Genomic DNA, 111,261 nt, shown 5'->3' on the forward strand with positions numbered 1-111,261 from the left:
ACGCGATCCATCGTCAGCACGCGCTCGGTGGTGAGGTCGTCCAGCGGTTGCGGCACGTACAGGTGGCGATAACCCTGCAGGTTGGCGGCGAAGCGGCGCAGGTTGTCCGCCTCCAGCGCAAAGTTCACCTCGTTGGCCAGGCTGTGGCGCAGCTCCTGCACCCAGTCGGCAAAGCCGTAGCGCCGGCCCATGTCGGTGAGACGATCGGCGGCGCCGGCCAGCCTGGTGAGGATCGCCAGATCCTCGCGCAGCGTCTGCACGATGTGCGGGCGCTGCACCTTCACCACCACCTCGCGGCCGTCGCGCAAGGTGGCCGCGTGCACCTGGGCCATCGATCCGGCCGCCAACGGCTCGTCGTCGAAGCTGGCGAACAGCACGGCAATTCGCGCGCCCAGCTCGGCCTCGATCACCGCCCGCACCTCGGCCACCGGCACCGGTGCCACGTCATCCTGCATCCGCTCCAGCGCGGCCAGGTACGCCGGCGGCACCATGTCCGGCCGCGTCGACAGCGCCTGGCCGACCTTGATGAAGGTGGGCCCCAGCGCTTCCAGGTCATCCACGAAGTGTTCCGGCTGGCCCGGCTCCACCTCGGCGGCGTCCTGCGCCAGCGCCGCTTCCTGCACGTCCAGGTCCAGCCCGGTGAACACGCCCGCCTTGCGGTAACGCAGCAGGAACGCGCCGATCTGGGCATACCGCGACAGGCTGGTCGATTCGCTCACGTGCGGCTCCGGCAATGGGAGCGCCAGCATCGGTGGATCGGCGGCAAGGCAGCGTCAACGCGTTGCGGGCTTTCACGGTGTGCTGATCGTGGTCCCATTCCAATATCTACCCGACCGCGCGGCCGCTGCGCGCGGGCATTTCATCACCCTACGGGAGATAACGATGTCCTCATTCGCGCTCTATCTGATCGGCATGGTCATCGTCATCGGCGGGCTGGCGTACGCCGCCTATCTGCTGCATGCCCCGACACAATGGATCGGTATCGGCGTCGTGGTGCTGCTGGGGGCGGGCATCATTGGTGCGGTAAAGCACACGCGCCGCCGCGATCCGCCGGAGTCATGATCGTGTCCGGTCACTACTGACTCGCCATGAAGACGTGCGGCAATTGCCGCAACCCGTGCCAGCCACGCCGTGCGAGCCATAGCATGGCCAGGACCAGTAACAACCAGGCCAGAGCGAGCGGCAAAAGCAGTTCGCCGGCCCAGGCAACGGGATGGTCGAGGCGCCATGCCAACATCGGCAACGTCAGGCTGAACATCGTCAGCACCCACCCGAGGCCAAGAAGCAATGTGCTGCTCCAGAGGGCCAGCGCCCGGCCGCCGAAAATGTTGACCACCAGTGCGCCGGTGATCGTCGCCATGCCGAACTGGGCCAGCAAGAAGAACGAGTATTCGCGTACGTGCGTTTGCCAGAAAAGAACCGCTACCCCCGCCAGCAATGCCACCAGCGCGTGCATCAGCAGGGGCACGCCCAGGCCGGCATGCAGCAAGGCGCTGCGCGTGCCGCGTGCATCGCCCAGCCTTGGCAGCAGGGCCAGCAGCGGCAGTTCGGCACTTGTCCGTTGCCATCGCATGCGCACGACAAACACACTCACGAAGCCGATCAGGGGTCCGGCCATCATCAGCAAAGTACCGGTTCCTCCGCTCAGTGCGCCACCCAGGAAAGCGGCCACGGCTACGGTGTTGCGATCGACGAGCATCTGTACCAAGGCGAAAAGGAATAACGGGAGTCCGATCGTAATGATGAGCGTGGCTGCCTTTTTGCCGTAGCCCTTCCAGGTCTGCGGCACATACAAGCCACCCAATACCAATCGTATGGCTTTGTCCGGTTGGGAAGGGCCGGCATGGGCGATGTCAGGGGTGACCGATAACCAGTTTGGACGCAGGCGCAATTGTTGAACCTCGCGCTTGCTCCACGGGCTGCCAACGTGCAGCGCAAGCGGCGAAGACCATTTCGGCGCGCGGCTGACGTCGCTCAGCAGCAGCCGCTGCGCACGCCACCCCGAGATCAGCAACAAGGCGAGTGCCACCAGCCCCACCGGCAAAGCCGTCGATGGATCGCTGACATCCGGCAGTACGTGGTAGGCGGGCAGCGCAGCAAACAGGCCGGGCAGGAAGCCCACCAGTGCCATCAGATAGCCAGGCAGAGTGGCAAAAACCAGTCCCGCGCAAGCACACAAGAACAGCAGCATGGCCGGCGGCCCTATCGGTGCACCGTGCATGGCCAGCCATGCACTAGGAACCGACACGCTGAGTGCGACGTATAACAGCAGGCTGCAGAGGAGCTGCGATTGAATGCCAGGCACCCGCCATTGGCGGGTGGCGATGGCAAGCCGCAGCGCGGCCGTCATGGAAGATACCCACAGGAACATTTGACCGATGCAAAAGATCAACAGGCTGGGTTTCCAGCCGCCGGGCTTGTCCGACAACAGAGAGCCGCTCGCGATGCCACCAGCGCCAGAGGTCAGAAACACGAAAAGCATCAGCCAACGCAGCGACCGGTGCATCGCATACCACGGTATACGCAGTATCTGGAGTGCACTCATTCGGCGATCTCCACGAACAGATCCTCCAGGCCCAAGGCATCGACGCGTGCACCGGGTAGCGTCGTCGCTTCGGGCCAGCGGCCTTGCGCATCGCGTTCGACCACCAGGCTGAGGCTGCCGTCGTCGTGGTGGCGACGGCTCAGGCTGTGGGCGGGTGCAGCGGCGCTGATATGCCCGGGAAGCCACAGGCGTGCGTAGCGCTCCTTGGTTTCGTCGACGCCGCATCGCATCAACAGCGCCCCCTGATGCAAAAAGGCGACATCCGAGGCCACTCGCTCAAGATCCGACACGATATGCGTGGAAAACAGCACCGTGGTGCCCGACTCGCCCGCCCGTAATGCCACCTCGCGCAGCAGCTCGCGGCGGGCGACCGGATCGAGTGCGGCGGCAGGTTCGTCCAGCACCAGCAAGTCGGGTTGCGAAGCCAGTGCGCGGATCAGGTCCACGCGCTGGCGCTCGCCCGGCGAGAGTTTCGCCAGCAGCTTGTTGGGCTGGATTTGCCAGCGTTCCAGCGCGCTCGCCGCAAAGTTCTTGTCCCAGCGCGGGTAAAACCGCCCGATGAAATCCAGCATCTGTTTCGCACTCAGCCAGGCCAATGCGTCAGGCTGTTGCGGTACATAGGCGATGCGGGCCTTGGCGTCGTCACTGAGCGTCAGCGCCGGTTCGCCGAATACCGTTGCCGTGCCGGCCAGCGGTTTGAACAGACCCAGCATGGCGCGGATCAGGGTGGATTTGCCCGCGCCGTTGCGGCCGATCAGTCCCAGCACGCTGCCGGGTTCCAGCACCAGATCGACCCCGGTAAGCACGTTGCGGCCTTCATAGGCGTGGATCAGCCCACTCGCGGCGAGCGGGGCCATGCGGGTTTCGGTTTCATGCAGCACAGCTTCCATGTCATTCCCCCAACAGCTTGGCGAGCCGCCGCGTCACCGACGCGGCGGGTAATTCGAGTTCGTGCGCGTGGCGCGCCAATGCCTGCAGCTGCGGCTCCAGCAGGGCCAGGCGCTGACTTTCGCTCTGGGCGGTTTTGCGCAGGGCGATCACCGCCATGCCCTTGCCGCGCAGGCGCTCCACCAGGCCTTCGCCCTCGGCGATGCCGTAGGCGCGCGATACGGTCATCGGGTTGATCGCGTGGAAGCCGGCGACGTCGCGCACGGATGGCAACAATTCCCCATGCGTGAGCTGCCCGCCGGCGATCAACCGGCGCAGCTGCTCCACGATCTGCCGATAGATCGGTTCGCTGGCGCCGGGTTGAATCGTGAGCAGTGATGCATCCATGTGTATCAGTACAGCAATACACATGGACGATGTCAAGCGTGATGGCCCACCCGATATGCCGGCGCTTCAGCCGAAGCGCTGGCGCAGACGATCCAGCCGGATGCGGTTGTCGTTGGCGATGGCGCGAAAGTCCGCGCTCAGTTGCGGGTGCTGCGCCACGCGTTGCCAGAAGTCGTCGGCCCATATCGCGGCGTTTTGCCAGTGCGGCAAGGCCGCTGGCGTAGGGGGTGGCGGCTGATAGTCGCGTGGCACCAGGCTGCCGTTGGCGGCGGGCCGGTACAGCATCGGCAACATGTCGTAGGTAGGTGCCAGCTGTAGCGGCAGGGCGTCGTCGAGGAAGAAGCCGAGGTTGCCGAAATGCATGTCGGTATTGCCGATCATCTGGCCGAACCACCAGCGACGTTGAACGCGTTCGAGCGCGTCGCGTTGCAGCCAGCAGCCGCGCTGCATGCGCTCGGCGGCGCTCGGCCAACCGTCGCGCACGCCGTCGTGCGCATCGCTCCATGCCGCCAGCGAGACGAAGCCGCGCCGGCCATGCGCGCCCACCCGATCGAAGCGGGTTGATTCCAGGCAGAGTCTGCCCTGCGACCAGACCAGTTCACCCTGCGCGGCGTCGTCGCCGTGTTCGGCCAGCAACTGACCGGCCAGCTGTTCGCAGATCAACAGGTCGGCCCAGCGTCGGGCGATCGAATTGCCTTCGACCGGCTCGCTGAACTTCACGATGACGTGGCGCACCGAGTCGCCCGCATCCCCAACGCAGGCGGTGAACTTCGGCTGCTCGCCGGCCGCGGAGGAACCGGCCCGTTCGCCTGCCAGCGTGGCCTGCGCCAGCGCGGCGTAATGCTCGGCGCGTTGCGAACAGGCCAGAGGCTCGGGCACGGCGCGCAGGGCGCGCTCCAGCGCCTGTTCACCCAGCACGAAGTTGCCCGGGCCATCGTCGCCACGCAGCAGCAGGGCGGCGAGCACGGCGTCCTCGTTCCAGCGCAGGATATCCGCGTTCAACCCCAGCTCGTGCGCGCAGCGCTGCCCGAACAACCGGCCCAGGAAACCCTGCGGGCGCATGTCGTCGAGAAACCAGGGCAGGCCGGGGAAAACGCCTTCGCGGAATTCATCGCGCAGCCAATCGGCCGGTTGTTCGGGACGAATCAGGCAGCCGTCGCCGTGCAGCGCGATCAGCTGGCCGAACGCCTGCGGCCGTCCGTTGGCCTGGATGCGGTACAGCGGCCAGCGATCCCCCAGACCGCGCACGTTGCGCGTGGCGGCGTAGCGCGAACGGCGTGCCTGCCCGATCCGTACGACCTGGCTACCGGCCGCGGCCAGCCAGCGCGAAATGGTCGGTTGGCTGGCGCCCAAAGCCAGCCCGAGTTCGCGTGCGCTGGCCAGCCGGCGCGCACGCAGCACGTCGACGAGATGATCAGGGGAAGTACCTTGAGTGGCCATGGGATGAATAGATACATGAATAGTTATTTCTATTCAAGCGCCAATTAAATCAACGGTTTGAGCAAAATATGCCATTCGCCTTGAATAGATATGTACCACCATATCTCCGTCACCGGCCGACTGGCGCCCTGATCATCGAACGATAGGCCGCCGCGTTTTCCACTGACATCGAACGTATGCGGCGTTGAAAAGCCGCAGGATTGGATCGCGGGCATCGACTTCGCCGCCGACGGCGAGGGCACTGGCCCGCGTTGCGGTGGAATTCGATGGCTGGGCGCTGGCGCTGACCGCGCTCATCACCCGCAGCGAGACCGACCCCGTGCCGCGCCCTACGACAACGCACGCCGGAGTGCGGTGGAGCTGTTCACCCAAGGCAGCGCGTGAAGCCACCGCGCCCGATGTCTGGAGCGGTTGGCGGGCCCGCCTGCCGCCGCCATCAATGCGCAGGCGGATGCGCCGTTGCGGTGGACGCCTGCCGCGCCGCCTTCATCGCGGCCAGCTTGGCGCGGATGCCGGGGATCGCGGCCAGGGCGGCCTGTTCGCCGCGCATGATGGCCTGATCCTTCTGCGCGAAGTCCGCCGCGCCGATGCCGTCCAGCTTGGGGTGGATCACCACGTCGGCGCGGGCCAGCTCCTGTTCGCCCAGCTGGCGGCCCATGATGGTGATGGATTTGCCGATGATGCCCAGCATGTCGGCCGGATTGCTGGCGTCGGGTTTTGCCGAGATGTCCACGGCGATCACCACATCCGCGCCCAGCTCGCGCGCCGCATCCACCGGCACCGGGCTCACCACGCCGCCGTCGACGTAGTGCTTGCCGTCGATGGCGGTGGGTTCGAACACGCCCGGCACGCTGCTGGACGCGCGCACCGCCTGGCCGGTATTGCCCAGCACGAACACCGTGCGACGGCCGCTTTCCAGTTGCGTGGCCACGGCGGCGAACGGCAGTTGCAAGCGTTCGATCGGCCGGTCGCCCACTTCCTTGTTGATGTAGTCCTGCAGCTTGCGGCCCTGCACCAGGCCGCCGGAGAACAGCCGCACGTCGCGGATCGACGCCTCGTCCAGCGCCAGCGCCGCCTGCTGCAGCTGGAACGGGTCCATGCCGCTGGCATACAGCGCGCCGACCACGCTGCCGGCGCTGGTGCCGGCCACCACGTCGGGATGGATGCCGCTGGCCTCCAGCATCTTGATCACGCCGATATGCGCAAACCCGCGCGCCGCGCCGCCGCCCAGCGCCAGCCCGATCTTCAGCTTCACCGGGGCGGGGGCGGCCAGGGCCGGGGGAACGGCGGGTTTGCGCGGTGCGAAACAGGCGCTCAGGGCGAACGTTGCCAGCACGGGCAACAGCAGGCGGATGCGGAAAAACGGCATGGTGCGGGCAGTGGACGGCGGTGCGGCGAGTGTAGGGCACAACCGCAGGCGCGAAAAATCGCCGCCCGCGCGATGCGCTTGCAGCCGCGGCCGCGCGGGCGATACTGGAGCGCCCGCGACGGCGCACCACCGTCGTCGACCCGAGCCGGAGCCATCGTGGAAAAACACACCCGACTGAACGGCCAGTGGCACGACTGGATCGTCCACAACCTGGCGCGTGGCTGCGCCGTGCCCGCCCTGGTGGAGGACATGTGCCGCAACGGTTTCGAGCCGGCGTTTGCCCGCGACACCGTGGCCGCGCTGGCGCGCGGAGAGGCCCTGGCCAGCGCGCCCGCGGCAGCGGACGTCGCCGGTTACGTTGCCGATCCGCCGCGCCTGCCGGCGGGCCATGTCATCGCCACCCACGACCGCGACGTGCGCGTGCTGCTGCGCGTGGCCAAGCCGATGGTCGCCGTGCTCGATGCCGTGCTCAGCGACGCGGAATGTGACGAGCTGATCCGCCGCTCGGCCGACAAGCTGCAGCGCTCCACCACGGTCGACCCGGTGCACGGCGGCTACGAGGTGATCGCCGCGCGCAGCAGCGAGGGCACGTTCTTTCCCGTCAACGCGGACGATTTCATCGCGCGGCTGGATCGCCGCCTTGCCGAGCTGATGAACTGCCCGGTGGAAAACGGCGAGGGCCTGCAGGTGCTGCACTACGGCGAGGGCGGCGAATACCAGCCGCATTTCGACTACTTCACGCCCGGCGATCCCGGCAGCGAGGCGCAGATGGTGGTGGGCGGCCAGCGCGTGTCCACCTTGCTGATCTACCTCAACGACGTGGCGCAGGGCGGCGCCACCGTGTTTCCCCGGCTGGGCCTGCGCGTCGCGCCAAAGAAAGGTATGGCCGTCTATTTCGAATACAGCAACCGCGAGGGCCAGGTCGACCCGCTGACCCTGCACGGCGGCGAGCCGGTGGAAAAAGGCGAGAAGTGGATCATCACCAAGTGGATGCGCCAGCGCCGCTATGGCCTGGCGGCCCAGCCCTGACTCCTTCCCCCGCGCAGCGGGGGAAGGTGCCCGGAGGGCGGAAGGGGGCGCTTCTCGGCCGGTGTGGAAAGCCAATGGCAGCGCGGCTTGCCGCGCCCCCATCCACCTTCGGCACCTTGAACGGATACCTTCCATGGCATCCGCCCTTCGGGCAGCTTCGCTGCTCAAGATGGCAGTCCTGCCATCTTGTCCCCGCAAGCGGGGGAAGGAACAGCGTCATGCCGTCCGCGCCTGCTGACACGACGTTGGCAGTAGCCGCGGCCCATGCTGCAACACCGGCAGAGGAGGGCAAGGACATGCGCGATACGGTTTACTTCCTGGTGTTCGAAGGGTTCGCCGACTGGCAGGCGGCGCTGGCGCTGTGCGAGATCCGCCGTCCCGGCGACTGGCGCGTGCAGGCCGTGGGTTTCTCGCCCGCGGCGGTGATGTCGATGGGCGGACTCACGGTGTCGCCCGACCTGACGCTGGCGCAGATCGATACGCAACACGCCGCTCTGCTGGTCGTGCCCGGCGGCCACCTGTGGCAGCGCGGCGACGGTGCCGAGGCGGTGGCGTGGATCGGCCGCGTGCACGAAGGCGGCGCACCGGTCGCGGCGATCGACAGCGGCGTGCTGGCGCTGGCACGCGCGGGCCTGCTCGACCATTGCCGGCACACCGGCAACTGGCCCGGCCACATCGACGCTCATGTGCCGGCGTATGCCGGCGCCGCGCAATACGACGCCGGCGTGCTGGCGGTCAGCGATGGCGGGGTCATCACCGCCAGCCACCTGGGCAGCGTGGAGTTTGCGCGCGAGGTGATCCGCACGCTGGATCTCTACAGCGCCAGCGACCGCGAGCTCTGGTACCGCCTGTTCAAGCATGCGCAGATGCCGCCGTGGTGCGTCGGCGACGCCGCGGCCGCGGCGTGAGCGGCGAGGCCACACACACTCACTGGGAGACCCGGCATGACCAGGACCTTTCACGGCAGCTGCCATTGCGGCGCGGTGCGCATCCAGGCCGATATCGACCTGGCCGCCGGCACCACCCGCTGCAACTGCTCGTACTGCACCAAGACGCGCCGCTGGAGCGCGATCGTGCGGCCCGACGCGTTCCGCCTGCTGGCGGGCGAGGAGGCCTTGTGCGACTACCTGTTCAACACCCGCAGCGTGCATCACCTGTTTTGCCGGCACTGCGGCGCGCGGCCGTTCGACCGTGGCCATATCGAGGCGATCGGCGGCGACTTCGTGTCGATCAACCTGGCCTGCCTCGATGACGCGTCACCGCAGGAGCTGATCGACGCGCCCGTGCGTTTTGCCGACGGTCGCCACGACAACTGGACCGCCACGCCGGCCGAAACGCGACATCTTTGACCACCTACTGCCCGCAGGAGACCGCCATGAGCAAGCCACGCGTCACCTTCTTCCACGCGCCGCAAAGCCGCTCCGCCGGCACCCGCGCCCTGCTCGAGGAGCTTGGCGCCGACTACGAGCTGCACGCGCTCAACCTGAAAAACGGCGAGCAACGCCAGGACGCCTATCTGGCGATCAACCCGATGGGCAAGGTGCCGGCGATCCACCACAACGGCGCCCTGGTGACCGAGCAACCGGCGGTTTTCATCTACCTGGGCGATCTCTACGCCGACGCCGGGATGGCCCCTGCCATCGGCGATCCGTTGCGCGGGCCGTACCTGCGCTGGCTGGTGTTCTACGGCTCCTGCTTCGAGCCGGCGGTGACCGACAAGTCGCTGCAACGCGAGCCCGCGGCGCCCTCCACCTGCGGCTACGGCGACTACGACACCATGCTGAAGACGCTTACCGACCAGCTGGAAAAAGGCCCCTGGCTGCTGGGCGACACCTTCAGCACCGCCGACGTGTTGTGGGGCACCGCGCTCAACTGGACCACCATGTTCAAGCTGGTGCCCGAGCTGCCGGTGATCCGCGCCTACATCGACCGCGTGCTGGCCCGCCCGGGCGTGCAACGCGCCGCCGCGCTGGATGCCGAACTGGTGGCGGCGCAATCGGCGTAGGGGCCTGCGCTTTTCCCCGTCGCCGGTCTCGGCGATGATGGAGAAATGCGTCGTGCCGATCGCCTGTTCCTCATCATCCACGCCCTGCGCGGTCGCCGCACCGCGCTGCAGGCGCGCCAGCTGGCCGAGACGCTGGACGTGTCGGTGCGCACGGTCTACCGCGACGTGGCCGACCTGCAGTTGTCCGGCGTGCCGATCGAGGGCGAGGCCGGCGTGGGCTACATGCTGCGCAAGGGTTCGGACATCCCGCCGCTGATGTTCAGTGCCGACGAACTCGAATCGCTGGTGGTGGGCACGCGCTTCGTGCGCGCGTTTGCCGGGGCGCGGCTGGCCGCGGGGGCGCAGGCCGCGCTGCTGAAGATCGAGGCGGTGCTGCCGCCGGACCTGCGCGAGCGCTCCACCCGCACGCGCATTTTCGCGCCGACCTGGCGCGACGAGAAAACCACCGCCTTCGCTGCGCGCATCGACCAGCTGCATGCGGCCATCGGCGGCAACCGCGTGCTGGAACTGGGCTATCGCGACGAGGCCGGCAACCCCAGCACGCGGCAGATCGAGCCGCTGTGCCTGGCCTTTTGGGGCGGCAAGTGGACGCTGGGCGCGTGGTGCCGCCTGCGCGGGAGCTTCCGCAGTTTCCGCCCCGACCGCATCGACGATTTCCGCGAAACCGGCGAGCTTTTCGATGAAGTCACCGGCCGCAATCTGGACGCCTACCTGCAGGCGATGCGCGGGCACTACACCGTCGTCGAGTAGCGGGACCACGGCCGCGAAAGGCCGCTGTCGTGCACCGCCCATCCATCGGCACGGTGCCATCACGCGGTTCGGTGCGATGATCGGCGCACGATTTTTCCGGAGACCGTGATGAACCGTTGCTGCCGTTACCTGCTGCTGGCTGGCCTGGCCTGCAGCGCGCTGGCGCATGCGGGCACGGCGGACGACCGCTTTCGCGCGATCTACCAGCAGGAATGGTCGTGGCGCACCGGGCAGGCCGGCATCATCGCGTCGGGCGAATCGCAACCCAACAACGGCCGGCTCGATACCGTCGATGCGGCCAGCCAGCAACAGCGGCTGGATTACTGGCGGGACGTGCTCAGGCAACTGGACGGCATCGACACCGCCGCGCTGTCGCGCGCCGACCAGGTGAACTACGCGATCTACCGTGACCAGATCGCCAACTTCGTCGCCAACCAGCGCTTCAGGAACTGGCAGATGCCGTTCAACAGCGACTCGGCGTTCTGGTCGGACATCGGCTACGACCTGGGCACTGACAAGCTGCGCACGGCAGGCGACTACCGCACCTACCTCGACCGGCTGGGCCAGATCCCGGCGTATTTCGACCAGCAGATCGCGAACATGCGGGCGGGCCTGAAGCGCGGCTTTTCGGTGCCGCGCGCCGTGCTCGACGGGCGCGACGCGTCGATCGCCGCCGTGGCCGAGCTGACCGATCCCACCCAGAGCAGCCTGTACGCGCCCTTCCTGCACCTGCCCGCGACGTTGCCGGCCGAGCAGGCGCAGGCGCTGCAGGGCAAGGCGCTGCAGCGCATCCGCGACGACGTGATCCCTGCCTACGCCAGGCTGCTGGCGTTTTTCCGCAACGAGTACGTGCCGCAGGCGCGCACCACGCTGGCGGCCGAGGCGCTGCCTGACGGCAAGGCGTTCTATCGCCAGCAGATCCACGAATACACCACGCTCGACCTCAGCCCCGACGCGATCCACCGGATCGGGCTGGACCAGGTGGCGAAGCTGCACGCGCAGATGCTTCAGGTGATGAAGGAAAGCGGCTTCCAGGGCGACTTCCCCGCGTTCCTGCATTTCCTGCGCACCGATCCGCGCTTCTACGCCAAAACGCCGGAAGAGCTCTTGATGCGCAGCGCCTGGGTGGCCAAGGAAGTGGACGGCCAATTGCCGCGGCTGTTCGGCCACCTGCCGCGCGCGCGTTTCACCATCGTGCCGGTGCCGGCCGACATCGCGCCGTACTACACCTCCGGCCGCGGCGGCGCGGACGAGTACATGGTCAACACCTACGACCTGCCGTCGCGCCCGCTGTACAACGTGCCGGCGCTGACCCTGCACGAGTCCTACCCCGGCCACGCGCTGCAACTGGAACTGGCCGAGGAAAACCCGGACCAGCCCGCGTTCCGCCGCAACAGCTACATCTCCGCCTATGGCGAGGGCTGGGGGCTGTACTCGGAATTTCTCGGCAACGAGATGGGCATCTACAAGACGCCCTACGAACGCTTCGGCTACCTCACCTACCAGATGTGGCGCGCCTGCCGCCTGGTGGTCGACACCGGCATCCACCACCTGGGCTGGAGCCGCCAGCAGGCGATCGACTACCTCACCGTCAACACGGCGCTGTCCGATCGCGAGATCGCCAACGAAGTGGACCGCTACATCAGCTGGCCCGGCCAGGCGCTGTCGTACGAGCTGGGCTACCTGAAGATCCGCGAGCTGCGAGCCAAGGCGGAAAAGGCGCTGGGCACGGCCTTCGATATCCGCCATTTCCACGACACCGTGCTCTCCACCGGCTCGGTGCCCCTGCCCCTGCTGGAGCAGCGCATCGACCGCTTCATCGCCGAGGGCGGGCTGGAGCCGGACTACGGCTGCGACTGCGCAAAGAAGAAAGGCGATTCGAAACGCCCGGCTCCCTGACTGCAGTTGTGTAGTAATATGTGAGACAACTTCACAGGGAGAGTAAGCGCATGACGGCTCATTCGACCCGCGTCGCCGAAGCCGCGACCCGTTACGCCACGCCGGATACGCTCGCCGGCCCCGCGTTGCGCGCGTTCTTCAATCTCACCGACCAATGGAAGCTGCGCATTGCCGACCAGCGCAAGCTGCTGGGCGACCCGCCGGAATCGACCTTCTACAAGTGGAAGCGCCAGCAGGGCGGCAGCCTGGGGCGCGACACGCTGGAGCGGATCAGCTACCTGCTGGGCATCTGGAAATCGCTGCAGATCCTGTTCCCCGACCCGGCCCAGGCCGACACCTGGCTGCACCAGCCGAACACGGCGCCCTTGTTCGGCGGCCATTCCGCCATGGAGCGCATGCTGTCGGGCAACGTGGCCGACCTCTACGTGGTGCGCCAGTACCTGGATGCGCAGCGTGGGTGAATGACGTGAGTGGATGGTCGCGAGCGGCGAGACAGGCACGCGGCACGCTTTGCTCCTCCCCCTGCCTGCAGGGGGAGGCTGGGAGGGGGTAAGCGCCTTTGGCTCCCGGATCAAAAGCGACCCCTCCCCAACCCTCCCCTGCAAAGCAGGGGAGGGAGCACATCCCGGAGCCTTTGATGCCGATCGATCTGCCACCCGTCAAACGCATCCGCTGGAGCCGCGCCTGGCGCATCGTGCCCAGCCGTTTTCCGCCGGTGGGCGTGTACGACCGCATCGCCGACCCGGCCGACATCGATGCGCTGTTCGCGATCGAGGCATTGACCAATCCGCGCCTGCGCGAGGAGGCCGATGTGCTGAAACTGGTACCGAAGGAGCGGCGCATCAGCGGCCCCGGTTCCACCCCGGTGATGGCCGCGTTCACCCATCTCAACCCCGAAGGCAGCCGGTTTTCCGATGGCAGCTGGGGTGTGTTCTACGCGGCCCACAGCGTGGCCACGGCGGTGGAGGAAACCGTGTATCACCGCGAGCGTTTCCTCGCCGCCACCGCCCAGCCCGCCGCCGACATCCAGATGCGCTGCTATCGCACCAGCGTGGACAGCAAGCTGTACGACCTGCGTGGCGGCTGGGCGGCGGCGCAGGCGCCGGACAGCTATGCCGCCAGCGTGGCGCTGGCGCGCCAGCTGCGGGCGGCGGGCGCCAATGGCGTGGTCTACGACAGTGCGCGCGACCGGGGCGGCGAATGCCTGGCCGCGTTCTATCCCGACGTGGTGGCGCCATGCGTGCAGGCGCAGCACCTGGTCTACCGCTGGGACGGCAGCCGCATTGCGCAGGTGCTGGAGGTGAGCGAGCTGAAGCGGTCGGGGTTGGACAAACCGTAGGGTCGATGCCGTCGCTCAGGCTGGTCGTCCGCCGCAGGCCTGCCGATTCCGGGGAGCGACTTTGGCCTGGGGATGGTTCGAACAAGACTTTGCTCGTCATTCCAGCGAAAGCTGGAATCCAGCGTCTTCAAGGGACTAACAAGGCGCTGGATCCCAGCTTTCGCTGGGATGACGACTGCTTCGGATATTTCCCCGTATCTACAGCTTCTCGAATTCCCGTTTCAGGTCGTAGCCCTTGTCGGTGACGATGCGCTCCAGCGTTCGCACGCGCTGCTCCAGCGTATCCATGCGGGCCCGGTACTGCGGGTCTTCACGCGGCTGGTCGTGCTTGAAGCGCAAGTGGTCGCGAAGGATGCGCGCGCCGAGCACGACGACGATGATGCTGAGGATGAAAAAAGGACCGTCCATCGTTGTTTCCTAGTGTTCCAGATCGCGAAACTGGCGATCGAGGTCGTACCGATTCGAGGTGACGTAGCCTTCCATGTGCTGCAGTTTCATGTCCAGCTCGCGAAAGCGGTGGCGCACGTCGCGGAAGGTGTCGCCGGCCGAGCGCCGCACGCTGCGCCAGTATTCCTCGTCGGCGTCCCAGTCGTAGAGCGTGTCCGGCTTGGTCGGCAGCACGAAACCGAGCACCAGGTATACCGCCAGCGTCACCACGTTGAACCACAGCAACGCCACGATCGCCAGCACCCGCACCAAGGTGACGTTCCAGCCGAAGTAGTCGGCCAGGCCGGCGCATACGCCCATCAGCTTGCCGTGGCGTGCATCGCGATAGAAGCGCTGCGCGCGCCAGTTGTCGTCGTGTCTCATGGCTGGGTCCCGTGGTGGCGTGGTTGCCAGGCGCTGCGCTCGTCGCCGCTGCCGCGGTAGCGCAGTGGCCGCTGCGGCAGGATCAGTGCGGCCACGACATAGGCCACCACGGCGGCCGTTGGGAAGTACCACGCCAGCGCCAGCGCGGCCACGCGGATCAGCCACGCCGGCCAGTTGAAATGGCCGGCGATGCCCGCGCACACGCCGAAGATCAGGCCGCGTTCCGAATCGCGGTAGAGCCTGCGCCGGTGATAGTCGTCCGTTGAACCGTTCATGCCTTGTCTCTCCAATGAGGTGCCTGGGTATCCAGGATGGTTTCCAGCGTTTTCACGCGGCGCTCCATCCGGTTGGCGAGTTGCCACAGATCCGACAGCATTTTTTCGTCTTCGCGGGTCAGGCATTGCGCGCGCCGGCGCTGCGTCGTGTAGTGCAGGATCAGCCACAGCGGCGCGATGAAAATGCAGAACATGGCGAAGATGGCGGTGAAGTCCATGTCGGGTTACTCCTTGTCGGCAGCTGTCCCCGAGCCCATGCGCTCCTTCAGCGCCGCCAGTTCGGCCTCGACGTGGTCGTGGGTTTCCAGCTCCGCGAACTCGCGGTCGAGGTTGCGCTGCTGGCCCAGGTCGTAGGCTTCGACGCGGCCTTCCATGTGTTCCAGCTTGCGCTCGTAATGCTCGAAGCGGCCCAGCGCGTTGTTGATGCGCTCGTCGTGGGTGCGGCTGCGCGCCTTCAGGCGGTTGGCCGCGGTGTGGTGGCGCAGTTCGAACGCCTTCTGCCGATGCTTGGCGTCGGCCAGCTTGACCTGCAGCGCGGCAATGTCGTCATTGAGCTTGGCCAGGCCCAGTTCGACCTCGTGGCACTGTCCCTGCAGCGCCTCGCGCGCGGTGTCGGTGTGCTTCTTCTCGACCAGCGCGGCCTTGGCCAGGTCGTCGCGCCCCTTGGTGATGGCCAGCTCGGCACGGCGCTGCCACTCGTCGGATTCGCGCCCGGCATGTTCCACGCGCCGCTCCAGCTCCTTGCGGTCGGCGATCGCGCGCGCCGCGGCGGAGCGCACTTCCACCAGCGTGTCCTCCATCTCCTGGATGATCAGCCGCACCACCTTTTCCGGTTCTTCGGCCTTGTCCAGCATCGCGTTGATGTTGGAGTTGATGATGTCGCTCATTCTCGAAAAAACGCCCATGTCTGCTTACCTCGTGATGGTGAAGGGCCCGCGACGTGTGAAGAGCACGGGTCATGCCAAACCGAGGCATGCGCCCAAGTCATTGACAAGGCAATGGTTTATGGTTCGCCGCCGCGGCACAGCCGTGCGAGCGGCGGTTTCATCAACCGATATATGGTTAGATTGACCAATAATGAGCGAAGCAAGCCATTCGCTCGCCCGACCGCTCAGCGAGTGGATGCCTCATGCCAGATCCGCGCACATCGGATACCGAAACCACCGCCATGCTGGGGGAGTCCGCGGCGTTCCTGGACCTGCTGGAACATGCCTCGCGGGTGGCCGCGGTGAACAAGCCGGTGCTGGTCATCGGCGAGCGCGGCACCGGCAAGGAACTGATCGCGGCGCGGCTGCATTACCTGTCGCCGCGCTGGGAGGCGCCGCTGGTCAAACTCAACTGCGCCACCCTGACCGAGGCCCTGCTCGAAACCGAGCTGTTCGGCCATGAGGCGGGCGCGTTCACCGGCGCCAGCCGCCGCCACATCGGCCGCTTCGAGCAGGCCCACGGCGGCACGCTGTTCCTCGACGAACTGGCCACGGTGTCCCTGCGCGTGCAGGAAAAGATCCTGCGCGCGGTCGAGTACGGCCAGTTCGAACGCGTCGGCGGCAGCGAGACGCTGAGCGTGGATGTGCGCATCGTCGGCGCCACCAACGGCGACCTGCCCGCCGCCGTGCGGGCCGGGACATTTCGCGCCGACCTGCTCGACCGGCTGGCGTTCGACGTGCTGACAGTGCCGCCGTTGCGCGCACGCACGGGCGACATCCTGCAACTGGCCGAGCACTTCGCCGTCAACATCAGCCGCGAACTCGGTCGGGACCTGTTCGCCGGTTTCAGCGAATCCGCCCGCGCCGCGCTGGTGCGCTACCCGTGGCCGGGTAACGTGCGTGAGCTGAAAAACGTGGTCGAGCGGTCCGTGCACCGCACGCCGGCCGACGAGGCGGTCGACGCCATCGTTTTCGACCCCTTCGCTTCCGCGTACCGGCCGCCGGTCGAAGCCGAGCCTGGAACGGTCGAGGCGGTGCTTTCGGAAAAACCAATCCCGCTTCCCTGCGATCTCAAGACGGAATTGGCCCGGCTCGAAATCGACCTGGTCCGGCGTGCCCTGGTCGAAGCGCGCCACAACCAGGTCGAGGCCGCGCCGCTGCTGGGACTGGGCTATCACCAGCTGCGCGCGCTGTTGCGCAAGCACGGCCTGGTGAAGTCGCGCAGACGCCCGTCAGAGTCTGCAGACTGACATGATCGAGAGGAGGCGAACGCCCGGTCGCCGTTCAGCACATCGCCCGGCTTCTACCGAGGTGTCCGTGTTGCTGACAGTTCCTTAGCGCGTGCCCTGAGTGACGCGTGATCACACCCATGCCGCTCAATCGCATGGATGTACTAAATATGGGTTGATCCCTGCCGATAACGTAGCTTGCGATAGCGAGCGAGTCGAAGTGCCCTGCAGTCCCTTCGACTTCGGCTCTGCGGGCCTACGCCCAGGTCGAACGTCAGAAGTTCAGCTGGGCTTCGTCGCTAAACAGGTTCCATTTGATTCTTTGGAGTGTGGTATGAACTCGATTTTGCCGGTTGCAATCATGATAATTCTTGTTTTCATGATCTCGGTCGCATTGTTTCAGTGGTTATGGAACACGACTATGCCGGAGGCTTTTGGGCTGAGGGAGATTCGATTCTGGGTGGCATTCCGTTTGACGCTGATTGCGGGAATGTTGACGTCTGGCGGATTCATTGGCGCATCTGTGCTGTAACTCGCATGACCCGTTGTGGGGGTCCGAACAACCGGATATCTGCTCGTCGTCCCGCCGAAAGCCGGGATCCAGCGCCTTCCGGATCAGCCATTAAGGCGCTGGGTTCCTGCTTTCGCAGGAACGACGTAGATCTATCGAGACTTTCGTTTGAAGCTCACGTATCCGCGTTGGCCGCCCAGCCCACCCGGTCGCCGCGGGTGAACACGCGGTCGCCGTCGAGCACGTCGCCGGCCGCGTGGGCCGGCTGGTCGTGCAGCCTGGCGTAGATCGGCGTGAAATCCGGGCGGGTGGCGTCGAACAGCTGCTCGAAGCTGTCGATCACGAAGTAGGTCTGCTGGTAGGTGTCGATGCGGTAGCGCGTGCTCATCACGCGCTCGATGTCGAAGCCGAGGCGGTTGGGCGAGGGCGAGTCCAGGCTGTAGACCGATTCGCCCTTGGAGCTGACGATGCCGGCGCCGTAGATGCGCATGCCCTCGGCGGTGTCGATCAGGCCGAACTCCACCGTGTACCAGTACAACCGGGTCAGGTTCATCAGCGCGTCGGGACCGATCTTGAACGCCTTCATGCCGCCGCGGCCGTAGGCCTGCATGTAGTCGGCAAACACCGGGTTCAGCAGCAGCGGCACGTGGCCGAACAGGTCGTGGAACAGGTCCGGCTCGCTGAGATAATCGAGCTGCTCGGGTTTCCTGATCCACCAGCTGACCGGGAAGCGCCGGTTGGCGAGGTGGTCGAAGAACACCTCATCCGGCAGCAGGCCTTCGACCGCCACCACCTGCCAGCCGGTGGCCGCGGACAGCACGGTGTTGAGCTCGGCAAATTTCGGGATGCCGCCGTCGCCCAGGCCGAAGCGCTCCACGCCGTCGAGGAATTCCCGGCAGGCGCGGCCGCGCAGCAGCTCGCGCTGGCGCTGGAACAAGGTGTCCCACGTTGCGTGCTCGCTGCGGCTGTAGCTGGCCCACGGCTGCTCCACCACGCCGGTGGCATAGACCGGCACGTAGCCGCGATCGGTCTGCTGGTGCTCGATCTTGCGGGGTGTGTTCATGGCCATTCCTGCGTTGGTGGAGGCTCCCGACAGCTTAGCGACGATGTTCCGCACGAAGATTGCTTTCTTGCGTTCGTACGCCGCGGTGGCGCTATATGATTGCGCCACTTCCCTAAAGCCGCGATGAAATTTGCGTATGAACACGCTGGACCGCACGGACCTGCGCATGCTCGCCGTGCTGCAGAGCGAGGGCCGCATCACCAACGCCGAGCTGGCCGAGCGGGTCAGCCTGTCGCCATCGGCATGCCTGCGCCGCTTGCAGCGACTGGAGGCCGACCACGTCATCAGCGGCTACGCGGCGCAGGTCGATCCCCAGGCCGTGGGGCTGGGCCTGCAGGCATTCGTGCGGGTGCAGTTGAGCAAGCACGAGAGCGCCGTGGTCGAGGCGTTCGTCGAGCGCGTCAATGCCTGGGATGAAGTGGTCGCCTGCCACGCGTTGACCGGCGCGATGGACTACCTGCTGCATGTCTACGTGGCGGACCTGGCGGACTTCTCGCGCTTCCTGCTCGACCACCTGTTGAACGCCTCGGGCGTGGCCGACGTGAATTCCAGTTTCGTGCTGCGCACGGTCAAGCGCTCGCCCTCGCTGCCGCTGGCGCACCTGGGCGGGCGGTAGCGCGGCGGTCCCTGTAGGAGCGACTTCAGTCGCGATGCCTCGCCCCAGGCGCCAAAGAAGAGCGTCGCGGCTGAAGCCGCTCCTACAGGGGGTGGCCGGCTGACGCGGCGTTCCGCGCGGCGGCGAACTGACGCTAAACTGCTGCGCTCATGAGCGAGCCATCCCCCTCCGAGCCCCGCGATCCCCTGCGCCCGCTGCGCTACCTGTGGCGCGTGCCGCTGGTGTTGCTGCACATCGTGCTCGGCATTTTGCTGTGCGCGCTGCTGCTCAGCTGGGCCCCGCAGGCGGTGATGAAGGATGGCCGCGAGCCGTTCTCCCACCGCATGATCCGGGCCTGGTCGGTGACGCTGCTGCGCATCTTCGGCATGCGCCCGCGGCGCTTTGGCCAGGCGCAGCGTGATCCGGTGCTGTTCGTGGCCAACCACACCTCGTGGATCGACATCACCATGCTGCACAGCCAGCGCGCGGCGTGTTTCGTGGCCAAGGCGGAGATCGCCGGCTGGCCGCTGATCGGCTGGCTGGCCGCCAGCGCGGGCACGATCTTCCATCGCCGCGGCAACAACCATTCGCTGTCCACCGTGATGCAGGTGATGATCGACCGCCTGCGCGCGGGGCGCTCGGTGGCGGTGTTTCCGGAAGGCGGCACCGGCTACCACGGTGTGCTGAAGGTGTTCCATGCGCGCATTTTCCAGGCCGCGCTGGACGCGGAGGTGTCGGTGCAGCCGGTGGCGCTGCGTTTCGCCCGCAAGGGTCGGCGACTGATCGATGCCGGCTTTCGCGAGCACGAGAGTTTCTTCCACAACATCGTGCGCCTGCTGGGCGAGGCGCCGATGGATGCCGAGATCCACTTCCTCACGCCGGTGCCGGCCACGCCCGACGCGCGTCGCCGCATGGCCGAGCTGTCACGCGAACGCATCGCCGCCGCGCTGGAAGACCGCCAGGAATGAGCCTGCTCTACGGGAAGGATTTTTGCCCGCCCTGGCCACTGCGCAGCGGCCACATCCAGACCATGCTTTCCTCCAGCGGCGTGCGCCGGCTGCTGCTGCCGGCGGCGGCCAAGACGGTGTCGCAGAATGCCGAGCACGTGGTGGTCGATGGCGGCAACGGCGTGCGCCTGTCCGGCGCGTTCACCGCGCAGACCGCGCGGTCGCGGCCACGCGGGCTGGCGGTGCTGTTCCACGGCTGGGAAGGCAGCGTGGATTCGACCTATGTGCTGCAGACCGGCAGCCGCCTGCTGGCCGATGGCTGGGACATCTTCCGCCTGAACTTCCGCGACCACGGCGACAGCCACGGCCTCAACGAGGCGCTGTTCCATTCCTGCCAGCTCGACGAAGTGGTGCACGCGCTGGGCGAGATCGCCCGCCGCTGGCCGGCGCGGCCGCTGGTGCTGGCGGGGTTTTCGCTGGGCGGCAACTTCGCGCTGCGCGTGGCCATGCGGACGTCGCGGCTGGGCATCCCGCTGAGCTACGCGCTGGCGGTGTGCCCCATCATCGATCCGGCGGTGGGGCTGTTCTCGCTGGAGGAGTCGGCGCCGTGGTTCTACCAGGCGTACTTCATGCGCAAATGGCGGCACTCGCTGCTGGCCAAGCAGAAGGCGTTTCCCGAACATCGGTATTTCGAGATGTCGGAAATGAAGCAGCACCTGCGCGGACTGACCGAGGCGCTGGTGCTGCGCCACACGGATTTCAAATCGCTGCAGCAGTATCTGGACGGCTATTCGGTCGCCGGCGACATCATGCAGGCGATGCAGATCCCCGCCACCATCCTCACCGCCCGCGACGATCCGGTGATCCCGGTGCGCAGTTTCGAAGAGCTCGAACTGCCGCCCAACATCGAACTGGACATCGCCCCCTACGGCGGCCATTGCGGCTTCATCCGCGACTTCGGCATGACCAGCTTCACGGACGACTACATTGCCGGGCGCTTCAACGCGGTGGCTGAGAGCGGGGAGTAGGGAATCGGGAATCGGAAAAGCGCCGCACCCCGCCATCGATCACCCTGAGCGTAGCCGCGAAGTGGAAGGGCGGCCTGCGGCGAGGCTTCGACTTCGCCGCTTCGCGGCTACGCTCAGCCCGAACGGGCTCGGCAAGCAAACCTGGCCTCGGGGATGCTTCCATTCGTCATCCCAGCGAAAGCTGGGATCCAGCGCCGGTTACGTTACGGCCGGAGGCGCTGGATTCCAGCTTTCGCTGGAATGACGGCTCATACCCTCCTTGAGGGTTGGGCGGGTTGCGCTTTACACCGCCTCCAGCGCCTGCCCCAGATCCTCGATCAGGTCATCGATGTGCTCGATGCCCACCGACAGCCGGATCATGTCCTCGCTCACGCCGGCCTTGGCCAGCTCCGACGCATCGAGTTGTCGATGCGTGGTGGAGGCCGGGTGGGTGGCCAGCGACTTGGCGTCGCCGATGTTGACCAGTCGCGTGAACAGCTTCATCGCATCAAGCGCCCGCGCCCCGGCGGCGCGCGGGTCGGCATCGCTGCCCTTGACGCCGAACGACAGGATGCCCGAGGCACGGCCGCCCATGTACTTCTGCGCCAGCGCATGGTCGGGGTGGTCGGGCAGGCCGGCGTAGCGCACCCACGACACCTTGGGGTGCTTCTGCAGGTATTTGGCGATGGCCAGCGCATTGTCGCAGGTGCGGTCCATGCGCAGGCCGAGCGTGGCCACGCCCTGCAGGATCAGGAACGCGTTCATCGGCGAAATGGCCGCGCCGGTGTTGCGCAGCGGCACCACGCGCGCGCGGCCGATGTAGGCGGCCGGCCCCAGCGCCTCGGTGTAGACCACGCCGTGGTAGGACACGTCCGGCTCGTTGAGGCGGCGGAAGCGCTCCTTGTGCTCGGCCCAGGGGAATTTGCCGCTGTCCACGATGGCGCCGCCGATGCTGTTGCCGTGGCCGGCGATGTACTTGGTCAGCGCGTGCACCACGATGTCGGCGCCGTGCTCGATCGGGCGGCACAGGTACGGGCTGGGCACGGTGTTGTCGACGATCAGCGGAATGCCGTGGGCGTGGGCGACTTCGGCCAGCGCGGCGATGTCGGTGACGTTGCCCAGCGGGTTGCCGACCGACTCGCAGAAGATCGCCTTGGTGCGCGAGTCGATCAGCGCGGCGAAACTCTCCGGCTTGCCCGCGTCGGCAAAGCGCACCTCCAGCCCCTGCTGCGGAAAGGTGTGCGCGAACAGGTTGTAGCTGCCGCCGTAGATGGTGGCGGTGGAGACGATGTTGTCGCCCGCCTCGGCAATGGTCTGGATAGCGTAGGTCACCGCGGCCATGCCCGAGGCCAGCGCCAGCGCCGCAATGCCGCCTTCCAGCGCGGCGATGCGCTGCTCCAGCACATCCTGGGTGGGGTTCATGATGCGGGTGTAGATATTGCCCGGCACCTTCAGGTCGAACAGGTCCGCGCCATGCTGCGCGTTGTCGAACGCGTAGGCCACGGTCTGGTAGATCGGCACGGCCGAGGAGCGGGTGGTGGGGTCCGGCGAGTATCCGGCGTGGACGGCAAGTGTCTCGATCTTCATGTGGCGCTCCGTGGTATCCAAGAGGTCTGTCGTGCGTACCCGCACTTCTCCCTAGCCTACAGGTACCGCGGAACGTTTTGGCCGTATGGACGGCCGCGCGGCAAGCCGGTCAGCGCGGCGGCGATGCCTGCCGCAGCGGATCGAGCAGGCCCGCCAGGCCGTTGTGGTCGATTTCCAGCGCCAGCGCCAGCAGTCGCCCCAGCGACCCCGGCGGAAACCCCTTGCGCGCAAACCAGGCCAGGTACGCGCCCGGCAGGTCGGCAAGGAGGCGGCCCTGGTACTTGCCGTAAGGCATGCGCACGGTCACCAGCTGTTGCAGGTCGTTCGCGTCCATGGCCCACCGTCGTGAAGAATGTCGCGGCATGGTAAGTGCTGCGCGCGCGATGTGTTGCGGTATAGGCTTGAAAGACAGGATCGGGAGCAAACCCCTCCTGACGTCCCCTGCAGGCAGGGGAGGAACCGGGCCGGGGCTTTGCTCCCTCCCCTGCTTGCAGGGGAGGGTTGGGGAGGGGCTCTTGCCCTGGATCTCCTCCGGAAATGATCATGAAAAACCGCCACGCCGATGGAGAACCGCCATGCAACTGCGCAGTGACAGCTTCGAGAACGGCCAACCCATTCCGGCGGAATTCGCCTTCGGCAGGCGCGCCGATCCGATGGCGCTGTCGGACAACCGCAGCCCGCACCTGGCGTGGAAGGACGCGCCGGCGGGCACCCGCTCGTTCGTGCTCGCCGTGATCGACCCCGACGTGCCCAGCCGCGGCGACGACGTCAACCAGCCCGGCCGCCGCGTGCCGGCCGACATGCGCCGGGTGGAGTTCGTGCACTGGCTGATGGCCGACATCCCGCCCGAGTGCGTCGAGCTGGCGGCCGGCGCCTGCAGCGACGGCGTGGTGGCGCACGGCAAGCATGACCCTGCCGGGCCGCCGCGCAGCGTGCAGGGCATGAACGATTTCACCGGCTTCTTCGCCGGCGACCCCGACATGGTGGGCGAGTACCTGGGCTACGACGGCCCCTGCCCGCCGTGGAACGACGAGCTGGTGCACCACTACCACTTCCGCCTGGCGGCGCTGGACGTGGCCACGCTGGGGCTGGCGCGCGGCTTCACGCTGACGCAATTGCGCGAGGCGATGGATGGCCATGTGCTGGCCAGCGCGGAATGGGTGGGCACCTACAGCCTCAACCCCACGCACCCGGGCTGACCGCCCGGCGGGCGCCCCGCCGGACGTCGCCGCGGCGTGCAGGGGCGCGTTGCGCGCCTTCACGCGCGCATGGCATCGGGCTCGGGATGATGCGGATCCATGCGGCGGACGCCGCAGATTCCCACCCCAAGAGGACATGCCCATGCTTCACTACGCGCTGGTTTTTCTGGTTATCGCCATCATTGCCGCGGTATTCGGTTTCGGCGGCATCGCGGGCACCGCGGCTGGCATCGCGAAAATCCTGTTCGTCATCTTCCTGATCCTGGCGATCATTGCCTTCTTCCGCCGCGCCAGTTGACCGGTAGGAAAGTCGCAACACCCCACGTTTTCCCGGAGCCAAGCCAATGAACAACCAACTGCCTGAGAATTCCGCGCCGCTGAGCGGCAACCGCATCGACGAAAAGGCCGAGCGCGTGAAGCAGGCCACATCCAGCGCCGTGGCCAGCACCAAGGAAGCGGTCGATCGCGCCGCCGACCACGTCGAGGAAAGCCTGCATCGGGCCACCGACAAGACCGCGCAAGCCGCCAACCGCGCCGCCGATACGGCCGCCGACGTGGCCGAGCGTGGCCGCGAGGTGTGCGACCGCACGATGGATACCGCCGACGCGTGGCTGGACCAGGCACGGCTTTACGTGCGTGAGAAGCCGATGCAGTCGGTCGCCATGGCGTTGGGGGCTGGCTGGCTGCTTGGCCGTATCCTGCGGCGCTGATCGGCGCCGGGGGATATCCATGCAGGAACCAGGAAACGAGCGGGCCGCCGATGGCCCCCGCGAATCTGCAACGGCGCCGGCGTCCTCGGCGCCGTTGCCGTCTGGATGGCTGGTCGACATCACGCGACTGGGCCGTGCGTTGGGCCAGCTGTTCGGCGCGCAATGGACCTTGCTGACGGCCGAACTGGGGTTGGCCCGCAGGGCGGTGTCATGGCTTTTCATCGCGGGATTGGTGGCCACGGTTGCCGGAGTGGCGCTGGCGCTGACCCTGATGGCGCTGCTGGGGCTGGCGTTGGCCAAATGGTTTGGCTCGTGGCTGTGGGCGCTGGCGACGCTGTGCGTGCTGCAGCTGCTGCTGCTGGTGGCGGCGGTATGGCTGTTCCGTCGCTGCATGCACTGGATGACCTTGCCCGCCACCCGCGGCGAGTGTGGTGCGATCATCCGCGATACCGTGCACAGGGCGCGGCAGGAAAACGCGGCCCACGCGGCGGCAGGCGCCGAAGCGGGAGCACCGTTGGCAGCTGCGCGCGATGCGGCAGCGCAAGCGCCTCAACCGGCGTCGTCGCCACCTAACCGGGGGAATTGAACATGGGCATGCTGTCGCAGGTTGCCGAGGTGAAAATGGCGCAGGCGCAGGTGGCGCTGGCGCGGCATCGCGTGGGCGAGCCGGCCGGTGCACTGCTGGACCGGGGGCGCGCGCATCCCTTGGGCACGGTGGGCGTATCCGCTGCTGTCGGCTTCGTGCTGGGGCGGCTGAACGTGCATCCGCTGCGCCTGCCGGGGCTGGGCGCGCTGCTGGGTGGCGGCCTGGCCGAGCTGGTGACGATGGGCTCGCGCATGATCGCCGAGCTTGGCGTGGCCGGGCTGGGTGCCGCCGCGGGCGATCCCTCAGACACAGAGTCCGCCGCAGACCCGACATGAACCAGATCGACCCGCTGCCCCTGTCTTCGGCCACTCCGCCGGAGGCCTCCGCCGAGGCGCTCCTGGCGATCGACGCCGAGCTGTCGCAGGACCCGACCCTGCGCCGCATGTCGCCCGGCCTGCGCGCCACGCGCGGCATGCGTCGCCACCTGCGCGCACTGCGCATCGTGATGAATGCGCTGTTGCTGCTGGCCCTGCTCTACACCATCACCATCACGCGCGCCTTGCTGATTCCGCTGGTGCTGGCCGCCTTCATCGGCCTGGCGCTGAACCCCATCGTGGCCGCCGGTTCGCGCGTGCGCCTGCCGCGCTGGCTCACCGCCAGCGTGCTGGTGATCAGCCTGATGGTCGGCATCGGCACCGGCGCCAACCTGCTGGCGCAGCCGGCGGTGGGCTGGTTCCAGGGCGCGCCCTCGGCCATCCGCCACTTCGTGCCCAAACTGAAGGGCCTCACCCGGCCGCTGGAGGCGGCCAACCGTGCCACGCAGACACTGGTGAGCGGTCATCCCGTGCGCACATCGAGTGCGCCGCCGCCCGTGTCGTTCACCGCGTGGGACGTGGTGTCCACCGCGCCCAAGGTGCTGGCCGCGGTGCTGAGCGTGGTGCTGTTGGTGTTTTTCTTCCTGCTCTATGGTGACTCGATGCTGCGCCGGCTGGTGGAGATCACCCCCAGCTTTGCCTACAAGCGCCACGCCGTGACCATCGTGCGCAGCATCCAGAGCGAGATATCGCGCTACCTGCTCACCGCGCTGTCCATCAATGCCGGCCTGGGCGCGATCACCGCCGGCATGCTGTGGCTGTACGAAGTGCCCGACGCCTTGCTGTGGGGCGCGGTGGCGATGTTCGCCAACTTCATCCCGTACGTGGGCGCCATCAGCACCACCGCGCTGCTGGCGGTGGTGTGCATGCTGTACGCCAACGACGCCAGCTTCGACGTGTTCCTGCCCGCGCTGACCTTCGCCGGCATCACCGCCATCGAAGGCAACCTGATCACCCCGTTCATCCAGGGCCACAGCATGCGCCTCAGCCCCATCGCGATTCTGCTGTGGCTGCTGATCTGGGGCTGGCTATGGGGTATCCCCGGCGCCCTGCTGGCGGTGCCGATGCTCACCTGCACCAAGCTCATCACCGAGCGCGTGCGGGGCTGGGAGTGGTTCGCGCATATCGTGCAGCGGTAAGGCGCGTACCCTGTGCGCGGTGCCTTGGCTCCTTGTAGGAGCGACTTCAGTCGCGATGCTTTTTTGGTAGAGCTGGAACAAAAGCAGAGCATCGCGCACAGGGTGCGCTCCTACAGCAACCCCAACACCGCCCGCGCCCCGGCCCGGAACCGCCGACTCAAATCCAGCCGCGTTCCATCCTGCAGCACCACTTCCGCACCACCCTTGAACATCGGATGCACCTCGCGAACCCGCGACAGGTTGACCACGGTGCCGCGGTGGATGCGCAGGAACTGCGTGGGGTCGAGTTGCGCCAGCATGTGGCGCAGGGTGTCGCGGTGCAGGTAGCGGACGGGGCCGACGTGGATGTGCAGGTAGTTGCCGTCGGCGGATCCAGTCGATGTCGTCGACGGCGAGCACGCGGATGTGTTCGCCGTGGCGCACGCTGAGGCGTTGGGCGTAGCCGTCGGCGGGCGTGCCTTCGAGCGCCGGGTCGGCGGTGGCGTGCAGGCCTTGCCAGTGCTGGTTGACGCGGGCCATGGCCTGGCCGAAGCGGGTCTGTTCGATCGGCTTGAGCACGTAGTCCAGCGCCATCGCGTCGAATGCGCGCAGCGCGTGGTCGGCGAAGGCGGTGGCGAACACCACCAGCGGCAGGCGGTCGGGGGCGAGTTCGTCGAGCAGTTCGAAGCCGTCCATGCCGGGCATCCGGATGTCGAGGAATAGCAGGTCGGGGCGCAGCACGCGTACCGCCTGCATCGCTTCGGCAGCGTTGCCGCATTCGCCGACGATGTCCACCTCGTCGTGGCTGGCCGGCACCTGCACCGCCAGGAGGCGACGCCAGTCGTGCCCGGCGGTCTGCCGGCCCAGCCAGCCCACCATCGGCACCAGCGCCATCCACAACCAGAAGTTGGAGAGGTTCCAGCTGAGCGCGCGCAGCCAGTTCGGCGGGTAGCCTTCGCTGATCGAGGACAGTCCGCTGCTCAGCGCATACGAGAGCGCCAGCCCGGTCCAGAAGGCGAGCGCCAGTGCGCGTTTCTTCCAGTGGATATGTCCGCTCACGTAATGCTCCTGCGCGCGACGCCGCTGGACGGCGCACCACAGCGGCAGTGTGCGGCCACCGTGCGGGACGAAACAATATTCGATGGCGGGAGAGCGGCGTGGCTTCGCAAGCCAACGGCGCGATTCATTGCTCGCGGTCCGGCGCCAGCCCTTCGGCGAACCTCACCACGGTGTTGCTGCCGGGCCATTCGTCTTGCCGCGCGGCAGCGTCGTCGTCCGCTTGCCACGGCGTGCCCATCCGCGCGATGTCGTCGTAGCGGCCCAGCCGTTCGAACGCGCGGATCTCGAACGGCAGGCCCTCGCCACCCAGCGGCGAGTTCGCGTCCGCCATGTGGAAATGCAGGTGCGGGCCGGTGGATTCGCCGGAGAAACCCAGCGCGGCGATGACCTGGCCCACCCGCACACGTTCGCCGATCGCGACGCGGATGCTGTGCTTGCGCAGGTGCTCGTAGAACGCATAACGCCCGTCGGGCAACTGCAGCGCCACGTAGTTGCCCGCATCGTCCTCGGGCCGGTGATGCGTGCGCTGCGAGATCCGCGCCGGTTCGTCCATGCCGTCGCGCACCGCCGCCACGCGCGCATCGGCCACCGCCAGCACGTCGGCGCCGGCACCGTACCAGGCGCGGGCCAGGTCGGCATCGCCATTGGCGTAGCGGCCGTGCGCGTCCAGCTTCACCCAGTCGATGGCGAAGCGGCCGGGAAGGCGGGCGTGGCCGTCGACACGATAGAACACGCGCCGGTGGCCGCGCGGCCAGTCGGCGGCGTGGATCGCCAGCCATGGACCGCCGCGCAACGGCGGCGCCAACAGCGATGGCCGGGTCCGTGGCAATACCTGCGGTGCGCCGGAGAGCTGCGCGGTGGCGCGCGCCCCGTCCAGGCGATAGCCGACGCGGTGCCGAATCGTCCCGATGGGGGCGCGCGCCGGCAGCGGGACATCGATGAATACCACCACCTACTGGCCCGGTTCGAGCGGCGTCAGCGGGGAGGTCGGCAGCGTGGACGGCCCTGCGCCGGACGGCGCCGGCGCGGCATCGAGGACGACCGCATGCTGTTGCAGCGTCTTGCCCGACAGTCGCGCGAGCGTGCGCCCGCCGCGCCCGTCGAGCACGACGAATTCCTCCAGCGTCAAGCGATGGCCGGAGCGGTTGGTCAATTGCACTTCGTAGTCGAGTTGCGGGTGGCCTTCGACGCGCACCGGCGTGGGCGGCACCGCGATCGCTATGTCCAGGTCGGGTGCCGCGCCGTGCGCGCGGGTGATGCCGCCCGCGACCAGCGCCAGGCCCAGGCAACAGGTTCGCATGGCGGCAGGAAATGACATGGCGTGGCTCGCAGGGATGATCCGTGCACGGTGGCAGCGATGCGCGCCGATGTCACCGGCGTCGTGACGGCCGGTGCCGTGACCGTGACCAGCGGCGCGCGGACCGGCGCGAACGGAACGCGCCTGCGGCCACCGCCGAAGCCCGCGTTGCGGCCGCTCGTCACCGGCGGGTTCGCGTTCGTCACCCATCCGATGCGGCGTGCGCGGTGAAGGCGCAGCCTTGCCCGGCGGCATTCCGACCGCGCAGGAGGAGCGCAGCATGCGCACGCAACGCAGGTTTTTCCTCGGCACGGCATGCATCGCCATGCTGGTGCTGGGGGTGCAGTGGACCATCGCGGCCACCGTCGTCCATGCCCGTGGCGTGGACGGCGAAAGCGCGCGCACCGAGGCCGCGGTGCGCGGTGGACCAGCACTGGATGGATGCCGAACTCGACGGCGACAGCGCCTGGCTCGACGCCATGCTGCTGCCGGAGTACCGCTCGGTCGGCGCCGACGGCACGGTGCTCAAGAAAGCCGCGCTGCTCGCGCACGCGGCCAGGAACCGGGGCAACGACACCGAGCGGCGCCAGGTCGAGGCGTGGCTGAAGGCGCACCCTTCCGGGCAGGCGGTGGTGATCCGCGACGACACCGCGATCCTCACCTTTTACGACCCGAAACTCGGGCCGCAGAGCGGCGTGCGTTCCGCCGACGTGTTCGTCTACGAAAACGGCCGCTGGCATGCGTTGTATTCGCAGCACAGCAGGGCTGGTGGCTAGCTCGCTCAATCCGGCGCCACGCGCACCACCAGCTTGCCGAAGTTGCGCCCTTCGAGCAAGCCGATGAACGCCGCCGGGGCGTGTTCCAGGCCCTCGACGCGATCCTCGCGCAGGGTGATCCGGCCGGCGTCCAGCCAGGCCTGCATGTCGGCGCGGAAGGCGTCGAAGCGCTCCGCGTAATGGTCCAGGATGACGAAGCCCTGCATGCGGATGCGCTTCTGCAGCACGCTGGCCATCAGCTGCGGGCGGCGATCCGGGGCCGCCGGCGCTGCGTCGTCGTTGTAGTGCGCGATCAGGCCGCATACCGGCACCCGCGCATGATGGTTGAGCCGCGGCAGCACGGCGTCGAGCACGGCGCCGCCCACGTTCTCGAAGTACACGTCGATGCCGTCCGGGCAGGCTGCGGCGAGCCGCCCGGCGAGGTTCGGCGCGCGGTGGTCGAGGCAGGCATCGAAGCCCAGCTCTTCCACCGCGTACCTGCATTTGTCCGCGCCGCCGGCAATGCCGACCACGCGCGCGCCCTTGAGCCGGGCGATCTGGCCCACCACGGCGCCGACCGCGCCGGTGGCGGCGGCCACCGCCACGGTCTCGCCGGGTTGCGGCTGGCCGATGTCGAGCAGGCCGACGTAGGCGGTGAAGCCGGTCATGCCCAGGCCGCCCAGCGCCAGCGAAGGCTGTGGCAGATCGCCCAGCGCGGTCAGCGTGTCGCCCGCGGCCACGGCGTAGTCCTGCCAGCCGGCGCTGGCCAGCACCAGTTCGCCGGGCCCGAAGCCCGGGTGGCGCGAATCGATCACGCGGCTCACCGTGCCGCCCATCATCGGCTGGCCCAGGGCCAGGCCCGGCGCGTACTCGGTGCCGGCCTCGTCCATCAGGTTGCGCATGTACGGATCGAGCGAGAGGTACAGCGTGCGCAGCAGCACCTCGCCTTCGGCGGGGGCCGGGATCGGCGCCTGTTCCAGGCGAAAGTCTTGCGCGGTCGGCATCCCGTGCGGGCGGGCGGCGAGCACGATGCGGCGGTTGGTGGAGGCGTCTTGCGTCATGGGATGGCTCCGTTGGCGAGGGGTTACCAGGGGATTTGTGCGCCGTCGCGGAAGAAGCGGCCGGTCGGGGCCGGCGCCGGCAGGCAGGCGGCCCACACGATACCGCGGGCACCGGCGCTGACCGGTCGCCCGCCGGCGCCGCCCAGCTCGGTGGCGACCCAGCCCGGGCAGACCGCGTTGACGGTAATGCCGCTGCCATCCAGTTCCGCCGCCAGCGTGCGGGTGTACGCGTTGAGCGCGGACTTGGAGGTGCGGTAGGCCACGCAGTGGCGGCTGTTCGAGTCGCTGGCGCCGCAGCGGCTGGAGACGTTGACGATGCGGCCGTAGCCGTGCCGGCGCATCAGCGGCAGCATCGCGCTGCTCAGCCGCCAGGTGCCGAACAGGTGGGTCTGCATCGCATCAAGCGCGGGCGCCAGGTCGGCGCTGCTGGCGTGGGCGTCGTGGTCGTAATACCCGCCGGCATTGTTGACCAGCACGTCGAGCCGGCCGTAGGTGATGTCGATCCAGCGCGCCAGCGTCTCGATCTGCTCCTTGCTGGTGACGTCGAGCTGCACCGCGATGACTTCGCCCGGCCCGCCGGCCAGTTGTCGCGCGGCGTGCAGGCCCTTGTCGAAGTTGCGCGCCCCCAGCAGCACGGTCATGCCGCGCTCGCTGAGCTGGCGCGCCACCTCGAAGCCCAGGCCGCGGTTGGCGCCGCTGACCAGGGCCACGCGATACACGGGCGCGGCGGCAGTGGCCGGCGCGCGCCTGGCCGGCCGGTTCATGGCGCCGCGTCGGCCTGGGCCACCGCGCTGCAGTGTTCATCACCGCAGGCCTGCCAGCCGCCGCCCAGCGACTTGTACAAGGCCACGGCGCGCGTATTGACCGCGGCCTCGGCCTGCGCCAGCTCGTCCTCGGCGGCGAGCTGGGTGCGCTCGGCGTCGAGCAGTTCGAGGAAGCCGGTAGCGCCTTCCTGGTAGCGCACGCGGGCCAGGTCCGCGGCGCGCTTGCTCTGCGTGGCCTGCTCGATCAGGTGATCGACGCGCACGCGTTGCTGGTTGAAGCCGGTGATCGCGTTGTCGATGTCCTCGATCGCTTCCAGCACGGTGCGCTGGTAGTTCGCCTGCGCCGCGTCGGCACGTGCCTCGCTGACGTGCAGGTTGGCCCGCACGCGCTGCACGTTGAGGCCGGCCCAGTGGATGCTCGGCATCAGCGACCACGCCCGCGTTGACGGGCTGCCGAAGTCGTTGCTGCGCCCGGACAGGAAGCCGAGGAAACCGCCCAGCGAGATGTGCGGGAAGAAATCCGCCTTGGCCACGCCGATGCGTGCGGTGGCGGCGGCGTATTCGCGTTCGGCCGTCTGGACGTCCGGACGGCGCGACAGCACGTCGCCGGCGTCGCCGATCGGCAAGGTGGTGGCGATCGGGGTGAAGGTCCTGGGCGACACGTCGATGTCGAGCTCGCCCGGGCGCTCGCCCAGCAGCACGGCGAGGCGGTACTCGCTGGCGCTGGCCTGGGTCTGCAGCAGCGGCAGTTGCGCCTGCACCGCGCTGAGGCGGGCCTTCGCGCTGGCCACGTCCTGCTCGGCGCCGGTGCCGACCTGCTGGCGCACCTCGGTCAGATGCACCGTCTGGCGCTGGTTGTCGATGTCGCGGCGGGCGATGTCGAGCCGCAGCTGGGTGCCGCGCAGTTCGAAATAATTGCGCGCCACCTCGGCCAGCAGGCTGACCTGCACGTCGTGCAACGCCGCCTCGCTGGCGCCCAGATCGGCACCGGCCGCTTCCACGGAGCGGCGCACGCCGCCAAACACGTCCAGCTCCCACGAGGCATCGAAGCCGGCCTGGTAGGTCGTCGTGGTGACGCGCTGGTCGGTGAAGCCAGGCTGCTGGCCACGGCTGCGGGTGTAGCTCACACCGGTGTCGATGCTGGGCAGGCGGTCGGACTTGGCGCCGCTGAGCAGCGCGCGCGCTTCATGCAGACGCGCCACCGCGATGCGCAGGTCGAGGTTGTTCGCCGCCGCACGCTGGATCAGTGCATCCAGCGTCGGGTCGTTGAACTGCTTCCACCACGCGGCCTGGAACTGCGCGTTGTTTTCCTGCGCGGCATCGAGGCCCTGCAACTGCGGCGCGGCGATTTTCTCGGCGTGGTAGTCGGGGCCGATGCTGGCGCAACCGGCCAGCGCGAGGGCGGCGGCCAACAACGTGCTGCGCATCACCGTCGTCCCAGCGAAAGCTGGGACCCAGTGCCTTCGGGGCTTCGTGAAAGCCGCTGGACCCCAGCCTTCGCTGGGGTGACGGGTTGGAGTTTTCCGGGCAGCGTTGCGATTGAAAATGTTCATCAATGATTCTCCAGCCCGGCAGCGTGGGCGCGCGACTCGCGGCGCTCCGCCAGGGCGTGAATGACGGTGTAGACCAGCGGCGTGTAGATCAGCCCCGACAAGGTCACGCCGAGCATGTCCGAGGCCACGGCGACACCCACGCCGGCGATCCTGCGTACGGTTTTCATCCCTGGTTCTCCAGCGCCGGCAGCGCGTGCGCCGCGGCGCGTTCGGCCGCGCGGGCCTCGCGACGCTCGACCAGCGCACGAATGACGACATAGAACAGCGGCGTGTAGATCAGCCCGAAGATGGTCACGCCCAGCATGCCGGCGAACACCGCCACGCCCATCGCATGGCGCATCTCGGCGCCCGCACCGCTGGAGGTGACCAGCGGCACCACGCCCATGATGAAGGCGATCGAGGTCATCAGGATCGGGCGCAAGCGCAGCCGGGCCGCCTCCAGCACCGCCTCGTGGCGGGGCACGCCTTCCAGCTGCAGTTCGCGGGCGAACTCCACGATCAGGATCGCGTTCTTGCACGCCAGGCCCACCAGCACGATCAGGCCGATCTGGGTGAAGATGTTGTTGTCGCCGCCCGACAGCCACACGCCGGCGATCGCGGACAAGAGCACCATCGGCACGATCAGGATCACCGCCAGCGGCAGCGACCAGCTTTCGTACAGCGACGACAGCACCAGGAACACCAGTAGCACGCACAGCGGGAACACCAAGATCGCGGTGTTGCCAGCCAGGATCTGCTGGTAGGTCAGTTCGGTCCACTCGAAGCTGAGGCCGTTGGGCAGGTTGTCCTTGGCCAGCTTTTCCATCGCCGCCTGTGCCTGGCCGGAGCTGAAGCCCGGCGCCGGGCCGCCGTTGATTTCGGCAGTCGGGTAACCGTTGTAGTGCTGCACGCGGTCCGGGCCCGCACCCTGATGCACGGTGACGAACGAACCCAGCGGCACCATCTGGCCCTGCGCGTTGCGCGTCTTCAGCTGCAGGATGTCCTGCGGCGTGTGGCGGAACGCGGGGTCGGCCGAGACATTGACCTGGTAGGTGCGGCCGAAGCGGTTGAAGTCGTTGACGTAGAGCGAGCCCATGTACGCCTGCATGGTCTGGTACACGTCACCCAGGTTCACGCCCTCGGCCTTGGCCTTCTCGCGGTTCACGTCGGCGTCCACCTGCGGCACGCTGACCTGGAAGCTGGAGAACAGCCCCGCCAGCGCCGGGTCCTTGCGGCTGGCGGCGATCAGGTTCTGCGTCTGCTTGTACAGCTCGTCGAAGCCGCGGTCGCTGCGGTCCTCGATCTGCATGCGGAAGCCGCCGATCGTGCCCAGCCCCATCACTGGCGGCGGCGGGAACACGGCGATGTAGGCATCCTGGATCGCGCCGAATTTCTGGTTCAGCGCACCGGCGATGGCACCGGCGGAAAGATCCGCGCTCTCGCGATCCTCGAACGGCTTCAGCGTGACGAACACGATGCCGGAGTTGGTGGAGTTGGTGAAACCGTTGATCGACAGGCCGGGGAAGGCCACGGCGTGTTCCACGCCCGGCTGCTTCAGCGCGATCGCGCTCATGCGCTGGATCACGTCCTCGGAGCGATCGAGCGAGGCCGCGTCGGGCAGCTGCGCGAACGCCACCAGGTACTGCTTGTCCTGGCCCGGCACGAAGCCGGTCGGCACGTGCGAGAAGCCGAACCAGGTCAGCGCGATCAGGCCGGCATAGATCGCCAGCGCCAGCTTGCCCTTGCCGACGACGCGCTTGACGCCGCCCACGTAGCGCTCCGAACCGCGGTGGAACATGCGGTTGAACGGGCGGAACAGCCAGCCGAACGCCCGGTCGATGCCGCGGGTGAGGCGATCCTTCGGCGCGTCGTGCGGCTTCAGCAGCACGGCGGCCAGCGCCGGGCTCAGGGTCAGCGAGTTGAAAGCGGAGATCACCGTGGAGATCGCGATGGTCAGCGCGAACTGGCGGTAGAACTGGCCGGTGAGGCCGCTGACGAAGGCGGTCGGGATGAACACCGCGCACAGCACCAGCGCGGTGGCCACGATCGGGCCGGTAACCTCGCGCATCGCCTTGCGCGTGGCGTCCTTTGGCGATTCGCCCAGCTCGATGTGCCGCTCGACGTTTTCCACCACCACGATCGCGTCATCGACCACGATGCCGATGGCCAGCACCAGGCCGAACAGGGAGAGCGCGTTGAGCGAGAAACCGGCCAGGTACATCACCGCGAACGTGCCGATCAGCGACACCGGCACCGCCACCAGCGGGATGATCGAGGCGCGCCAGGTCTGCAGGAACAGGATCACCACCAGCACCACCAGCAGGATTGCCTCCAGCAGCGTATGCGCCACCGCCTCGATCGAACCGCGCACGAACACGGTCGGATCGTAGACGATCGAGTAATCCACCCCTTGCGGGAAATCCTTCTTCAGCTCGGCCATGGTGGCGCGCACTTCGTCGGAAATCTGGATCGCGTTGGAGCCGGGCCGCGCAAAGATCGGCATGGCCACCGCCGGCTTGTTGTCGAGCAGGCTGCGCAGCGCGTAGTTGTTCGAGCCCAGGTCCACCTTCGCCACGTCGCTGAGATGGATCACGCCACCGTTCGCATCGGTGCGCACGATGATGTTGCGGAAGTCGTCCTCGCTGACCAGCCGGCCGCGCGTGTTGATGTTGAGCTGAAACGCATTGTTGCTGGGCCCGGGCGGCGCATTCAGCGCGCCGGCGGCGACCTGCACGTTCTGCTCGCGGATGGCGTTGATCACGTCGCCGGTGGTGAGCGAACGCTGCGCCAGCTTCTGCGGGTCCAGCCACACGCGCATCGAGTACTCGCCGGCACCGAAGATCTGCACGTCGCCAATGCCGTTGAGCCGGCCCAGCACGTCTTTCACGTGCAGCCGCGCGTAGTTCGACAGGTACAGCATGTCGTAACGCTGGTCGGGCGAGATCAGGTGCACGACCATGGTGAGGTCGGGCGAGCTTTTCTGCGTGGTCACGCCGAGCCGCTGCACTTCCTCGGGCAATTTCGGCAGCGCCTGCGCCACGCGGTTCTGCACGTCGACCTGGGCGTTGTTGAGATCGGTGCCCAGCGCGAACGTCACGGTGAGCGTGAGCGCACCGTCGCTGGTGGCCTGCGACGAGGTGTACAGCATGCCCTCGGCGCCGTTGATCTGTTCCTCCAGCGGCGTGGCGACGGTCTGCGCGATCACCTTGGGGTTGGCGCCGGGATAGCTGGCGTGCACCACCACGGTGGGCGGCACCACTTCCGGGTACTCGCTGATCGGCAGCTGGAACACCGCGATGGAGCCGCAGATCACGAACAGCAGCGACAGCACCGCGGCCATGATCGGCCGGTCGACGAAGAATTGGGCGATGTTTTTCATGCAAAGGGTCCTCGCGAGGCTTCTGCGAAGCCTCGGTTTTCTTGGCTCGTCATCCCGGCGAAAGCCGGGATCCAGTGCCGTTGCACTTTGGAAATCCGAGTCGCTGGATCCCGGCTTTCGCCGGGATGACGGCTAGGTAGCTGGTTGCCTGTGCGGCGTTGCCACCCCAGGGGCTGTCCTCAGCCCTGCGGGTCGTGTGCCTTCGCAGGCTTGACCTGCGCGGTACGCGAATCCGTGTCGACATTCGCGTCGCCGCGCTCGACCAGCGCCTTGTCGGCCGGGTCGAGCCGGTAGCTCATCGCCACCTTCTGCGGGTTCACCTCGGCGCCGGGGCGCACGCGCTGCAGGCCGTTCACCACCACCAGGTCGCTGGGCTTCACGCCGCTTTCGATCACGCGCAGCCCATGCACCAGCGCGCCGGTTTCCACCTTGCGGTATTGCACCTTGTGGTCCTTGTCGACCACGTAGACGAACTGGTTGCCCAGGTCGGTGCCGATGGCGCGGTCATCCACCAGCACGCGCGACTTCACCTGGCCGCTCTGCAGCTGCACGCGGGCGTACAGGCCAGGCGTGTACAGGCCGTCGGCGTTGTCGAACACGGCGCGCAGGCGCATCGTGCCCGAGCCGGTGTGCAACTGGTTGTCCACGAAATCGAGGCGGCCCTCATGCGGGTAACCCGTCTCATCGGCCAGGCCCATCGTCGCTTCGATGCGGGCGCTGCGGCCGGCCTGTTTCGCGTCGGCGCGCAGATGATCGAGCTTCAGCCAGGTGTGCTCGTCCACGTCGAAGTAGACGTAGACGGGGTTCACCGAGACCACGCTGGTGAGCACGTCGCTGCTGGTGACCAGGTTGCCGGGCGTGACGCGGGCGTTGCTGACGCGGCCGTCGATCGGCGAACGCACCTTGGTGAAATCCAGGTTCAAGCGGGCGGCGGCCAGCGCGGCGGTGGCGGCGCCGAGCTGGGCGCGCGCGCTTTGCGCGGCGGTCTCCTGGCGGTCGGCCTCCTGCTTGGCGATCGCGTGCTGGGCCAGCAGCATGGTGGCGCGTTGCTGGTTGGTCTCGGCCAGGCTCAGCTCGGCGCGGGCCTGCGCCTGGTTGGCGGCCAGGCGATCCACCTCGGCCTGGTAGGGGCGGGCGTCGAGCTGGAACAGTACGTCGCCCTTGTGCACCAGGGCGCCTTCCTGGAAATGCACCGACTCCACGAAGCCGCCCACGCGTGGCTGCACCTGCACCGTGTTGACCGCCTCCAGCCGGCCGGTGAACTCGGCGCTGTCGCTGACCTTGCGGCTCAGCGCCTGCGCCACGGTGACTTCCGGCGGCGGCGCGCCCACGGCGGTTTGCGCCTGGCTGTCATCGCCGTGCAACACCATCCAGCTGCCCAGCACGGTGACCGCGATCAGGGGAAGGATCATCCATTGCTTTTTCATCTTGCGCTCCCAAACACCTTGTTGGCCGGGCAGGGGGCACCGGCGAGGGTCGAGAGAATAGGTGTACCTGACGGTATAGAAAATCCACTTTTCGCGCATTACACTCGTGATCCGCAGTCACGAATCGACGGGGAATGGCACCGATGGAAGACTTTTCAGCAATTTCGACCTTCGTCCGCGTGGTCGAGGCCGGCAGTTTCGCCGCCGCCGCCAACCAGCTGGGCATGACCCCCTCGGGCGTCAGCCGCGCCGTCTCCCGGCTGGAGGCCCAGCTCGGCGCGCGACTGTTGTTTCGCTCCACCCGCTCGTTGCGGTTGACGGATGATGGAGCCTCGTTCCACGCGCGTTGCCGGGAGATCCTGGCCGATCTGGCCGAGGCCACCGAGGCGCTGAACTTCGCCAACAGCAAGCCCACCGGCAAGTTGCGGGTGGGCATTTCGTTGTCGGTGGGCCGCGCCGCGGTAATCCCGCGGCTCACCGAATTCGAGCAGCGCTACCCCGACATCCGGCTGGAGCTGTCGATGAGCGATTCGCCCACGGACCTCAACGGCGAAGGGCTGGATTGCGCCATCCGCGTGGGCCAGCTGGAGGATTCCAGCCTGATCGCGCGCAAGATCGGCTACCTCAGCAACGTGGTGTGCGCCTCGCCCGAGTACCTGCGCAAGTACGGCGCGCCGCGCAGCATCGAGGATCTGAAGGCTCACCGCTGCATCAACTACGTCTACCCCAACGGCCGCCCGCGGCAGTGGCAGTTCGACACGCCGGGCGGGCAGCTGAGCGTGGACATCGACGCGCACATGCTGATCAACGACGGCGAATCGGTACTGCAGGCGGTAGCCGCCGGACTGGGCATCACCCAGGTGCCGCGCATGCTGGCCGCCTGCATGCTGGAAAAAGGCATGCTGGAGCTGGTGATGACCGACACCCGCTCCACCGGCAAGCCGGTGTGGATCGTCTACCCGCAGAAAAAGCACCTGTCGGCCCGCGTGCAGGCCTTCATCGAATGGGTGCGCGAGCTGTTCGACCGCACCAACCAGTGCACCGTCACCGCGCCTCGCGCCGCGGCAAAACCGGCGAACCCTGCGGCGGCGCCCGCAAAAAAGGCGCCGTTGGCCGAAGTGGCCTAGGCCGCCGTGGCCGGCCCGGCCTCAGGCGCCGGCCGGCACCAGCAGCAACAGCGCCACGCCGAACGCGATGCGGTAGATCGCGAACGGCGTGAACGTGTGCGTGCGGATGTAGCCCAGCAGCCACTTCACCGCCACGAACGCCACGATCGCCGAGACCACGAAACCCACCGCCAAGGCGGTCCAGTCCTCGTGCGCTGCGCCGCCGTCCTTCACCACCTTCAGCAACTCGTAGCCGCTCGCTGCATACATCGTGGGGATGCCCACCAGGAACGCGAACTCGGTCGCCGCCGCGCGGTTGCTGGTACCAAACAGCATCGCCGCGAAAATCGTCGACGCCGAGCGCGACAGGCCCGGAAAAATGCCCGCGATCATCTGCGCGATACCCACCAGGATGGCCACCTTCCAGGTCACCTCGGTGCGCTCGGGCTGGCGCGCGGCCAGCCGCTCGGCAGCGATCATCCACACGCCGCCGATCACCAGCGCCCACGCCACCGGCGTCACCGTCTCGGGCAAGGTAAAGCCCATCTTCACCGCGATGAAACCCAGCACCGCGGTAATGAGAAAGGCCACCGCCAGCTTGAACAGGTAATCGCGGTTCGCCGCATCGTGCCACTGCGTCAGCAGCTGCCAGATGCGCCGCCAGTAGATCAACGTCACCGCCAGGATCGCGCCGGCCTGGATGCCGATGTTGAACAGGTCCGAGCGCGCCCCCAGTCCGAACTTCTCGACAATCAGCAAATGGCCCGTGCTCGAAATGGGCAGGAACTCGGTAACGCCCTCGATGATGCCGAGCAGGATGACGCGGATCAGGTCGCTCAAGAACAGGTACTCCACGGGCTGGCGCAAGAGCGCATAGCTTACGTGGATTGCCTGCAATTCATCTCGGCATGCGCGACAGGCGTTTACCGCTTCTTCGGGGACGGACCTTCCGCCGGGAATGCTTGCCGATGGCTCCAGGGAAGATCGCCCTGCGGTGCCTGCGGCGGTCGGCAAAAGTCCACTGCCGCGCTATGCGGTGGCCGCCGCGGACACAGCGGTTGACCATGCGGCGCACGGCAATGGTCGTTGCATGCGGAAATGGGGCAAGTGCGACGTCTTCGTCCCGGCTTTCGCTTTGTTGCGGTCGTCCAGTATCGTGCGGCTGGACAGGGGGGAATTTGCGATGAACAAGCGTGGACTTGGTGTGCGCGGCGGTGGCGTGCTGGCGCTTTTTTTCCTGGCATGGGCGGCCATGCCTTCCGCTTTTGCGCAGGACGACATCACCAGGCAGCTGATCAATGATCCCAATACCGCGTGGACGGTGTACGGGCCCCAGACGAGCAGGAAGATCAAGGACCGGAAGGTCCAGGGGGGCCGGGCGCTCGAGGTCAGTGTTGCCGCGCCGGGTGGCAACCCGTGGGACACTGCTGCGCAGGTGCCTATCACCGGCAGCATTTCCAGGGGCGATCGCATCCTGGCCGCGGCCTGGCTGAAGGCCACCACCGCCGACGGTGCACCGGCGAAGCTGGCCATGCGCATCCAGATCGACAGCCCTCCGTACGATGCGGTGGCCGAAAAGCTGCAGAGCGTGGGGGATGGCTGGCAGCTGCACTCCGTGGAAACCGTCGCCACGCGCGATTACGCCAAGGGCACCTGCACCCTGGTGGTGCACCTGGGGTCGGCCAGGCAGGTGGTCGACCTGGGCCCGGCCTTCGTCCTCAACCGGGGTGCCGCGCCTTAGCGCGTGAACGACCTGGCCGACTCGGCTTTTTGCGCCGCCATGCGCGGTTGAGTCGATGGTGCCGAACGCGGCCTCTTATTGGCCGGTCTTTGCAGCCCCGGCGCCTTCGCTGACCGTGATGTCCGAGCTGCCCTGGCTCTGATAGCCCTCGGTCGCCATCACCTGGTAATCGGGAGTGCCCAGCTTCAGGCCCTTGCTGGCCCAGAACTTGACGTGGTTGGCGAAGGTGATGGTGCCGGAAATGGCGCCGAAGCCCTTCTTGGGCGTGCGCACGCTGAAGTACTGGTAGAAGGTCTGGGTGCCGTCGATGGACGGCTGCTGCACGCGCTGGCAGCGGCGCACGTTGTAGGTGGCGCCGTCGCTCTGGAAGCTGCCGTAGTCGGTGCCGCCTTCGCAGTTGGCCGGGTTGTACGAACCGTAGCTTTCGATCACGTAGTACTCGATCAGCGGGTGCCGGGTCCAGCCGTAGAGCGCCAGGTAGGAGTTCTGGCTGTCATCCACGCCGAAGGTGCCCGAGTAATGCACGACGCGGTCGATGCTGCCGGTTTTCCAGCCCTTGCCGCCGACCCAGTTGTTGGTGCTCTTGGTCCAGTGGGAGGTGTAGCGGCCGCCAGGCTTCAGGCCGAACGAGGCGTCGCCGGAATCCTTCCAGAACGAGTAGTAGAACCCGTCGTGCGTTCCCGTCGCATTCGATGTGAGGGTTTGCGCGCCCGCACCCAGTGCTAGCCCGATCCCGATCAGCCCGGTCAGGGCGCTCTTGCCGATATGGGGTCTTTTCATTGTTCGTACTCCGCAATTCATCAACAGGGGCGGCGTGCACTTCGCAGGCCGTACTTCCCGATAGGTGCAGCCAGCGAGGGTCTGATGGTGCGTTGGGGTCGCCGTGACGACCTGTACCCGGATCGTACTTGATGCCTGCGGCGAAACACCCTGCCTGCGGCCGCCGAGTGGCGGCGGCGCCCGGGAACGACCTATGCCCGCGACATCGAAGCCGGTTCCCGCCCAGGCTGCTCGCCATGGGTTCGCTGATAGACGCCCTCCATGACCAGGATGTACGTGGCGCCGCCGTCGAACGAGCTTTCGAGCGTCATTTGGTAGGTGTCGTCATTGAGGAACGTGTACGCGTGGCGGCTTTGCCCGCGCGGCGACGTGCGGATGAAGGTGAGGGTGTGGCCGTCCCATGTTCCCCTGGCCGGTTCCCGGGGCATGAAGCCGAGGCTGTCGAACCAGAACAGGGCGTAGTCCGGCTCATTGGCTTGCCGGATGTAGACGGCGTGCGCCTGTAGCCAGGTTTTGCCGTCACGTTCGGCCTGGTAGTCCTGCACGAAAGCTTTGCCGCCAAGTGCTTCGCGGCAGGCCACCCGTGCCTGTGCCGGTCCGCCAGCGCCCCATTGGGATGGCTGGATCGTTTCCTTGCCGCACCAGTCGCCAAGGAGTCGGTGCAGCGGGTTCGAGCTTGCGTCCGACATGGCCTGCATCCATGGTGGGGGAACGTTCTGGCATCCGGAGCGCGCGCGATGTCACCCGGCCGGCGCGTCCGCTGTCGCGAACCGGGCCGCGGCGCTCAGCACGGCCATGATGGAGGCGGTGGCCATGTTCGGATGCACGCCGACGCCAAAGCGCGAGCCGGGCATGTCGGACCTTGCCATTTCCACCACGGCCAGCGCCGAGGCATCCGCGCCCGTGCCAAGGCTGCGCTCCTCGTAACTGTCGATGCGAAGCGGCATCGACAGCGCGGCCACCGTGGCGGCGATCGGACCGTTGCCGGTCGCCTGGTAGGTCTGCGTCGCGCCGTCGGATTCAGCCAGTTCCAGCGCGATACCCTGGCCCTCGGGTGAATCGAACAGATGATGGGAACGGTAGATGAAGCCGGATTGTTCCCTCGATGGGGCGAGATACGTGCGCTCGAAGATTTCCCAGATCTGCGCGCTGCTCAGTTCGGCCTCGCTGGCGTCGGCCAGGGCCTGCACGATGGCGCTGAATTCGACCTGCATGCGGCGCGGCATCACGATGCCGTGGTCGCGCTGCAGCAGGTAACTGATGCCGCCTTTGCCCGATTGGCTGTTGACCCGCACGATGCTGTCGTAGGTGCGGCCCAGGTCCTTCGGGTCGATCGGCAGGTAGGGCACGCGCCAGGGCGCGTCATCCTTCTGCGCCGCGAAGCCCTTGGCGATGGCGTCCTGGTGCGAGCCGGAGAACGCGGTGAACACCAGGTCGCCCACGTACGGATGGCGCGGGTGGATCGGCAAGGCGGTGCTTTCCTCGGCGATGCGGGCGACGGCCGCGATGTCGGAGAAATCCAGCCCCGGATGGACGCCCTGGGTGTAGAGGTTCAGCGCCAGGGTCACCACGTCCACGTTGCCGCTGCGCTCGCCGTTGCCGAACAGGCAGCCTTCCACGCGCTGCGCGCCGGCCATCATCGCCAGCTCGGCGCAGGCGACGCCGGTGCCGCGGTCGTTGTGCGGGTGCACCGAAAGCACGATGTGCTCGCGTCGGTCCAGCCGGCGATGCATCCACTCGATCTGGTCGGCGAAGACGTTGGGCGTGGCCACCTCGACGGTGGTGGGCAGGTTGATGATCATCGGCCGCTGCGGCCCGGCATCCCACGCCCTGATCGCCGCGTTGCACACCGCCAGCGACACCTCCAGCTCTGCCATGCAGAAGGTTTCGGGCGAATACTGCAGCACCCATTCGGTCTGCGGCTGCTGCGCCGTGAGCATCTTGAGGTAGCCGACGCGCTGCTCCACCATCTCGACGATCTGCGGCACGCTCATGCCGAACACGATCTCGCGCCAGGCCGGCGCGATGGCGTTGTACAGATGCACGATGGCGCGCCGCGCGCCCTGCACGCTGCGCACGGTGGTTTCGATCAGGTCCTCGCGCAGTTGCGTGATGACCATGGGCGTGACGTCATCGGGAATCAGGCCGTCGTCGACCAGATGCCGCACGATCTGGAAATCGGTGGTCGATGCGGAGGGAAAGCCCACCTCGATTTCCTTGAACCCGATGCGCACCAGCTCGCGAAACAGGCGCAGCTTGCGCTCGCGGTTCATCGGCTCGAACAGCGCCTGGTTGCCATCGCGCAAATCGGTGGAAAGCCAGACCGGCGGCCGGGTCAGCGTGCGCGAAGGCCATTGCCGATCCGGCAGGTCGATGGCCGGGAACGGACGATAGCGGGTGCCGGGGTTTGCCAACATGAGGTGCCTCGAACAAGGTGATTGCGGACCCGCTGTGCCGACGCATGCGCCAGTGTCGGGATCGGCGGATCGGCGGGCGGCAGCGGCGCCTGCGCCGCTCTGCGCGGAACGGTTTACCCCCGGGAATATAGGCTTGTTCGACCGGGCCATCCATAAAATAATGGACAACCGCTATAGCGAAATGGACACCCGCCGCCAATGGGATTTGCCTCGCCGCGAGAGGGCAGCCGGGCGCTGGACCTGAGCGCCCACGAGTGCTCCGAATGGCCGGTGACGGGCGTTGCCGAAAGCTATCCGGCCGGACACGTGGTGCCCTCGCACCATCACGGCCGGGCCCATCTGCTGTACGCCACCGAGGGCGTCATGCGGGTGCAGGCATCCAGCGGTCAATGGCTGGTGCCACCGACCGCGGCGGTGTGGCTGCGGCCGAACGTGGAGCATCGCCTGGTGATGCACACGCCGGTGCGCGTTTACGGCATTTTCGTGGGCGCGGACGCGGCCGCCGGCCTGTCTCTCATGGATGGCGTGCTGCACGTTTCGGCGCTGCTGAAAACCCTGATCGCCGAACTGGCACAGCCGATCGCCGGCCGCTGCGATTCACGGCGCGAGGCGCTGCTGTCGGCGCTGTTCCTGGAAGAGCTCGGTGGCCAGCGCCCGCTGCCGTTCCACCTGCCGTGGCCGGTCGACGGCACCGTGCAGCAGGTGTGCGAGGCCCTGGTCAATGATCCCGCGCACGGCTTTTCCGCCGACGATTGGGCGGCGTCGCTGGCCATGAGCGCCAAGACCTTTCATCGCCACTTCCGCAAAGGCACCGGCATGACCTTCGGCCGCTGGCGCCAGCAACTGCGGTTGATGTCGTCCATCACCACGCTGCTCGGTGGCGCGCCCATCACCCAGGTGGCGCTGGACAGCGGCTATGAAAGCCACAGCGCGTATGCGGCAGCGTTCAAGAAACATTTCGGCACGCCGCCTTCGAGGTTTCTCTCCACGGCCTACCGCGCGTAACCGCGCCACACCCACTCCAGCGCCGCCGGCAGCGTCTGCTCGCGCACCTTGCGCTCGCAATGGCCGGAGTTGCGCGCGAACACGTACTGGTACGCGTAACCCTTGTCCTTCAGCACGGTGGCCATGCGGTGGTTGGCGGCGACCCAGTCGTGCATGCCATCGCGCATGACGTTGGGGTTGAACAGGTCGCGGTCGCCGACGTCCATCCACAGTCTGATGGGCTTCGTTGCGCTGGTCGCGATCAGGCCCTCGCCGCCGTGGTAGCCCCACGCGCCGTCGGGCGTTTGCGGGTTGAACGGCCACTGCTGGTTCACGAACGTGCCCGAGTAGCTGATCACCCGGCGATACCACTGCGGGTGATACCAGGCCATGGTGAAGGCGGCCGCGGCACCGGAGCTGCAGCCCATGGCGGCGCGGCCGTCCGGGTCGTTCGTCAGCGTGACGCGGTAGCGTTGCTCCACCTGCGGCAGCACCTCGGCCTGGATGAACTCGGCGAACTTGCCCGAGAGCGTGTCGTACTCGAGCCCGCGCTCGCTGCCCTGCGCATCGCCGCCGCCGTTCTGGATCATCACCGCGATCATCACCGGCACGCGCTTCTTGGCGATGAGATTGTCGAGCACGTGCGGCAACATCAGGTCGGGTGAGCCGAACGCCGGTCCGTCATGCGTGACGATGAACGGCGCCGCGGTGCCGCGCCGGTACTGCTGCGGAATGTAGACGGTGATGGTGCGCCGGTATGGCGCGGCGTGGGTGGCGACGATCAGGGTTTTCGGATTCGCCGGATCGACGCTGCCGAACACGTCGCGGCCGATGCCCGGATAGAACGTGCTGTCCTTCGAATCCATCACGAACTGCTGCACGGTCCCTTGCGGCACACCCGGGCGCACCGCAAGTTCCAGCGCCGGCACGTAGTCGGGGCCGATCACGAAATTGCCGTTCGCATCCACCGGCGCGTTGGCGCCGCGGCCCTCGACCACCGTGAAAGGCGGTGCGCCGGGCGCGTCGTACAGGCGGATCGGTGGTGGCGCGGGCGCGGCATCGACGGCATTCGCGGCCATGGGACAGAGCATGGCGAACAGGGCGCCGACGGCAATGGCACGGACGAAGCTTGGCGTTCTCATGAATTCCTCATCGCTACGTTGCGGCTGGCAAGGATCCTGCGCTGCGCCTCCTTGGGGAGGCGCTGATTTTTGCTCGTCATCCCAGCGAAAGCTGGGATCCAGTGCCTTCAAGGGATTGCGAGGCGCTAGATCCCAGCTTTCGCTGGGATGACGGCTTGTTCAGACTGTGCTTGGGGGCTTTCAACAGATAGGCGCGGCGGCTCAGCCTTGTTCCATGTAGCCCAGCCCGGCCATCCAGCGCTGGAGCAACTCGGGCCAGATGCTCAGCAAGGGCTCGTGCTGGCCCAGGCCGCTGCCGTGTTTGCCGGCACGGAACACGTGCAGCTCGGCCGGCACATGCTGCCGGTGAAGGGCAAGGTAGTAGGCGACGCTGTTTTCCGGCGACACCAGCGTGTCCGCATCGGTGACATAGATGAAGGCCGGCGGCGTGTCCGCGGTGACCTGGGTCTCGTTCGACAAGTCGTGCACCAGCGACGCCGGCGGATGCGTGCCGATCAGGTGTTCGCGCGAATCGAGATGGGTGAAGCGCTCATCCATGGTGATGACCGGATACGCCAGGATCGTGAAGTCCGGCCGCGCGGAAGCCTGCCCCACGGCGTCGTTCAACAGCGCCGTTTTCGGGTCGTAGTGGGTGGAGACGGTGGCGGCCACATGGCCGCCGGCGGAGAAGCCCATGATGCCGATGTGCCGCGGGTCGAGCCCGTAGCTGCCGGCGTGCTCGCGCACCCAGCGCACCGCGCGCCGGCCGTCGTCGATCGGCTGCGGGTAGTGGTGCCCGTCGCCGTGGCGGTACTGCAGCACGAAGGCCGCCACGTGATGCTGGTTGAACCACTGCGCGACGAGCACGCCCTCCCAGTCCAGCGCCAGCGCGTGATAGGCGCCGCCGGGGCAGATCACCACCGCCGTCCTGGTGGGATTGGAGGCGGGGATATAAGCCGTCAGAGCCGGCAATGCCCCCTGCCGCGCGCCATCGGGCAGCGCGCCGCCTGGCCACAACGGCACCGCCGTGCCCGTCGCGTGGGCGGCCGTGGCGACCGTGAGCAACGCAAGCAAAGCCAGGCAAAGCGACGGAAGGCGCATGGACGAAGATCTCCTTGAAGGCCGAAAAAAAGCATAGCAGCGGCCGCCGCCGAGGCCCGCAGGCGGCGGCCAACGAAACCATCGCCCCGCCGCCCAAAAAAAAGGGAGGCGGCCAGTCGTGCGACCAACCTGCCTCCTGCGGGAAAGCTCATGCCGCGATGGCCAAGCTCCTATCGCGCCGGCTGGTTGCCCTCGACCAGTGCGTTGGCGGCGTTGGCCAGGTAGATGTAATACGCGCCCAGGTCGGTGACGTATTCGTTCTCGCCCCAGAAAAACGGCCAGTTTTCCTTGTTCTCCGGAAAATCGGGCTTCACGATCAGCACGCCGGGCACCACGCCGCCGGCGATGAAGCTGAAGTCGGCACGGTTGTGACCGTAGGCCACTTCCTTCGATCGCGCGCCGACGGCCGAGACGAACGACAGGTTGGAGCCGGGATGGGTGCCGTAGAGGTAATCCAGCCCGCGGAACACGCCCTTGCCGTCGATGATGTCCGGGAACGCCTTGTGCAGCGCGTAGTCGGTGATGCCCAGCCGCACGATGGCGCCATTGCCGGCCCAGCCGCCTTCGGTGATCGGCACGCCGTAGGGGTTGGCCTGGCTGATCGATGCGCGCTGTTTCGCATAGGCGCGGACGGCCGTTTCGAGTTGGCTGCGGTAGGCGGCCGGCATGTGTGGCAGGGCGCGCACGGCTTCGGTGGCGGTGAACACGAAGTGCTCGGCAATCCACGGCCACAGCGCGGTGATGCGGGCGGCGTATTTCTGGTCGCCGGTGCTGATCAGCAGCTCGACCGCCGCGCTGAACTCCTCGGCCTGCAGCGGGCCGCCGGTGGTGTTGCCGTGACGGTACAGATCCGGTGCGTGCGACTGCTCCTGCGCCCACACCTTCTGCGCGATGGCCAGCGATTTCTTCGCCAGCGCCGGATCCATCTCGTGCAGGGCGCGCGAGGCGGCGGCCAGCGCCGCGATCGAGCCGTAGTTGAGCGCGCTCGATTTGCTGGTGAACGCCCAGCGGTCGTCCGGCGCGCCGCTGCGGTCGCCCTTGACCTCGCCCTCCTTCAGCGACGGATCGTAGACCAGGCCATCGGTCTTGGTGACCGCATCGCCCAGGTGGCGGTACTGCACCAGGTCCGGCTCGACGATGCCGTGGATGGCGTGGCCGACCGCATCGAACTGGGCCACCAGCTGCACGGTGCCATGCTTGATCTGCTGCAGGATGTCGGGCACGCCGTCAGGGCGATGCATGTCGACGCGGCGGGTGGCCCAGTCGACGCTGGTGGTGTCGCGCTCGGGATGGAAATCCTCCCAGGCATGCACCAGCGTGCGCACGATCGCGTACTGCGTCTGCGTGCGGATGTCGTAGTCGCCCGCATCCAGCCAGCCGCCCACGTTCAGGCCGGGAATGTGCTCGCCAGGCTTGAACGCGGTATCGGTGGTGGGGCCCTGGGCGTAGAGATCGAAATGCTCGTGGTTGACCGGCGCCTGCCGCGCGTCGTCGCGGTGCGGGTCGCCATGCCAGACGCGATAGGCCTCGGTCACCCGCATGTGGTCCATCTGCTGGGGCAGGTAGATGTCCAGCGTGGGATGCCAGGCGGAAGCGTAGATGTCGTTCGCAATGCGGAACGGCGCCGTGCGCTGGCCGTCGTATTCGATGACGTAGAGGCCGGGCGCCGTCACGCTGCTGAAATCGAAGCGGGCGTAGCCGTAGCGCAGGTACTTGCCCCAGGGCTTGGGCGCGGCGCTGAACGCGGTGGTTTCCTTGCCGTCGGACGCAATGCGCAGCAGGCGCGCCTGGCCGTTCAGCCTCGCCTGCGGGTCATGTTCCAGCACCGCGACCTTCTGCTCGGCGGGCGCATAGCCCACCTGCGAATGGCCGATCACCGTGGGGCGCACCCAATGCGGGTCGGCGCTGCCGGACAACGTCCATTGCAGCACCGTGCCGGTCTTGCCGGCCGGGATCATCTGGCGCAGCACGAACCAGCCGTTCTGCGCCTGGTTGCGTCCGTCGTAGAAGCTCATCGTGCCGTTGGCCGAGGCGATGGTCACCCGCTGCTGCGGGTCGTCCGGCGCCAGCACGAAACGCTGGCCGCTGGCCATCGGCAGCGGCTCGGCGCGCTCGCCCTTGGCGGGCTGCGTCATGTTGCTGGCCGGATAAAGCGGAAACGGATGCGCCACGTCGTCGGCGAAATAGCTGTGGTGGAAATACGCCGCGGGCAGGAACTCCAGGTTGAATCCGGCCTTGCCATCCAGCGTCGCGGGCAGCGGCTTGTCCAGGATCACGCTGATGACGACCTTGTCGCCATCCTTGCGCGCGTTGATGCGGTAGTCGAACTTGTAGTCGGGATACGACAGATGCGTGTCGATCGTGCCCTTGGCCTGGTCGACCTTGCGGCTCACCAGCGCGCCGATCGGGTCCCACTGGTCGGGCGTGGCCGACAGCCGGATGTCGCCATTGGTCGCGGTGCGCTGGTCGTGGTGGATGATCTCCACGCCGCTCATCTTGGCGTCGCTGAACAGCCCGTCGTACCAGTTGCTGTACACCAGTACGTCGAAACCGCGCGACGCGAAGTAGCCCTTGTCGTTCAGGGTCAGGGTTTGGCCGTCCGTTTTCGCAGGCTGTGCGATGGCAGGCGACAGGGTCAAGGCGCCTAGTACGCTGGCCGTCAGCAACGCCAGGCGCGCGCGACGGATCAAGGTGGATCGATGGATGGGCATACGGTGTCCCCCGGAATGTTAGCGGTAACCGTAGCAGTGATAGGAGCGGTTCGGAAGAGGTCGAACGCCGCGGAATTTGGTGCGCTGCACCGAACATCACGCGTCGGCGCCGGCACCCTTGCCGGTGGCACGGAACGGAAACAGCTGCTGCTTCACGAAGCCGTCGGGCATGTAGTCGCCGACCACGCCGTAGCGTTCGGGAAACTGGTTCTTCGATTTCACCGCGGTGCCGAACAGGTAATCGAGGAAGGCGTAGTGCGCGGCGTAGTTGCGGTCGATCGCCTCGTCGTCGGAGGCGTGATGCCAGTGGTGGAAATCCGGCGTCACCACCAGGTACTTCAGCGGCCCCCACGGCAGGTGCACGTTGGCGTGGTTGAACACCGCCTGGAAACCCACGATCAGGATGTAGCCGTTCATCACGGCCTCGGAAAAACCGAGGATGTACAGCGGCGCCAGCACGCACACGCGGGTGAAGATCAGCTCCAGCATGTGCTGGCGCGAGCCGGCCAGCCAGTCCATCGTCTTCACGCTGTGGTGCACCGCGTGGAAGCGCCACAGGAACGGCACCTCGTGGTACGCGCGGTGCGTCCAGTACTGCGCCAGGTCGGCCACCAGCACGCACAACAGCAACTGCGGCAGGAACGGAATGTGCTGCACGGCCTGCTGGAAATCGCTGCTGACCAGCCAGCCGAACATGTGGTGCAGCAGGAAGTTCACCGTCAACAGCGCCAGCCCCACGATGAAATGGTTCACCGCGAAATGCTTCAGGTCGGTTTGCCATTCCTTGCGGAAAATCGCCTGGCCCCTGTACAGCGGAAAAAGCTTCTCGATCACCACGAAGATCAGCGTGGAGCCGAGCAGGTCCAGGATGAACCAGTCCAGCCCGATGTAGGGCGTGTGGTCGGGAAATTCGCCCACCGGCACCCGCGAGCCGCCCAGTGCCACCGCGGCGATCACCAGCACGAAGGCCATGATGTTGAGATTGCGCTGGCGACCCAGGATCACGTTGCCCAGCGACATGCCGCCGGCCACCAGCAACCCCGCCAGCAACACCTGGCGCAGCACGTCGACGGAATACTTGTGCCGCAGGTCCGGTGTGGTCAGGTATTGCGGAAAGTGGAAGGCCAGCACGGCCAGCAGGCACAGGAAGCCCAGCGACAACGCGATCACCCCGCTGATCTTGCCCAGTCCCGGCTTCAGCTCGCCGTCGCGATGCAGCAGTTCGCGCGTCTCTGCCACCGGTTGCACGACGCGGCCCATCGCGTCGCGGGCGGCATCGCGCTTCGAAGACTTCCCCATGGTGATCCCTCACTGAAGGCGCCAGCTGGCGTCGGCGCATGGTAATCGATGCGCGGCCAGCAGGTTCCGGTTGCCGGCGGCGGCAGCGCGCATGTGTCCTGGACGGCCATTTCCATGCGACGATTGGCGGGTACCTGTCGCGCCACCCGCTTCATCTCACCGCCGATCCAGGACGTGGGTGCTCTCCACCGGGAGCGCGCGCCAACGTCGTGTTTTGCCTGCAGAGAGCTGGAGGGAGGGCTTGCCGCCATGCATTTGCGGCCGCGAAACCGACCGATACGCGACTGCACATCCAACGTACCAAGCATCGGGAGACGTCAACGTGGCGCAAACAGAGCACGAGTTGGCCAGTGCCAGGATCGGACTGAAAGAGAAGATCGGCTACGGCATTGGCGATGTCGGCTTCAACTTCTACTGGGCCAACATCTCCGCGTTCCTGCTGATCTTTTATACCGACACCATGGGCCTGCCCGCCGCCGCGGTCGGCACCATGATCCTGATCACCAAGATCATCGATGCGTTTACCGACCCGGCGATGGGCGCGGTGGCCGATCGCACCAAGTCGCGCTTTGGCAAGTTCCGCCCCTACCTGCTGTTTGCCGCTGTGCCGATGGCGGCTGCCGGCGTACTGACCTACACCACGCCCGACCTGAGCGAGGGCGGCAAGCTGATCTGGGCCTACGGCACCTATTCGCTGATGATGCTGATGTACACCATCCTCAGCACGCCTTATTCCGCGCTGTCCGGCGTCATCACCGCCAACAGCCAGGACCGCACCACGCTGATCAGCTTCCGCTTCATTGCCGCCTTCACCGGCACCACCCTGGTGAACTATTTCACCCTGGACATGGTGCATTGGTTTGGCCAGGGCGATGACAAGCTCGGCTGGCAGTTGACCATGGCGGCGTACGGCGTGCTTGCGGCGATCATGTTCATGACGGTGTTCTTCACCACGCGCGAGCGCATCTCGCCGCCGCGAGAGCAGCGGTCCGCGGTGATCGGCGACATCCGGGACCTGCTGGACAACCGTCCCTGGCTGGTGCTCTTCGCGCTGGCGCTGATCATCATGACCACGATCGTGATGCGCGCCGGCGCCTCGGTCTATTACATGAAGTACTACGTGGGGCAGGCGGACCTGACCGGCGCCTTCCTGGCCACGTACTCCATCGCACTGGCCATCGGCGCCGCCAGCACGCCGCTGATGACCCGCTTCATCGACAAGAAGCAACTGATGATGCTGCTGATGGCGGCCGTCGGCGTGCTCAGTTGCGTGATGGTGTTCGTGCCGAAAAATGCGGTGTGGCTGATGTTCGGCATCAATACCCTAATCGGCTTCTTCCTCGGGCCCAAGTCGCCGCTGGCGTTCTCGATGTTTGCCGACACGGCCGACTACACCGAGTGGAAAACCGGCCGCCGCGCCACCGCGATGACATTTGCCGCCGCCACCTTCTCGCAGAAGCTGGGCGGTGCGATCGCCTCGGCCGCCATTGCGTGGATGCTGGCGGCGATGGGCTACGTGGCCAACGAGGCCCAGTCGGGCGCGTCGCAGCTGGGCATCGTGCTGCTGCTGACCGTCATCCCCGGCGTCATCGCGCTCATTGCCGCGTTCACCATGCGCTTCTACACGCTCGACAACGCCACGCTGGCGCGCGTGCAGACCGAATTGCTGGCGCGCAAATCCAAGGTTTGACCCATCAACAGATCAGCGGAGCGGTACCCGATGCTCAACCCCAGCGCCGATGGCGAACGTTTCGAACTGCACAGCCCGGTGGCGATGCCGCGGGCGGCCGGCTTCCTGTGGAACCGGCGCATGATGATGCAGATGAATTGCCGCGGTTATGCCGTGGCGCAGTTCATGCAGCCGGAGCCGGCCAAGTACGCGCATGCGCCGAACCTGGAAGCGAAGACGTTCATGCAGCCGGAGCAGCCGTACTACGCGCATCACCCGGGGCGCTTCTTCTACATCAAGGACGAGGAGTCCGGCGAGCTCTTCTCGGCGCCGCACGAGCCGGTGCGGGCCACGCCGGAAAGCTTCACCTTTTCCGCCGGCAAGGGCGACATCGCGTGGCGCGTGGTCGGCGCGGGCATCGAGGTGGAGATGAAGGTGTCGCTGCCGGTCAACGACGTGGTCGAGCTGTGGACGCTCACGGTGCGCAACCTGTCCGGCCGCGCGCGCAGGCTCAGCATCTACCCGTACTTTCCGATCGGCTACATGTCGTGGATGAACCAGTCGGCGGAATACCGCGCCGACCTGGGCGGCGTGGTGGCCAGCAGCGTCACGCCGTATCAAAAGGTGGCCGATTACTTCAAGCAGAAGGACTTCAAGGACAAGACCTTCTTCCTGCACGAGCGCGCGCCCGACGCGTGGGAGGCGAAGCAGGAAACCTTCGAGGGCGAGGGTGGTTTGCACCATCCCAGCGGCGTGCAGCAGGAGACGCTGGACGGTGGCGACGCGCGTTACGAAACACCGGCGGCGGTGCTGCAGTACCGGTACGGCTTTGCGCCGGACGAGTCGCAGCAGTACCGCTTCATTTTCGGCCCGGCCTTCGATGACGCGGAGATCCGCGCGCTGCGCGAGAAATACCTGAGCGAGGTGGGGTTTGCCACCGCTGAACGCGAGTACGCGGAGTATGTGCGCCAGGGACGCGGCTGCATCCAGATCGATACGCCCGATGCCGCGCTGGACAACTTCGTGAACCACTGGCTGCCGCGCCAGATGTTCTACCACGCCGACGTCAACCGGCTCAGCACCGACCCGCAGACCCGCAACTACCTGCAGGACAACATGGGCATGAGCTACATCCGCCCGGCGGTGACGCGTTCGGCCTTCCTGCATGCGCTGAGCCAACAGGAGGAAAGCGGCGCCATGCCCGACGGCATCCTGCTGGTCGAAGGCGCCGAGCTGAAGTACATCAACCAGATCCCGCACACCGACCATTGCGTGTGGCTGCCCGTCTGCCTGCAGGCCTACCTTGACGAAACCGGCGACTACGCGCTGCTGGACGAGCCCGTCACCGGCGTGGACGGCCGCAGCCTGAGCGTGTTCGAGCGCATCAGCGCCGCCATGCGCTGGCTGCTGGACGTGCGCGACGAACGCGGCCTCAGCCTCATCGCCCAGGGTGACTGGTGCGACCCGATGAACATGGTCGGCTACAAGGGCAAGGGTGTCTCCGGCTGGCTGTCGGTAGCCACCAGCTACGCGCTGAAGTTGTGGGCCGCCGTGTGCGACATGCGGCAACAGGCTGAACTGGCGCAGTCGTTCCGCGAGGGCGCGCAGCAGCTCGACGACGCCGTGAACCGCCAGCTGTGGGACGGCGAATGGTTTGCCCGCGGCATCACCGACGACGGCGTCGTCTTCGGCACGCGCGAGGATGCGGAAGGCCGCATTTTCCTCAACCCGCAAAGCTGGGCGATCCTGGCCGGCACCGCCGACGCGGCGCAGCGCGGCAAGATGCTGCACGCCATCGAGCAGCAGCTGGAAACGCCCTACGGCGTGATGATGTTCGCGCCCGCCTACACCGCCATGCGCGACGACGTGGGTCGCGTGACGCAGAAGTATCCGGGCTCGGCAGAGAACGGCGCGGTCTACAACCACGCGGCGATCTTCTATATCTACAGCCTCTACGACATCACCGAATCCGAGCGCGCCTACCGCCTGCTGCGGCAGATGATCCCCGGCCCCGATGGCGATGACTATTTGCAGCGCGGCCAGCTGCCGGTGTTCATCCCCAACTACTACCGCGGCGCGTATTACCAGTTTCCGCGCACGGCCGGCCGCTCCAGCCAGCTGTTCAACACGGGCACGGTGTCGTGGGTCTACCGCTGCCTGGTCGAAGGCCTGTTCGGCTTGCGGGGCCAGGCTGATGGCTTGCACATCGCCCCGCAGCTGCCGGCGGATTGGCCCTCGGCGAGGGTGGTGCGCACGTTCCGCGGCGCGGAGTTCGTGGTCGAGATGGTGCGCGAGGCAGGCGTGGATCAGACGCGCATCACCGTGGATGGCGAGCCTCTCCAAAGCGCCGTCATCCACGACATCGAACCCGGCCGACGCTATCAGGTTGCGGTGCATCTGCCGGCCTGAAAAGCCGCCTGAAGCCCTGCCGAAACCCGTTGTAGGAGCGACTTCAGTCGCGACGTTTTTGCTCCGATGGCGCGAACCAAGGGCGTCGCGACTGAAGTCGCTCCTACAGGAGGGATGTGAGTCGCGCCGGCGAATCCTGCACATCGCGTGGCGGGTTTGGCCGTCCATTCTGTGTTGCGCGTAATCGCTGTTGAAAACGCGCTCCCGCTACTGACCACATTTCGCCAGCGCCGGGGATATCCCGACGCCACCGTTGATGGCCCGCATATTGCAGCGCACCATGGCCTGGCGGCCGGACGCATTCCGCGGACCCGGCCCGAGCCCGGGCGTGCTGGCATAGCGGGAGCCGAAACGATGAAACGATCCGGACTACTGATCCACCTTGGTGCAGCAGCGCTGGCGCTTTGCACCGCGCCGACCCTCATGGCGGCCGATGCCGAAAGCAGCACCACCGGCAACGTCACCGTCGTCAACGACTATCTGTTTCGCGGCCTCTCGCAGACCAATCGCGACCCCGCGTTGCAGGCGGGCCTGGAATACGACCACGCCAGCGGCTGGTACGTGGGCGGCTGGGGCAGCAGCATCAGCTGGCTGTCCGATACGTCCGCGCCCGGCGCGCGCGTATCCAGCAGCGTGGAACTGGACGTCTATGCCGGCTACCGCGCCAAGGTCGGCGACGACTGGACGCTGGACGGCGGCCTCTACGAGTACTACTACCCGGGCAGCTACCCGCACGGCTATACCCGGCCGCATACGCTGGAGGCGTACGCCGCGGTGGGCTGGCGCGCGCTCACGCTGAAATATTCGCAGACGCTGGGCAACGCGTTCGGGGTGGCCGACAGCCGCAACAGTGGTTACCTGGATCTTTCCTGGAACTGGGAGTTCACCCCGGGCTGGCTGGTCAACGCCCACGCCGGCCGCCAGCGGATCGCCGGCGCCAGCGCCGCCAGCTACAGCGACTGGAAACTGGGCCTCACCCGCAACTTCACCCACGGCTACGCGGTGGCGCTGGGCTACTACGACACCAACGCGCGGCGCGCGGTCTACACCAACGCCATGGGCCACTACCTCGGCCGGGCCACGGCCGTGCTCAGCGCCAGCAAGGCGTTCTGACCCGGTGACGCCGTGCCGCGCCACCCTCGGCGTGGGACGGCGTCGGCGTACGCGCGGGCTCGCCGCCTCAAGTGCACCAAGCTGGTGAAATGAGGCACCATGCTGCACCGTCAGGGGACATTGCCGTCGTGGCCGGGCCGCGCGAAACCCCACGCCATGCGGCTTTGCCGCCACGGCCCGTTGGCACACCGTTTGCTAAAGCTCATCCGCCCATTCCATTCGAGGTTGCTCCATGAATGCTCAGAAAGTGCTCGACCTGATCCAGGAACACGACGTCGAATTCGTCGATCTCCGTTTTGCCGACATGCTCGGCGTGCACCACCACGTTTCGTTCCCCGCGCATCAGATCGACGAGTCCACGTTCGAGGACGGCAAGATGTTCGACGGCTCCTCGATCACGGGCTGGAAGGGCATCAACGAGTCGGACATGATCCTCATGCCCGACCCGGAAACCGCGCACCTGGACCCGTTCAGCGCGCACGTGCAGCTGATCGTGCATTGCGACGTGCTCGAGCCCAGCACCATGCAGGCCTACGGCCGCGACCCGCGCTCGATCGCCAAGCGCGGCGAGGCGTTCCTCAAATCCACCGGCATCGCCGACACCGCGTTCTTCGGCCCGGAGCCGGAGTTCTTCATTTTCGATTCGGTGCGCTGGCAGAACGACCCGGGCCGCGTGTTCTATGAAATCGGTTCCGAGGAAGCGGCCTGGTCGTCGCGCTACAAGTACGACGGCGAAAACCACGGCCACCGTCCGGGCGTGAAGGGCGGCTATTTCCCGGTCAGCCCGGTCGACTCGCTGGGCGACCTGCGCGCGGACATGTGCAAGGTGCTGGAATCGCTGGGCCAGACGGTGGAAGTGCACCACCACGAAGTGGCCAACGCCGGCCAGTGCGAGATCGGCGTCAAGTTCAACACGCTGGTGAAGAAGGCCGACGAGCTGATGACCATGAAGTACGTGGTCAAGAACGTGGCCCACCAGAACGGCAAGACCGTCACCTTCATGCCCAAGCCGCTGGTCGGCGACAACGGCAGCGGCATGCATGTGCACCAGTCGCTGTCGAAGAACGGCGAGAACCTGTTCGCCGGCGACCTCTACGGTGGCCTGTCGCAGACCGCGCTGTGGTACATCGGCGGCATCTTCAAGCATGCCCGCGCCATCAACGCGTTCTCCAACTCCACCACCAACAGCTACAAGCGCCTGGTGCCGGGTTTCGAGGCGCCGGTGATGCTGGCCTACTCGGCCCGCAACCGCTCCGCCAGCTGCCGCATCCCGTACGTGGCCAGCCCCAAGGGCCGTCGCATCGAGGTGCGTTTCCCTGACCCGATGCAGTCGGGCTACCTGGTGTTCACCGCGCTGATGATGGCCGGCCTGGACGGCATCATCAACAAGATCGACCCGGGCGCACCGGCCGACAAGGACCTGTACGACCTGCCGCCGGAAGAAGAGAAGAACATCCCGCAGGTCTGCTCCAGCCTCGACGCCGCGCTGGAAGCGCTGGACAAGGATCGCGAGTTCCTGAAAGCCGGCGGCGTGTTCACCGACGACTTCATCGACGCCTACATCGAGGTGAAGATGAAGGAAGTGACCAAATACCGCGCCAGCACCCACCCGCTGGAATTCCAGATGTACTACTCGCTGTAAGCGAACCCACCATCCGGTGAAGACAACGGGCGCCTCGGCGCCCGTTGTCGTTCCAGCCAGTCGGAGGAATCCGCGTTCGCCGATGACTTGTAGACGAGCTGATACCTCACACCTGCCGCCAGGATGGCCGGGTACAGTGGCGGAGCAACGTCCATAAGGAATCGGCCATGCAGCAACCACCCGCGCAGTTCGAAGACCATGCGATCCGCCGTGTCTACGACGAAGCCAGCGAAACCTGGTGGTTTTCGGTCGTGGACATCGTGCAGGTACTGACCCGGCAGCCGGATTACCAGGCGGCACGCAACTATTGGAAAGTACTGAAGAACCGGCTGGCCAAGGAAGGCAGTGAAGTGGTTACAAGTTGTAACCGGTTGAAATTGACAGCCAGTGACGGAAAGCAACGCCTCACCGACGTGGCGACCGCCGAAACCCTCCTGCGCCTGGTGCAATCGGTGCCCAGCCCCAAAGCCGAACCGATCAAGTTGTGGCTGGCCAAGGTCGGTTACGAGCGCATGCAGGAGCTGGCCGACCCGGCACTGGCGTTGGATCGTGCCCGCGCAACGTGGCAGAAGCACGGTCGCAGCGAGAAATGGATCAACCAGCGCCTGATGGGACAGGAAACCCGCGCCAAACTGACCGATTACTGGGCCAGCCACGAGATCAAGGTCGGCCAGGAGTTCGCCATTCTCACCAACCTGATCCACGAGGAATGGACCGGCCTTGGCGTGAAGGAGCACAAGCAACTCAAGGGCTGAAGACGCAGAACCTGCGCGACCATATGACCGAGGCCGAGCTCATCTTTACCGCGCTGGCCGAACTGTCCACCCGGCAGATCGCCGAAACGACGCACGCCGTCGGCATGCCGGCGAACAAGGTCGCGGCGAAAAGCGGCGGCAGCATCGCGAAGCGCGCCCGATTGGAACTGGAAAGCCAGACGGGCAAAAAGGTGGTGTCCGGTGAAAATTATCTGCCACCGCCGCGCCCGAAACGTTTGAAGAAGCCCGGCGCGTAACGTTGCGACATCCTCCCCGGAGGTGTGGAAGGCGTGCCTGGGTTCCGGTCGTTGCCGCGCTGTACTTTTCTGCTGGCGTTAGCCCGTTCGTGGGGTTGCGCGTAATGCGCTTTCGCCCGCGTTTCATGTCGCCGGCGTAATCTTGGCGGTTGCTGTCTTCAGTCCGCAGGAACGACGCCATGACCAACGCAAACGCCGCCGCATCGGGCAGCTTCAGGATCGGTGGTGACACCGCCGTGCATCGCCTGGGTTTTGGTGCCATGCGCATTACCGGCAAGGGCATCTGGGGGCCGCCGGCGGACAGGGCCGAATGCCTGCGCACGCTGCGGCGGCTGCCGGAGCTGGGCGTCAATTTCATCGATACCGCCGATTCCTATGGGCCAGATGTTTCCGAGGGGCTGATCCGCGAGGCGCTGCATCCGTACCGCGGCATGCTGGTGGCCACCAAGGCCGGGCTGGCCCGCAGCGGCCCGGACCAGTGGCAGCCGCTGGGTCGCCCCGAATACCTGCGCCAACAGGCACTGAAAAGCCTGCGCTGGCTGGGCGTGGAGCGGATCGGCCTGTGGCAGCTGCACCGCATCGATCACAAGGTGCCGCGTGACGAGCAGTTCGGGGCGATCAAGGCGCTGCTGGACGAGGGCATCATTGCCCACGCGGGCTTGAGCGAGGTGTCGGTGGATGACGTGGTCGCCGCGTCGGCCGTGTTCCCGGTGGCCACCGTGCAGAACCGCTACAACCTTGTCGATCGCGGCAGCGAGGACGTGCTCGAGCATTGCGAAAAGCACGGCATTGGTTTCATCCCGTGGTATCCGCTGGCCGCCGGCAGCCTGGCCGGCAGCGGCGGCATGCTCGATCGCATCGCGAATGCGCATGGCGCCACGCCGGGCCAGATCGCCCTGGCCTGGCTGCTGCGGCGCAGCACGGTGATGCTGCCGATTCCCGGCACCTCGAAGGTCAGCCACCTGGAGCAGAACGTGGCGGCGGCCGGCATCGAGCTGACCGATGCGGAGTTCGCGGAGCTGGACGCCGGCGGCAAGGCGGAGTTTTCGTCTGCCAAGTCAGACTGATCAGCGACGCCGGCGCGAGCGTCGCCAGCGCAGCCAGCGGCGCTCCACCCACAGCAGGCTGCGCAGCATCGGGCGACGCAGGAAGGGCAGGTCCTCGGCCAGCAGCAACAGGCCCAGCGGCAGCATCCACAGGCCCAGCAAGGGCAAGACGCTGAGCAGGCCGCCGACGATCAGGAACAGGCCCACCGGCACCCTGATCCAGCGCGACGAGGGCACGCGCAGCCAGCGTATCGGCCGCGCGATCCAGCTGGGCAACTGGGCTTCCATGCGGTGGAAATGGCGGTTGAGCCGCGCTTCGTCCTTGCTGATCATGCTATGTGCGGGCCCTCGGCGCCGTCATCACTCCTCCTCGCCGGCCCCGCCGGTGGGCGCCTGGTAGGACGGGTCGGCCGCGTCGCGTACATGCCGCGTCGCTTCGCGCAGCCGCGGCTCCAGCCGCTCGCAGTTCAGCACCACCTTGCCCGAGTGCACGCCGCGCACCGCCGACATCGGCACCTCGAAATCGCCGGCGTTCTCGATGTAGATCACCAGCTCCGGCGGCTGCGGCCGGATCTCCCGCACCGAGCCGATCCCTTCGCCCCCGTCGGAGACGAAAACCATATCGCCCAACTGGATGGATTCATGCATGGCGATGCCCTCTCTCTGGTGGTCGCCGCATCCGCCGTGGCGCGTGTCCCGCCGGCGTGCAGCGTAGCTCCACACAGTGGCCGCAGCACGGTGAATGGCTGGTAAAAACACCGGCGATCGCGCGCACCGTCGATGGTGGATTGCACCAAATCAAGACAAAGTCCACAATGGTGCAATGAGCGAGCTCGACTGGCAGGCGTGCGTGGAGCAGATGGCGACCGGGCTGGCCGTGATCGACACCGACATGCGCCTGCGGTGGATCAACCCGGCGCTGGCCGAATGGCTGGAGTGGGGCCCGCGCAGCGCGCTCGGCCAACCCCTGGCCGGCTTGCTCGGCGAAGCCACCGGCCAGGCGCAGCGCAGCCTGGCGCAGCAGCGGCCGGTGCAATTGCGCGGCGTGATGCTGACCGCCGTGAGCGGGCGCCAGACGCGGGTGGATATCGCCCTGCAACCGCTCGACGGTGGCCTGCTGCTGGAGGCGCATGCGCTGGCCGAATCGCCGTCCGGCCAATCCCCGCTGTCGGCCACCTTGCGCGGCTTTGCCCACGAAATGAAAAACCCGCTGGCCGGCCTGCGCGGCGCGGCGCAACTGCTGCAGCGGCGCGTGGTCGGCGACGACCTGCAGGCGCTGGCCGGCCTGATCATCGACGAGGCCGACCGCCTCGGTGCGCTGGCCAGCCGCCTGCTGCACAACGACGGCGCGCCGAAGCTGGCGCCGATGAACATCCACCAGCCGCTGCAGCGCGTCGCCGACCTGCTGCAGGCCGAGCCGCATCCGCCGCGGCTACGGCTCGATTACGACCCCAGCCTGCCCGACCTGCGCGGCGACGCCGACCGCCTGCAGCAAGCCTTGCTCAACCTGGCCCGCAACGCGCTGGAAGCCGGCGCGCGCACGCTCACCTTGCGCACCCGCGCCGAATACGGCTTGCGCCTGGGCGAGGGCGTGGCACGGATGGCGCTGCGCGTGGACGTGGCCGACGACGGCCCCGGCGTACCCGCGGCGCTGCGCGATACCTTGTTCGAACCGCTGGTATCCGGCCGCGTCGACGGCACCGGCCTGGGCCTGGCGTTGTCGCGCGAAATCGCCCACGAGCATGGCGGCGAATTGCGCTACGCCAGCCGCGCCGGCGACACCGTGTTCTCGCTGTACCTGCCACTGGAGCCCGGTCATGACTGACTCCCCGACCTGCCGCGCACCGCTCCCTCCCCTGCTTGCAGGGGAGGGCTGGGGAGGGGTTCGCTCTTGATCTTTCTCGTCTGCCCGAGCAACCCCCTCCCAACCTCCCCCTGCGCGCAGGGGGAGGAGCAAAAGACAGCGAAGCACCACCATGACTGATGAAATCTGGATCGTCGACGACGACCGCGGCGTGCGTTTCGTGCTGGCCGAGGTGCTGCGCGACGCCGGCCTGGCGGTGCGCGAGTTCGGCGAGGTGGACACCGTCCGCACGGCGCTGCGCGACGCCCGGCCCGCGCTGCTGCTGACCGACGTGCGCATGCCCGGCGAGGATGGCCTGAGCCTGCTGCGCGAGCTGCAGCAGATGGGCGTGGGGCCAGTGATCGTGATGAGCGCCTTCACCGACGTGGCCACCGCCGCCGCCGCCTACCGGGCCGGCGCGGTGGATTACCTGGCCAAGCCGTTCGACCTCGACCACGCCGTGGCGGTGGTGCAACGCGCGCTGGCCAGCGCGGCCACGCCGGCCGAACCGGTCGCCGAAACGCTCGCGCCGACCCATGCCCTGCTGGGCGAAAGCGCGCCGATGCGCGAAGTGTTCCGGCTGATCGGCCGCGTGGCCGCCAGCGACCTCAACGTGCTGATCACCGGCGAGACCGGCACCGGCAAGGAACTGGTGGCGCGCGCGCTGCACGAGGAAAGCGCGCGCCGGCAGAAACCCTTCGTGGCGCTCAACACCGCCGCCATTCCCAGCGAGCTTTTGGAGAGCGAACTGTTCGGCCACGAAGCCGGTGCCTTCACCGGCGCGCTGCGCCGCGTGGCCGGGCGCTTCGAGCAGGCCGAGGGCGGTACGCTGTTCCTGGACGAGATCGGCGACATGCCGCTGGCGCTGCAGACGCGCCTGCTGCGCGTGCTGGCCGGCGGCGAGTTCTACCGCGTGGGCGGGCGCGAGCTGATCCGCGGCGACGTGCGCATCGTGGCGGCCACCCACCAGGACCTGTCCGCGCGCGTGGCCGCGGGCCTGTTTCGCGCCGACCTGATGCACCGGCTGGACGTGGTGCGCATCGAACTGCCTGCGCTGCGCAACCGGCGCGGCGACATCCCGTTGCTGGCGCGGCATTTCCTGGCGGCGATGGCGCAGGACCTGAAGCTGCCGCCGAAACGGTTCTCGAAAGCCGCGTTGAAGTTGATCGCACAACGCGATTTCCCCGGCAACGTGCGCGAGCTGGAAAACCTGTGCCGACGGCTCGCCGTGATCGCGCCCGGCAGCGAAATCCTGCCCACCGACCTGGACGGCATGCGCGGCGCCCCCAGCGGCGGCGACTGGACCGACGCCTTGCGCGACTGGGCCACCGAAGCCCTGGCCGCCGGCGAAGTCGAAATCCACGCCCGCGCCCGCGAGGCACTCGACCAGACCTTGCTGCAGGCCGCCCTGCAAGCCTGCGACGGCCACCGCCAGAACGCCGCCGCCGCCCTGGGCGTTGGCCGCAACACGCTGACCCGCAAACTGGGCACCTCGCGCACGCGCAAGGCTCCGTAAGCCCGCTCCTTTGGCAGCCGCCACGCCAAACCCCAGCGCCGCAAAAAAACCGTAATCCCCTCTCCCCTGCGGGGAGAGGGCAGGGAGAGGGGGCACGCCGCGGGAAAGTTCAAGCGGAGCCGCTGTTGCCGAAGCCACGGGCTTCCTCGCCAGCCCCGACCCCTCTCCTCAGTCCTCTCCCCAAAGGGGAGAGGAGGGTCACTACCGGGCTTCTTCGCTCGTCGCCACCAACCCGGCAACGCCGCCACGCCAAACCTCAGCGCCGCAAAGGAACCGTAATCCCCTCTCCCCTGCGGGGAGAGGGCAGGGAGAGGGGACACGCCGCGGGAAAGTTCAAAGCGAAGCCGCTGTTGCCGAAGCCACGGGCTTCCCCGCCAGCCCCGGCCCCTCTCCTCAGTCCTCTCCCCAAAGGGGAGAGGAGGGTCACTATCGGGCTTCTTCGCTCAACACGACCCATCCAGCGAGCCGCCACGCCAAACCCCAGCGCCGCAAAAGAACCGTAATCCCCTCTCCCCTGCGGGGAGAGGGCAGGGAGAGGGGGCACGCCGCGGAAAAGCTCAAAACGGAGCCGCTGTGGCGAAGCCACGGGCTTCCCCGCAAGCCCCGGCGCCTCTTCCCGGTCCACTCCCGTCAACCTGCGTTTCATCCCGGTCGGGGGTACCATGCCGTGCCCGTCGGCCAGCGCTCCGCGCCGACCTCCTGCAGCGAGACAGGCCTTTCCCCGATCCATGCGTTCGTCCCCGTTCAGCCATCCGCTCCAGTCCGATCCGTTGTTGCAGCGGCTGCAGAGCAAGGCGTTTGCGTATTTCCAGTACGAGACCAACCCCGCCAACGGACTGGTGTCGGACAAGACCGCGCCGGACTGGCCGTGCAGCATCGCCGCCACCGGGCTGGCGCTCAGCGCGTATCCGGTGGCGGTGGAGCGCGGACTGATCAGCCATGCCGCCGCGCTGAAACGCGTGCTGACCACGCTGCGCTTCTTTCGCGACAGCCCGCATGGGCCGCAGCCGGACGCCACCGGCTGCCGCGGCTTCTACTACCACTTCCTGCACATGCAGACGGGCCGGCGCGCCTGGCAATGCGAGCTTTCCACGGTGGACAGCGCGTTCCTGTTCGCCGGCATGCTGACCGCGGCCGAATACTTCAGCGACGACACCGCCGAGCAGAAAGAAATCCGCGACATCGCGCGCGCCCTGTACGAACGCGCCGACTGGACCTGGGCGCAGGCCGCCGACGGCACCGTCGTGCATGGCTGGCGGCCGGAGAGCGGCTTCATCCCGCATTGCTGGCACGGCTACGACGAGGCCCTGCTGCTTTACGTGCTGGCGCTGGGCTCGCCCACCCACGCCCTGCCGCCCAGCGCGTACGAGGCCTGGACGCGCAGCTACGAATGGAAGCATTGCTACGACCTCGACTACCTCTACGCAGGGCCGCTGTTCATCCACCAGCTGTCGCACGCGTGGATCGATTTCCGCGGCATCCAGGACGCGTTCATGCGCGGCAAGGGCATCGACTATTTCGAGAACAGCCGCCGCGCCACGCAGGTGCAGCAACGGTATGCCCTCGACAACCCGCTGGGCTTCAAGGGCTACGGCGCCAACTGCTGGGGCATCACCGCCAGCGACGGGCCGGGGCCGGCCACCTTGAAGGTCGATGGCGTCGAACGCACCTTCTACGACTACCAGGGCCGTGGCGCGCCGTTCGGCATCGACGACGGCACGCTGGCGCCGTGGGCAGTGGTGGCCTCGCTGCCGTTCGCGCCGGAGATCGTGCTGCCCACGGTGCACCATTTCATCCACACGCTGCAGCTGCATGACCACCATCCCTACGGCTTCAAGGCCAGCTTCAACCAGAGCTACGTCGACGCGCCCGGCACCGCGCCGGACGGCTGGGTGTCGCCGTACTTCTTCGGCTTGAACCTGGGGCCGATCCTGCTGATGGTGGAAAATCACCGCACCGGCCTGCCGTGGCAGCTGATGCATGGCTGCCGCTACATCGTCGATGGCCTGCGCCGCGCCGGTTTCAGCGGCGGCTGGCTGGGTGCCGACGGGCATCCGCGATAATGCTTTCCTGGCGCGGCCGCAGGGCGCGCCTTCTTTTTCGCTTTCTGTAACGGAGTAGTGCAATGGAACTTGGCATGGTGGGTTTGGGGCGCATGGGCGCGAACATGGCCGAACGGTTGCTGCGTGGCGGCCACAGCGTCACCGGCTTCGACCCGAACGCCGAGGCGCGCAAGGCGCTGGAAGGCAAGGGCGCGGCCAGCGCCGACTCGCTGCAGGCACTGGTGCAGGCGCTGCCCGCGCCGCGCGTGGTGTGGCTGATGGTGCCGGCCGGCTCGATCACCGATGACACTGTCAACACGCTGCTGTCGCTGCTGTCCCCCGGCGACACCGTGATCGACGGCGGCAATTCCAATTACAACGACACCCTGCGCCGCGCCGCGCTGTACCGGGAGCACCAGCTTCACTACGTCGATTGCGGCACCAGCGGCGGCGTGTGGGGCCTGGCCGAGGGCTACAGCATGATGATCGGCGGCGACGAGGCGGTGGTGAAACGCCTGCAGCCGATCTTCGAGACGCTGGCGCCGGGCAAGGATGCCGGCTGGGGCCGCGTGGGCCCGGTCGGTTCGGGTCACTTCACCAAGATGGTCCACAACGGCATCGAGTACGGGATGATGCAGGCCTACGCCGAAGGCTTTTCCATCCTGGAGCACAAGCAGGAGTTTGGCCTGGACCTGGCGCAGATCGGCCAGATCTGGCGCGAGGGCAGCGTGGTGCGCTCCTGGCTCCTGGACCTCACCACCGACGCGCTGACCAAGAACCCCAAGATGGAAGGCATCGCGCCCTACGTGGCCGATTCCGGCGAAGGCCGCTGGACGGTGGACGAGGCGATCCAGCTCAACGTGCCCGCGCCGGTGATCACCTTGTCGCTGATCGCCCGCCTGCGCTCGCGCGACACCGAGTCGTTCACCGACAAGCTGCTGGCCTCGATGCGCAACGAATTCGGCGGGCACGCGATCAAGAAGGAATGATTGGCGTGTAGGAGCGCACCCTGTGCGCGATGGCTTTTCGCCCTGCAACGAAACATCGCGCACAGGGTGCGCTCCTTAGGTCTTGATGTTAGACCGGTCAAGGTCGAGCATCCCGACTGATCATCGGGAAACCGGGTGATGCCGATGCGCTCCTTTGGCTTCGAGCCCGTGACGTAGATACGCACCCCGGTTCCAATTTCGCTCGTCCGCAAGCTTGAACGGTACCCTCGGCCCGCCGCTGGCGTGAGCCTGCACACCTAAGGATCAGCTGGATGAGCAGGGTGATCGAAACGAACGATGCGAGGTGATGCGGTGACAATGGTTGTGGGAGTGGATGTGGCCAAGGCCACGTTTGATGTGGCTGTCGGGCTGGCCAAGGCGGGCAAATTCCAGACACGCGCCAAGGTGGCCAATCGGGAAGAAGGCTTCAAGGAGTTGATGATCTGGCTGGACAAGCATGCGCCCGAAGCGGCGGTGTGCATGGAAGCGACCGGGATCTACCATGAGGCGCTGGCCAGCTTCCTGGTACAGCAGGGCAAGACGGTCTACGTGGCCAATCCGGCGCAAGTGAAATACTTCGGCAAGAGCCAGCTGACGCGGACCAAGACCGACCGCACGGACGCCAAACTCATTGCGCAGTTCGCCACCAGCCAACAGGCCGGTCCCAAGCCGATGTCGCCGTGGACCCCGCCAACACCAGGCCAACGGATCTTGCGTGCGCAGGTCGAGCGCCTGGACGACCTCAAGGGCATGGAGCGGATGGAAGCGAACCGGCTCGACGTTGCCAACGACGCCGTACGCGACTCGGTGGAAACCTCGCTCAAAACGTTGCGCCAGCAGATCAAGGCGCTGGAACGACGGATCGACAAGCACATCGACCAGGACCCCGGCCTGCGTCACGATGCAACGCTGATAGCGTCCATTCCCGGCATCGCCAAGACCACCTCGGCCTCCCTGCTGGCCGCGCTGGGCGATCTGCGCCGCTTCGACGCGCCGGGCAAGCTGGTGGCCTTCGCTGGCCTCAACCCGGCGCTACGTGAGTCGGGCACGCTGAAAGGGCAGGTCCGGATATCCAAAACCGGCGCCCCAGGCCTGCGTGCCAAGCTCTATATGCCCGCCGTCTCGGCCAAGAACCACAACCCTATTGTCCGTGCCTTCTGCGAGCGCCTGCTCGCCCGCGGAAAGCTCCCCATCGTGACCGTCTGCGCCGCCATGCGGAAGCTTCTGCACCTCGCTTGGGGCGTCATCCACACGGACACCCCTTTCGACGCAAACCATGCCCGACATCACTCTGATTCGACCTCGCATGCGTCTGGCCATTGTGCGCTTGCGTAGCGGGGATCAAGACGGTGTCTACAGCAGATCCGCCTGCGCTGGCGCGTAGCTCAACTTTCCATCCACGATGCGCGCCGGCGAAGTGTAGGGATGCTCCGTGCTGTGGCTGGCATCCATGATGTGGACGACCTCGATGCCGCGCAGCTTGAGCACGTCGGACACCAGCGAACGGTGGCAGCGCCACCACACCGCCTCGGCGCACATCATCGCCGTGCGTCGTTGCGCGGCCAGCGCAAGCAGCGCGTCCAACCCTTCGGCAAATTCATCGGTGGCGATGTAGTCGGCATAGCCCTGGAACGAGGCGTTGTGCCAGGCCGTGTTGGGCGAGCCCGGCTGCACCTTGCGGCGGCCGCCCAGCCTGGGTATCCACTGGTAGCCGAGGTCGTGGGCGGGCAGCGATTCGGCCAGCGCCTCGCTGGCGAAATACGGGTAGCGGCGCGAACCGGGGAAGCGCCGCACGTCCGCGATCGCCTCGACCCGGTAGGTGCGCAAGAGGCCGATGAATTCTTCCAGCGTGCGGGTGGAGTGGCCGATGGTCCACACGGTGGCAGGCTTGACCATGCTCAGTCGATCTTGTGCAACGCGGCGCCCTTGTGCATCGCCACGTGATCGGTCTTGTCGCTCTTGATCTCGTACTGCGGATCGTCCTCGCTGCAGCGACGCATGTGGCCTTTGTACTCGGTGTCGCGCGTGTGCACCTTGGTGATCGTGCCGCTGACGTGGCCGGCCTCGGAATTCCAGCGCACGTGGTCGCCGACTTTGAAGGCGTGGGTCATGGGATCCTCCGATGAATGCCACCACGCATGAAAGCAGACGTCGTTTGATGCGGTTGTGAATGCGCGGGCGTCAAGAAGCGGAAAAGCCCGGAGGTACCGTGACCTCCTCTCCCCATTGGGGAGAGGACACAGGAGAGGGGCCGGTGCTTGCGGGGGAGCTGAGGCGAAGCTCTCCGGCGTCGTGGGTGGCTCTGTTGGGGTTTCCCCGCGGCGTGCTTCGCTTCGTTGAAGGTTCCCCGCGGCGTGTCCCCCTCTCCCTGCCCTCTCCCCGCAGGGGAGAGGGGATTACGGCACAGACCTGCGTCCAGGCGCGGCGTTGTGCGAGTGCATCACTTTCCCAGCAACGCCTTTGCCTTTGCCACCACGTTGTCCACGGTAAAGCCAAACTCGCGCAGCAGCACGTCGGCTGGCGCGGACGCGCCGAAGTGGTCGATGCCCAGCACGTCGCCGCGGTTGCCCACGTAACGGTGCCAGCCCTGCGGCGAGCCCAGCTCCACCGCCAGCCGCGCCGGCACGTCCGGCGGCAATACGGCGTCGCGATAGTCTTGCGGCTGCGCGTCGAACAGCTCCCAGCTGGGCATCGACACGCAGCGCACGGCGATGCCGTCGGCCTGCAATTGTTCGGCGGCCTGCAGGATCAAGCCCACCTCGGAGCCGGTGCCGATCAGGATCAGCGCGGGCTTGCCATCCTTCGCGTCGCTCAGCACGTAGGCGCCCTGGCGCAGGCCGTCGGCGCTGGCGTAGCGCTGGCGATCCAGCGTGGGCACGTTCTGCCGCGTCAGCGCCAGCAGCACGGGGGCGTTGCGGGTTTCCACCGCCACTTTCCACGCCACCGCGGTTTCGTTGGCATCGGCCGGGCGGATCACGGTGAGGTTGGGGATGGCGCGCAGGCTGGCCAGCTGCTCCACCGGCTGGTGGGTGGGGCCATCCTCGCCCAGCGCCACGCTGTCGTGGGTGAACACGTGCACCACATGCAACTTCATCAGCGCGGCCAGGCGGATCGCCGGGCGCATGTAGTCGGAGAAGATCAGGAAGGTGGCGTCGAACGGAATGAAGCCGCCGTGCGCGGCCAGGCCGTTGCTGATCGCCGCCATCGCATGCTCGCGCACGCCGTAGTGGAAGTTGCGCCCGGCCCGGCTCCAGCCGCCGCCGTCGGAGCCTTCGGCATCCTCGCCCGGCGTCATCGCGGGGTTGAAATCGCCCAGGCCCTTGAGCGCGGTATGGGTGGACGGGTCCAGATCGGCCGAGCCGCCGCACAGCGCCGGCACCCTGGCCGCGAACGCGTTCATGATCTTGCCGCCGGCTACGCGGGTGGCCATGCCCTTGGCGTCGGCGGGGAAGGTGGGGATGTCGGCGTCCCAGCCCGGCGCCAGTTCGGCGCGCAGGCGGCGATCGAGTGCTTTCGCCTCGTCGGGGAAGGCTTTCGAATAGCCGTCCATACGGCTGCGCCAGCCAGCCTCCTCTTTGGCGCCACGCTCCACCGCCTGGCGCATGTGCGCCAGCGCGGCCTCGGGCACCAGGAAGTCGGGCTCGGTGGGCCAGCCCAGGTTCTGCTTGGTCCTGGCCACGTTCTCCTCGCCCAGCGGCGAGCCGTGCGCCTTGTAGCTGTCCTGCTCGGGCGAGCCGAAACCGATGTGGGTGCGCACCAGGATCAGCGTGGGCCGTTCGGTGTCGGCGCAGGCCGCCTTCAGCGCGTTGTCGATGGCGGCCACGTCGTTGCCGTCGGGCACGGTGAGGGTCTGCCAGCCGTAGGCCTCGAAGCGCTTGGCGCGATCCTCGGAAAACGTCATGTCGGTGCCGGCGGACAGCGTCACGTAGTTGTCGTCGTACAGGCACACCAGCTTACCCAGCTTCAGGTGGCCGGCCAGGGACGCGGCCTCGCTGGCCACGCCTTCCATCAGGTCGCCGTCGCTGACGATGGCCCAGGTGCGGTGGTCGATCACCGTGTGCCCGTCGCGGTTGGTGCTGGCCGCCAGTTGCGCCTCGCCGATGGCCATGCCCACCGCGTTCGCCAGGCCCTGGCCCAGCGGGCCGGTGGTGACTTCCACGCCGGGCGCGTGGCCGTACTCGGGGTGGCCGGCCGTCTTGCTGCCCCACTGGCGGAAGTGCCTGATGTCGTCCAGCGACACGTCATAGCCGGTGGCGAACAGCAGGCTGTAGAGCAGGGCCGAGCCGTGCCCGGCGGAGAGCACGAAGCGGTCGCGGTCGGTCCACTGCGGGTTGGCCGGGTTGTACTTCATGTGCCGCGTCCACAGCACGTAGGCCATCGGCGCCGCGCCCAGCGGCAGGCCGGGGTGGCCACTGTTGGCGTGCTGCACCATGTCCACCGACAGGAAGCGGATCATGTCGATGCATTGCTGGTCGAGGTCGTGGGACATGGGCGTTTCTCCAGAGGTGAATGGGCTCTGTAGGAGCGCACCCTGTGCGCGATGCTCTTGGCGGAATGATGAAGAGCTATCGCGCACAGGGTGCGCTCCTACACCAATGCACTGTCGACGATGTTTTGCGCCTCCGTCAGCAGCGCCTGCAGATGCGCCTCGTCCCTGAAGCTTTCCGCGTAGATCTTGTAGATCGCCTCGGTGCCGGAGGGCCGCGCCGCGAACCAGCCGGTGGCGGCCACGGCCTTGATGCCGCCGATGGCCGCGCCGTTGCCGGGCGCGCGGTCCAGCACCTGCTCGATCTTCTCGCCGGCCAGCTGGTCGGTCTTCAACTGGTCGGGCGACAGCTTCGCCAGCTTCGCCTTCTGCGCCGGCGTGGCCGCCGCCTCGACGCGGTTGGCGAACGGCTTGCCGAGCTCGTCGGTGAGTCGTGCGTAAAGCTCGCCCGGGTCCTTGCCCTCGCGGGCGGTGATCTCGGCCGACAGCAGCGCGGGCACCAGGCCATCCTTGTCGGTGACCCAGGCCGTGCCGTCGCGGCGCAGCAGCGAGGCGCCGGCGCTTTCCTCGCAGCCAAAGCCCAGCGAGCCGTCGAACAGGCCCGGCGCAAACCACTTGAAGCCCACCGGGACCTCGTAAAGCTGGCGACCCAGCCGCTTGGCCACGCGGTCGATCAGCGCGGTGCTGACCACCGTCTTGCCCACCGCGGCCTGCGCGTTCCACTGCGGCCGGTGGCGGAACAGGTAGTCGATCAGCACCGACAGGTAATGATTGGGTTCCAATAATCCGCTGGAGCGGGTGACGATGCCGTGGCGGTCGTGATCGGTGTCGCAGGCGAACGCCACGTCGTAGCGGTCCTTCAGGCCGATCAGCCGCTGCATCGCGTACTTCGACGACGGATCCATGCGGATCTTGCCGTCCCAGTCCACGCTCATGAAGGCGAACTGCGGATCGACCACGTCGCTGACCACGGTGAGGTCGATGCCGTAACGCTCGGCGATCGGGCCCCAGTAATGCACGCCGGCGCCGCCCAGCGGATCCACGCCCATGTGGATGCCGGCACCGCGGATCGCGTCGAAGTCGATCACGTTGGCCAGGTCGGCCACGTAATGGCCGAGAAAATCGTGCTCGTGGGTGGTGGGGGCCTTGCGCGCCTGCGCCAGCGGCATCCGCTTCACCCCGCGCAGGCCGTCCTGCAGCAGCGCGTTGGCGCGGTTCTCCACCCACTTGGTGATGTCGGTGTCGGCCGGGCCGCCGTTGCTGGGGTTGTACTTGAAGCCGCCGTTGTCGGGCGGGTTGTGCGAGGGCGTGATCACGATGCCGTCCGCCAGGCCCGACGTACGACCGCGGTTGTAGACCAGGATCGCGTGCGAGACCGCCGGCGTGGGCGTGAACTCGCCGCCCGTGGAGGTCATCGTCTCCACGCCGTTGGCGGCCAGCACCTCCAGCGCGCTTTCGAACGCCGGCTGCGACAGCGCGTGGGTGTCGGCGCCGATGAACAGCGGGCCGTCGATGCCCTTGGCTTTCCGGTACTCGCAGATGGCCTGGCTGATCGCCAGGATGTGCCACTCGTTGAAACTGCGCTCGAACGAGCTGCCGCGATGGCCGGAGGTGCCGAACGCCACGCGCTGGGCGGGCACCGACGGATCGGGTCGCAGCGTGGCGTACGCGTCCAGCAGCTTGGGGACATCGACGAGTATCGAGGCTGGCGCCGGCTTGCCGGCGAGTGGGCTGATCTTCTGGCTCATGGATTTTCGAAAACCTTGCGGTGACTTTCTCGGCCGGACGCGATGCCCGGGACCTGCTTCAAGACGGCAAGCGTGATCCCTGCGGCGCGAAAAAAAAAGAAAGACGCGGGCGGGCGTTGGCCGGTGACGCGGGATTCACCTGGGCGCCGCGACGCGATTGGCCGCCGAAAAACGCGTCGCGGCGCGATGCTTCCTGTCCATCATCCGCCTGGCACGGGCCCTTGCGGCGCCTGCTGGCATCGCTGCGCCTGCTGCGCTTGCATCTGCCCCATCCACTGCACCTGCTGCCGATCGTATTGCTGCACGTCCTGCATGGTCTGGGCGATGGTCGGTGGCGGGTTGGTGATATCCATCCGGCCGTATCCGCCGCCCAGTTGGGTCGAACCGAAGTGGATGGCGCCATCGCTGGTCCCCATCGCCGAAAGATGCTCCGGCTGCCGGATGCCCGCCTTGTAACAGGCCGCCGTGGCCTGATGCAGCCGCTCGTCGGACGTGCCCGCAGGAAACATCCCGTGCAGCTTGTTGAACAGCGCATGTTGCGGGTGGTCCGGGTGGCTGAAAGGGCGCAACGCCTGCATCCCGTCGGAGGCCTGAGCGGGTTCTCGTTCGCGTTGCGCAACGCGCCGGGTGGCATCAAGCTCGCGGCGCAGATTGCCTTCGGCCGCGTGGGTGCCCCCGATCAGGCCGTGCGTGTTCCACTGGCCATCCGTGCTGCGGGTGTAGGTGTGGCCGTCCGATGCCCGCCGCGTGTCCGGCGGCTCGTGCAGGGCGTGGGAGACGGCTGCGGGTAGATCGCCGTACTGCGCCCAGCCCCGTTGGTCGTATGCGGCCCGATACCGTTCGGCGATGTGTCGGCGGGAACCGGCCAGGTTGGCCTCGATGGTCTGCCGCGCGGCCGCGTCGAGCTGCGCGGCACGCGCCGCGCTGGCGTGCTCGATGTGCGTCGCGGCCATGCCATGCTCCAGCATCCGATCGGTGACCACGCGCGACCATTGCTGCGTCTGCGCGTCGCGCTTCCATGGCGCGGCGACGTGGCTGGGCGTGTCCTGCGGTGCCGCTGGCTGCGTGTACGGATCGCGCGGCCGGGGTGGATGCGCCAGGGCCAGCTCCACCGCCACGTTGCTGGCCTGAAAGCTCAGGCGGTCGGCCAAGGCAGGATCGGGGCGGATCGTACGCATCACCGGCACCGGCAGCGCGCCGTAGCCCAGCAGCGAGGTCGGCATGTTGCTTGGCTCGGCGGTGGGCACCTGGCGTGTCCAGCCCTCTTGCGGCCGGGCCGGATCGTAGGTCCAGGCCACGTTCTGCGGATCGGTCTGCCGATAGATGCGATGCCGGTCGTACATATCGACCAGCTTCTCGCCGCCGATCGCGCCGCCGATGGCACCGGCGCCCGCCACCAGCACATCCATCGGCCCGGACTCGATGCCAGCCGTTCCCAACACTTGCGCACCCAACACCGCACCACCCAGCGCACCAAGGTTGCGCCCGCCGAAATGCATGACTTCCGATTCCGCGCCCACGTGGTTGCCATGCGAGCGCAAGTCAGCGGTGCGCGATGCGGTGGTGGTGGCGTCGTAGACCACGGCAGCGGCGCCCAAGGCCGTGGCACCACGGACGAGGCCCGGCGCAAGGTTACCGCGTTCTACTACGGCGGCGATCTGGAGCGTGTTGTCTATGTCGCGGATATGGACAGGCGCGGTAAACAGTTTGCGGTTGGGTACCAGGTATTGTTCGCCACCACCGGCACGCGTGAGCTGGCCGCCGAGTTCGGACGTGGGCGCGACCTGGCTTATGAAAACCTCCGTCGGCGCCAATGGGCGAACTTCGTCCATGCGATAACGCAATGCCTCGCTCTTGGCGGGCAGACCGAAATAATCGTGGAGGCTTCGGCCGGACGCCAGTGCTTCGTCTATCACGGACTCCCTCGCGAGATAAGACGAGTGTGGCGAGACCTCACCATCCAGACGTGTAAGTTTGATCAGCGGTTCATCCACGATTGCCATGCGTGGGAGATCCCTGCCAGAGGTGATTTGTTCTATGGCACGAGCGTCAATTTCGAACGCTGTAGCTTCCCTGTCGGATTCGGCGAGTCTCTGCCAATAGAGCGTCCCTTCGGGAGTGTCGAGGTACGCTTTCGCGGCCTGGACAGATACCCCATGCGTTTCGAACGTGGTGCCTTTGGCGATCTCCGTGGCGTAGTGCCGCTTCAGTTCTTCAGAAGCCAGATCCTGGCTCATGATTTCGTGCCCGCCTCGTTGGCCGCCCGCAAGGCTTCCATACGAGCAAGACGTTGTTTGTCTTGCTCGGTCAGCCCGCCTTCCATCTCGACGACGAAAGCAGCGTACGCCGCGCCGACACTTGGGTTTTTGTATGGCGTATAGATCCCATCGCCAAAGTTGTAGGCGCCAGGGACAGTTTTTCTGGAGGTGGGCTCCAATACTCTGCCCGCCTTGGCATCCTCGATCAGCGGCGCCAGCGAAAGCAGGAGACCCTGCACCTCCTCGCTCTCGGGGTACTGCTGCAACACCCACTCGAGATGCTCGGCGGCGGCCTTGAGCTTGACGGGATTGATGGTCTGGGTCATGGCTCAACGTCCTTGAAAAGCTTGGGAGGGAAGCTTTGTTATACCGCGATCGCCGCGTAGGCATTGAGGCTGCGGTGCCCTCTCCGTTGCGGGATTTGGTCGCGGCTGTCGTACGCGGAGCCTGACGCGCACCGGCCGGGCCGGTTGCGGACAAGGATGAACGTATGCGGTGGACGGGCATCCTCGACGTGCCGAGGTCAACGCTTTGGGCATCGGGCCATCCTTGGCCGACGCCGGCCATCTTTTGACCGCGTGTGTCAGCCGTTGCCGGCGGACGTGCCTTCGCGCAGTTGCCGGTAGCGCCGGATCAACGCATTGGTGGAGCTGTCATGCGCCAACGCCGGCAGCTGGGCTGCGGTGAGTTCGGCGATGGTGGCCTTGGCCAGTTGCTTGCCCAGTTCCACGCCCCACTGGTCGAACGAGTCGATGCCCCAGATCACGCCCTGCACGAACACGCTGTGCTCGTACAGCGCGATCAGGGAACCCAGCGCGAATGGTGTCAGCTCGGCCGCCAGCAAGGTGCTGCTGGGGCGGTTGCCGTCGAAGGTGCGATGCGCGACAAGCGCCTCGGCGGTGCCCTCGGCGCGTACCTCGTCGGCGCTCTTGCCGAACGCCAGCGCCTCGCCCTGGGCGATCAGGTTGGCGATCAGCAGGTCGTGCTGGTCGCCGACGGGGTTGCGCGTCTTGCCGAAGCCGATGAAGTCGCACGGCACCAGGCGCGTGCCCTGGTGGATCAGCTGGTAGAACGAGTGCTGGCCGTTGGTGCCCGGCTCGCCCCAGTAGATCGGGCCGGTGGCGTAGTCCACCGTCTGGCCATCGACAGTGACGCTCTTGCCGTTGCTCTCCATCGTCAGCTGCTGGAGATAGGCGGGGAAGCGCTTCAGGTACTGCTCGTAGGGCAGCACCGCCACCGTGGCCGCGCCCAGGAAGTTGGTGTTCCAGATGCCCAGCAGGGCCATCGTCACCGGCAGGTTGCGTTCGAACGGCGTGTCGCGGAAATGCACGTCCATCGCGTGGAAGCCGGCCAGCATGTCGCGGAAGTGCGTCGGCCCGATCGCCAGCATGGTGGACAGGCCGATCGCCGACTCCATCGAGTAGCGCCCGCCCACCCAGTCCCAGAAGCCGAACATGTTGGCGGTGTCGATGCCGAACTTCGCCACTTCCTTCGCGTTGGTGGACACGGCCACGAAGTGCTTCGCCACCGCCTGATTTTCATTGGCACCCTCGGCGCCCAGCGCCTGCACCGCCCATTGCCGCGCGGCCTGGGCGTTGCTGAGCGTTTCCAGCGTGGTGAAGGTTTTCGAGCAGACGATGAACAGCGTCTCGGCCGCGTCCAGGTCGCGCACGGCCTCGGCGAAATCGGTGCCGTCCACGTTGGAGACGAAGCGGAACACCATGTCGCGCTGGCTGAAGTCGCGCAGCGCCTCGTACGCCATCACCGGCCCGAGATCCGAGCCGCCGATGCCGATGCTGACCACGTTGCGGATGCGTTTGCCGGTATGGCCGCGCCAGCTACCGTCGCGCACCTGCTCGCTGAACGCGGCCATGCGCTCCAGCACGGCGTGCACGTCGGCCACCACGTCGTGGCCGTCGAACAGGATCTTTTCGCCGGCCGGGGCGCGCAGGGCCACGTGCAGCACGGCGCGGTTTTCGGTGGTGTTGATGCGCTCGCCGGCGAACATCGCGGCGGTGCGCTGGCGCACGCCGCGGGCCTCGGCCAGCTGGCGCAGCAGGTCCATGGTGTCGGCGTTGACGCGTTGCTTGGCGTAGTCGAGGTACAGGCCCACGCCCTCGATCACCAGCTGCTCGCCGCGCTGGGGATCGGCGGCGAACAGCTCGCGCAGGTGGCGACCGCCGACCTGCGCCGCGTGCTGTTTCAGCGCCAGCCAGGCAGGGCTGCGGGTGAGGTCGGCGCTCATGCCTTGGCGGCGCCGAGGCTGCCCACCTTGTCCGACAGGCGCCCCAGCAACTGGTGCCACGACTTCACGAAGGCCTGCGCGCCGTCCTGCTGCAGTTTCAGCGCCAGCGCGTCGATGTCCACGCCGGCGGCGGTGATCTTGGCCACGGTGGCGTCGGCGTCGCCGCCGTCCTCGGGCATCACGCCGTTGAGCTGGCCATGGTCAGCCAGCGCCAGCAGGGTTTTCTCCGGCATGGTGTCGATGGTGTCCGGCGCTGCCAGTGCGGTGATGTACAGCGTGTCGGAGGCGTTCGGATCCTTGGTGCCGGTGCTGGCCACCAAGAGGCGCTGCGGCTGGGCGCCGGCGGCGGCCAGCTTCTGCCAGCGCGGCGAGGCCAGCAGTTCGCGATAGGCGCGATAGGTCTGCTGGATCACGGCGATGCCCAGCTTGTTGTGCAGCTCCGGCGGCAGCTGCTTGTTGCTGGCCACGTCCCAGCGGCTGACGAACACCGACGCCACCGAGCCCACCTTCGGATCCAGCCCGGCCTCGATGCGGCGTTCGATGCCGCGCATGTACGCCTCGGCCACCGCCAGGTACTGCTCGCGCGAGAACAGCAGGGTCACGTTGATCGGGATGCCGGCGAAGATCGCCTCCTCGATCGCCGGCACGCCCTCGGGGGTGCCGGGGATCTTCACGAACAGGTTGGGGCAGTTGCCCTGGTCGTGGATCAGGCGCGCGGCCTCCAGCGAGCCGGCGGTGTCGGCGGCCAGCAGCGGCGAGACTTCCATCGACACCCAGCCGTCGACCTGGCCGGTGGCGTCGAAGATGGGCTTGAACAGCTTGGCGGCGCGGCGCAGGTCTTCCAGCGCCAGCTCGGTGAACAGCGCCTCGCCGGAAAGGCCGGTCTGCGACTTGGCCTTGATGCCCTCGTCGTAGGCGTCGCCCTCGGCCATGGCCGCTTCGAAGATGCTGGGGTTGGAGGTGAGGCCGGTGACCGAGTAATCGGCGATGTAGCGTGCCAGCGTGCCGTCGTCCAGCATCGTGCGGGTGATGTTGTCCAGCCACAGACTCTGGCCGAGGTCATGCAATTGTTGTGTCGCTTTCATGCTGGCTCCATGGTGCCTTGTTGCGGATTGATCGGGGTGGGGTGCTTATTATGGACGTATGGACGGCTCAACCGGATGGCAAGCTGGCGGATGGCAGGTTGATGACCGTCCCGGCAGGCAGGAAATCGCCAAGCTTACGCCGGCGCAGGTCGCCGATGCACGCGATGGTCATGTCGGGAACCGGGTCGATGGCCTCGCCGCCGGGATTTTCGGCGTAATGGCCCTGGCGCACGAACACGGTGGTCAGCCGCTCGCCCATGTGCTGTTTCATCCGCGCCAGCAGGTGCGGCTTGTCGTCCACCATCACGTAGTGCGCCGCCGGATAGCGCTGCTGTACCCCTACCAGCATGCGCTCCTTGTGCACATAGACCAGCACCTCGCCGCCCAGCGCCTCCCATAAGCCGGCGCGGTGGATCTTGCGCGGCTGGAACACGATGTCGCCGTCGGAGAGGATCGCGGTGGGGCCCAGCGACTGCAGGTGCGCCACGGTTTCCAGCGCCTGCGGGTACAACCGCTGGGCGAACGGGTAGTCCAGCAGCCAGCCGGACATGCCCAGCAGTTGCGGGTCGTTGTCCAGCCCGGCGCGGAAGCATTCCAGCGTGCCCAGGTAGTCGGCGTAGCCCAGTGTCTCGCGGCGCTGGTCGTAGATGTGCCAGTAGCGTTCGCGCGCGGCAGTGCCGAACCGGTGCTGCAGTTCGTCGCCGAGCTCGTCGCGAAAACGGTCGTTGTCCAGCAGCGTGTTGTCTACGTCGCACAGGAAGACGACGGCCGGGGTGGCGTTGCGGGTATCGGTCAACATGGTTCGCTGGTCTCCGCTTGGGGGTCGTGCCAGCCTTCGGGGCTGGTGACTACATGGGCCGCGCCGGCCGGCCCCCAACTGCCCGGCGCGTAGGGTTGGACGGGGTTCTGGTGGTTCAGTACGCGATCGACCACCGCCCAGGCCGCCTCCACGCACTCGTCGCTGGTGAACAGGGAGTTGTCGCCGCGGATGGCGTCGCCCAGCAGCCGCTCGTACGGCGACTTCTCCGGCGTCGTGTCGTGCCGTGCCACCAGTTCCACCGGGTTGCCGCGCATCGCCTCGCCCGGCCGCTTCACCCGCGCGCCTTCGGCGATCACCACCTCCGGGCTGAGCCGGAAGCGGAAATAGTTGGACTGTGCGGCCTGGATGTCGTCGAAGATCGACATCGGCGGCGTCTTCATGTCCACCATCACCTCGGTGGTGGTGATCGGCAGGTTCTTGCCCGCGCGGATATAGAACGGCACGCCGGCCCAGCGCCAGGTGTCGATGTACAGGCGCAGCGCCACGAAGGTTTCCACGTCCGAATCGGGCGCCACGCCCTCGACGTCGCGGTAGCCGGCGAACTGGCCGCGCACCACATCGGCCGGTTCCAGCGGACGCATCGCGCGAAACAGGCGCAGTTTCTCGGCGTTGAGCGAGGCCGGGTCGTTGCCCACCGGCGCATCCATCGCCAGCAAGGACGTCACCTGCAGCAGGTGGTTCTGTAGCACGTCACGGATCGCCCCCACGCCCTCGTAGAACGAGCCGCGCCCGTCCACGCCAAACTGCTCGGCCATGGTGATCTGCACGCTGTCCACGTAATGGTGGTTCCACACCGGCTCGAACACGGTGTTGGCGAAGCGGAAATACAACAGGTTCTGCACCGGCTCCTTGCCCAGGTAATGGTCGATGCGGAAGATCGACGGCTCCGGGAACACCTCGTGCAGCGTGGCGTTGAGCTTGCGCGCGGAGGCCAGGTCGCGGCCGAACGGCTTCTCCACCACGATGCGCGCCTGGTCGGCGCAACCGGCCCGCTTCAGGCTGCGCGCCACCACGCCGAACAGGCTGGGCGGTATCGCCAGGTAATGCAGCGGTCGTTGCGCGTTGCCCAGCGCCTGTTTCAACGCGGTGAAGGTGGCCGGGTCGTTGTAGTCGCCATCGACATAGCGCAGGTTCGCCGCCAGCTTCGCGAACGCGGCCTCGTCCACCGTGGCGCCTTGCGCCTTGGCCGCGTGCGCCAGGCTGTCGTGCGCGCGCTGGCGCAACTGCTCCAGCGTCCAGCCCGAATGCGCGATGCAGATGATCGGCAGGTCCAGCCCGTCGCGCTGGATCATCGCCTGCAGCGCGGGAAAGATCTTCTTGTAGGCCAGGTCGCCAGTGGCGCCAAAGAACACGAGGGCATCCGAGCGGGAAATCGGCATAGCGGGACATCACTCCATGCGGGTGGGAATGCAGCCGGCCGGCTGCACGGGCGCGGCAGCGCCATCCGCCGATGGTTGCACTCCCTCGGCGGCAACTCCACCAACCAGCCTGCGCGAGGCGCGGTTAAGTCGATGCATAGGGCGGGAATGGGGAATCGGGAATCGTGCCTTTGCTCCTCCCCCTGCCCGCAGGGGGAGGCTGGGAGGGGGTTGAGCTTTTCGCTTGGCGTGACGGAGAGCGACCCCTCCCCAGCCCTCCCCTGCACGCAGGGGAGGGGGCGGTATGGTTATGGCATGGCACGAAGGCGGGCAAGCCTCTGGATGGTCCACGCCAGCGCGCCGGCAACGGCACCTAGGATGAACGCCCACAGCGGCATGAAGATGAAAGCCAGCGCCGAGGTGGAGGAGCCGCTCATCGCGCCGCCCCAGTCGAACAGCCACGAGAGATGGAACCAGACCATGAACAGCGTGGCGACCGCGGCGAACGCCACGCGTCCCCAGGGCATCGTGCGGCGGCCGCGATGCCCGACCAGCAGCAGGCCCAGGCCCGCCAGCATGGGCAGCGCATTCCATGCCGCAAAGCCGATGGCGTCGCCACCTTGCACGTAGACGACCAGCGCCATCGCCAGCAGGAACGGTGTGGCAAGCAGGATCGTTCTCATGTGTGTTTCTCGACGATGTTCAACACGTCCAGTAGATGCGCTTCACCAGGTCGACCACTTCCGGCCCCTCGCTGCAGCCACCGGCCTCGGGCGTGGTGCTGTCCGAGGGCTCCGTGCCGATCACCCACTGCCTGATCGCCACATTCCACACCAACGTGCCTTTGGCCACCACGCCGTGCGGAAACACGCGGCTCTCGCCGCGGTTGACCAGGACGATGTGGTGGCCGCGGATCGTGGCGGCGAGGGAAATACTGGGCAGGTCCGGCTGCTCCGCAAACCGGTGCCGGAACGTGTACTGGCCGGACGCGATCGGCAGCGGCGGTGCCGACGCGGCGACGGCGCCGAACGCCGCGAAAAGCGCCAGGCCGCACAGCCGCCGCAGGCGTGGTGCGGCGACCGGGTTCATGCGTGCGGCTCCACCGCGGCGGGCGCGCACAGGCCCTTGCTGTAGAAGCCGGACGGATCGAAACAGCAGACCCGCCGCTGCCCGGAGCGCAGCTTGTCGCAGGCCTCATCCACCCGCTTCTGCCGCGTTTTGGCCTGCTTGGCCGATTCGATCCAGTGGATCCAGTCCACCCGCGCCAGCGTGGTGGTGGTGTCCCAGACCGCGCGCGCGTCCGGGCACGCGGCCAGCGCGTGGCGCAGATCCGGCGGCAGCTCGGGCTCGGGCTCCTGCGCCACCGGAGTGATCGTCACCGCCACCGTGTCGCCCACCTCTACGGCAGCCGCCTCGCGCAGCGCCTCGCTCACCTTAAGCCAGTGGCTCAGCTGGCCATCGGGCTCCAGCATGGCCTGGAAGGCGTGGCCATTGAGCGTGCCCTGCACCGTCGTGCGGCCGCGCCGCGGAAGCCGCTCGCTGGCGCTCCTGGGCAGCACCAGGAACGCCCATGGCGCGTCCTTGCCCGCACTGGCGGCGGCAAGCAGCGGTGCCTTGAAGGTGGATTTCTCGGTTGCTGCAGTCATTGATCGTCCCGCGAGCTGGTGATCCGGGTGGGCGCGCCGCGTTACCGGTGGCTTTCGACATGCCGCACGAAGTTGTCCAGGATGGCCTGCCAGCCCTGGCGCTGCATTTCCACCGGGTGCTCCGTCTCCGCGTCGAAGGTGACGCGTACCAGGATCCCCCGCGGAACCGCCACGAACTCGACCAGGCCCATCCGGTCGCCGAACGCGTATTCGATCAGCGCGTGCGGCTCGACCCGGGTATAGGTGCCGGCAAAGTCGAAGCCGGCGCTACCGTCTTTGGCTTCCATGCGCGAGGAAAACGCGCCGCCCACGCGCAGGTCCACGTTGGCCCGGGTGGTGTGCCAGTCATCCGATGCGGCGTTCCACTGCCTGATGTCCTGCGGTGTGGTGTAGGCCGCCCACACCTTGGCGATGGGTGCATGGGCGAGGGCTTCGACGGTGATCTTCATGGGTGGGTTCCTGCGCAATGCCATGCCCGGCCACCGGGACTAGAACATGCCGAGCTGATTCGGGGAGTCGCGCGGTATTTCCTGGGCCACGTCCCACATCTCGGCAATCTTGCCATCTTCGAAGCGGAGGATGTGGACCACCGCGTACTCCTGGTCGGCATGCGCGCGGCGCAGATGCGACAACGCCGCGACGCGATCGGCCGACGCTATCGTCTGCCGTACGGTGAACGACTTGTTCGGCTCCGATTGCGCGCTTTGCTCCATGGCGGTCAGCAACGAATCCCGATCCCCGGGAAAATAGGCATTGTGGTGGCGGAAGTTTCCGGCGACATGGCGATCGTAGGCCTCGCGCACCTTGCCGGACGCGCACAGGGTCAGGAATTCCACGGCGATATCGGTTTGGCTGGGAGTGGTCATGCGGCGTCCTCACGCGGTGGCGCTTTCGCGCCAGGATGAAATGTCCGGCTCGCGACGAAGGCCGGCACGAAGCGGCGACAAACCGCTCGCCCCCGCAGACTACGTCAACGCGGTCTCGACGTCCTGCTGGATCTGGTTGATGAGATCCGCCAGTTCGGGCATCTCGCCGTACATGTCCAGTTCCCGCGTGGCGATCAGGCCCATGGAAAACGGGCCGGGGCGATCCGCGCAGGGCTGGCCGGACGCAAACGCCACGCACCAGCGCAACTGCCGCGCGATGCTCTGCGCCGGCGGCCAGCCCTGCGCCGCCAGCGGTTCGATCTGCGCCAGGGCCAAGCGGGCCTTCGTCAGCAGCGCTTCGTGCATGGCCGGCCAGCGTCACGCCTGCGCGGCGCGGCGACCCTTGCGGGTATACGGCAGCGCAAACAGGTACAGGCCGGTGAACAGTTGCAGGAAAAGCGGGGGCAGCGGCGCGTAGGTCAGCCAGGCAGGCGGCTCGCCCGCGATCAGCGCACGCGCGAGGAAATTGGCGATCACGGTGGCCGTGAAAACGAGCGACAGCCAGCGGTGGCTCCACCGTGTCCAATGGCCGCGCATCACTGCGCCCCCTGCGCCGGCGAGCGGGCGGCGCTTTCGATCATCTTCCAGCCATTGCCGGACGGGTCCCGGAAACCGGCGTCCACAGTGCCGTAGCGATCCACCGGCTCCTGCATGAACTCCACCCCCAGCGCGCTCAGGCGCTCGTACGCCGCGCGGCAGTCGTCCACCACCAGCACCAGCGGCGGCATGGCGCCCTTGGCCAGCACCTCGCACAGCGTTTTCGCGGTGGCCGCGTCGTGCATCGGCGGGCCGGGCCGGAACAGGCCGAGCTGGAACGAGGGCTGCTCCGGATGCTGCACCGTGAGCCAGCGGTAATCGCCGTTGCGGGCGTCGGTGTGCACGCGAAAACCCAGCTTGTCGACATAGAAGGCCAGCGCCTCGTCCTGATCACGCACGTACACGCCCGCCACATTCACGCCCTGGTTCATAACGCCTCCGTTGTTGGTTGGGTTTCCATCTTGCCGTCCGCCTCCCGTCGCCGCTTCTCCGAAACTGCGGTCTTGAGGTCGGGCCGGTGCGCGGCACGCACGAGGCATTCGGGCGCCTGCTTGCGCGCGTGCGGCGCCGGCTGCAGGCGGGCGCGCAGCTCGCCGGGGCTTTCGCCGGTGATGTCGCGAAAGATGCGTCCGAACGTGCCCAGGCTGTTCCAGCCGGTCTGGTAGGCGATCTCCGTAACGGGCAGCTCCGTGTCGCGGAGCAGGGCGATGGCGCGCTCGATGCGGCGCGTCAGCAGGTAGCGATGCGGCGGCACGCCGAAAGCCGTGGCGAACTGGCGCGCAAAGTGCGCCTCGGAAACCGCGCTCACCTGCGCCAGCCGATGGATCGGCCACGCCTCATGCGGAGCGCCGTCCATCCGGTCCTTCGCGCGCAGCAACCGCCGCAGCAAGTCGGGGCTTTGATTCATCGTGTCTCCGTGCCGGCGCCCGTGCGCCTAACGATGCCGGGCCCGCCTCACGCGGGAAGCACCCAGCGCGATGAAGGCGGCGGCCAGCCCATAGAAGGGCGCCTCCTGGCCGAGGTACGCCGCCAGAAGAAACATGCCACCGGCCAGCAAGAAGAGAAAGCCACTCCGCCTTCCACCACACATGTCGTTCTCCTGTTGAAAGCCCGCTGATTTTCCCGCGTCAGCCGCGCGCGTCCACCGGCGGGTATTTCAGGAATTCGGGCGTGCGCTCCATGCGGGCGGAGAGTTCCGCCAGGCCGGGATGCTTTTCAGCCGGCACGATGGACGCCAGCATGGATTGGGTGAACTGCCACACGACGGCGGTGGTGATGCTGGCCTGATTGCGCGGTTGCGCGAAAACGGCGTGGTGCGTCTGCACTTCGCGCTCCAGGCCGGCGTAGGCTTCCAGCAGCTGGCCCTGCACGCGCTCCACCCACGGCTCGTACTGGGCGGACGACGGTCGCAGCTTGCGCTCGTAGACGATCTGCACGCTCTTCTCGCAGGCTGCCAACGCCAGGCTGACGGCGCGCATCTGGTGTTGCATGCGCGTGGCGTCGCCCAGGCTCCAGAGCGAATCGCCGCCGGTCCGGGTCGCCTCCACGAACTGCAGGATGAGCGAGGAATCCATCAGCACCTCGCCGTCGTCGCACACCAGCGAGGGCGCCTTCACCACCGGGTTGATGGCCCGAAACTCCTCGTAGGTGCTGAACACCGAGATCGCCTCGTGCCCGAACGGGAGACCCAGGCATTCCAGCGAAATGGCGACGCGCCTTACATAAGGCGAATCGAGCATGCCGATCAGTCGCATGGCCTTCTCCTCACTTGCCTGCCGCGTGAACGGCCTCATAGTGCAACACGATCGGGGCCGACCCGTAGAAGTGGTGCAGCAGACGCTTCCACTCCAGGTACGGGGCGGATTTGCGGAAGCCTTCCTCGTGGTCGTGCAACGACTTCCAGCGGACCAGAAGCACGTAGGCGTCGGGGTCTTCCACGCACCGGTTCAACTCGTGCGAAACATGGCCGGGCGCGGCACTGATGATCGCCTGTGCCGTGCGAAAAGCCGCCTCGAACTCCGTCGTCCTGCCTGCCACCACCTGCAATTGCGCTATTTCCAGAATCATTGCCGCCTCGCTTGATGAAGCCTGGCCCGAAAGCGGCCACGCAGAAAGACATGATCAGCCCTGTGCCGCCACGTTGGTACGATCCCCGGCCGTCGTTGGCGACGATATGACGAGAAACACCACCTCGGCGTCCGAACGGTTGACGAAGCGGTGGCGCGTGCCCGGCGGGACATGCAGCCCCTGGCCGGCGGCGAACGTCACCGCCTCGTGCTCGAACTCCATCGTCGCCGTGCCGGACAGCACGTAGAAGAACTGCCGCGCGCGCACATGGAAATGCGCCGCCTCGCCCGCACCCGGCGGCACGCGCTCCCGGATCACGCTGAGCGTCGGCTCCTTGAGCAGGTGCCAGCCATCGCAGACGCCGCCCCAGGTGTAGTGTTCCGCGGTGTCGATGCCTGAAACGCGATGATCCATGACGTGATCCCACTGGAAGGAAGCGGCGGCCGGGCCGTCCGCCTGGAAAACGACACGGCATCGATGCCGCAGGGGAAGTTCTGGTCAATCAGCTTCCCGCCCGCAGGAGGGCGCAGCAAAACCGGGCGCGCGCTGCAGCGCGGCGGCATAGATATCCGGGACATGGCGCTCCATCAGTGTCTGCGGATGCGCCGGTGCGGTAAACCCGAACCGCGCATACAGCCCGTGCGCATCGCCGGTGGCGAGCGTGAACCGGCGCAGCCCCTGCAGCTGCGGGTGCGCCAGGACCGCGCCGACGAGCGCCTTGCTGTAGCCCTTGCCGCGGTGTTCCGGCAGCACGAAAACATCCACCAGGTTGGCAAACGTGGCGTAGTCGGAAATGACGCGCGCGAAGGCAACCTGCCGCCCGCCGAGCAAGCCGCCAAAACAGAGCGAGTTCGCCACGGCCCGCTCGACCACCGCGAACGGAATGGCCTTGGCCCAGTAGGTCTGCTCCGAGAGAAAGCGGTGGATGAGCCGCAGATCCAGCTCGGCAGCATCGGTGGTGATCCGAAGTTCTTCCATGGGAACGAGTGCTTGGGGGCGATATCGGATCAAGCCCTGCCACGATGTGGCACCGGCTCGATGGCGGGTGGGAGCTGGCCCAGGTCAAGCGCCAGGTGATGGCAATTGAACTGCAGGCCCTTGCGAAGATAAAGCCGGTGCGCCGCATGCCGGGCATAGCCCGTGTCCAGGTGCAGGCCCTGGCAACCGTTGGCCCTGGCGTGGGCCACCAGCCAGTCCATGAGCGTGCCGGCAAACCCCCTCGACGTCGCCCCGGGCAGGGTCGTCAGGTCGTCCACGTAGAGAACCTTGCCCCAGGCCAGGAATTCGGCGAATCGGAAGCCGGCGGCGCTCCGGACCACGCCCTCGTGCCTCAACGCCACGATCCGGTAGGACTGCGTCTGCTGGCGACGTACCTGGGACAGAAACGCCTGTTCGCCAAGATGCGGCCGCAGCGCGCTGAAGGCCGGGAAACACGACAGGATCTCCTCGTCCGAATCGGCCACGAACAGCTCGATGGTCATGCGAAATCCCTCATCTCGTTTCCGTGCTGGAATGGCGGTGCGGCAGCCTGCCGCCAGGTTGAATCGTCAAGCAAGCACCCCGCGACACACCCGCGCGGCGCCAAGGCCCCACAGGGTAGCAACCGCAACGGCGGTGATGTGGCCTCCACCGGCACAAACGCCCTCGTTCCCGCGCCGCGTTACCACAGCCACCGCGCCAGGCGCATCAGCATGTCGCAGAGCCAGCCAAAGACGTTCGGGGCAAGGCGGGGAAACGCGAAAGACAGGATGGCGAAACCGGCGATGGCGGCGCCCAGCGCCCAGGGCGGCAAAAACGCGCTGTCCGAGAGCGGAGCGATCTGGCCATTGATGAGCAGCCACAGCAGGCCCATCAGGGGCACGGAGAAAAACAGCGACGCCGCGGCAGCTGCGGCGCGAGCGCCGGGCGTGAGATCCGGATCGGTGTTTCGTCGTACCCGAGCGTGCGACATGCGCATCAGCCGGGCGAACGATCAGGCGCCGCCATCGATGATGACGAGCGTGCCGTGGCTGCCTTCTGCCACGGCGTGCGGCACGCCGGCGGAAACGATGTACACCTCGCCGGCGCCCACGCGCGTCACCGCGGTGCCGATCTGCAGGTTCATCTGCCCCTTCAGCACCAGCAAGGCTTCGTCAAACGCATGCGATTCCTCGGCGTAGCCCCGGCCGTCCATCCGCACGACCTTGAGGTTGGCGCCCGCCGCCTGGCCGACCACCCGGGAATGCCAGGCCTCGGTGAGGGAGGACGCCAGGGCGAGGAGGTTGGCGTGTACGACCATCGTGTATTCCCATCCGGCAGGGCCGGTTTCCAGCGGTCGTGACGCCGCCCGCGTTGGACGCGATGTTGAAGTGGACCGGACACGAGCGCAACAACCCCGGAAAAAGTCGGCGCGACCGGTAAACCGATGTTCGCTCGGCGCCGCTACGCCTCGTCCTCGAGGATGAGGCTCATCTGTACCGAGTCGTGGTACTCGCCGCCGAAACGCATGCCGTGGCGCTTCAGCGCCTCGCGCGAGAAACCCATGCGTTCATAGAGCTTGATCGCGCGTTCGTTGTCCGCGCGAACCTCCAGCTCCACGCGCGTGATGCCGTTGGACCTTGCCTTGTCGAGACACGCGGACAGCAGCTGCCGGCCCAGCCCACGGCCGCGGTGGGCAGGCAAAAGGCCCATGCCCACGTGACCACAATGCCGGATGGCGTCGGCCCAGGCGGGAAATATGTCGCACCAGCCAACCACGCGCGAATCTTCGACCGCCACGAACTGCGCCGCCCCCGCGGCCACGCTCTCGCGCACGAAACCCCGAATGCGATCCAGCGGCAGTGCCTCGAACTGTGCAAGGTACTTCTTCTCGCGAGCCACGGCGTCCAGGCAGGCGCGAAAACTTTCTGCATGGGATTCGGCGATCGGGACGACGACAACACTCATTGGCATGCAACTCTGGAGTTCAAGCGGTGGCCCCTTCATCACCCGCCATGTCGTGAGCATTCCAGGCACCCTGAAATGCGGCGCGTGCGTCTTCGGGCTGATGCATGCGCACTCCCGGCTGTTCAGGCGCCATGGTTGATCTTCCACGGCACGCCAAAGCGGTCGACCACGATGGCGTAACACGGCGACCAAAACGTTCTCTGCGGCGAAAGCACCACGCGACCGCCCGCTTGCAGCGCGTAGAAAGCGGTTTCCACCTTTTCCGGCGCATCAACGCCAAGCAGCACGTGGAAGCCCTGTGGGGTTTCGTAGCGGTCGGGGCTTACGTCCGCACCGGCGATCTCGACGCCGTCGATGTGGATATTGGCATGGATGATCTTCTCGCCCTCCGAAGGCGCGGACGCCAGGGCGGGCGCGTCCTTGACCCGAAGCAGGGTGCCGATACGGCCGCCGAGGTGTTCTGCGTAGAAGCGAAACGCCTCTTCGCACTGGCCATTGAACGCGATATGAAATGCCAAGCTCATCGTGGAATTGCCCTGCGTCCCGCCTGCCGGTGATGTTGCCTCGGTTCGTCACCGGTCAGGGGATCATTCATGCTGAAGAATGTTGACGAGCCGGCCGAGCGGGTCCCTGACATAAAACCGGCGCACGCCCCACGGCTCGGTCGCCGGGCCGTACTCCACCGCAATCCCGCCTGCATTGACCCGACGCCATGCCTCGTCGAGATCGTCCACCTCGATGGATAGATCGGGCACCGGCGTGTCGGAGCCGCCCTGGCTTGCGATGCTGACCTGCACCGCCATCCGGGCGGCGCCTGCATACGTGCGAATCCAGCCATGATCCATGGCGAGGTCGAGCCCCAGCAAGCCTCGGTAGAAATCGTCCACTGTGGCAGGTTCGGGTGCCGACAGGTTGGCGATGATCCGTTTGACCTTCATGGCGACTCCATAAGTATCGGCGGGGCCGAATACGGGGTGAGCGTGCAACCCCGCCGGCTAGAACTCGCGGCCGTTGACCGGTACGCGGGCCACCGCTTCGAGATCCACCCCCTCCAGGCAACGCAGGTTGATCGCGGCGGTTTCCGTGCCGTCAGGCATGCGCCCCAGGCCGAACGGCTGGCAGCCGCAAACGGAGCAGAACCGATGCTCGATCACGTGCCGGTTGAACGTATAGGTGGCGAGCTGACCGTTGCCCGCCGTCACGGTGAGCGACGCTCGTGGAACGAACCACAGCAAAAAGCCTTTCCGGCTGCAGTGTGAGCAATTGCATTCGATGGCCTGGTCGATCTCGCCGGCCACGGTGAACTGGACGGCACCGCAATGACAACTTCCCGATGGCATGATCCCTCCAAGGGTGGCCGATGGTGCAACTCAAGCCGTGCCGCAAGGCTTCGGCCCGAGCGGATGGTCAGGCCAGCAAGCGATGGCCTGCCGATTGAAGCGCCTCTACGGCGCGATCCAGGTTCTCCGACTTGACCAGCACGTAATCCGTGTCGAACGTGCTGGCGGCAAAAATGCCGATGGCGGCTTGGGCCAGAGGGTCGAGAAACGCGGCCAGTACGCCCGTCTGGTCGAAGGCAAACGGGCCTTTTATCTTGATCGCGCGCCACGGCCCATCCGCCCCGGCCAAGCCGGCTGCGGCAGCTTCCGAACAGACCATCGAAAGCTCCTCGTCGGTACGGGTAATTGACATGAAATCGGGGGACTCGATCACCGCCTGCGGCAGCGACGCCCCCGGTTCCACTTTCACCACCATGAAATTTCCGGGAAGCACGGAAAACGATAGATGCATGTCTTGCGGACGTTCGGGTCAAGAATTGGAAAAGTCGTCCGGGCCTGGTCGCCGGAACGCGCCCCACGACTTTGCGTGAAGCGCACGAGGGTGACAACCCAACTCGTGGCCTACTCGATGGTGGCGCAAGGATGACGAGCGGGATCAGGTCGATAAAGACCAGTCGAGAACGGCACCGCCATGGCAAGAACCCATGAGCTTCGCTCCGGACGCCGTTCGAGACCGGTGCATTGACCAGCGAACCTGCGCGTACCGGCGACGCCGGAGCCTTACGTACCCTACCGCAAGGCATCGAGGTCTGCACGCTGGTCGAGAGCCGGTCGAAAAAGGCCTTGCGAAAGAGCAACCCAGCAGGCCTAACGCTAGAGTTAAGCGGCGGCGAAGCCGTCCGCCTTGAACGAGTAGTTAGAGCGCACTGCCACCTACAGCGAGCTCCAGACAACAGCAACCGAAGGCAGTAAAACTAACGCTACGCAGGTAATGGCACGGACCTTTGCGCCGGAAAAACTGTAGCCGGACAACCAGAGCGCAGTGAGGAGACTCGCCACGCCGATAAACAATACTGCCAGCGACTGGCGCCGAGCAGCTTCGATTTGTGCGTGCGGAACTGATGGTGACGGGTCGCCAAGTTGCGACATGACGCCGTAGTAAGCCAGCAACCAGCCGGCTAAGACAAGAAGCAAAGCCAAATTTGCCGCAGCGGTCTGTTTCATTGGGCTCTAACGCTGGAGTTAAGCGGCGCGCGGTACGCGCGTCCGCTTGGACGACTGGTTAGGGGCGAAGTAGACCTGCACGCTCTGCCACTTGTACATGTAGAACGCACCAACGCCAACGACCAGCAAGCCCGGAAGAACATACGCTAGCATGCCGAAGAACGGACATGGTGCTACGAATGCGAGTGCCAGGAAACCCAAATACACAGCGCGAGCATATGGCCGTTTTGACGCCAGCGCCCACGCGGCGAATGGGCCAACGATGCCTAGCAAGGAAGCGAGTACGCCCGCGCCGCTGCTCCACCACACAGCGTAAGTGACGTGCCGACCTTGTATAGCGTATGAGTCGATCGGGATAACCGATATGACTAAGAATACGAAGCAACATGCCGCATGCGCAGTTAGAAACTTTAGAAGCTTTGGCATGCCGCTGAAGTTTGCCCACATGGCCTAGCCCCTAACGCTTGAGGTAACCGGCGCAGCCCGCGTAGCGGGTCTGCGTCCGGTTGACCGAATAGTTAGATTTTTGGCGCATTGGCGACTACCGCAATGCACCGCGGAACACCCAATTGCTCCGGTGGCACCGACAGCTCTGAAATGCGTTGCAGCAGCTGCGTTGAACTGTGGAACCACTCGGAACCTTTGGTGCCAGGTTTGAACCGAGCCAAGTGTGAAAACTCAATGTGCAACTCGCGCTCCAGCGCCTCGGCCTCCCGCGTTGGGAACGCACCCGACTGGAACGGCTTGAGGCCTAGAACTTGCACGGGCTCGTGATTGGATGTTTGGATTTGTGAAAGGCGACGACGGACCGCGGACTGCAACGTGAACTTTGCTGTGATGGCGAGCATGCCAATCTTGACCGCTGCCACCGGGTCGCCGACGCCGAGGAAATAGACGACGCCGGGACAAGCCCACCACTCCTGCGTGTGCGGCGACGCCAAATTGGGTTCCTTTGGTGCTCGCACTACGCCCCCTTCGAAAATCTAACGCTGGAGTTAAGCGGCGCGCGGCTTTTCGCGCGTCCGCTTGGACGAACTGTTAGACATAAGCCCAGACAGCCCACGTGCCTATTGGAAGCAACGCAAATAGCACCACGACGCCAAGACACCCAGAACCCCGCCGTGACGAGCCGCGTGCACCATACGACTCGCGCTCTTGCGGCGGACGCGACTGGAGCCACTTGTGGTGGCAAGACTGACAGAAAAATTTAGTCTTGCCATTACGCCACGCCTCTGCAGTGCGATGGGTATGAAGTGCCTGCACACCGCAGCGACCACACTTGAAAGACTTTGACGGCGGCATACGCTTTGGAATGAGCTTGCCGACTAGGCCGACCACGACCACCAAGGCCGCGCCAATGCCAAATATGATTTCAAGACTCACCAGACGGCATCCCTATGTCTAACGCTGGAGTTAAGCGGCGGCGAAGCCGTCCGCCTTGAACGAATTGTTAGGGGGCGCTGCCGCCAACCGCAAGCTCGCCACCGATATGAACGTCGCGGCCGTATTTGAAGGTACGAGATGATACGACCGAACCATTGCAGCTTAGCGAAATAATGTGTCCTTGCCGCGATGGGCCAACAATGAAACTCTCTCGGAAGTTGCCTGAGACTATGCGCTCACGGGAAGCGTCTTTGGAGCCAACCACTGCAACAGACAATGTGCAGCTGGAGTCGGTTGGCGTTGAGCCGACAGCGTAAAACTGACCGTCGGCTGGGCCGAAGAGCGATGCACAACCCGCGAGGAACATACAGGCCGCACTTATGACGAGCTGCCGCATGTGGCTTTGGCCCCTAACGCTGGAGTTAAGCGGCGGCGAAGCCGTCCGCCTTGAACGAATTGTTAGGGGGCGCTGCCGCCAACCGCAAGCTCGCCACCGATATGAACGTCGCGGCCGTATTTGAAGGTACGAGATGATACGACCGAACCATTGCAGCTTAGCGAAATAATGTGTCCTTGCCGCGATGGGCCAACAATGAAACTCTCTCGGAAGTTGCCTGAGACTATGCGCTCACGGGAAGCGTCTTTGGAGCCAACCACTGCAACAGACAATGTGCAGCTGGAGTCGGTTGGCGTTGAGCCGACAGCGTAAAACTGACCGTCGGCTGGGCCGAAGAGCGATGCACAACCCGCGAGGAACATACAGGCCGCACTTATGACGAGCTGCCGCATGTGGCTTTGGCCCCTAACGCTTGAGTTAAGCGGCGGCGAAGCCGTCCGCCTTGGACGAGTTGTTAGGCCGGCCAGAGGACCCGCCAACCTGCCTCTTGGAAGTAACTTTGAAGTGCGGCCTCGTCTGGTACCCAGTGGTCGAAGGCGAAGTTACCGTTCGGGCCATCTGAACCGTCCCACCATTCGTAGATTAGGAAGCCACCAGTGTTGGCGGAGTCGTCAGAGACCTTGACCTTGTGAGAAGGCTTATCGCTGTTGGCAATTGATCCGGTGGCTTCCAGTGGAATGCTCATCGAGGGCCTAACGCTAAGTAGACCCCAAAAGCGGGGTGTTGCGACGAGTATGCGGCGGGTCTGCTGACCGCACAAGCAGGCGATTCCTACGCTGGATCATGGTTTTGCATGGATGCCCATTGCCCTTGGGAGTCGCATGCTGTCGGCGTTATCGGCCACTTTTGAGGGCGTATGAGTTATCACGTCGGAAGTGAGGGTGTAACGGATGCGAAGGCACCGCGGCTGCTGGATCAGGTGCGGGCGCGGTTGCGTTTGAAGCATTACAGCTTGCGGACGGAGAGGGCGTATGTGGGCTGGATTCGGCGCTTCATCCTGGCCACCGGCAAGCGGCATCCGCGCGACATGGGGGTGGCGGAGGTCGAGGGCTTTCTGAGTGCGTTGGCGGTGGAGGGCAAGGTGGCGGCCGGCACGCAGAACCAGGCGCTGTCGGCGCTGCTGTTTCTGTACAAGGAAGTGTTGGGCGTGGAGTTGCCGTGGATGGAGACGGTGGTGCGGGCGAAGCGGCCGCAGCGGGTTCCGGTGGTGCTCTCGCGCGACGAAGTCGCCCGGCTGCTGGCGATGATGGACGGCCGCTACGGCTTGATGGCTTCGCTGCTGTACGGCTCGGGCATGCGGCTGATGGAGTGCGTGCGACTGCGCGTGAAGGATGTGGATTTCGGGCTCAACCAGATCTGTGTGCGCGACGGCAAGGGCGGCAAGGATCGGCACGTGCCGTTGCCGCGCCGCCTGCGTGAGGCGTTGCAGGCACAGTTGGAGCGGGTGCGCCTGGTTCATCAGCAGGATCTTGCGGCGGGGCTGGGCGCGGTGTGGTTGCCGCATGCGCTGGCGCGCAAGTACCCGTCGGCGCCGCGCGAGCCGGGATGGCAGTACGTGTTTCCGTCGGATCGGCTGTCGCACGATCCGCGCGATGGCGAACGGCGACGGCATCATGTGGACGAGGCCGGGTTGCAGCGTGCGGTGCGCAACGCGCGGCTCAAGGCCGGCATCGTGAAACCGGCCGCCTGCCATACGTTGCGGCATTCGTTTGCTACCCACCTGCTGGAGGCGGGGCAGGATATTCGCACGATCCAGGAACTGCTGGGCCACAAGGACGTGGCGACCACGCAGATCTACACGCACGTGCTCAATCGTGGTGGGCAAGGGGTGGTGAGTCCGCTGGATCGTTGAGCGGGTCGTGTGATGTGGGGACGTGGATGGCATGGGGTGTTCGCGCTGGTCGGGCCCTCTCCCCAACCCTTCTCCCCGAGGGGAGAGGGGCTTTTCGGCTGGGCAGGCGCGGTTGGGATGCGGTGTTCGCGTTGGGCGGGCCCTCTCCCCAACCCCTCTCCCCGCGGGGAGAGGGGCTTTTTCCGGCGGTGAGTCAGTGGGGGCGCGGGTGGTTGATCTGGACGTGGTGGTCCGCGCCATCGTCGTTCAGCGGGATGCGGGCGTCGGGTTGCGGGGTGCCGTCAAGGTGGACGGTGGCGGGGCTGTCGGGTGGAACCACGCGCAGGTCGATGCGGTAGGTGGTGTCGCCGTGGCGGTAGGTCATCGTGAAGCCTTCCCAGGCTGGCGGCAGCACGGGGGCGAAGCGCAGTTGGCCGGCTTCCAGTTTCAGGCCCAGCAACGACTCCACCATCAGGCGATACATCCAGCCGGCGGACCCTGTGTACCAGGTCCAGCCGCCGCGGCCGACGTGCGGATCGACGGCGTAGACGTCGGCGCAGACCACGTAGGGCTCGACCTTGTAGACGTCCATGCGGGCGTCGCCGGTGTGGTTGAGCGGGTTGATCATGCGCAGCAGCTCCCACGCGCGCTCGTGGTCGCCGCGTTCGGCGAAGGCCATCGTGCTCCAGATGGCGGCGTGGGTGTACTGGCCGCCGTTTTCGCGCACGCCGGGCACGTAGCCCTTGATGTAGCCGGGGTCGTGCGGGGATTTGTCGAACGGCGGATCGAGCAGCTGGATCAGGCCGGCGTCGCGGCGCACCAGGTGCTGGTCCAGCGAGGCCATGGCCTGTTGCTGGCGTTCCGGTGTCGCCACGCCGGACAACACCGACCAGCTCTGCGCGATGGCGTCGATGCGGCATTCCATGTTGGCGCTGGAACCCAGCGGAGTGCCGTCGTCGAAGTAGGCGCGCCGGAACCACTCGCCGTCCCAGCCGTGTTGTTCCAGCGCGGCGGTGAGCTTGCGCACCTCGTCGTGGCAGCGATCGGCAAAGGCATCATCGCCGCGCAGGCGCGCAACGTCGGCGTAGCGGTTCATCACTTCGCAGCTGAAGAAACCCAGCCACACGCTTTCGCCGCGGCCTTTCTCGCCGACGCGGTTCATGCCGTCGTTCCAGTCGCCGCCGCCCATCAGCGGCAGGCCGTGCACGCCGCGGCGCAGGCCGTGTTCGATCGCGCGCACGCCGTGCTGGTACAGCGTTTCGGTGAGGCCCGAGGGTTGCGGCAGGTCGTAGTAGGACTCCTCGCCCGGATGCAGCGCGCGGCCCTCGATGTAGCCCACGCGCTCGTCCAGCACGGCGCTGTCGGCCGTGGCCAGCACGTAGCGGCTGATGGCCAGCGGCAGCCACAGGTAGTCGTCCGAGCAGGTGGTGCGCACGCCGCGATCGAGCGGCGGATGCCACCAGTGCTGCACGTCGCCCTCGGGAAACTGGTGGGCGGCGCACCGCAGCAGCTGCGCCCGCGAGAGTTCCGGCGCGGCGTGCAGCATCGCCATCGAGTCCTGCAGCTGGTCGCGGAAGCCGAACGCGCCGCCGGACTGGTAGTAGCCGCTGCGCGCCCAGAAGCGGCAGGCGATGGTCTGGTACATCAGCCAGCCGTTGGCCAGCATGTCCAGCGTCGGGTCCGGCGTGCTGATCTGCACCGCGCCCAGCGTGCGCTGCCAGTGCTCGCGTACGCGATCCAGCGCGTCGGCGGCGGCGCCGGTGCCGCGGAAGCGTTGCACCAGGGTGCGGGCGTCGGCGCTGTCGCGGCCCAGGCCCAGGCGGAACACGATCTCGCGCTGCTCGCCCGGTTCCAGCGTCACCGTCACCTGCAGCGCGCCGCACGGGTCCATGCCCGCGCCGAGGCGGCCGGAAAGATGCACGCGCTCCAGCGCCGCCGGCGCGTGCATGCTGCCGTTGCGGCCCAGGAACTCGGTGCGGTCGCCGGCCACGCGGCGGTCGAGGTCGTCCACGTCGAAGAACGCCACGCGGTCGGGGAACTCGCCGTTGTACGCGTTGCGGGCGAACAGCGCGCCGGTGGCGGGGTCGGCCTCGGTAACCACGTGCATCGCGGTTTTCTCGCGCAGGTCGCCCAGCAGCCACTCCACGTAGCCGACCACGCTGAGCCGGCGCGGGCGGTCGGAGTCGTTGCGCAGCTTCAGCACCGAGAACTTCACCGAGGCATCCAGCGCCACGTACATCCACAGTTCGCCGCGGATGCCGTCCTCGACATGCTCGAACACGCTGTAGCCGAAGCCGTGGCGGGTGACGTATTCGCCCTCGCCGCGGCGCGGCAGCGCAGTGGGCGACCAGTAGTGCCCGGTTTCCTCGTCGCGCAGGTAGATGGCCTCGCCGCTGCCGTCGCCCACCGGGTCGTTGTGCCACGGCGTGAGCCGGAACTCGTGCGCGTTCTCGCCCCAGGTATAGGCACCGCCGCTTTCGGACACCACGCTGCCGAAATACGGATTGGCCAGCACGTTGGACCACGGCGCCGGCGTGGCCTGGCCGGGGCGCAGCACGATCACGTACTCGCGGCCGTCCGCGCTGAAGCCGCCGTGCGGGCTGGGCAGTTGCAGCGCGCGCGGTTCGGGCTCGACGGCCGACGTCTCGACGGCCGAACCGCGATAGCTGCGCTCGGGCTCGAAGCGCGGCGCGTGGGTCTCCACGTGGCGGCGGCTGATCTGCTCGGCCAGGCTGCCGCGGGTGTCGCCCAGGATGATGCGGGCGCTGGCCTGCACCACCATGCGGTCCTCGCTGGACAGCTGCTGCGACGGCCGCACGAAGATGCCGCCGGGGCGGTCGAGCAGGCTCGCTTCGCTGCCCGAGGCGATCAGGCCCATGATCTGGTCCTGCAGCTCCTGCCGGTAGCCGGCGCGGTCCTCGTTCCAGATCACCAGATCCACCGCCAGCCCTTTCAGGCGCCAGTACGCGTGCGCCTGCACCAGCTGCCGCACCAGCTCGATCCGCGCCGGGTCGGAAACCTGCAGCAGCACGATCGGCAGGTCGCCGGAGATCGATTGCCCCCACAGGCCCGACTGGCCGCGCCGGTTGGCGCGCAGCACGGCCGGTTCGGCGCGCAGCTGCATGTTCGGGTAGATGATCGCGGTGGCCATGTGCTCGTACAGCTGCGCGTCGGCCAGGCTGGCGTTGAGCTGGCGCAGCAGCACCTGGCTGTGGGTCCAGGCCAGGTCGAACACGCGGTCGGCCAGGTGGCGGTCGCGGTACTTGCCGATCAGTTGCACGCAACCGTCGCGGCTGTCGGCCATGCCGGTGACCAGGTCGATGGTGGCTGACTGCTCCGGCTCCAGCGTGATGCGGCAGCGAATGGCAACGATCGGGTCGAGCACCGAGCCGGCGCTGTTGGAAAGCTTCGTCTGCGCCGCGTCCAGCGCACGCGGTTGCGCCGTGCTGCGGCCGCGGCCGATGAAGCGGGCGCGGTCGGTCTCGTAGGAGATCTCGTCGATGTCGGCGTTGTGCACGGCCAGCAGGTGGCACATCCACGGTACCGCCTCGCCTTCCGATCGCGGCCGGCGAGTGCATACGATGGCCTGCAGTTCGGGCAGCAGCTCGGTCTGCACGAACAGGTTGCTGAACGCCGGGTGGGCCGCGTCGCTGACCGGCGGTGCCAGCACCACTTCGGCGTAGCTGGTCAGCTCGATGGTGCGTCGGCTGCGGCCGCGGTTGGTGATGCGGGTGCGGCGCAGTTCGATGTCGTCCTCGGGCGAGACCACGATCTCGGTATGCGCGTGGAAATCCTTCTCGCGCACGCGGAACTCGGCGCGCGCGTCGGAGAAGATCGCCTCGAACAGCTCGGTCTTCTTGCGCGTGGGCTGGTACGCGGTGGACCAGTACTCGTTGCTGGCCACGTCGCGCAGGTAGCAGAACATGCCCCAGTGGTCGCGGGTGATGTCCTCGCGCCAGCGCGTCACCGCCAGCTCGCCGCGCCGGCTGTAGCCGCCGCCGGCGCTGCTCACCATCACGTGGTAGCGGCCGTTGGAAAGCAGCTGCACGGCCGGGCGCGGGCGATCGGGGTCGGCAAAGATGCGCAGCCGCGGCTCGGCCACGCGCGGCGTGCCGTCCAGCTCGGGGAAGCCCGACGCGTGCAGGTACTCGGCGGCGGTGCGCGGGATGCGCTCCTGCAGCAGCAGGCTGGTGGCCTGGAACGGCGGGTGCGACTCGAACCGCCGCTGCATCGGCCGGTCCAGCAGCGCGTGCGCCAGCGCCAGCAGGCTCATGCCCTGGTGGTGCGCCATGAACGACTGCACCAGCGCCGAACCTTGCCCCACCGGCAGCCGCGCCGGCGTGTAGTCGATCGCCTCGTACAGGCCGAAACGCCCCAGCGCGCCGGCTTCCGTCGCCAGCCGTTGCAGGTTGGCGGTGGCCGCGGCGGGCCGCACCATCATCGCCAGCGCGGTGGCGTAGGGTGCGATTACCACGTCCTCGCCCAGCCCGCGCTTCAGGCCCAGGCCGGGCACGCCGAAGGCGCGGTATTGATAGTTGAACTGCGCATCGCGGGTGTTGTAACCGGATTCGGAAACGCCCCACGGGATGTTCAGCTGGTTGCCGTACTCGATCTGCCGGCCCACGGCCGCGCGGCAGGTCTGGTCCAGCAGGGTGTTCTCGTAACTGGGCATCACCAGCATCGGCATCAGGTACTCGAACATCGAGCCGGTCCACGACAACAGCACCGGTTCGCCCGCGCTGGTGGTCAGCAGCCGGCCCAGCGCGAACCAGTTTTCCTGCGGCAGCTGGCCCTGGGCGATGGCCACGAAACTGGCCAGCCGCGCCTCGGAGGCCAGCAGGTCGTAATAGCCTTCGTCGCGGCGGCGTTCGTCCACGTTGTAGCCGATCGCCAACAGGTCGCGGCCGGCGTCGTACAGGAAGTGGTAATCGACCACGGCCATCTCGCCGGCCTGGTCGGCCAGCTGCTCCAGCAGGGCGATGCGCTCGCGCGCGCGTTCACGGATCGCCTCGGCGCCGGCCTCGCAGGGCCAGCACAGCGGTTCGATGCGGCCGAGCTGGGCCAGGGTGGGGATGCCGCTGAAGTTGATCTTCTCGTCGGCCGGGGGATCGAGCTGGAACGCCTGCACCTCGTCGTACAGTTCCTGGCATTGCTGCATCAGCGCCGCGCTCCAGTACGCAACCTCGCCACCGGGCTCCTGTGGCAGCTCCGTGGCGAGCGCCATGGCGTGGTCGCACAGCTGTTGCAACAGCGCGCTGGCCTCGCCAAGCGTGGACGGCGGCGCCGCCAGTGCCGCATCCAGCGCGCGTCGCAGCGGCTGCAACGCGGTGGGCCGCGCGCGGTCCAGCACATCGCGCAGCACCGCCACGGTATCGCGCAGGCCGTGCAGCAGGCGCGGGTGGAACAGCGGCTCGTCGACCAGCGCCAGCAGGCCCGGCTGCAACGTCAGCAGGTGGCCAGCGAGGTTGCCGCTGTCCACGGTGGAGACGTACAGCGGCTGCAGCGGCTGCAGGGTCCGGGTGTCGTACCAGTTGTAGAAATGTCCGCGGTGGCGCTTCAGCGCACGCATCGTGGCCAGCGTGTGGCCGGTGCGCTCGAGCAGCCGGCCCATGCCCAGGAAACCGAAATCGTAGGCGGCCAGGTTGGCCAGCAGCGCCATGCCGATATTGGTGGGCGAGGTGCGGTGGGCGACCACCGGCGCCGGGTCTTCCTGCATGTTGTCCGGCGGCAGCCAGTGATCGTCCGGGCCGACATGGGTGTCGAAATAAGCCCAGGTGCGCCGCGCCAGCGCGCGCAGGAAACGTTGCTGGCCGGCGCTGGGCGTGAACGCGCTGGCGCGCCGCGGCTGGCTGATCCACCAGGCCAGCCCCGGCGAGCACAGCCACAACAGCAGCAGCGGCTCGGCCAGCAGCAGCACGATCGGGCGATGCAGTGCCAGCACCACGGTCAGCGCCAGCGCCAGTGCCGGCCCGATCCACATCAGCCGCCACAGCGCAGCCGGTGCGTTGCTGCTGGTGCGCTCGGCATCGCTGGAGGTCTGCCACTGCAGCAGGTAACGGCCGCTGACACCCATGCGCCACAGCGTGCGCACGATCGCGTCGAGGCTGTACAGCGCTTCATGCGGCAACCAGGCCAGGCCCAGCAGCATGCGCGCCAGGTGTTGCCAGGCCGAGCGGAAGGCCGCGCGCAGGTGCTGGTCCAGCTGCACTTCGGCCGGCTTCTGCACCAGGTCCAGCAGCGCGGACAGCATCGGCGGCAACACCACCATCGCCAGCACCGCCAGCATCCACGACAGCGGCGGCGTCAGCATCAGCCAGCCCACCACCAGCAGCACCACCAGCGACGGCGGCACCAGGCTGCGGCGCAGGTTGTCCAGGATCTTCCAGCGCGACAGCGCGGTCAGCGCGTTGCGGCGCCAGCCGTCGTGCGCGGTCGGCGCCCACGGCAGCAGCCACGGCAGCAGTTGCCAGTCGCCACGAATCCAGCGGTGGCGGCGCTTCACGTCGGCGCTGTAGCGGGTGGGGTACTCCTCGTACACCTGCACGTCGCTGAGCAGGCCCGAACGCGCGTGGCAGCCTTCCACCAGGTCGTGGCTGAGGATGCGGTTTTCCGGGAAGCGGCCGTCCAGCGTCAGCTCGAACGCATCGACGTTGTAGATGCCCTTGCCGATGAACGAGCCTTCGTGGAACACGTCCTGGTAGACGTCCGACACCATCCGCGTGTACGGGTCGATGCCCGCATCGCTGCCGTAGAGCTGCGCGTAGCGCGAGCGCGCGGTGCTGGGCAGGCTGATGCCCACGCGCGGCTGCAGGATCGAGTAGCCGGCCACCACGCGCCGCTGCACCGGGTCATACACGGCGCGGTTCAGCGGATGGTCCAGCGTGCCCACCATCTCCTGCGCGGAGTCGCGCGGCAGCTGGGTGTCGGTGTCCAGCGTGAGCACGTAGTGCACCGTGCCCAGCGTGTCGATGTCGCCCACGATCAGCTGGAAGCGGTCGTGGCCGTTGCCGCGCAGCAGGGCGTTCAGGTCCGCCAGCTTGCCGCGCTTGCGCTCGTGGCCCATCCAGCATTGTTCGGCCTCGTTCCAGCGGCGCGGGCGGTGGAACAGGAAAAAGCGGTCGCTGGTGGCGGTGGCATAGCGCTCGTTGAGCGCCTCGATGCGCCGTTGCGCCAGCGCCAGCAGGGCGGCGTCGCCGGGCAGGGTTTCGCTGGCCGCGTCGGTGAAATCGGTGAGCAGGGCAAAGTGCAGGTTGGCATCGCGATTGCCCAGGAAACGCACCTCCAGCGCCTCCACCAGATCCTCGATATCCTGCGCGCTGGCGAACAGGCTGGGCACCGCCACCAGCGTGCGCGCGCTGGCCGGGATGCCGGCGGAGTAATCCATCCGCGGCAGGCGTTGCGGCTCCACCATCAGCGTGGCCAGCCAGTTGAGCAGGCTCATGCCCAGCTGGCTGGCCACGATGACGGCCGGGATGGCGATGGCCACGATGCCCCACAGCGGCAGGCCGTCGTGCACCGCGGTGAGCACCAGCGGGCGCGCGAACAGGAACGTCAGCAGCGCCAGCAGGCCCAGGTGCACCGGCAGCGGCGTGCGGTCGAAGCGGCGGCGCAAGGCGTCGCCCGGCAGTGGCCGCACGCCCAGGCGTTGCTCCAGCGTCTGGCGGCCTTCGTCGATCAGGTAGAAGCCCACGTGCTGCTGCAGCGCGGGCGGCTCGGCGCGGCCGCACAGCTCCAGCGCCGCGTCCGCCACCTGCTGTTCGGTCAGGTGGTGGTTGCGCGCCATCGACTCGACCACGTGGCGGTAGCGGTCGCGGGTGGCGAAATCCATCGCCGGGTAGATGCCGGCCGGGTCCTTGCGCAGGCGTTGCTCGACCAGGCTGGTGTGCTCGACGAAATCGCGCCAGTCGATCGCCGACAGCGCGCGCAGGCTGCCGATGCTGTTGCTGATCGACACCTGGTGCGCGGCCTGCTGCTGCGCCTCCAGGTGCACCAGGTGCTCGATGCTTTGGCCGGATTCGGACAGCCGCTGTTCGATCCAGCTCAGTGGCAGCGCCAGCGCGGGGCTTTGGCCCTGCAGCCGGCGGGTCATTTCGGCCACGAACGAACTGGCCATGGCCGGGTCCGAGCGCGCCATGTCGGCCACCACCAGCACCACGCTCTTGGGATCGCGTTCGGCGGTGGCGGCCAGCGCGTCGGCCCAGCGCACGGCCTCGCTGCGATGGCGCCAGTCGGCCATCACGCGGGCCGCCACGCGGCGCAGGTTCTCGATCAGCGCCAGCCGCAGCATGATCGGGATCGCCCACAGCTCGCCCAGCTTCAGCGGCGTGATCGTCTGGTAGGCCCGCACGAAGCGGCTGAGGCTGGCGATATCCACCCGGCCGTCGCCGTGCGAGATGATTTCCAGCGCGATGTCGTACACGCGCGGCAGGGTGGCCGACGCGCCCTGGCTGAGGCGCGGCAGCTCGCGGCTGTAGCCCTTGGGCAGGTGGCGCCGGGCGAGGCGGATCTGCTCCTCGATCAGGTACAGGTTGTCCAGCAGCCACTCGCCGGCCGGCGTCACCCGGCTGCGCTGGCGGGTGGCGGCGGTGAGCCGTTCGCAGGTGTGCAGCAGCACCGCCTCGTTGTCGGCCAGGCGCGCCAGCAGCAGGTCGGCGTTGGAGCGCTCGCTGATCTTGTGCTGCGCGGCCAGCACGGCGCCGTGGCGCTCCATCTGCTCGGCGCTGAACAGCTCCGAGCGCAGCGCCGGCTCCTGCTCCGAGCGCGCATGCGCCGCCACGCGGCGACGGCGGAACGCGCGCAGGCGGCGCAACTTCAACAGATCGAGAAGGCTGGCGATGTTCAATTCCGGTTTCCTTGGGCGCTGGCCACGCGCGGGCACCGGCGTCCGCTGGAAGCGATCACCCGACCCGTTGCGTGAGGAGCAGACCGCCTCGGCGGCTGACTCTGCCGCGAGCGTACGCGGCGAGGTGTGAAGACGATGCGCTAGCATGGCCCGCTCCCCAACCACCGGAGCCGCTCATGTCGCTGTCGATTCGCCTGGCCACTGTCGCCGACATTCCCGACCTGGTGGCCTGGAACAGCGCGATGGCGTGGGGGACCGAGCACAAGCGGCTGGACCCGGCCGTGCTGGAACGCGGCGTCGCCGGCGTGCTGGAGCAGCCGCGGCGCGGCTTCTACCTGGTTGCCGAACGCGACGGCATGGCCGTGGGCGGCCTGTTGCTGACCTATGAGTGGAGCGACTGGCGCAACGGCGATTTCTGGTGGATCCAGAGCGTCTACGTGATCCCCGCCGCGCGCCGCAACGGCGTGTTCCGTGCGCTGCACGCGGATGTGGCCCAGCGCGCTCGCGAGGCCGGGGCGGTGGGCCTGCGCCTGTACGTGGAAACCAAAAACGAACGCGCCCAGGCCACCTACGCGCAACTGGGCATGCAGCGCTGCCCGTACTGGATGTACGAGACCGATTTCACCACGGGCGATGGCGTGTGATTTTCTGTGGGAGCGGCTTCAGCCGCGATGCTTTTGCTCCGAAACCCCAAAGCAAGAGCATCGCGACTGAAGTCGCTCCCACAGGCGAAGTCCGCTACGGGGCGGGTGCCGACAACCGCCTGCTCTCATCCAGCACGACATGACCACGCGCCTGCAGCTCGATGGCCGCGCCGTAACGTTCGGACAGTCGATTCAACAGCGCATCGCGCGCCTGCGGATGCAGCGGGTAGCCGTGCGCCAGCACCCGCACCGAGCCCGCGCCATCGCGCTGGCTCAGCGTGATCGCCACCACGCCCAGGCCCGGTGCCTCATGCGCATACAGCGTGGGCGTGCTGCCGTCGGCATCGACGGCGGCCAGCGTTTCCAGCAAATAGCCGCGGCCCGCTTCGCTGCCGTCGCCAGCCATGGCCAGCGGCAGCTGGTGGGCGTCGAGCAGGGCGGCGTACTGGCGCAACTCGAACACGATGCCGGCGAAATCGTGCGCGCGTTGCGACGCTTCGCCATGCTGCGTGGCCAGCCATTGCGCGGGCGACTGCACGGTGGCCTTGCCCTGCGCGTAATGCCAGTTGAGGCCGCGGGCGCTCATCGTCGATTCGTCGCGATCGGGCGTCAGCAGCGCCACTTCCAGCAGCGCCCACAGCGGCGCCAGGTTGACGTGCTCGTACTGCACGCAGGTCAGCGCCATCAGGTCGTGGCGGGTGAGGTAGCGCACGTGTTCCAGCGGAATGCCCAGCGTGCGCATCAGCCAGTCGGCGGTGTGCGCGCCGGCCTCGCCGCGGCCGATCAGCTGCAGTTCCCACTGCTCGGAAAGCGCTTCGGCCTGCTCCGCCGGCGCCAGCAGGGTCAGCGGCAGCAGGCGCATCGGGCCGTCGGCGTAATGCGGCGAGGGCTGCAGGGCTGGCGCCGGCATCTGGCCATCGTTGCTGCCGAACGCCACCACGTTCTCCAGCCGGCTGCGCGGCACGCGCCGCGCCAGGTCGTCCAGCGTGGTCCACACCGGGAAATCCGGCCGCAGCAATTCCACCGGATCGAACAGCGCACCGGCCAGCGCCAGCCGCGCCGCGTCCACCTGGGGAATCAGCCCGCGCAGATCGGTGGCCACGTGGCCGGCCAGCTCATCCGCCTCGTCGCGCGTCAGCGTGAGCCGCGGCGGCGCCTGGCCGGCAGCGAGTTCGAGCGCCAGTACGGCGGGCAGGGCGAGCAGCGTTTGCGCTTCCACGTGGGGAATTCCGGGCGGGAAGTCCGATTCTAGCGGGGAGGGGTGGCATTTATCGCTCCGATGCGATTTTCTCGCGGCCTGTTCGGCTTCGTTGGGATTTCCCCGCGGCGTGTCCCCCTCACCCCTGCCCTCTCCCCGCAGGGGAGAGGGTCTTACGGCCCCTTCCCGCTTTACGGTTTGGCGTGCGGATTGTTCGTGCCTCTTCGATAAACGGAAAAGCCCGAGTCCACCGTAATACCTCCTCTCCCCTGCGGGGAGAGGATTGAGGAGAGGGGGGCGGGGCTTGCGGGGAAGCCCGCCCCGCCTGAATGAACCGGCCATCCCGCGCCGTGATGGGGTTTCGCCGGGCAGCACCGCGGGTTAGCCTTGCGGGACTTGATATTTTCGGATCGTCGTGAGCATGGAGAACACGCAGAAGCGCGTCGGGGTGGTTGGCGGAGTACGCGTTCCGTTCTGCCGCAACAACACCGCCTATGCCGATGTCGGCAATTTCGGGCTCTCGGTGAAAGTGCTCGGCGCGCTGGTGGAACGCTACGGACTGCATGGAGTGGAGCTGGGCGAGGTGGCGCTGGGTGCGGTGATCAAGCACGCGGCCGACTGGAACCTGGCGCGCGAGGCGCTGCTGTCGTCCGGGCTGGCGCCGACCACGCCGGGCATCACCACCGCGCGCGCCTGCGGCACCTCGCTGGACAACGCCATCATCGTGGCCAACAAGATCGCGGTGGGGCAGATCGAGGCGGGCATCGCGGCCGGCTCCGACACCACCAGCGACGTGCCGATCGTCTACGGCCGGCGCCTGCGCAAGCGCCTGCTGGCGATGAACCGCGCCAGGACGCCGCTCGACAAGCTGAAGGTGGCGCTGCACGGTTTTTCGTTGCGCGAGCTGAAGCCCGCGTTTCCCGGCGTGGCCGAGCCGCGCACCAACAAGTCGATGGGCGACCACTGCGAACTGATGGCGAAGGAGTGGCACATCAGCCGCGAGGCGCAGGATCAGCTGGCGCTGGAAAGCCATCGCAAGCTGGCGGCGGCGTACGAGAGCGGCTTCTTCGACGACCTGGTGGTGCCGTTCCGCGGGCTGAAGCGCGATGGTTTCCTGCGTCCCGATTCCACGCTGGAAAAACTGGCGGCGCTGAAGCCGGCGTTCGACAAGCGCTCCGGCAAGGGCACGCTCACGGCGGGCAACTCCACCGGCCTGTCCGACGGCTCGGCCGCCGTGCTGCTGGCCAGCGACGACTGGGCCGCCCGGCGCGGCCTGACCATCCAGGCCTACCTGCGCGATGCGGAAGTGGCAGCCGTGGATTTCGTGCATGGCGAGGGCCTGCTGATGGCGCCCACCGTCGCCGTGCCGCGCCTGCTGGCGCGCAACGGCCTCAGCCTGCAGGATTTCGATTACTACGAAATCCACGAGGCGTTCGCGGCCCAGGTGCTGTGCACCTTGCGCGCGTGGGAGTCGGCCGAGTACTGCAGGAACCGGCTGGGCCTGGATGCGCCGCTGGGTTCGATCGATCCGGCAAAACTCAACGTGCACGGTTCCAGCCTGGCGGTGGGTCATCCCTTCGCCGCGACCGGCGCGCGCATCATCGCCACGCTGGCCAAGCTGCTGGAACAGAAGGGCAGCGGCCGCGGGCTGATCTCGATCTGCACGGCCGGCGGCATGGGCGTCACCGCGATTCTCGAGCGGCCGTAGGCCGCGGCCCGGATCGGCATGCCACGCCTTCGCACCACCACGGGTTTCAGCTTGCTGCTGCTGCTTGGCGGCATCGCCGGCACGGCTTGGCTCAGCACGCTGACGGCCGGCTGGAGCGGCCCGGCCGTGGCCGTGCGCACGCCAACCCACCACGCATCGCGTATCACGCAGGCCCCAGCGCACGCGCGCCGGCCGGTGTACACCGCAGCGGCGACGGTTGCGCGCGTGGCGCCGCCCGAACCCGCGCCGGCGGCCATGCCGTTACCGCCCGCCCCGCTGCAACCGGTGGCGATGCCGTACGACACCACCATGCCGTGGTACAAGCTGCGCGGCCATCTGGACGGCCGCGTGGTGGTGCACGTCGATACCGATGGCCGCGGTCAGGTCGATCGCGCCAGCGTGGTCGAATCCAGTGGCGACCCGGTGCTGGACGATCACGCCCTGCGCAGCGTGCGCGGCTGGCGCTTCGCTGTGCCCGCCGATCAGCCCGACGGCGTCAGCGGCGAGCTGCCGATGCGCTTCTCCTCGCACCAGGACAGCCTAGCCCGCGCACCGTAGGACGGCTTCCAGGAACGCCGTCATTCCGGCGAAAGCCGGAATCCAGTGCCTCTAGCTCTTTAAGGCCAGGAGTCACTGGATTCCAGCTATCGCTGGAATGACGAATCAATGGGGATATTCGGGGTCCTGTGGCGGGTGATGCTCTCCGAATCCCGAATCCCGAATCCCGCTCAAAGCACCCCCTTGGCCCCCGCGCCGAACGCGGTGAACAGCCGCGTGATGATCAGCTTCGGCGACAGCGCCACGTCCGGGAAATCGCCTACCGCCCGGTAGCACTGGAAAAAGCCGGGATCGCTGGCCAGCATCGGCTGGCAGCCGGGTTTCAGGTCGTAGCTGGTGGCGTAGCGGAACGGCCACAGGTCGAACAGCGGCAGGTGCTCGGAGACCGTGCCGATGGCCTGGTTGATGTCGGTCAGCACCGGCACCACGGGGCGCCGCGGTGCAATCACCCAGGCGTTTTCCGGTTGCGTGTCGCGCAGGATGGAGCTGCGCAGCTGGTCGGCGAACCGGTGGTCGTAGACGATGACGCCGGCCTCGGTGTTGTAGTGGTCCGAGCGCGGGTCGAAGTTGTGCGAGCCGACCATGGCGAAGGTGTCGTCCACCACGATCGACTTGGCGTGCAGGCCGAAACGGCGGCCTTCGCTGATCAGCGGCGCCGGCCGGCTGTTGCTGCCGTGGCTGCCCAGCAGGTGGAAGCGCGCTTTTTTGGCGCTGGCCGGCGTGGCGGTTTCCGGCGCCGGTGTCGCCGAATCCATGCCCAGGTTGGCCAGCTGGTTGTCGACCGCCGCGGCCACCGCGTGCGGCTTCATCTCGTGGATCTCGAAGCCGAACTTGGTGAGGTAGCGCTTGCGGTGCTTGTACGACATGGCATACACGGCGAACGCGTCGGTGGATGCCAGCGAATTGGTGGACACCACGATGCGCGGCGGTTCGGCACGCTGGTGCAGGCGGCGGAAGATCTTCTGCGCCTGGTCGCTCATCACCAGGTAGGGCGTCTGCAGCAGCACTTCGCGCCGCGCGCCCGCCACCATGCGCATGATGTGGCGGGTGAACATTTGCGAGCGCGCGCGGTCGGGCGCGCGGGTCTTGGTCGGCATGTCGCTGAAGTAATCCACGTTGCCGACCTCCATGCCCGGCGCCACCAGCCATGCGTGCAGCCACGGCGGGTCTTCCGCGGCCTGTTGCACCTGCGCCACGCGCAGGGGACGGCGGTAGTCCGGTTCGCGCCAGGTGGGCGCCTCGGTGTCGGACAGGATGCGCTTGTTGAGGTCGCGCAGGTGGGTCAGCGGCACCGCGCGGCGGTGGTTCCAGAACAGGTCGAAACTGTCGGCCATCTCGCGCGCCGCCGGCCCGCCCACCATCACGTCGCGGTCGACATAGTTGAAGTCGTCATCCCAGTTGAAATAGCGATCCTCGTAGTTGCGCCCGCCGGTGATGCCGATGCTGTCGTCCACCACGATCAGCTTGTTGTGCATGCGCTGGTTGAACTTCATGAAACAGCAGATCACGCCGGCCGCGAACTCCAGCGGCGGCGTGCGCGCCTTGTGGAAAGTGGGGTTGTACAGGCGCACATGCAGGTTGACGCTGGCGCGCGCCAGCCGGTCGAGCAGGTCGAGGTCGTTGAAGGAGAACAGCTGGTCGGCCAGGATGCGCACGGTCACGCCGCGCCGCGCTGCCTGCACCAGTTCGTTCAGCATCAGCTGGCCGGCGTCGTCCTGGGCCCAGATGAAGGTCTGCACGTCGATCGACTTGCGCGCGGCGCGCACCAGGTTCACCCGGGCAGCCAGCGCCGGCTCGCTGTCGTCGAGCAGGGTGACCACGTTCACCGGCTGCGCCGGCGTGGATTCGGCCAGCGCCGAGTTCGCCGCTTGCAGCAGTGGCGAGGGCTTGGCGCAGTGATCGGCGCGCTGGCAGGTGAGCTGGCGGTCGACGGTGTCGGCTATCGCCAGGTCGGCCTGGTGGATTTTCGCCCGCGACACGGCGCAGCCCTGCAGCAGCAGGATGGCAAGCAGGAGGGGCAGGGAAACGAGGCGTGACGACATCCGCGCATGATACGGGCAGTGTCGTGAGCGCGGCAGTCACGGTTTGGAGGAGTGAGTGGAGAGGAGTGAGAGAAAGCGGGAGTCGGAGGCTGGTGCCGTCTCTCACTCCTCACTCCTCTCCACTCACTCCTGCTCCCGTCACGGCGACCAGAACACATCCAGCCTGGCGTTCCCCGGCTCCAGCGTGTCACCCAGGTGCAGCACCGCCAGCGCGCCCGGCGGCATGCCGCGGAAGTCGTCGGAGCGACCTTCCACCAGCAAGGCCACCAGCCGTTCGACGCCGGGATTGTGGCCCACCAGCATCACCGAGCCGGCGTCGCCGTGCTGGTCGAGCAGGGCCAGCAGCTCGCCCGGCGAGGCGTCATAGATCTCCTCGGCCAGTTGCGGCACCGGCAGCGAGTCCAGCGCGGTCAGCGCCAATCGCGCGGTTTCGACGGTGCGCCGCGCCGGCGAACACAACACGCGCTGGGGACGGATGCCGTGGCTGGCCAGCCACAAGCCGGCCGCCTGCGCCTCCTGTTCGCCATGCGCGCTGAGCGGGCGCTGGCGGTCGTCGCCGCTGGCTTCTATGGGGACGGCTTCGGCATGCCGCAGCAGGATCAGTTCGTGCATGGGTGGCTCCGTGGGGGGGGGCGTGTCGATCGAGCGTCATGATTGACGCTTGATCCACCGCAGCAGCGCTTTCCAGTCCTGCTGGTGATTGCGCACGTGCTCGGATTGGTAATCGAAAATGCCCTTGCCCAGCGCGGTCAGCAGCACGTAGGCCTGGCTGTCGCGCAGTTGCGCGGCAATGGGGAATGGCGACGCTTCGGCCAGCCGCGTCAGCGCGTCCTGGCTGGCGTGGGTCCACGGCTTGAGCCGGTTGGCGACCAGCGCCACCGGCAGCTTGCCGCGCTTGATGCGGCCGATGGCCTGCAATTCGGACAGGAAACGCAAGGTGGCGTCGAGGTCGAACGACGAGGGCAGCACCGGCACCAGCAGCACGTTGGCCAGCTCCAGATACGGTTCCAGCTCGCGTTCGCCGACGCCGGCGGGCGTGTCGATCAGCAGTTGCTGGGTGCCCTCCGGCACGCGTTGCAGGCCGCGACGGCCGCCCTCCAGCGCCAGCACGCCGGGCACGTTGTCGGGCCGCAACTCGGCCCAATGGAAACTGGAATGCTGTTTGTCTGCGTCGACGATGGCGGTGCGCTGCCCCGCCTGTGCCCAGTGCGACGCCAGTTGCGTCACCAGCGTGCTTTTGCCGCAACCACCCTTGCTGCATGCCACCAGCGTCGTAAGCATCGGTTGACCCCTGCCCCGGAAGGTGGATCAAGCCTAACCCGCGGAAGGGCTAAAGGGGAACGGGTGCGGCGTGTGCCCGGAGCTTTCCCGCGGCGTGTCCCCCTCTCCCCGCAGGGAAGAGGGGATTGCGGTGCTTTTGGGCGCTGAGGTTGGGCGGTGCGGCTTTTTGCGGTTGCGCGGATCGTTGTCGAACAGTACGCCTATGTCGTATTGCGACTTCCTCTCCCCGTTGGGGAGAGGATCGAGGAGAGGGGTGGGTGCTCGCGGGAAAGCGGAGCGCCCTCAGCTCCCGGGCTTCCAGTCGGCCGGCGCTTCCGTGGCGATGCCGGCGTTGCGCAGGGCGGCCAGCATCAGGCTCATTTCGTTGCC

At 67.1% G+C, this 111,261-nt stretch carries 114 protein-coding genes and 1 pseudogene (2 of these 115 running past the window's edge); 41 read left to right on the top strand and 74 right to left on the bottom strand.

Annotated elements, in window-relative coordinates; translation table 11 throughout:
- Positions 1-749, bottom strand: the beginning of a protein-coding gene (locus ABD017_RS05965; protein ID WP_343881171.1) for an ABC1 kinase family protein. 967 nt of this gene lie to the left of the window's left edge; only the first 749 of its 1,716 coding nucleotides appear in the window; the start codon lies at positions 747-749; the stop codon falls past the left edge of the window.
- A 133-nt stretch (positions 750-882) separates the two neighbouring features.
- Between ABD017_RS05965 and ABD017_RS05970 the strand changes: the two genes are divergently transcribed.
- Complete coding sequence (locus ABD017_RS05970) at positions 883-1,062, top strand: hypothetical protein (RefSeq protein ID WP_343881173.1); 180 nt, start codon at positions 883-885, stop codon at positions 1,060-1,062.
- Between the two features lie 13 nt (positions 1,063-1,075).
- Here the strand turns inward: ABD017_RS05970 and ABD017_RS05975 are convergent, their stop codons facing one another.
- The 5 genes from ABD017_RS05975 to ABD017_RS05995 all read right to left on the bottom strand — a co-directional run bounded on the left by ABD017_RS05975 (position 1,076) and on the right by ABD017_RS05995 (position 6,629).
- Positions 1,076-2,545 (bottom strand): hypothetical protein, encoded by a 1,470-nt coding sequence (locus ABD017_RS05975; protein WP_343881175.1) that lies wholly within the window; start codon positions 2,543-2,545, stop codon positions 1,076-1,078.
- Complete coding sequence (locus ABD017_RS05980; protein WP_343881177.1) at positions 2,542-3,435, bottom strand: ABC transporter ATP-binding protein; 894 nt, start codon at positions 3,433-3,435, stop codon at positions 2,542-2,544. The genes ABD017_RS05975 and ABD017_RS05980 overlap by 4 nt, the downstream gene beginning before the upstream one ends.
- Position 3,436: 1 nt before the next feature.
- Complete coding sequence (locus ABD017_RS05985) at positions 3,437-3,820, bottom strand: GntR family transcriptional regulator (RefSeq protein ID WP_343881179.1); 384 nt, start codon at positions 3,818-3,820, stop codon at positions 3,437-3,439.
- Positions 3,821-3,886: 66 nt separating this feature from the next.
- The gene (gene yjjJ / locus ABD017_RS05990; protein WP_343881181.1) at positions 3,887-5,260 is read right to left on the bottom strand and encodes a type II toxin-antitoxin system HipA family toxin YjjJ; all 1,374 of its coding nucleotides are present in this window, start codon (positions 5,258-5,260) and stop codon (positions 3,887-3,889) included.
- A gap of 436 nt (positions 5,261-5,696) precedes the next feature.
- The gene (locus tag ABD017_RS05995) at positions 5,697-6,629 is read right to left on the bottom strand and encodes a patatin-like phospholipase family protein (RefSeq protein ID WP_343881183.1); all 933 of its coding nucleotides are present in this window, start codon (positions 6,627-6,629) and stop codon (positions 5,697-5,699) included.
- Positions 6,630-6,785: 156 nt separating this feature from the next.
- Between ABD017_RS05995 and ABD017_RS06000 the strand changes: the two genes are divergently transcribed.
- The 8 genes from ABD017_RS06000 to ABD017_RS06035 all read left to right on the top strand — a co-directional run bounded on the left by ABD017_RS06000 (position 6,786) and on the right by ABD017_RS06035 (position 13,651).
- A complete protein-coding gene (locus ABD017_RS06000) occupies positions 6,786-7,658 on the top strand; it encodes a 2OG-Fe(II) oxygenase (RefSeq protein WP_343881185.1) in 873 nt (290 codons plus the stop codon).
- Between the two features lie 296 nt (positions 7,659-7,954).
- The gene (locus ABD017_RS06005) at positions 7,955-8,566 is read left to right on the top strand and encodes a DJ-1/PfpI family protein (protein WP_343881187.1); all 612 of its coding nucleotides are present in this window, start codon (positions 7,955-7,957) and stop codon (positions 8,564-8,566) included.
- 36 nt (positions 8,567-8,602) lie between these two features.
- The gene (locus ABD017_RS06010) at positions 8,603-9,007 is read left to right on the top strand and encodes a GFA family protein (RefSeq protein ID WP_343881189.1); all 405 of its coding nucleotides are present in this window, start codon (positions 8,603-8,605) and stop codon (positions 9,005-9,007) included.
- Positions 9,008-9,033: 26 nt separating this feature from the next.
- Positions 9,034-9,663 (top strand): glutathione S-transferase family protein, encoded by a 630-nt coding sequence (locus ABD017_RS06015; RefSeq protein ID WP_343881190.1) that lies wholly within the window; start codon positions 9,034-9,036, stop codon positions 9,661-9,663.
- A gap of 45 nt (positions 9,664-9,708) precedes the next feature.
- A complete protein-coding gene (locus ABD017_RS06020) occupies positions 9,709-10,413 on the top strand; it encodes a helix-turn-helix transcriptional regulator (RefSeq protein WP_343881192.1) in 705 nt (234 codons plus the stop codon).
- Between the two features lie 108 nt (positions 10,414-10,521).
- Positions 10,522-12,312 (top strand): DUF885 domain-containing protein, encoded by a 1,791-nt coding sequence (locus ABD017_RS06025; protein WP_343881194.1) that lies wholly within the window; start codon positions 10,522-10,524, stop codon positions 12,310-12,312.
- 50 nt (positions 12,313-12,362) lie between these two features.
- Positions 12,363-12,773, top strand: coding sequence for an MbcA/ParS/Xre antitoxin family protein (locus tag ABD017_RS06030; protein ID WP_343881195.1), 411 nt, complete (start codon positions 12,363-12,365; stop codon positions 12,771-12,773).
- Between the two features lie 176 nt (positions 12,774-12,949).
- Positions 12,950-13,651: an RES family NAD+ phosphorylase gene (locus ABD017_RS06035; protein ID WP_343881197.1), complete on the top strand. Its 702-nt coding sequence runs from the start codon at positions 12,950-12,952 to the stop codon at positions 13,649-13,651.
- A 198-nt stretch (positions 13,652-13,849) separates the two neighbouring features.
- Here the strand turns inward: ABD017_RS06035 and ABD017_RS06040 are convergent, their stop codons facing one another.
- Genes ABD017_RS06040 through pspA form a run of 5 tightly spaced genes read right to left on the bottom strand, consistent with a single transcriptional unit; the run spans position 13,850 to position 15,641 of the window.
- On the bottom strand, positions 13,850-14,059 hold the full coding sequence (locus ABD017_RS06040; protein WP_343881199.1) for a hypothetical protein: 210 nt from the start codon (positions 14,057-14,059) through the stop codon (positions 13,850-13,852).
- Positions 14,060-14,068: 9 nt separating this feature from the next.
- Positions 14,069-14,461 (bottom strand): envelope stress response membrane protein PspC, encoded by a 393-nt coding sequence (gene pspC / locus ABD017_RS06045; protein ID WP_343881201.1) that lies wholly within the window; start codon positions 14,459-14,461, stop codon positions 14,069-14,071.
- On the bottom strand, positions 14,458-14,736 hold the full coding sequence (locus ABD017_RS06050) for a PspC domain-containing protein (protein ID WP_343881203.1): 279 nt from the start codon (positions 14,734-14,736) through the stop codon (positions 14,458-14,460). Before ABD017_RS06050 ends, pspC begins: the two co-directional genes overlap by 4 nt.
- Positions 14,733-14,954: an envelope stress response membrane protein PspB gene (gene pspB, locus ABD017_RS06055; RefSeq protein WP_343881205.1), complete on the bottom strand. Its 222-nt coding sequence runs from the start codon at positions 14,952-14,954 to the stop codon at positions 14,733-14,735. Before pspB ends, ABD017_RS06050 begins: the two co-directional genes overlap by 4 nt.
- 6 nt (positions 14,955-14,960) lie before the next feature.
- Positions 14,961-15,641, bottom strand: coding sequence for a phage shock protein PspA (pspA, locus tag ABD017_RS06060; RefSeq protein WP_343881207.1), 681 nt, complete (start codon positions 15,639-15,641; stop codon positions 14,961-14,963).
- Positions 15,642-15,904: 263 nt separating this feature from the next.
- Between pspA and pspF the strand changes: the two genes are divergently transcribed.
- Together pspF and ABD017_RS06070 are read left to right on the top strand one after the other, a co-directional pair.
- A complete protein-coding gene (gene pspF, locus ABD017_RS06065; RefSeq protein WP_343882189.1) occupies positions 15,905-16,912 on the top strand; it encodes a phage shock protein operon transcriptional activator in 1,008 nt (335 codons plus the stop codon).
- A 313-nt stretch (positions 16,913-17,225) separates the two neighbouring features.
- Positions 17,226-17,423, top strand: a complete 198-nt coding sequence (locus ABD017_RS06070) for a hypothetical protein (RefSeq protein ID WP_343881209.1) — start codon at positions 17,226-17,228, stop codon at positions 17,421-17,423.
- A 154-nt stretch (positions 17,424-17,577) separates the two neighbouring features.
- Here the strand turns inward: ABD017_RS06070 and phhA are convergent, their stop codons facing one another.
- Positions 17,578-18,471, bottom strand: coding sequence for a phenylalanine 4-monooxygenase (gene phhA, locus ABD017_RS06075; RefSeq protein ID WP_425543676.1), 894 nt, complete (start codon positions 18,469-18,471; stop codon positions 17,578-17,580).
- A 130-nt stretch (positions 18,472-18,601) separates the two neighbouring features.
- Here phhA and ABD017_RS06080 point away from each other — a divergent pair, with 130 nt between their 5' ends.
- From ABD017_RS06080 to ABD017_RS06090, 3 genes are all read left to right on the top strand, one after another.
- Complete coding sequence (locus tag ABD017_RS06080) at positions 18,602-19,081, top strand: Lrp/AsnC family transcriptional regulator (protein ID WP_343881213.1); 480 nt, start codon at positions 18,602-18,604, stop codon at positions 19,079-19,081.
- Between the two features lie 149 nt (positions 19,082-19,230).
- Entirely contained in the window at positions 19,231-20,028 is a 798-nt protein-coding gene (locus ABD017_RS06085) for a lysophospholipid acyltransferase family protein (RefSeq protein ID WP_343881215.1), read from the top strand.
- Positions 20,025-21,035 carry a YheT family hydrolase gene (locus ABD017_RS06090; RefSeq protein WP_343881217.1) on the top strand — a complete coding sequence of 337 codons (1,011 nt, stop codon included), beginning with the start codon at positions 20,025-20,027 and terminating at the stop codon, positions 21,033-21,035. The genes ABD017_RS06085 and ABD017_RS06090 overlap by 4 nt, the downstream gene beginning before the upstream one ends.
- A gap of 282 nt (positions 21,036-21,317) precedes the next feature.
- On the opposite strand, the gene ABD017_RS06095 is transcribed toward ABD017_RS06090, so the two are convergent.
- Both ABD017_RS06095 and ABD017_RS06100 read right to left on the bottom strand, forming a co-directional pair.
- On the bottom strand, positions 21,318-22,601 hold the full coding sequence (locus ABD017_RS06095; RefSeq protein ID WP_343881219.1) for an O-acetylhomoserine aminocarboxypropyltransferase/cysteine synthase family protein: 1,284 nt from the start codon (positions 22,599-22,601) through the stop codon (positions 21,318-21,320).
- A gap of 109 nt (positions 22,602-22,710) precedes the next feature.
- Positions 22,711-22,935, bottom strand: coding sequence for a DUF3820 family protein (locus ABD017_RS06100; protein WP_343881221.1), 225 nt, complete (start codon positions 22,933-22,935; stop codon positions 22,711-22,713).
- 241 nt (positions 22,936-23,176) lie between these two features.
- Between ABD017_RS06100 and ABD017_RS06105 the strand changes: the two genes are divergently transcribed.
- The 6 genes from ABD017_RS06105 to ABD017_RS06130 all read left to right on the top strand — a co-directional run bounded on the left by ABD017_RS06105 (position 23,177) and on the right by ABD017_RS06130 (position 26,609).
- Positions 23,177-23,800, top strand: coding sequence for a YbhB/YbcL family Raf kinase inhibitor-like protein (locus ABD017_RS06105; protein WP_343881223.1), 624 nt, complete (start codon positions 23,177-23,179; stop codon positions 23,798-23,800).
- Between the two features lie 142 nt (positions 23,801-23,942).
- Entirely contained in the window at positions 23,943-24,098 is a 156-nt protein-coding gene (locus tag ABD017_RS06110) for a DUF1328 domain-containing protein (protein ID WP_343881225.1), read from the top strand.
- 46 nt (positions 24,099-24,144) lie between these two features.
- Positions 24,145-24,510, top strand: a complete 366-nt coding sequence (locus ABD017_RS06115) for an ElaB/YgaM/YqjD family protein (protein WP_343881227.1) — start codon at positions 24,145-24,147, stop codon at positions 24,508-24,510.
- A gap of 19 nt (positions 24,511-24,529) precedes the next feature.
- Positions 24,530-25,096, top strand: a complete 567-nt coding sequence (locus ABD017_RS06120; protein WP_343881229.1) for an ABC transporter ATP-binding protein — start codon at positions 24,530-24,532, stop codon at positions 25,094-25,096.
- Between the two features lie 2 nt (positions 25,097-25,098).
- Complete coding sequence (locus ABD017_RS06125; protein WP_343881231.1) at positions 25,099-25,431, top strand: hypothetical protein; 333 nt, start codon at positions 25,099-25,101, stop codon at positions 25,429-25,431.
- Positions 25,428-26,609: an AI-2E family transporter gene (locus ABD017_RS06130; RefSeq protein WP_343881233.1), complete on the top strand. Its 1,182-nt coding sequence runs from the start codon at positions 25,428-25,430 to the stop codon at positions 26,607-26,609. Before ABD017_RS06125 ends, ABD017_RS06130 begins: the two co-directional genes overlap by 4 nt.
- Before the next feature lie 110 nt (positions 26,610-26,719).
- Here ABD017_RS06130 and ABD017_RS06135 read toward each other — a convergent pair whose 3' ends face one another.
- From ABD017_RS06135 to ABD017_RS06150, 4 genes and pseudogenes are all read right to left on the bottom strand, one after another.
- Entirely contained in the window at positions 26,720-26,962 is a 243-nt protein-coding gene (locus tag ABD017_RS06135) for a LytTR family DNA-binding domain-containing protein (RefSeq protein ID WP_343882191.1), read from the bottom strand.
- Between the two features lie 229 nt (positions 26,963-27,191).
- Positions 27,192-27,482: pseudogene (locus tag ABD017_RS06140) on the bottom strand (LytR/AlgR family response regulator transcription factor); the annotation flags it as partial.
- 289 nt (positions 27,483-27,771) lie between these two features.
- On the bottom strand, positions 27,772-28,596 hold the full coding sequence (locus tag ABD017_RS06145) for a M23 family metallopeptidase (protein ID WP_343881235.1): 825 nt from the start codon (positions 28,594-28,596) through the stop codon (positions 27,772-27,774).
- 3 nt (positions 28,597-28,599) lie between these two features.
- Entirely contained in the window at positions 28,600-28,965 is a 366-nt protein-coding gene (locus ABD017_RS06150; RefSeq protein ID WP_343881237.1) for a hypothetical protein, read from the bottom strand.
- 39 nt (positions 28,966-29,004) lie between these two features.
- On the opposite strand from ABD017_RS06150, the gene ABD017_RS06155 reads away from it, so the two are divergent.
- Both ABD017_RS06155 and ABD017_RS06160 read left to right on the top strand, forming a co-directional pair.
- Positions 29,005-29,175: a hypothetical protein gene (locus ABD017_RS06155; protein WP_343881239.1), complete on the top strand. Its 171-nt coding sequence runs from the start codon at positions 29,005-29,007 to the stop codon at positions 29,173-29,175.
- 206 nt (positions 29,176-29,381) lie between these two features.
- Positions 29,382-29,720 (top strand): DUF4440 domain-containing protein, encoded by a 339-nt coding sequence (locus ABD017_RS06160; RefSeq protein ID WP_343881241.1) that lies wholly within the window; start codon positions 29,382-29,384, stop codon positions 29,718-29,720.
- A gap of 5 nt (positions 29,721-29,725) precedes the next feature.
- Here ABD017_RS06160 and ABD017_RS06165 read toward each other — a convergent pair whose 3' ends face one another.
- The 6 genes from ABD017_RS06165 to ABD017_RS06190 all read right to left on the bottom strand — a co-directional run bounded on the left by ABD017_RS06165 (position 29,726) and on the right by ABD017_RS06190 (position 37,862).
- Positions 29,726-30,760 carry an NADP-dependent oxidoreductase gene (locus ABD017_RS06165; protein WP_343881243.1) on the bottom strand — a complete coding sequence of 345 codons (1,035 nt, stop codon included), beginning with the start codon at positions 30,758-30,760 and terminating at the stop codon, positions 29,726-29,728.
- A 23-nt stretch (positions 30,761-30,783) separates the two neighbouring features.
- Positions 30,784-31,524, bottom strand: a complete 741-nt coding sequence (locus tag ABD017_RS06170) for an SDR family NAD(P)-dependent oxidoreductase (RefSeq protein ID WP_343881245.1) — start codon at positions 31,522-31,524, stop codon at positions 30,784-30,786.
- Positions 31,521-32,951, bottom strand: coding sequence for an efflux transporter outer membrane subunit (locus ABD017_RS06175; RefSeq protein ID WP_343881247.1), 1,431 nt, complete (start codon positions 32,949-32,951; stop codon positions 31,521-31,523). Before ABD017_RS06175 ends, ABD017_RS06170 begins: the two co-directional genes overlap by 4 nt.
- A gap of 125 nt (positions 32,952-33,076) precedes the next feature.
- Positions 33,077-33,244 carry a hypothetical protein gene (locus ABD017_RS06180; RefSeq protein ID WP_343881249.1) on the bottom strand — a complete coding sequence of 56 codons (168 nt, stop codon included), beginning with the start codon at positions 33,242-33,244 and terminating at the stop codon, positions 33,077-33,079.
- The gene (locus ABD017_RS06185) at positions 33,241-36,435 is read right to left on the bottom strand and encodes an efflux RND transporter permease subunit (RefSeq protein ID WP_343881251.1); all 3,195 of its coding nucleotides are present in this window, start codon (positions 36,433-36,435) and stop codon (positions 33,241-33,243) included. The genes ABD017_RS06180 and ABD017_RS06185 overlap by 4 nt, the downstream gene beginning before the upstream one ends.
- Positions 36,436-36,614: 179 nt before the next feature.
- The gene (locus ABD017_RS06190; protein WP_343881253.1) at positions 36,615-37,862 is read right to left on the bottom strand and encodes an efflux RND transporter periplasmic adaptor subunit; all 1,248 of its coding nucleotides are present in this window, start codon (positions 37,860-37,862) and stop codon (positions 36,615-36,617) included.
- 143 nt (positions 37,863-38,005) lie between these two features.
- Here ABD017_RS06190 and ABD017_RS06195 point away from each other — a divergent pair, with 143 nt between their 5' ends.
- The gene (locus ABD017_RS06195; protein WP_343881255.1) at positions 38,006-38,989 is read left to right on the top strand and encodes a LysR family transcriptional regulator; all 984 of its coding nucleotides are present in this window, start codon (positions 38,006-38,008) and stop codon (positions 38,987-38,989) included.
- 21 nt (positions 38,990-39,010) lie between these two features.
- Here ABD017_RS06195 and ABD017_RS06200 read toward each other — a convergent pair whose 3' ends face one another.
- The gene (locus ABD017_RS06200; protein WP_343881257.1) at positions 39,011-39,808 is read right to left on the bottom strand and encodes an undecaprenyl-diphosphate phosphatase; all 798 of its coding nucleotides are present in this window, start codon (positions 39,806-39,808) and stop codon (positions 39,011-39,013) included.
- A 118-nt stretch (positions 39,809-39,926) separates the two neighbouring features.
- Between ABD017_RS06200 and ABD017_RS06205 the strand changes: the two genes are divergently transcribed.
- Entirely contained in the window at positions 39,927-40,709 is a 783-nt protein-coding gene (locus ABD017_RS06205; RefSeq protein WP_343881259.1) for a carbohydrate binding domain-containing protein, read from the top strand.
- 75 nt (positions 40,710-40,784) lie between these two features.
- Here the strand turns inward: ABD017_RS06205 and ABD017_RS06210 are convergent, their stop codons facing one another.
- The 3 genes from ABD017_RS06210 to ABD017_RS06220 form a co-directional block, all read right to left on the bottom strand.
- A complete protein-coding gene (locus tag ABD017_RS06210) occupies positions 40,785-41,489 on the bottom strand; it encodes a glycoside hydrolase family 11 protein (protein WP_343881261.1) in 705 nt (234 codons plus the stop codon).
- A gap of 191 nt (positions 41,490-41,680) precedes the next feature.
- A complete protein-coding gene (locus ABD017_RS06215; RefSeq protein ID WP_343881263.1) occupies positions 41,681-42,178 on the bottom strand; it encodes a DUF1579 family protein in 498 nt (165 codons plus the stop codon).
- Positions 42,179-42,229: 51 nt separating this feature from the next.
- Positions 42,230-43,906 (bottom strand): 2-isopropylmalate synthase, encoded by a 1,677-nt coding sequence (locus ABD017_RS06220; protein ID WP_343881265.1) that lies wholly within the window; start codon positions 43,904-43,906, stop codon positions 42,230-42,232.
- Positions 43,907-44,104: 198 nt separating this feature from the next.
- On the opposite strand from ABD017_RS06220, the gene ABD017_RS06225 reads away from it, so the two are divergent.
- Positions 44,105-44,911 (top strand): AraC family transcriptional regulator, encoded by an 807-nt coding sequence (locus ABD017_RS06225; RefSeq protein WP_343881267.1) that lies wholly within the window; start codon positions 44,105-44,107, stop codon positions 44,909-44,911.
- On the opposite strand, the gene ABD017_RS06230 is transcribed toward ABD017_RS06225, so the two are convergent.
- From ABD017_RS06230 to ABD017_RS06245, 4 genes are all read right to left on the bottom strand, one after another.
- The gene (locus tag ABD017_RS06230; protein WP_343881269.1) at positions 44,899-46,032 is read right to left on the bottom strand and encodes an alpha/beta hydrolase; all 1,134 of its coding nucleotides are present in this window, start codon (positions 46,030-46,032) and stop codon (positions 44,899-44,901) included. The two genes, ABD017_RS06225 and ABD017_RS06230, sit on opposite strands and share 13 nt — an antisense overlap.
- Positions 46,033-46,233: 201 nt before the next feature.
- Positions 46,234-47,112, bottom strand: a complete 879-nt coding sequence (locus tag ABD017_RS06235) for an alpha/beta hydrolase (RefSeq protein WP_343881271.1) — start codon at positions 47,110-47,112, stop codon at positions 46,234-46,236.
- A 170-nt stretch (positions 47,113-47,282) separates the two neighbouring features.
- The gene (locus tag ABD017_RS06240; protein ID WP_343881273.1) at positions 47,283-49,823 is read right to left on the bottom strand and encodes a glycoside hydrolase family 9 protein; all 2,541 of its coding nucleotides are present in this window, start codon (positions 49,821-49,823) and stop codon (positions 47,283-47,285) included.
- Positions 49,824-49,919: 96 nt separating this feature from the next.
- The gene (locus tag ABD017_RS06245) at positions 49,920-51,122 is read right to left on the bottom strand and encodes a sterol desaturase family protein (RefSeq protein WP_343881275.1); all 1,203 of its coding nucleotides are present in this window, start codon (positions 51,120-51,122) and stop codon (positions 49,920-49,922) included.
- Positions 51,123-51,444: 322 nt separating this feature from the next.
- Between ABD017_RS06245 and ABD017_RS06250 the strand changes: the two genes are divergently transcribed.
- The 7 genes from ABD017_RS06250 (at position 51,445) to ABD017_RS06280 (ending at position 60,034) form a co-directional block, all read left to right on the top strand.
- The gene (locus tag ABD017_RS06250) at positions 51,445-52,812 is read left to right on the top strand and encodes an MFS transporter (RefSeq protein WP_343881277.1); all 1,368 of its coding nucleotides are present in this window, start codon (positions 51,445-51,447) and stop codon (positions 52,810-52,812) included.
- Between the two features lie 30 nt (positions 52,813-52,842).
- The gene (locus tag ABD017_RS06255; protein ID WP_343881279.1) at positions 52,843-55,200 is read left to right on the top strand and encodes a GH36-type glycosyl hydrolase domain-containing protein; all 2,358 of its coding nucleotides are present in this window, start codon (positions 52,843-52,845) and stop codon (positions 55,198-55,200) included.
- A gap of 354 nt (positions 55,201-55,554) precedes the next feature.
- Positions 55,555-56,313: a TorF family putative porin gene (locus ABD017_RS06260; protein ID WP_343881281.1), complete on the top strand. Its 759-nt coding sequence runs from the start codon at positions 55,555-55,557 to the stop codon at positions 56,311-56,313.
- 232 nt (positions 56,314-56,545) lie between these two features.
- Entirely contained in the window at positions 56,546-57,955 is a 1,410-nt protein-coding gene (gene glnA, locus ABD017_RS06265) for a type I glutamate--ammonia ligase (protein ID WP_343881283.1), read from the top strand.
- 167 nt (positions 57,956-58,122) lie between these two features.
- Positions 58,123-58,710, top strand: a complete 588-nt coding sequence (locus ABD017_RS06270) for a BRO family protein (RefSeq protein WP_343881285.1) — start codon at positions 58,123-58,125, stop codon at positions 58,708-58,710.
- Between the two features lie 23 nt (positions 58,711-58,733).
- On the top strand, positions 58,734-58,967 hold the full coding sequence (locus ABD017_RS06275; RefSeq protein ID WP_343881287.1) for a hypothetical protein: 234 nt from the start codon (positions 58,734-58,736) through the stop codon (positions 58,965-58,967).
- Positions 58,968-59,146: 179 nt separating this feature from the next.
- Entirely contained in the window at positions 59,147-60,034 is an 888-nt protein-coding gene (locus ABD017_RS06280; RefSeq protein ID WP_343881289.1) for an aldo/keto reductase, read from the top strand.
- Here ABD017_RS06280 and ABD017_RS06285 read toward each other — a convergent pair whose 3' ends face one another.
- Both ABD017_RS06285 and ABD017_RS06290 read right to left on the bottom strand, forming a co-directional pair.
- On the bottom strand, positions 60,035-60,346 hold the full coding sequence (locus tag ABD017_RS06285) for a hypothetical protein (RefSeq protein WP_343881291.1): 312 nt from the start codon (positions 60,344-60,346) through the stop codon (positions 60,035-60,037).
- Between the two features lie 27 nt (positions 60,347-60,373).
- The gene (locus ABD017_RS06290; RefSeq protein ID WP_343881293.1) at positions 60,374-60,661 is read right to left on the bottom strand and encodes a hypothetical protein; all 288 of its coding nucleotides are present in this window, start codon (positions 60,659-60,661) and stop codon (positions 60,374-60,376) included.
- 175 nt (positions 60,662-60,836) lie between these two features.
- Here ABD017_RS06290 and ABD017_RS06295 point away from each other — a divergent pair, with 175 nt between their 5' ends.
- From ABD017_RS06295 to ABD017_RS06315, 5 genes are all read left to right on the top strand, one after another.
- Positions 60,837-61,838, top strand: a complete 1,002-nt coding sequence (locus ABD017_RS06295) for a two-component system sensor histidine kinase NtrB (protein WP_343881295.1) — start codon at positions 60,837-60,839, stop codon at positions 61,836-61,838.
- 151 nt (positions 61,839-61,989) lie between these two features.
- On the top strand, positions 61,990-63,372 hold the full coding sequence (ntrC, locus tag ABD017_RS06300) for a nitrogen regulation protein NR(I) (RefSeq protein WP_343881297.1): 1,383 nt from the start codon (positions 61,990-61,992) through the stop codon (positions 63,370-63,372).
- A gap of 728 nt (positions 63,373-64,100) precedes the next feature.
- Positions 64,101-65,435: a glucoamylase family protein gene (locus ABD017_RS06305; RefSeq protein WP_343881299.1), complete on the top strand. Its 1,335-nt coding sequence runs from the start codon at positions 64,101-64,103 to the stop codon at positions 65,433-65,435.
- Between the two features lie 62 nt (positions 65,436-65,497).
- Complete coding sequence (gene gnd / locus ABD017_RS06310; RefSeq protein WP_343881301.1) at positions 65,498-66,403, top strand: phosphogluconate dehydrogenase (NAD(+)-dependent, decarboxylating); 906 nt, start codon at positions 65,498-65,500, stop codon at positions 66,401-66,403.
- 318 nt (positions 66,404-66,721) lie between these two features.
- Complete coding sequence (locus ABD017_RS06315; protein ID WP_343882193.1) at positions 66,722-67,738, top strand: IS110 family RNA-guided transposase; 1,017 nt, start codon at positions 66,722-66,724, stop codon at positions 67,736-67,738.
- Between the two features lie 18 nt (positions 67,739-67,756).
- Here the strand turns inward: ABD017_RS06315 and ABD017_RS06320 are convergent, their stop codons facing one another.
- The 34 genes from ABD017_RS06320 to ABD017_RS06485 all read right to left on the bottom strand — a co-directional run bounded on the left by ABD017_RS06320 (position 67,757) and on the right by ABD017_RS06485 (position 93,473).
- Positions 67,757-68,299, bottom strand: a complete 543-nt coding sequence (locus ABD017_RS06320; RefSeq protein ID WP_343881302.1) for a DUF488 domain-containing protein — start codon at positions 68,297-68,299, stop codon at positions 67,757-67,759.
- 2 nt (positions 68,300-68,301) lie between these two features.
- Positions 68,302-68,514 carry a hypervirulence associated TUDOR domain-containing protein gene (locus ABD017_RS06325; RefSeq protein ID WP_007081455.1) on the bottom strand — a complete coding sequence of 71 codons (213 nt, stop codon included), beginning with the start codon at positions 68,512-68,514 and terminating at the stop codon, positions 68,302-68,304.
- A gap of 329 nt (positions 68,515-68,843) precedes the next feature.
- A complete protein-coding gene (tkt, locus tag ABD017_RS06330) occupies positions 68,844-70,892 on the bottom strand; it encodes a transketolase (RefSeq protein ID WP_343881306.1) in 2,049 nt (682 codons plus the stop codon).
- A 98-nt stretch (positions 70,893-70,990) separates the two neighbouring features.
- Positions 70,991-72,637 carry a phosphoglucomutase (alpha-D-glucose-1,6-bisphosphate-dependent) gene (gene pgm / locus ABD017_RS06335; RefSeq protein WP_343881308.1) on the bottom strand — a complete coding sequence of 549 codons (1,647 nt, stop codon included), beginning with the start codon at positions 72,635-72,637 and terminating at the stop codon, positions 70,991-70,993.
- Positions 72,638-72,837: 200 nt separating this feature from the next.
- Positions 72,838-74,874 (bottom strand): hypothetical protein, encoded by a 2,037-nt coding sequence (locus ABD017_RS06340; protein WP_343881310.1) that lies wholly within the window; start codon positions 74,872-74,874, stop codon positions 72,838-72,840.
- Positions 74,871-75,221, bottom strand: a complete 351-nt coding sequence (locus ABD017_RS06345) for a hypothetical protein (RefSeq protein WP_343881312.1) — start codon at positions 75,219-75,221, stop codon at positions 74,871-74,873. The genes ABD017_RS06340 and ABD017_RS06345 overlap by 4 nt, the downstream gene beginning before the upstream one ends.
- 257 nt (positions 75,222-75,478) lie before the next feature.
- A complete protein-coding gene (pgi, locus tag ABD017_RS06350) occupies positions 75,479-77,140 on the bottom strand; it encodes a glucose-6-phosphate isomerase (RefSeq protein WP_343881314.1) in 1,662 nt (553 codons plus the stop codon).
- Entirely contained in the window at positions 77,137-78,225 is a 1,089-nt protein-coding gene (gene tal, locus ABD017_RS06355; RefSeq protein ID WP_343881316.1) for a transaldolase, read from the bottom strand. Before tal ends, pgi begins: the two co-directional genes overlap by 4 nt.
- A gap of 67 nt (positions 78,226-78,292) precedes the next feature.
- Positions 78,293-79,024: an HAD family hydrolase gene (locus ABD017_RS06360; RefSeq protein WP_343881318.1), complete on the bottom strand. Its 732-nt coding sequence runs from the start codon at positions 79,022-79,024 to the stop codon at positions 78,293-78,295.
- Positions 79,018-80,424, bottom strand: a complete 1,407-nt coding sequence (gene zwf, locus ABD017_RS06365; protein WP_343881320.1) for a glucose-6-phosphate dehydrogenase — start codon at positions 80,422-80,424, stop codon at positions 79,018-79,020. Before zwf ends, ABD017_RS06360 begins: the two co-directional genes overlap by 7 nt.
- A gap of 287 nt (positions 80,425-80,711) precedes the next feature.
- Complete coding sequence (locus ABD017_RS06370) at positions 80,712-81,086, bottom strand: hypothetical protein (protein WP_343881322.1); 375 nt, start codon at positions 81,084-81,086, stop codon at positions 80,712-80,714.
- A 19-nt stretch (positions 81,087-81,105) separates the two neighbouring features.
- The gene (locus ABD017_RS06375) at positions 81,106-81,492 is read right to left on the bottom strand and encodes a hypothetical protein (RefSeq protein WP_343881324.1); all 387 of its coding nucleotides are present in this window, start codon (positions 81,490-81,492) and stop codon (positions 81,106-81,108) included.
- Positions 81,489-82,049: a YdeI/OmpD-associated family protein gene (locus ABD017_RS06380; RefSeq protein ID WP_343881326.1), complete on the bottom strand. Its 561-nt coding sequence runs from the start codon at positions 82,047-82,049 to the stop codon at positions 81,489-81,491. The genes ABD017_RS06375 and ABD017_RS06380 overlap by 4 nt, the downstream gene beginning before the upstream one ends.
- 41 nt (positions 82,050-82,090) lie before the next feature.
- Entirely contained in the window at positions 82,091-82,498 is a 408-nt protein-coding gene (locus tag ABD017_RS06385; RefSeq protein WP_343881328.1) for an SRPBCC family protein, read from the bottom strand.
- A gap of 39 nt (positions 82,499-82,537) precedes the next feature.
- Positions 82,538-82,915: a nuclear transport factor 2 family protein gene (locus ABD017_RS06390; RefSeq protein ID WP_343881330.1), complete on the bottom strand. Its 378-nt coding sequence runs from the start codon at positions 82,913-82,915 to the stop codon at positions 82,538-82,540.
- A 99-nt stretch (positions 82,916-83,014) separates the two neighbouring features.
- A complete protein-coding gene (locus ABD017_RS06395; RefSeq protein ID WP_343881332.1) occupies positions 83,015-83,281 on the bottom strand; it encodes a hypothetical protein in 267 nt (88 codons plus the stop codon).
- A gap of 12 nt (positions 83,282-83,293) precedes the next feature.
- The gene (locus ABD017_RS06400) at positions 83,294-83,515 is read right to left on the bottom strand and encodes a hypothetical protein (protein WP_343881334.1); all 222 of its coding nucleotides are present in this window, start codon (positions 83,513-83,515) and stop codon (positions 83,294-83,296) included.
- Positions 83,512-83,943 carry a VOC family protein gene (locus ABD017_RS06405; protein WP_343881336.1) on the bottom strand — a complete coding sequence of 144 codons (432 nt, stop codon included), beginning with the start codon at positions 83,941-83,943 and terminating at the stop codon, positions 83,512-83,514. Before ABD017_RS06405 ends, ABD017_RS06400 begins: the two co-directional genes overlap by 4 nt.
- Complete coding sequence (locus ABD017_RS06410) at positions 83,940-84,419, bottom strand: helix-turn-helix transcriptional regulator (protein WP_343881338.1); 480 nt, start codon at positions 84,417-84,419, stop codon at positions 83,940-83,942. The genes ABD017_RS06405 and ABD017_RS06410 overlap by 4 nt, the downstream gene beginning before the upstream one ends.
- Positions 84,420-84,639: 220 nt before the next feature.
- On the bottom strand, positions 84,640-85,266 hold the full coding sequence (locus ABD017_RS06415) for a glutathione S-transferase (RefSeq protein WP_343881340.1): 627 nt from the start codon (positions 85,264-85,266) through the stop codon (positions 84,640-84,642).
- A 10-nt stretch (positions 85,267-85,276) separates the two neighbouring features.
- Positions 85,277-85,579 (bottom strand): antibiotic biosynthesis monooxygenase family protein, encoded by a 303-nt coding sequence (locus ABD017_RS06420; RefSeq protein ID WP_343881342.1) that lies wholly within the window; start codon positions 85,577-85,579, stop codon positions 85,277-85,279.
- Between the two features lie 54 nt (positions 85,580-85,633).
- Positions 85,634-85,993, bottom strand: coding sequence for a cupin domain-containing protein (locus ABD017_RS06425; protein WP_343881344.1), 360 nt, complete (start codon positions 85,991-85,993; stop codon positions 85,634-85,636).
- Positions 85,994-86,077: 84 nt separating this feature from the next.
- The gene (locus tag ABD017_RS06430) at positions 86,078-86,557 is read right to left on the bottom strand and encodes a GNAT family N-acetyltransferase (protein ID WP_343881346.1); all 480 of its coding nucleotides are present in this window, start codon (positions 86,555-86,557) and stop codon (positions 86,078-86,080) included.
- A gap of 29 nt (positions 86,558-86,586) precedes the next feature.
- A complete protein-coding gene (locus tag ABD017_RS06435) occupies positions 86,587-87,060 on the bottom strand; it encodes a GNAT family N-acetyltransferase (RefSeq protein ID WP_343881348.1) in 474 nt (157 codons plus the stop codon).
- 179 nt (positions 87,061-87,239) lie between these two features.
- Entirely contained in the window at positions 87,240-87,536 is a 297-nt protein-coding gene (locus ABD017_RS06440; RefSeq protein ID WP_343881350.1) for a hypothetical protein, read from the bottom strand.
- Positions 87,537-87,551: 15 nt separating this feature from the next.
- Positions 87,552-87,857, bottom strand: a complete 306-nt coding sequence (locus ABD017_RS06445) for a cupin domain-containing protein (protein WP_343881352.1) — start codon at positions 87,855-87,857, stop codon at positions 87,552-87,554.
- 143 nt (positions 87,858-88,000) lie between these two features.
- Positions 88,001-88,504, bottom strand: a complete 504-nt coding sequence (locus tag ABD017_RS06450) for a GNAT family N-acetyltransferase (protein ID WP_343881354.1) — start codon at positions 88,502-88,504, stop codon at positions 88,001-88,003.
- Between the two features lie 122 nt (positions 88,505-88,626).
- Positions 88,627-89,028, bottom strand: a complete 402-nt coding sequence (locus tag ABD017_RS06455; RefSeq protein WP_343881356.1) for a VOC family protein — start codon at positions 89,026-89,028, stop codon at positions 88,627-88,629.
- Between the two features lie 63 nt (positions 89,029-89,091).
- Positions 89,092-89,442 carry a VOC family protein gene (locus tag ABD017_RS06460; RefSeq protein WP_343881358.1) on the bottom strand — a complete coding sequence of 117 codons (351 nt, stop codon included), beginning with the start codon at positions 89,440-89,442 and terminating at the stop codon, positions 89,092-89,094.
- A 57-nt stretch (positions 89,443-89,499) separates the two neighbouring features.
- Complete coding sequence (locus ABD017_RS06465) at positions 89,500-89,844, bottom strand: GFA family protein (RefSeq protein ID WP_483430739.1); 345 nt, start codon at positions 89,842-89,844, stop codon at positions 89,500-89,502.
- Positions 89,845-89,911: 67 nt separating this feature from the next.
- Complete coding sequence (locus tag ABD017_RS06470; RefSeq protein ID WP_343881362.1) at positions 89,912-90,259, bottom strand: ACT domain-containing protein; 348 nt, start codon at positions 90,257-90,259, stop codon at positions 89,912-89,914.
- Between the two features lie 458 nt (positions 90,260-90,717).
- Entirely contained in the window at positions 90,718-91,008 is a 291-nt protein-coding gene (locus tag ABD017_RS06475) for a hypothetical protein (RefSeq protein ID WP_343881364.1), read from the bottom strand.
- A 518-nt stretch (positions 91,009-91,526) separates the two neighbouring features.
- A complete protein-coding gene (locus tag ABD017_RS06480; protein ID WP_343881365.1) occupies positions 91,527-91,949 on the bottom strand; it encodes a GIY-YIG nuclease family protein in 423 nt (140 codons plus the stop codon).
- A gap of 1,293 nt (positions 91,950-93,242) precedes the next feature.
- Complete coding sequence (locus ABD017_RS06485; RefSeq protein ID WP_343881367.1) at positions 93,243-93,473, bottom strand: hypothetical protein; 231 nt, start codon at positions 93,471-93,473, stop codon at positions 93,243-93,245.
- Positions 93,474-93,644: 171 nt separating this feature from the next.
- Here ABD017_RS06485 and ABD017_RS06490 point away from each other — a divergent pair, with 171 nt between their 5' ends.
- Positions 93,645-94,640, top strand: coding sequence for an integron integrase (locus ABD017_RS06490; RefSeq protein ID WP_343881369.1), 996 nt, complete (start codon positions 93,645-93,647; stop codon positions 94,638-94,640).
- A 193-nt stretch (positions 94,641-94,833) separates the two neighbouring features.
- Here the strand turns inward: ABD017_RS06490 and ABD017_RS06495 are convergent, their stop codons facing one another.
- On the bottom strand, positions 94,834-103,461 hold the full coding sequence (locus tag ABD017_RS06495; RefSeq protein WP_343881371.1) for a glycoside hydrolase family 94 protein: 8,628 nt from the start codon (positions 103,459-103,461) through the stop codon (positions 94,834-94,836).
- A 176-nt stretch (positions 103,462-103,637) separates the two neighbouring features.
- Between ABD017_RS06495 and ABD017_RS06500 the strand changes: the two genes are divergently transcribed.
- Entirely contained in the window at positions 103,638-104,105 is a 468-nt protein-coding gene (locus ABD017_RS06500; RefSeq protein WP_343881373.1) for a GNAT family N-acetyltransferase, read from the top strand.
- 94 nt (positions 104,106-104,199) lie between these two features.
- Here ABD017_RS06500 and ABD017_RS06505 read toward each other — a convergent pair whose 3' ends face one another.
- On the bottom strand, positions 104,200-105,324 hold the full coding sequence (locus ABD017_RS06505) for a hypothetical protein (protein ID WP_343881375.1): 1,125 nt from the start codon (positions 105,322-105,324) through the stop codon (positions 104,200-104,202).
- A 400-nt stretch (positions 105,325-105,724) separates the two neighbouring features.
- Here ABD017_RS06505 and ABD017_RS06510 point away from each other — a divergent pair, with 400 nt between their 5' ends.
- Positions 105,725-107,011, top strand: a complete 1,287-nt coding sequence (locus ABD017_RS06510) for an acetyl-CoA C-acetyltransferase (protein ID WP_343881377.1) — start codon at positions 105,725-105,727, stop codon at positions 107,009-107,011.
- An 18-nt stretch (positions 107,012-107,029) separates the two neighbouring features.
- On the top strand, positions 107,030-107,569 hold the full coding sequence (locus tag ABD017_RS06515; RefSeq protein ID WP_343881379.1) for an energy transducer TonB family protein: 540 nt from the start codon (positions 107,030-107,032) through the stop codon (positions 107,567-107,569).
- A 170-nt stretch (positions 107,570-107,739) separates the two neighbouring features.
- Here the strand turns inward: ABD017_RS06515 and ABD017_RS06520 are convergent, their stop codons facing one another.
- The 4 genes from ABD017_RS06520 to ABD017_RS06535 all read right to left on the bottom strand — a co-directional run.
- Entirely contained in the window at positions 107,740-109,611 is a 1,872-nt protein-coding gene (locus ABD017_RS06520; protein ID WP_343881380.1) for a phospholipase D-like domain-containing protein, read from the bottom strand.
- A gap of 138 nt (positions 109,612-109,749) precedes the next feature.
- Positions 109,750-110,223, bottom strand: a complete 474-nt coding sequence (locus ABD017_RS06525) for a SixA phosphatase family protein (protein WP_343881381.1) — start codon at positions 110,221-110,223, stop codon at positions 109,750-109,752.
- A gap of 36 nt (positions 110,224-110,259) precedes the next feature.
- The gene (locus ABD017_RS06530) at positions 110,260-110,892 is read right to left on the bottom strand and encodes a nucleotide-binding protein (protein ID WP_343881383.1); all 633 of its coding nucleotides are present in this window, start codon (positions 110,890-110,892) and stop codon (positions 110,260-110,262) included.
- A 282-nt stretch (positions 110,893-111,174) separates the two neighbouring features.
- A protein-coding gene (locus ABD017_RS06535; protein ID WP_425543678.1) for a hypothetical protein crosses the window boundary here: on the bottom strand, positions 111,175-111,261 show its final stretch. The gene runs 927 nt beyond the window's last position; 87 of the gene's 1,014 nt are visible here — the last part of the coding sequence; the start codon falls outside the window, past its right edge — the gene reads right to left on this strand; it ends in the stop codon at positions 111,175-111,177.

Origin of the sequence: Rhodanobacter caeni, assembly GCF_039523575.1 — a bacterium.
Classification (GTDB): domain Bacteria; phylum Pseudomonadota; class Gammaproteobacteria; order Xanthomonadales; family Rhodanobacteraceae; genus Rhodanobacter; species Rhodanobacter caeni.

Coding starts and splice junctions, on each gene's coding strand:
- ABD017_RS06530 (WP_343881383.1), bottom strand. CDS start 110,892: ATGCTTACGACGCTGGTGGCATGCAGCAAGGGTGGTTGCGGCAAAAGC.
- ABD017_RS06360 (WP_343881318.1), bottom strand. CDS start 79,024: ATGTTGACCGATACCCGCAACGCCACCCCGGCCGTCGTCTTCCTGTGC.
- ABD017_RS06325 (WP_007081455.1), bottom strand. CDS start 68,514: ATGACCCACGCCTTCAAAGTCGGCGACCACGTGCGCTGGAATTCCGAG.
- ABD017_RS06020 (WP_343881192.1), top strand. CDS start 9,709: ATGCGTCGTGCCGATCGCCTGTTCCTCATCATCCACGCCCTGCGCGGT.
- ABD017_RS06405 (WP_343881336.1), bottom strand. CDS start 83,943: ATGAACCAGGGCGTGAATGTGGCGGGCGTGTACGTGCGTGATCAGGAC.
- ABD017_RS06180 (WP_343881249.1), bottom strand. CDS start 33,244: ATGAAAACCGTACGCAGGATCGCCGGCGTGGGTGTCGCCGTGGCCTCG.
- ABD017_RS06525 (WP_343881381.1), bottom strand. CDS start 110,223: ATGCACGAACTGATCCTGCTGCGGCATGCCGAAGCCGTCCCCATAGAA.
- glnA (WP_343881283.1), top strand. CDS start 56,546: ATGAATGCTCAGAAAGTGCTCGACCTGATCCAGGAACACGACGTCGAA.
- ABD017_RS06485 (WP_343881367.1), bottom strand. CDS start 93,473: ATGAGCATTCCACTGGAAGCCACCGGATCAATTGCCAACAGCGATAAG.
- ABD017_RS06105 (WP_343881223.1), top strand. CDS start 23,177: ATGCAACTGCGCAGTGACAGCTTCGAGAACGGCCAACCCATTCCGGCG.
- ABD017_RS06515 (WP_343881379.1), top strand. CDS start 107,030: ATGCCACGCCTTCGCACCACCACGGGTTTCAGCTTGCTGCTGCTGCTT.
- ABD017_RS06255 (WP_343881279.1), top strand. CDS start 52,843: ATGCTCAACCCCAGCGCCGATGGCGAACGTTTCGAACTGCACAGCCCG.
- zwf (WP_343881320.1), bottom strand. CDS start 80,424: ATGCCGATTTCCCGCTCGGATGCCCTCGTGTTCTTTGGCGCCACTGGC.
- ABD017_RS06380 (WP_343881326.1), bottom strand. CDS start 82,049: ATGACTGCAGCAACCGAGAAATCCACCTTCAAGGCACCGCTGCTTGCC.
- ABD017_RS06270 (WP_343881285.1), top strand. CDS start 58,123: ATGCAGCAACCACCCGCGCAGTTCGAAGACCATGCGATCCGCCGTGTC.
- ABD017_RS06275 (WP_343881287.1), top strand. CDS start 58,734: ATGACCGAGGCCGAGCTCATCTTTACCGCGCTGGCCGAACTGTCCACC.
- ABD017_RS06420 (WP_343881342.1), bottom strand. CDS start 85,579: ATGATTCTGGAAATAGCGCAATTGCAGGTGGTGGCAGGCAGGACGACG.
- ABD017_RS06050 (WP_343881203.1), bottom strand. CDS start 14,736: ATGAACGGTTCAACGGACGACTATCACCGGCGCAGGCTCTACCGCGAT.
- ABD017_RS05980 (WP_343881177.1), bottom strand. CDS start 3,435: ATGGAAGCTGTGCTGCATGAAACCGAAACCCGCATGGCCCCGCTCGCC.
- ABD017_RS06340 (WP_343881310.1), bottom strand. CDS start 74,874: ATGAGCCAGGATCTGGCTTCTGAAGAACTGAAGCGGCACTACGCCACG.
- ABD017_RS06185 (WP_343881251.1), bottom strand. CDS start 36,435: ATGAAAAACATCGCCCAATTCTTCGTCGACCGGCCGATCATGGCCGCG.
- ABD017_RS06080 (WP_343881213.1), top strand. CDS start 18,602: ATGAACACGCTGGACCGCACGGACCTGCGCATGCTCGCCGTGCTGCAG.
- ABD017_RS06315 (WP_343882193.1), top strand. CDS start 66,722: ATGGTTGTGGGAGTGGATGTGGCCAAGGCCACGTTTGATGTGGCTGTC.
- ABD017_RS06490 (WP_343881369.1), top strand. CDS start 93,645: ATGAGTTATCACGTCGGAAGTGAGGGTGTAACGGATGCGAAGGCACCG.
- ABD017_RS06030 (WP_343881195.1), top strand. CDS start 12,363: ATGACGGCTCATTCGACCCGCGTCGCCGAAGCCGCGACCCGTTACGCC.
- ABD017_RS06345 (WP_343881312.1), bottom strand. CDS start 75,221: ATGACCCAGACCATCAATCCCGTCAAGCTCAAGGCCGCCGCCGAGCAT.
- ABD017_RS06430 (WP_343881346.1), bottom strand. CDS start 86,557: ATGGAAGAACTTCGGATCACCACCGATGCTGCCGAGCTGGATCTGCGG.
- ABD017_RS06435 (WP_343881348.1), bottom strand. CDS start 87,060: ATGACCATCGAGCTGTTCGTGGCCGATTCGGACGAGGAGATCCTGTCG.
- yjjJ (WP_343881181.1), bottom strand. CDS start 5,260: ATGGCCACTCAAGGTACTTCCCCTGATCATCTCGTCGACGTGCTGCGT.
- ABD017_RS06220 (WP_343881265.1), bottom strand. CDS start 43,906: ATGTTGGCAAACCCCGGCACCCGCTATCGTCCGTTCCCGGCCATCGAC.
- ABD017_RS06015 (WP_343881190.1), top strand. CDS start 9,034: ATGAGCAAGCCACGCGTCACCTTCTTCCACGCGCCGCAAAGCCGCTCC.
- tal (WP_343881316.1), bottom strand. CDS start 78,225: ATGAAAGCGACACAACAATTGCATGACCTCGGCCAGAGTCTGTGGCTG.
- ABD017_RS06295 (WP_343881295.1), top strand. CDS start 60,837: ATGAGCGAGCTCGACTGGCAGGCGTGCGTGGAGCAGATGGCGACCGGG.
- ABD017_RS06070 (WP_343881209.1), top strand. CDS start 17,226: ATGAACTCGATTTTGCCGGTTGCAATCATGATAATTCTTGTTTTCATG.
- ABD017_RS06455 (WP_343881356.1), bottom strand. CDS start 89,028: ATGAGCTTGGCATTTCATATCGCGTTCAATGGCCAGTGCGAAGAGGCG.
- ABD017_RS06225 (WP_343881267.1), top strand. CDS start 44,105: ATGGGATTTGCCTCGCCGCGAGAGGGCAGCCGGGCGCTGGACCTGAGC.
- ABD017_RS06305 (WP_343881299.1), top strand. CDS start 64,101: ATGCGTTCGTCCCCGTTCAGCCATCCGCTCCAGTCCGATCCGTTGTTG.
- ABD017_RS06475 (WP_343881364.1), bottom strand. CDS start 91,008: ATGAAACAGACCGCTGCGGCAAATTTGGCTTTGCTTCTTGTCTTAGCC.
- ABD017_RS06520 (WP_343881380.1), bottom strand. CDS start 109,611: ATGTCGTCACGCCTCGTTTCCCTGCCCCTCCTGCTTGCCATCCTGCTG.
- pspF (WP_343882189.1), top strand. CDS start 15,905: ATGCTGGGGGAGTCCGCGGCGTTCCTGGACCTGCTGGAACATGCCTCG.
- ABD017_RS06210 (WP_343881261.1), bottom strand. CDS start 41,489: ATGAAAAGACCCCATATCGGCAAGAGCGCCCTGACCGGGCTGATCGGG.
- ABD017_RS06110 (WP_343881225.1), top strand. CDS start 23,943: ATGCTTCACTACGCGCTGGTTTTTCTGGTTATCGCCATCATTGCCGCG.
- ABD017_RS06470 (WP_343881362.1), bottom strand. CDS start 90,259: ATGGTGGTGAAAGTGGAACCGGGGGCGTCGCTGCCGCAGGCGGTGATC.
- ABD017_RS06280 (WP_343881289.1), top strand. CDS start 59,147: ATGACCAACGCAAACGCCGCCGCATCGGGCAGCTTCAGGATCGGTGGT.
- ABD017_RS06205 (WP_343881259.1), top strand. CDS start 39,927: ATGCTTGCCGATGGCTCCAGGGAAGATCGCCCTGCGGTGCCTGCGGCG.
- ABD017_RS06085 (WP_343881215.1), top strand. CDS start 19,231: ATGAGCGAGCCATCCCCCTCCGAGCCCCGCGATCCCCTGCGCCCGCTG.
- ABD017_RS06450 (WP_343881354.1), bottom strand. CDS start 88,504: ATGAGTGTTGTCGTCGTCCCGATCGCCGAATCCCATGCAGAAAGTTTT.
- phhA (WP_425543676.1), bottom strand. CDS start 18,471: ATGGCCATGAACACACCCCGCAAGATCGAGCACCAGCAGACCGATCGC.
- ABD017_RS05970 (WP_343881173.1), top strand. CDS start 883: ATGTCCTCATTCGCGCTCTATCTGATCGGCATGGTCATCGTCATCGGC.
- ABD017_RS06240 (WP_343881273.1), bottom strand. CDS start 49,823: ATGCCCATCCATCGATCCACCTTGATCCGTCGCGCGCGCCTGGCGTTG.
- pgi (WP_343881314.1), bottom strand. CDS start 77,140: ATGAGCGCCGACCTCACCCGCAGCCCTGCCTGGCTGGCGCTGAAACAG.
- ABD017_RS06010 (WP_343881189.1), top strand. CDS start 8,603: ATGACCAGGACCTTTCACGGCAGCTGCCATTGCGGCGCGGTGCGCATC.
- ABD017_RS06120 (WP_343881229.1), top strand. CDS start 24,530: ATGCAGGAACCAGGAAACGAGCGGGCCGCCGATGGCCCCCGCGAATCT.
- ABD017_RS06150 (WP_343881237.1), bottom strand. CDS start 28,965: ATGTCATTTCCTGCCGCCATGCGAACCTGTTGCCTGGGCCTGGCGCTG.
- ABD017_RS06290 (WP_343881293.1), bottom strand. CDS start 60,661: ATGCATGAATCCATCCAGTTGGGCGATATGGTTTTCGTCTCCGACGGG.
- ABD017_RS06245 (WP_343881275.1), bottom strand. CDS start 51,122: ATGGGGAAGTCTTCGAAGCGCGATGCCGCCCGCGACGCGATGGGCCGC.
- ABD017_RS06170 (WP_343881245.1), bottom strand. CDS start 31,524: ATGAACCGGCCGGCCAGGCGCGCGCCGGCCACTGCCGCCGCGCCCGTG.
- ABD017_RS06385 (WP_343881328.1), bottom strand. CDS start 82,498: ATGAAGATCACCGTCGAAGCCCTCGCCCATGCACCCATCGCCAAGGTG.
- ABD017_RS06425 (WP_343881344.1), bottom strand. CDS start 85,993: ATGGATCATCGCGTTTCAGGCATCGACACCGCGGAACACTACACCTGG.
- ntrC (WP_343881297.1), top strand. CDS start 61,990: ATGACTGATGAAATCTGGATCGTCGACGACGACCGCGGCGTGCGTTTC.
- ABD017_RS06115 (WP_343881227.1), top strand. CDS start 24,145: ATGAACAACCAACTGCCTGAGAATTCCGCGCCGCTGAGCGGCAACCGC.
- ABD017_RS06025 (WP_343881194.1), top strand. CDS start 10,522: ATGAACCGTTGCTGCCGTTACCTGCTGCTGGCTGGCCTGGCCTGCAGC.
- ABD017_RS05975 (WP_343881175.1), bottom strand. CDS start 2,545: ATGAGTGCACTCCAGATACTGCGTATACCGTGGTATGCGATGCACCGG.
- ABD017_RS06415 (WP_343881340.1), bottom strand. CDS start 85,266: ATGCGACTGATCGGCATGCTCGATTCGCCTTATGTAAGGCGCGTCGCC.
- ABD017_RS06125 (WP_343881231.1), top strand. CDS start 25,099: ATGGGCATGCTGTCGCAGGTTGCCGAGGTGAAAATGGCGCAGGCGCAG.
- ABD017_RS06190 (WP_343881253.1), bottom strand. CDS start 37,862: ATGAAAAAGCAATGGATGATCCTTCCCCTGATCGCGGTCACCGTGCTG.
- ABD017_RS06370 (WP_343881322.1), bottom strand. CDS start 81,086: ATGAGAACGATCCTGCTTGCCACACCGTTCCTGCTGGCGATGGCGCTG.
- ABD017_RS06165 (WP_343881243.1), bottom strand. CDS start 30,760: ATGACGCAAGACGCCTCCACCAACCGCCGCATCGTGCTCGCCGCCCGC.
- ABD017_RS06445 (WP_343881352.1), bottom strand. CDS start 87,857: ATGGTCGTACACGCCAACCTCCTCGCCCTGGCGTCCTCCCTCACCGAG.
- gnd (WP_343881301.1), top strand. CDS start 65,498: ATGGAACTTGGCATGGTGGGTTTGGGGCGCATGGGCGCGAACATGGCC.
- ABD017_RS06320 (WP_343881302.1), bottom strand. CDS start 68,299: ATGGTCAAGCCTGCCACCGTGTGGACCATCGGCCACTCCACCCGCACG.
- ABD017_RS06285 (WP_343881291.1), bottom strand. CDS start 60,346: ATGATCAGCAAGGACGAAGCGCGGCTCAACCGCCATTTCCACCGCATG.
- ABD017_RS06390 (WP_343881330.1), bottom strand. CDS start 82,915: ATGACCACTCCCAGCCAAACCGATATCGCCGTGGAATTCCTGACCCTG.
- ABD017_RS06095 (WP_343881219.1), bottom strand. CDS start 22,601: ATGAAGATCGAGACACTTGCCGTCCACGCCGGATACTCGCCGGACCCC.
- ABD017_RS06375 (WP_343881324.1), bottom strand. CDS start 81,492: ATGAACCCGGTCGCCGCACCACGCCTGCGGCGGCTGTGCGGCCTGGCG.
- ABD017_RS05995 (WP_343881183.1), bottom strand. CDS start 6,629: ATGCCGTTTTTCCGCATCCGCCTGCTGTTGCCCGTGCTGGCAACGTTC.
- ABD017_RS06500 (WP_343881373.1), top strand. CDS start 103,638: ATGTCGCTGTCGATTCGCCTGGCCACTGTCGCCGACATTCCCGACCTG.
- ABD017_RS06100 (WP_343881221.1), bottom strand. CDS start 22,935: ATGGACGCGAACGACCTGCAACAGCTGGTGACCGTGCGCATGCCTTAC.
- ABD017_RS06215 (WP_343881263.1), bottom strand. CDS start 42,178: ATGTCGGACGCAAGCTCGAACCCGCTGCACCGACTCCTTGGCGACTGG.
- pspA (WP_343881207.1), bottom strand. CDS start 15,641: ATGGGCGTTTTTTCGAGAATGAGCGACATCATCAACTCCAACATCAAC.
- ABD017_RS06160 (WP_343881241.1), top strand. CDS start 29,382: ATGGATGCCGAACTCGACGGCGACAGCGCCTGGCTCGACGCCATGCTG.
- pspB (WP_343881205.1), bottom strand. CDS start 14,954: ATGGACTTCACCGCCATCTTCGCCATGTTCTGCATTTTCATCGCGCCG.
- ABD017_RS06460 (WP_343881358.1), bottom strand. CDS start 89,442: ATGAAGGTCAAACGGATCATCGCCAACCTGTCGGCACCCGAACCTGCC.
- ABD017_RS06235 (WP_343881271.1), bottom strand. CDS start 47,112: ATGCGCCTTCCGTCGCTTTGCCTGGCTTTGCTTGCGTTGCTCACGGTC.
- ABD017_RS06410 (WP_343881338.1), bottom strand. CDS start 84,419: ATGAATCAAAGCCCCGACTTGCTGCGGCGGTTGCTGCGCGCGAAGGAC.
- ABD017_RS06440 (WP_343881350.1), bottom strand. CDS start 87,536: ATGCGCATGTCGCACGCTCGGGTACGACGAAACACCGATCCGGATCTC.
- ABD017_RS06465 (WP_483430739.1), bottom strand. CDS start 89,844: ATGCCATCGGGAAGTTGTCATTGCGGTGCCGTCCAGTTCACCGTGGCC.
- ABD017_RS06090 (WP_343881217.1), top strand. CDS start 20,025: ATGAGCCTGCTCTACGGGAAGGATTTTTGCCCGCCCTGGCCACTGCGC.
- ABD017_RS06230 (WP_343881269.1), bottom strand. CDS start 46,032: ATGAGAACGCCAAGCTTCGTCCGTGCCATTGCCGTCGGCGCCCTGTTC.
- ABD017_RS06260 (WP_343881281.1), top strand. CDS start 55,555: ATGAAACGATCCGGACTACTGATCCACCTTGGTGCAGCAGCGCTGGCG.
- ABD017_RS06395 (WP_343881332.1), bottom strand. CDS start 83,281: ATGCACGAAGCGCTGCTGACGAAGGCCCGCTTGGCCCTGGCGCAGATC.
- ABD017_RS06510 (WP_343881377.1), top strand. CDS start 105,725: ATGGAGAACACGCAGAAGCGCGTCGGGGTGGTTGGCGGAGTACGCGTT.
- ABD017_RS06195 (WP_343881255.1), top strand. CDS start 38,006: ATGGAAGACTTTTCAGCAATTTCGACCTTCGTCCGCGTGGTCGAGGCC.
- pspC (WP_343881201.1), bottom strand. CDS start 14,461: ATGAGACACGACGACAACTGGCGCGCGCAGCGCTTCTATCGCGATGCA.
- pgm (WP_343881308.1), bottom strand. CDS start 72,637: ATGAGCCAGAAGATCAGCCCACTCGCCGGCAAGCCGGCGCCAGCCTCG.
- ABD017_RS06005 (WP_343881187.1), top strand. CDS start 7,955: ATGCGCGATACGGTTTACTTCCTGGTGTTCGAAGGGTTCGCCGACTGG.
- ABD017_RS06130 (WP_343881233.1), top strand. CDS start 25,428: ATGAACCAGATCGACCCGCTGCCCCTGTCTTCGGCCACTCCGCCGGAG.
- tkt (WP_343881306.1), bottom strand. CDS start 70,892: ATGTCCCACGACCTCGACCAGCAATGCATCGACATGATCCGCTTCCTG.
- ABD017_RS06155 (WP_343881239.1), top strand. CDS start 29,005: ATGCGCGCCGATGTCACCGGCGTCGTGACGGCCGGTGCCGTGACCGTG.
- ABD017_RS05985 (WP_343881179.1), bottom strand. CDS start 3,820: ATGGATGCATCACTGCTCACGATTCAACCCGGCGCCAGCGAACCGATC.
- ABD017_RS06040 (WP_343881199.1), bottom strand. CDS start 14,059: ATGGACGGTCCTTTTTTCATCCTCAGCATCATCGTCGTCGTGCTCGGC.
- ABD017_RS06035 (WP_343881197.1), top strand. CDS start 12,950: ATGCCGATCGATCTGCCACCCGTCAAACGCATCCGCTGGAGCCGCGCC.
- ABD017_RS06175 (WP_343881247.1), bottom strand. CDS start 32,951: ATGCGCAGCACGTTGTTGGCCGCCGCCCTCGCGCTGGCCGGTTGCGCC.